The organism is Oceanihabitans sp. IOP_32, assembly GCF_009498295.1.
Lineage (GTDB): Bacteria > Bacteroidota > Bacteroidia > Flavobacteriales > Flavobacteriaceae > Wocania > Wocania indica.
In genome coordinates, this window is record NZ_CP040813.1 from 2,107,745 (window position 1) to 2,223,087 (window position 115,343).

Consider the following 115,343-nt stretch of genomic DNA (forward strand, 5'->3'; position numbering starts at 1 on the left):
GGCAATTTAATCACAATAGATACAAAAGGAAATACAGCGATTACAAATTTAAACCTTTCAGATAAGCACCATGTCTACACTACCAGTAAAACTTTAGTTACACTTAGTGATAATATTTTAACAATAAAGGGTAGGCCCGTCGAGCTAGAATTTGGAACATATTCAAGACCCATAATTTTTTATTTAAACGATAAAATATATGTATCGGTAACCGATGTTCAAGCTCAAAAAATATACCTTTTTGACAGTCAGGCGAAATCCATTCCAAATTTTCCGGTTTATGGAAGCGCTCAAATAGACTTGGGTAATATCGATAAAGATCGAAATCTTGAATTTGTTACAACTGGCGATGATAATACCATAATTTTGTATAAAATGAATTAAATTCGGAACTAGAAAGTCAATCCATCAATAATTTTAAGCAGGTGGTAAGCATGTCGAGTGCTGTGTTTTGGGGTTCAAGATTAGTGATTTTTGGTTTTAAATGGTTAGTATTGCAGTCTTGTACCAAATTAACAATCTCATGGCGCTTATCATTCGTTTGCTCACATTTTTCTATTTTATAAATAGGTGTTCATGATGTGCTTCGCAGTTCTTTTTCGCCCATATTATATTAAATAACGAGTTCGTGAATCTGCGACTTCTATCTCATGAGAACAAAAAATAACTCAAATTAATAAAACGATATTTTAAAAATTTAATTGGTCTTAAAACTCTAAATATGATTTCAAGAAAAAATGCTTCAATTTCGAAGTTTATTATCCATAAAGTTGGCAACAAATTTAACGATACAAAAAATGCATTTTCAGACAAAACAGTAGATTTCGATGAGCCCAGCTACGATTTAATGCTTCCTTTTTTATTAAGACCCTTTGGGAGCGTAGTGCAGAGTTATCGATTTAATCATCATGCCGATATTGCTTTAAATGAAATTAATAGTTACGCCACGCAAATTTTTAATGAAGACGATGCGTTTATTGAAGTTTCAAAACATATTGTAACGCATTTATACGAACAATCAACATCGGCTCAAATTAAAACAGGCGATGTATTAATTGTGATGTTTGAAGGCATTGAATACGGCGAGAAGACAACCAATGCCATCGGGATTTTTAAAATTGAAAATAAGGTGAATTTTTTTCAAACCTATTTAGAAAATAACAGTTACGATGTCTTGGTACAAAAGGGAATTAGTTCTAAAAAAATTGATAAGGGCTGTTTAATTTTAAACCAAAGTGACACCGAGGGTAAAATTATTCTGAGTGTTGATAATAATGGTTATGATGCGCAGTACTGGACCAATCAATTTTTAAATATTAAGTACGCCGATGATGCCAACAACCATACGCAACAATACTTAGGGCTTTGTAAAGAGTTCTCTTCCGAGATTCTTAAAACGAGCTATGGTGCTCAAGAGCAAAACACATTTTTAGCAAAAACGATCGATTTTTTCAAGGAAAATGAAGTTGTAAATATTGAAGTGTTTAAAGAAGAACTGTTTGAAGACGAAAAGCAAATACGAGAGTTTGAAGACTACAAAAAAGAATATGAAGACGAACAAAATATCCTTATTCGAAACCAGTTTGACGTTGCCGAAAAAGTCGTAACCAAAGAAAAACGCAAAATTAAAAGCGATATTAAATTAGATACCAACATACAGATAAAACTGGATATTGATGCTCCTGATGCCTCGGCAGAATATTTAGAACGTGGCTACGACGACGAGAAAAAAATGCATTATTATAAGGTGTTTTTTAATACCGAGGCTTAGTTTTTAAGGGGTCGAATTAGAAACTTGTAGCATTTTACCGTTATAATATTTGTTTCCGTTTAAAGCGAAATCGAAAATATACTCAGCCATTTCTAAAGCGCTAGTCGATGCTTTAAGACCAGGGAAGGCTTCCTCCAGCATTTCGGTTTGCACAGCACCTAAGGCTAGCACATTAAACGCAATGTCTTGTGCTTTGTATTCTTCGGCTAACAATTCGGTTAAAGTGATCACAGCTGCTTTACTAGAGCTATAAGCTGCCAGCCCTGGAAACTTCATGCTACCTTGAACTCCACCCATAGAGCTAATAGTAACTACATGGCTTTTAGTGGGCATAAATGGAAGGATAAGTCGCGTTAATTCTGCAACTCCAAAAACGTTGGTTCTGTAAACTTGCTCGAAGTCTAATATGGTGGTTTTGGCAAAAGGTTTATTGATAAGTACGCCTGCATTGTTAATGAGTATATCTACCTGCTTCCAATTTTCTTTTACAAACGTTTCGGCTTTAACAAAGGCTTCAGGATCCGATAAATCAAAAGCCATAGGAACAACATTCTCCAATTGTAAATCTTTAATTGGTTTATCGTTTCGTGAAAGTGCCAAGACGTTATGGCCAGCTTGCGCAAATAGTTTTACTAATTCAAAACCAATACCTCTACTGGTTCCCGTAATTATTATGTTACTCATGGTTTAATTTTATTTCTTGTGTTGGAGCATTTACCATACCTTCTAGGGCAGGAGTCATGGCATTAATAAAGTTGGTAAGGTGTTTAAAATCCATTTTGTCGGCCTCGTCGTCTACATGGTGGTAGTACTCAAAATTAGTGAAATCGAAGGTAGAGATGGCATGTGCTGGAGTATTAAAAAGCTTGTAAAACGGATAGTTATCCGATCTCATGAAAAGTCGAAACTCTTCTGCTTTTGGAAGGAATCCAATAATTTCTTTTTCGGCGTAAGTATTTAGTTTTTTGGCCATGTTCGATTTTTCGTAACCTGTAATATAAGCCATAATGTTTTCCTTTGCTCTGGGAACTCCCACCATTTCTAAATTAATCATGGTGTATAAATTAAGGTTTTCTGCTTTTAGCCGTTCAGCCAAATGACTGGAGCCTTTTAAACCGATTTCTTCAGCAGAAAACAGGGTAAAAAGTATACTTCGTTTATTTGTTTTACTCGTGTTAAAATGATTGGCCCATTCTAAAATGGCTACCGTGCCAGAGGCATCGTCGTTTGCACCATTAGCGATGCTGTCGCCATTTATTTTTTTTCCATAGCCAATATGATCGTAATGGGCCCCGAGAATAACAAATTCGTTTTTTAATTTGGGGTCGTTACCTTCAACATAACCTATAATATTATAGCCCATAATATCTTGTTCCTTGATATTAAAACTATCTCTGTAGGTTTCAAAATACGGTTTAATCGAGTTTTTTTTGAAGTATTCCTCTAGAAAAACAGCTGCTTTTTCAATGCCTTTGCTGCCTGTAGAACGACCTTCTAATTCATCTGAGGTTAAATATTCTAAATTTTCCTTGATGTTTTTTTCTAATATCGCATGAGTCGCAGTGTTGCTTTGATTATGCTCGCTGGTTTTTTCGTTTGCCCCACAGCTTAAAAGAACGACAACGCTTAAAATACTTAGTAGTTTTTTCATTTTAAAAGTTTAAAAAATTAAAGATAAAAAAAACCTGCTTCATTTAACTAGAAACAGGTTTTATAATATGGAATACTTTTTATTTCAATATTAAACTAATAAGGTTACAGGGTTTTCTATATATCCTTTTAAAGTTTGTAGGAACTGTGCGCCGGTTGCCCCATCAACCGTTCTGTGATCGCATGCCAAAGATAATTTCATCGTATTGCCCACAACTATTTGTCCGTTTTTAACCACTGGTTTTTCCACAATATTTCCAACAGAGAGAATTGCAGAGTTTGGTTGGTTAATAATGGAGGTGAAGGTGTCTATGCCAAACATGCCTAAATTAGAAACGGTAAACGTACTGCCTTCCATTTCTTGGGGTGTTAATTTTTTATTTCTCGCTTTGCCAGCAAGTTCTTTAACTTTGGCATTTATTTGTTGCAGGCTCTGTTCGTTTGCAAATCTTACAACAGGTACGACTAAGCCATCTGGTACAGCAACAGCAACGCCAATATGTACATGGTTGTTTAAGCGCATTTTATCTGGGAACCATTGCGAGTTTACCTGCGGATGTTGTTTTAGGGCTAAAGCACAAGCCTTAACAATAATATCGTTATAAGATATTTTTGTATCTGGAATGGAGTTAAATTGCTCACGGAAAGCTATAGCATTGTCCATGTCGAACTCCACACTTAAATAGTAATGTGGCGCTGAGTATTTAGAATTGGTTAAGGCCTTTGCAATAGCTTTACGCATTTGCGAATTCGAAATGTCTTCGAAATCTTCTTGACCAGTAGGTACAAATTTACCAACCGTTGCGGTAGATGTTGCTGCTGGAGTAAAGTTTTCAACATCACTTTTAACGATTCTTCCGTTTTCACCAGTACCTCTTACTTGAGATAGGTTTATGCCTTTTTCTTTAGCTATTTTTTTAGCTAGAGGTGAAGCAAATATTCTTCCGTTTGTTTGCGCAGTTGAGGTCGTAACTGATTTTTCTGTTTTTTCTGCTGTTCTCGGCGCGGTTTGAGTGTCTGGCTTTGCAGTTTCCAATTTTTGTGGTTTTGGAGTTTCTTCAGTTTTAGTGGCTTGAGTAGCTGCTGTGAAATTTTTAGCAATACCAGATACGTCTGTTCCTGCTGGGCCTATAATGGCTAATAATGCATCTACTTTAGCAGATTCGCCTTCTTGCAGTCCTATTTCTAGTAGGGTTCCCGATTGGAACGATTCAAATTCCATGGTTGCCTTATCGGTTTCGATTTCAGCTAAAATATCACCTTCTTCAACCGTGTCACCAACTTTTTTTAGCCAAGTGGCTACGGTACCTTCTTCCATGGTATCGCTTAAACGTGGCATGGTAACTAGTGTAACACCCTCTGGTAAATTTGAGGTCTCTGCTGAGTTTTGCGTATCTGTCTCAGCTTCAGGATTATCTGGAGTTGATTTGGATTCCTCATTTTTTTGCGTTTCCGCGGAAGCGTTACCAGTTGTCTTTATTAACTCTGATATATCTTCACCTTCGTCGCCAATAATAGCTAAAAGGGCATCTACCTTGGTTGTTTCGCCTTCTTGAACACCTATGTGCAGCAGTGTGCCTTCGTTAAAGGATTCGAATTCCATAGTGGCTTTATCTGTTTCAATTTCGGCTAAAATATCACCTTCTTCTACTTTATCGCCAACTTTTTTTAACCAAGCCGCAACTGTACCTTCTTCCATGGTGTCGCTTAAACGCGGCATATTTACTACTATTGCCATAGTTTATAATTTGTGTTTTATAAATGGATAATCTTCTTGTTCGTAAACCACATCGTAAAGTTGTTGTGTCTCAGGGTATGGTGATTCGTCGGCAAATTTTTCGCAGGCCGTTACGAGATCTTTGACGCGTTTATCGATTACTTTTAAGTCCTCCTCTGTGGCGTATTTCTTTTCGAGAATTACGGTTTTAACCTGTGTAATTGGATCTATTTTTTTGTACTCTGCAACTTCGTCTTTAGTTCGGTAATGCTGCGCATCACTCATAGAGTGCCCTCTATAGCGGTAAGTTTTGAGTTCTAGAAAAGTTGGGCCATCGCCTCGTCTGGCACGTTTAATCGCCTCGTCGAAAGCTTCTGCAACCTTAACAGGGTTCATGCCATCTACTGGGCCGCAAGGCATTTCGTAACCTTTACCTAGCTTCCAGATATCTGGATGGTTCGCGGTTCGTTCTACAGAGGTTCCCATGGCATAACCGTTGTTCTCACAAACAAAAACTACAGGAAGTTTCCAGAGCATTGCTAAATTAAAGGTTTCGTGTAACGAGCCTTGTCGTGCAGCACCATCGCCAAAACAACAAATGGTCACAGCATCTCTATCATGATATTTGTCGCCAAAGGCTATACCAGCGCCCAGAGGGATTTGTCCACCAACAATACCATGCCCACCGTAAAATCGATGTTCTTTAGAGAATATGTGCATCGAACCTCCCATCCCTTTCGAGGTTCCGGTTGCTTTTCCGTATAGTTCTGCCATAACACGTTTAGGGTCTGCGCCCATTCCTATGGGTTGAACGTGATTACGATAAGCGGTAATCATTTTATCTTTAGTTAAATCCATGGCGTGTAAGGCACCTGCCAGAACAGCTTCTTGGCCATTGTACAAATGAAGAAAACCTCTAACTTTCTGTTGAATATATACTTCGGCTAATTTGTCTTCAAATTTTCTCCAGAACAACATGTCTTCATACCATTTAAGGTAGACTTCTTTGGTTATTTTTTGCATTTAGTTTATAATTTATATCTACAAATAGGGTACAAGATGATAGGTCTTGAGCTTATATTATTGGAACTCAATTAACAATTGAGATAAGCGAATAACAAAAGTAACACATTAGTCACTAACGAAAAAACCGAAAATACTAAATTTTAAGTGAAATTATTACAGCGCAGATTTATCGAATACTAAGGGTAACAAATTGGCTAGAGAATCAGATTTAGCAATTTTACCGGTCTCTCCCATAAAATAAATTTCTATTGGGCTGTTTTGTTTAACTTCGTATTCTGCTATGGCCTGACGGCATGCGCCGCAAGGGGGAATAGGGCTTGAGGTTTTATTTGTTTTAGAACCAGCAATAATGGCCATGGTTAGCATTTTATTTTCAGGATATTTTGCCCCGGCGTAATAAATAGCTGTGCGTTCGGCGCATAAGCCAGAGGGATAAGAAGCGTTTTCTTGGTTGCTACCTGTAATTATTTCTTGGTTATCTAAACGTATGGCGACACCTACATAAAAGTTAGAGTAAGGGGCATAAGCTTTTTCTCGAGCTTTTTTGGCTTTACGCATTAAGTTTTCAACTTCTTTGGGTAGTTCACTTAAATCGTCGAAAACTTGAAGTGTAGTTTCAATTTTTATTTCTTTCATAAATTATGTTATTGCGAACCAATATAAGCAAAAACGATAGCTATTAGATCGTCACTTTGAATTAGAGTGTTGTTAATGTTTTTTTAGAAATTACTGTAAGTGCCAGTACCGATATTAAAAGTTAGCGAAAAGCGCAAGGTGTTTTCTAAGGGGCTTTGCACTTTTGAAGTGGAAAATAAGTAAGAAAAATCTATAGTCATAGCTTCGTACTTAAATCCAGCACCTAGAGCTAAAAATTTTCGAGCACCTTTATCTTCATTTTCGTTAAAATACCCCCCTCTAAAAGCGAAAGCGTCTTGATAAACATACTCGGCACCTAAGGCCCAAGTAAATTCTTTAAGCTCTTCACTAAACCCATCAGGAGCATCTGTAAAAGACTGAAACATACCAGATAAAAAGTTTACATCGGGGTCTTTGCCTTTAACAATTATAGTGGATTCGTTACCATCTTGGATTTGGTTGTTATTGAGATCTACAAAGCCATAAATAGGCGGTGTGGGCACTAATAATTTTCCAATTTCTGCTGTTACTGCCAATTTATTTTTGGGGTTAAATATAAAGTCGAACCCGCCTCCTAAGCGCAGCAATGTGGGTTGAAAATTGTCTTGTCCACCCTCGTCATAAGAAAATTTAGGTCCCATATTTTGTAAAGCAAAACCTGCTCTCCAGCGGCCATCAAAATTGTTGTAGGTTTTTATGTTGCTCTGATAAAAACCTGAAACATCTACACCAAAGGTGCTTGCTGCCGCGGTGTCATTGCTGCCTGTGTCAAGTTTTAGATCGGAGCGTAAATAGCGCATCGCTACAGATAGGGCAAACTTATCGCTTAAACGCAAGGCGTACGAGGCATCAATAGTTAATTCATTTGGTCTTTGAATTAGGGATTGTGAAAATTCATCTTGCACAAATTCTATATCACCTAAGGAAAAGTACTTAAAGCTTGCCGCAAATGCGCTACGTTCGTCCAAACGATTAAAATAAGTAACATTGCCTAAAAATACATCATTCACCAATTTGTTTAGATATGGAGTGTAACTCACGGCTACTCCCGATTTCGTGCTAGAGAAAGCATATTTTGCAGAATTCCATTGCTGGGAAAACGCATCTGCCGAGGTTGCAACGCCCATATCGCCCATCGAGGCAGCTCTCGCATCGGGTGCAATTAATACAAAAGGCACACCTGTGGTGATGACTCTTCGCTCTTGATTATCGAAAACGATGGCTTCTTGAGCATTTGTTTTTAGTAGGATAACAAATAATAATAATAGCAATATTTTATTCTTCATGAGCCATATTGTTTCAACAAATATAATTTTTATTTTAAGACTTTTTAGTAAACTTTAAAAGTTGTTAAGGTCTTCTGTGGAGATATTCAGCTTCAATAAGTTGTAATAATTAGTGGTAAGACACTTTTTTTTGACGACTTCATTGTTCGTTTCTATTTGGTTTTGTCGATAGCGCAATAGGTGCTTTCGTGTTCTTTTAAAACAGTTCATTGTTATACTAACGTTTATAAAAGTTGTCTATTGCAATACCGTATTGTTCGTATTCATTCTAAAATTCTTGAGTGACTTGAGTTTATGATTTGTATTCATTTCCTAAAAGTGGTCTGTGGCCTTTATAATGGTAAATTTTTAGATTCAATCATGTTTATCTCACAACAAAGTTGTCGATTGAAACTAATTTTTAGGTTTAGCGCTATATAAACATTGGCTTTAAAACTAAACTTATGGAGTAGTTTGTAAGACGGCTAAATTTTTATCCTGTTTCCATAAAAATAGTAATAAATTTGTAAAAAACACGTTTATAAACAACCGTATGGTCTTAATGAAACGGTTAAATTATCGTTGTAATGCTTAAAAAACAAGACGAAATACATGTTTTTTTGGTTAAAATGTAAAAAACTAGTTGTCATATTCGGTTAAATCATTATATTGCATCACCAAATTATTATCAGCTTACGTAAACGAATAACTATGAAAAAAATTTTAGCACTAAGGGTTATGGTAGTTTTAATGCTATTTTTAACCGTTATGGGTTGTAATAAATCTTCCAGCTCGAAGAACAGCTCTAGAGCCACAGGATGGCAGATTAACGACAGGCAAGGAGGTTTTCAATACAATACTAGTTTTAAAGAACAAGAAACTGGTCCAGGTTTGGTTTTTATCGAAGGTGGTACATTCACTAAAGGAAAAGTTCAGGATGATGTTATGCACGATTGGAATAATACGCCGTCGCAGCAGCATGTTCAATCTTTTTACATGGATGAGACCGAGGTTACCAATGTGATGTATCTGGAATATTTGGATTGGATTAAACGTGTTTATCCACCATCAAACGACAATTTTAGAGCGATTTATCACGGTGCCTTACCAGATACTTTAGTTTGGAGAAACCGTTTAGGTTATAATGAAATTTTAACCGAAAACTATTTGCGTCATCCAGGTTATGCTGAGTATCCTGTGGTTGGTGTAAGTTGGATTCAAGCTGTAGAGTTTGCTAATTGGAGATCCGATCGTGTTGGAGAAAAAGCCCTACAAGATGCAGGTTACCTAAAAAAAGGTTCGCATTTAAACGATGTGAGTGCCGATGCTACTTTTAGTACCCACACTTATATTAACGCGCCAACACTTACTTACGGTGGTAACGAAGAGGTTATAAATCCTGAGAAAGGAAGGGGTAGAAATGTGCAAACCGATGCCGATGGCAATCCTGTAAATGTTTATGCAAAAATAGAATCTGGAATAATACCAGTAAAATATAGACTTCCAACTGAAACGGAATGGGAATATGCAGCACTTGGATTGAGTGAGTTAAGAGATTTTAACTTGCAAAGAGGACGAAAAAAATACCCATGGGACGGGCAATACACACGTTCAGAAAAACGAAAAACTCGAGGTGACCAATTGGCCAATTTCAAGCAAGGTAAGGGAGATTATGGTGGAATTGCTGGATGGTCTGATGATGGTGCCGATATTACAAACGCTGTGAAATCTTATCCTCCAAACGATTTTGGATTATACGATATGGCAGGAAATGTTGCAGAATGGGTAGCCGATGTTTACAGACCGATTATAGACGACGAGTATAACGATTTTAATTACTTTCGTGGAAATATTTATACCAAAAACGCTATTAACGATGATGGCACGGTTAAAGTGGTGACACCAGATAATATTGTTTACGACACTTTGTCTACTGGAAAATTAGTTGCAAGAAATTTACCTGGGCAAATATTACAGGTGCCAGTAGATGAAAACGAAACCTACTTGAGAACGAATTTCGACAGAAGTGACGCTAGAAACTTTAGAGATGGCGATAAGCGCTCTTCGCGATATTTTGAAAGCTTTAATGACGACGAATTTGATACCGCTGAGCCAAGTTCTAATACCGGCAAAATGTATAACTCTCCAAAACATTCTGTTTCTAGAGATTCTCTGGGGAATATTGTAAGGGAGTATGATAGAAACAGTAATCGTACCTCTTTAATTAACGACAATGTTCGGGTGTATAAAGGAGGATCATGGAAAGATAGAGTTTATTGGTTAGACCCTGCGCAGCGACGTTATTTTCCAGAGGATATGGCAACCGATTACATAGGATTTAGATGTGCGATGTCTCGTGTAGGCACCAAAAGCAAAAACAAAAAAAAGGTAAGAGGATAAAAAAAGCATAGATTATTCCATGGAAGCCCTAGCGTATGTTAGGGCTTTTTTATTTTTATTCACTAGTGTGCCATTAAAAATATTATAATGCTGTCAATCCTTTTAAAATAAAGAACTTTGTACATTTTTTAAAATGTCACCTTGCTTATTTGAAATAATTATTAAGATTTAAAGGAGCTATTTTGTTAATTAAAGCACTTCTGTTTATCAGTTAGTTAGAATCAAGTCGTGGTTCTTATGTCTATTAGCGAAGCGGTCTTATGTCTTTTGTCGGACATTAATGATTTTTATTTTTTAAAACTAAATGGTTTTGCTTGTATTTCTATTAAATTTGTGACGCCAGTTTTTATGAGATTCTTAACGTTAAACTATTACAATTGAAAATTCAAGACCTACACCGTTTATTTTTGTCCTGCCATGCAGTATGTACAGATACCAGAACCATAAAAAAGGATGATATTTATTTTGCACTTAAAGGCGAAAATTTTAATGGCAATATTTACGCAGAAAACGCTTTGAGTAAAGGCGCTAAATATGTAGTTATTGATGAAGAAAAATACAAGAGTTCACCCAGTTGTATCGTTGTAAATAATGTTCTAGAAACGCTTCAAGAACTCGCCTCATATCACCGCAGCTATTTAAACCTTCCTATTGTAGCCTTGACAGGTAGCAATGGTAAAACAACAACTAAAGAGTTAATACATGCTGTGCTTTTAGAACGGTATAAAACTAAGGCCACTTTTGGTAACTTAAACAATCATATAGGGGTGCCTTTAACATTACTTTCTATGGACAGTAAGACAGAAATTGGTATTGTAGAGATGGGAGCCAACCACTTAAACGAAATTGCTTTTTTGTGTGCTCTTGCGCAACCAGACTATGGTTATATAACTAATTTTGGTAAAGCACATTTAGAAGGTTTTGGTGGCGTCGACGGCGTAATTAAGGGTAAAAGTGAAATGTATGATTATTTAATGGCTCATCATAAAACCATTTTTGTTAATGGCAATGATTCCATTCAAACGGAAAAAACATCAGGGTCAAATCGTATAATATTTGGAGATAAAGCTAATACAAACATTAAAGTTTCTTTTATTGATGCCAGTCCTTTTGTAAGCTGTGAATATAAAGATCTGGTTATTAACAGTAAGCTTGTAGGAGATTATAATTTTAATAATATTGCTGCAGCGATTGCTATCGGTGATTATTTTAAAGTTGAGCCAACCGCTATTAAAAAGGCAATCGAAAATTACAGACCTACAAATAATAGATCCCAAATTATTACCAGAGGTACGACCAAAATTATATTGGATGCTTATAATGCTAACCCTACTAGTATGACCGCTGCTTTGCTTAATTTTAATAAACAAACGGGGCGTAAAATGGCTATTCTAGGTGATATGTTCGAGCTCGGTAAAGCGGCTAAAGAAGAACATCAAAACATTCTGAATTTAGCACGTGATTTAAATGTTGATGCAGTGGTTTCTATAGGAGAAAACTTCTATCAATCTGAGGCTAAATCAAAAAAAATAAAACAATACCAGTCTTTCGAAGAATTTAAAAAAGGGTTCGATTTTTCACAGTTAGAAAACCTAAGTTTGTTAATTAAGGGGTCCCGAGGCATGGCTTTAGAGCGCGTTTTAGATCTATTCTAATTTTTAATGTAGTGCTATTATCTTTTTGTTAAATGTGCTAAGGGGCTTATACCAAATTAACCATGTCATGTCGCCTGTAATTCGTTTACTCACATTTTTTTATTTTATAAATAGGTGTTCATGATGTGCTTCTCAGTTCTTTTTCGCCCATATTTCGGTATCAAATAAAACCATAACTTTGGCTAGGCTTTGATTTTAGCTCACGCCCATATTATAGTAAAATAACGAGTTTGTGAATCTGCGATTTCTATTTCATCTGAACGAAAAATAATGTAAATTCACCATCGGACATTTTAAAATTAAATTGGTATCAAAAATGCTATTTTACAACAAGATTTAGTTTTTTATTCCAATGTATTTATTAGCACAAAAAAAAGAAGAAAACTGATTTTCTTCTTTTAATATTTTTGAATCTATTTTTAGAGCTAATTTCTGTTCCGGCTTAAAAGTTTATATTCTTCGTAGCATTCACTAATCGCATCAAGTACTTGTAAGTCGTTGGCTGTTTGAATAAATTCTTTGGAGTAGTTGCACTGTCTAACAATTTCATCTAAATCTACACGATCAACCTGTAATAAAACGGTGAGCATTTCCCTGTCAAAACGAGAGGCCAAGATATTTCTAATCTCATCATCTTCTTTCATTTTTCTCAGTTTACGCAATTCATTGGGTTTCTCTCCAAACATGCGGTAAAGAAAATCTGCTGGATTAAAAATAGAGCCTAATATTTTAGTTACGGCTGTTTGCCTTCCAGCTTCATATCCAGTGCTTGGTAAGCCAGATATGCTATATCTAAAATTACTGTTTATCTCAGGTACTTGCAACACGTCAACCTCTAAAAACCCTGTTAGTTTTAACTGATTAATCACGACTTCTTCCAGTGCTAATGCTAATTCTGTAAGCTCAATCTTAGAATTACCAAATTTCAACCAGTCGTTCGTAACACGGACCTTAATAGATTTAAAACCCAAATAGGAGAAATGTAGTGTGTCATTTACCTTAGCAGATATTTTAAACTCACCATTGCTATTAGTTGTTGTACCAATAACCTGATTAAGGTTTACAATATTTACACTTTCAAGGGGTGTATTATCGGCAGAATTAACAACGATACCTGTCGCTTTGGCTACGTCTTGAGCAAAACAAAGTGATGTGGTTAGTATAAAAATAAATAGCGTTAAATAGTTTTTCATCTGCATAAATTTCATAGCTTTTTCATGGTTAAATGTTCAACCATCAACAATCTAGTGTGTCATTAAAGAATTAATGGTGTTAATACCTGTTTTTATCCTAGAAATTACTAGATTGGTTTTAATGTAAATGTACTAAACTAATTAGTAATAATGCGCCTTAATTTTTCAATTTGACTTAAAATTAACAAAAAAAAGTTTTGATTTTCAAGAAAACTAAAAATCAAAACTTTTTTGGTTATTTTAATACTATTTATTTTGTCAATATTGCTGTTGTATTAGCGTCTTGAACGTCGTGGTACAGAGGGTCCAGAACCAGAGTCTGAGCGTCTTGGTTTAGCATAAGATGAGCTCCCACTGCGTCTGTCGCTTCGGCTTCCTGAGTTTGTTCGTTTGTCATCACGTCTTCCGCTACTGCGTCGATCATTACCTTTTCCGCCGCTGCGTTTAAAATCGCGTCGTCTTCCGCCTCCACGGTTTTCAGATACTTCTACATTTACAAAACGACCATCGTGTTTATAATCTGTAAAGAAAGCAAGTACCTTATCTTTTAATTCATTTTCAGTATTAAAAAAGGAGAAGCTATCTTTTACTTCAACTTTAAACACATCGTCTCTACCCAGTTCTAAAACTTCTTTTAAGAAATCTTTAAGCTTCATCCAATCGAAACCATCTTTAGCACCTACGTTTATAAAGTAACGTGTAGAATTAGATTTTCCACCAAAATCTCTACCACCATCTCTATCAAAAGAGCTTTCGGCTATGTTTAAGTTTTTAGATTTATTATAGTAATTATAAAAGCGCGTAAATTCTACTGAAAAGAATTTTTTAATTAACTCGTCTTTGTCTGTATCAGCAAATAATTCGTTAATACTGTCTAAGTGTTTATTAATTTCAGGATTTATTTCTGTATTATGAATTTTATTAGCGAGCGACATGAGTTGTATTTCACAAATATCTGCGCCATCTGGAATTTCTTTTTTCTCGAATTTCTTTTTTATTACGCGTTCAATACTTTTAATTTTACGCACTTCACTTTTAGAAACTATCGCCATGGAGACACCCGTTCTTCCGGCACGACCTGTTCTACCTGAGCGGTGAGTATAGACTTCGGGCTCGTCGGGCAATTGGTAATGTATTACGTGTGTAATATTATCGACATCAATACCACGCGCCGCAACATCGGTTGCCACTAGGGTTTGAATTTGTTTGTTTCTAAACGATTTCATTACCAAATCACGCTGATTCTGGCTTAAATCACCATGCAATGCGCCAGCATTATAACCGTCTTCAATAAGTTGTTCTGCCACCTTTTGGGTGTCACGTTTGGTACGACAAAATACCACAGAAAAAATATCTGGATTAGCATCCGATAAGCGCTTTAACGCTTGATATCTATCTCTAGCATTCACCAGATAGTATTCGTGAGTCACTTGGCTAGTACTTTCATTTTTATTTCCAACAGTAATTTCCTGAGGATTTTTCATGAATTTTTTAGAAATCGTAGCCACTTCTTTTGGCATTGTTGCAGAGAATAACCATGTGCTTTTGTCCTCTGGCGTGTGCGATAAAATATCGGTAATATCTTCTTTAAAGCCCATGTTTAACATCTCGTCGGCCTCGTCTAATACCGCATATTCAATTTTGCTGATATCAACCAAACGTCTGCTAATCATGTCTTTCATACGGCCAGGAGTCGCCACAATAATTTGGGCGCCACGTTTTACCTCGCGTGCTTGGTCTGTAATGCTAGAACCACCATAAATGGCCACGACGTTTAAACCTTTACAGTATTTACCGTAATTTTTCATTTCGTTGGTAATTTGTAAACAAAGTTCGCGTGTCGGACTTAAAATTAAACCTTGGGTGGTTCGACTATCCACATCTATTTTCTCTAGCATTGGAAATCCGAAAGCAGCTGTTTTACCGGTTCCTGTTTGGGCTAATGCTACTAAATCGGTTTCCGATTCTAATAAAATTGGGATGGCTTTTTCTTGTACTTCACTCGGTTTCGTAAAACCTAAATCTGTAATGGCTTGTAATAAATGGTCGTTAAGACCTAATTCTTGGAATGTGCTCATTCTATATGTAAGTATTCGATTAAGTTATGCGGTGTTACATAAAGAAGCGAATCGACATACTTAACCTTAAACCTCTAGTAACACATCCTCACTCTGAGGAATTTAAACCCATAATGCTGGGTTTCAAGCTGCAAATATAAATAAATTATCGGTTTCTCATTCCAGCAAAGGCAACTATCTCAAAAATTAAATAAATAAAATGTTTTATTTGGGCGTTTTAACACGCTTTACTCAATGGTTTTTATTTAAATTTTTTGAAATCGTGAATATAAATATTTCACTACTCGCTCCTCCTGCGTCGGGAGCTCAAACATGCCGTTCTAACGTTAACGTATTGATTTGCTTGTTTTTGAAGAGTGTTTTGTTCAGAAGGAGGCACGACTGAAGAATCTTTTTCAATAGTTCTAAATAAGTTAATAAAACAAGAGATTCTTCGACTCCGAATATATTCGGAATGCTCTGAATGACATGACGTTTTAAAATAAATAATAGATTCTTCGCTGCGCTCTGAATGTCAATACGACTGTCATTCAGAAGGAGGCACGACTGAAGAATCTTTTAAGTGGGCACACTAAGTAAATAGAACGTAAGATTCTTCGCTGCGCTCTGAATGAACTGTGCTTTGATTGACACGTTCCTTTGAACGACAGCACACAGTAATAGTCCGTCATGGCGAGGAAGCATGACGGCGCCATCTTTCAATTAAAAGGACCGATAAAATCATGAGATTCTTCGACTCCGAATATATTCGGAATGCTCTGAATGACATGACGTTTTAAATGAATAATAGGTTCTTCACTTCGCTTTGAATTACAATGCAACTGTCATTCAGAAGGAGGCACGACTGAAGAATCTTTTAAGTGGTCACACTAAGTAAATAGAACGTAAGATTCTTCGCTTCGCTCTGAATGAACTGTGCTTTGATTGACACGTTCCTTTGAACAACAGCACACAGTAATAGTCCGTCATTGCGAGGAAGTATGACGGCGCCATCTTTCAATTAAAAGGACAGATAAAATCATGAGATTCTTCGCTTTGCTCTGAATGTCAATACGACTGTCATTCAGAAGGAGGCACGACTGAAGAATCTTTTAATAGGTTTTGCGATTATGTTATAGATTCTTCGCTTCGCTCTGAATGACATTACGTTTTGAATGAATAATAGGTTCTTCGCTTCGCTTTGAATGAACTGTGCTTTGATTGACACGTTCCTTTGGACAACAGCACACAGTAATAGTCCGTCATTGCAAGGAAGCATGACGGCGCCATCTTTCAATTAAAAGGACAGATAAAATCATGAGATTCTTAGACTCCGAATATATTCGGAATGCTCTGAATGACATGACGTTTTAAAATGAATAATAGGTTCTTCGCTGCGCTCTTAATGTCAATACAACTGTCATTCAGAAGGAGGCACGACTGAAGAATCTTTTAAGTGGTCACACTAAGTAAATAGAACGTAAGATTCTTCGCTTCGCTCTGAATGAACTGTGCTTTGATTGACACGTTCCTTTGAACAACAGCACACAGTAATAGTCCGTCATGGCGAGGAAGTATGACGGCGCCATCTTTCAATTAAAAGGACAGATAAAATCATGAGATTCTTCGACTCCGAATATATTCGGAATGCTCTGAATGACATGACGTTTTAAAATGAATAATAGGTTCTTCGCTTCGCTCTGAATGAACTGTGCTTTGATTGACACGTTCCTTTGAACAACAGCACACAGTAATAGTCCGTCATTGCGAGGAAGTATGACGGCGCCATCTTTCAATTAAAAGGACCGATAAAATCATGAGATTCTTCGACTCCGAATATATTCGGAATGCTCTGAATGACATGACGTTTTAAAATGAATAATAGGTTCTTCACGTCGCTCTTAATGTCAATACAACTGTCATTCAGAAGGAGGCACGACTGAAGAATCTTTTTCAATAAGTTTTACACTTAATTTACAGGTTATTAGATTCTTCGCTGCGCTCTGAATAAACTGTGCTTTGATTGACACGTTCCTTTGAACAACGGCACACAGTAATAGTCCGTCATTGCGAGGAAGCATGACGAAGCTATCTTTTCGTTTTAAACTTGACATATCGAAATGAGTCACGATTGAGATACCCCAAAATCAATTGCTTTTCTTCTTTGTATTATGGTATTTCCCCTAGCGTCGAAATGAAAACAAACTAAATCATCCTCTTAAATTCTCAATCCGCTCCAACAGCGTAGGATGCGAATAATGCATAAAAACATAGGCTGGATGTGGTGTTAAATTACTTAAACTGTTTTTGGATAATTTTTTAAGCGATGTAATTAATGGCTCAGCTTTATAGGTGTTTTTGGCATAATTATCGGCTTGGTATTCAAATTTTCTAGAAAACACATTCATAATTAAACCCGTAATTTCAGAAATAGGCGAGTAGAGCATTCCAAAAGCAATTAAACCAATATGAAAACTGGGAATCTCAACGCCCAAGGCAAGCGATAATAATGGATTCGAAATAAATAAAGATAAAATATAAAGCGTTAATCCTGTTAATAAAATAGAAGCAAATAAATTGAATATGATATGTCTCTTTTTATAATGTCCGACCTCGTGTGCCAGTACAGCAACAATTTCCTCATCATCCAGATCGTTAATTAACGTATCGTAAAGTGTGACGCGTTTTTCACTTCCAAAACCAGAAAAATAAGCATTGGCTTTTGTACTTCTTTTAGAGCCGTCAATGACAAAAATCTTATCCAATTTAAAGCCAACGGTTTTCGCATAAGCCGAAATTTTTTCACGCAGCGTCCCCGCTTCTAAAGGGGTTTGTTTATTAAAAAGAGGCACGATTAATTTGGAGTAAAACATATTCATAAACACGGTAAATACAGTGACTAATGCCCAAGCGTAAAGCCAAAAATGATGTCCAGTAAACTCGTAAAACCAAATAATTAAGGCTAAAATACCACCACCAATTAGCGCCATCATGAGCCAGCCTTTTATTTTATCAAGAAAAAATGTTTTAATCGTGGTTTTATTAAAGCCAAATTTTTCTTCAATAACAAAAGTGCTGTAATAAGAAAAAGGTGTGGAGATAATATCGCTGCCAATCATAATAATTCCGAAGAAAATTAAAGCAATAATAATGGCGTTGTCGCTGTAACTTCTGGCGATATTGTCAACAAATTCAAAGCCATCAAAAATCAAAAAACCTAAGGTTAGAAGTATTGAAAAGGAGGAGGTCAGTAATCCAAATTTATAATTAGTCGCCTTGTAATTTTGCGATTTCTTATATTCATCAGTATCATAAACATCTTTTAGATTTTCTGGAAGTTCGTCATTAAAATGTTTGGCATTTAAGGCATCGAGAATCTTATCAACTATAAAATTGATAACTATTATGGCGATGATGATATAAAATAAAGTATTTGCTGTCATGTTATTTTTTTACGGTCTTTGCGAAGTGTTTTTTAGCGACGAAGCAGTCTATTTCGTTCTGGTTTTAATTCTAAACACAACTTCGATATACTTTTTTGGCTAGCGTCTAAATCACTTAAATCCGCGCTGTCTTTTGGCCTCAAAAATAAGAATTCCTGCTGCAACCGACACATTCATAGAATCAATTTCGCCTTGCATCGGGATAATTATGTTTTGGGTAGCGCTCTCAAGCCACTCTGGGCTCAACCCTGAAGCTTCGGTTCCCATAACTATAGCGGTAGATTTAGTAAAATCTTGTGTATGGTAGGTTACAGAGGCTTGTAAGGCTGCGCAATAGATATGGATATCTCTTGCTTTTAAAAATTCAATAATCTCTGAAGTCGTTCCAGTTGCAATTTGATTGGTAAATACGCAACCCACACTAGAGCGAATAATATTCGGATTGTATAAATCGGTTTTTGGGTTCGCAATAATTACAGCATCTGCATTTGCAGCATCGGCAGTTCGTAAAATAGCACCAATATTACCGGGTTTTTCTGGAGCTTCGGCTACTAAAATTAATGGGTTTACAGAGTTAAACTTTAAATTGGCAACCGAATGATTTTTATTCTTTGCGACTGCTAAAACCCCTTCGGTAGTGTCGCGATATGCTAGTTTTTGATAGACTTCTTTAGAAATTTCAATAACTTTAGTTTGTGGGCTTGCTAAGGTATTTAGTTGTTCTTTACTTAATAATTCTGGGTAAAACAGAAGGGTATCCAATTCGTAATGCCCTTTAATAGCAAGCGAGATTTCTCGCAGACCTTCAATTAAGAATAAGCCTGTTTTTTTCCGTTCGCGCGATTTTTCCTTGAGCAAAACGAGTTGTTTTATAAAAGTATTTTGGGGACTGGTAATTTCTTTAATCATAATAAAGGCAATAAAGGCAAAAGTAATTGTTTTGTACAGCATAAAAAAGGAAGCTCGTGGCTTCCTTTTTTATTATTAATTGTTATACTTGCCAGAATAGCGCTTCCAAAGTGTTGTTTGGTGCGTTTCAAGACTGATAGCTCTACCATCAATAAAGGCATGTGTTATATTATTGGTTCGCATATCTAAAGCATCACCTTCACTAATAAATAGTGTCGCACTTTTACCAGATTCTAAGCTGCCGTAATTGGTATCTATCCCCAATATTTTGGCGGGGTTTAGGGTAATAAGCTCTAAGGCCTGTGCTTTGGTTAAGCCGTGCGCCACTGTTGTACCTGCGTAAAATGGTAGGTTTCTGGAATTCATGCGTTCCATGCGTCCGCCAGCGGCAACTTGAAGTGCCACAGTAATCCCGTCATCCACCAAAAGCTTTGCAGCTTTGAAAGGTAAATCGTAATCATCATCCTCATTATTTGGTCTTGAGTGCACCCGTTCTAATAAGACCGCAATATTGTTTTGCTTTAACAAATCTGTCACTTTATAAGCTTCTCTACCACCCACTATAACCATGTTTTTAACTTTATTTTCTTTTGAAAAATTTACAGCATCTATAATTCCTTTTTCGTTATCCACATTAATATATAGGGTTTTAGAACCATCAAAAATGCCTTGTAAAGCCTCAAAAGGTAAATGCGTTATCGTTTTATTGCCTTGGTTATAGGCCTTACTTTCTGTAACATAGTTTACGATTTCGGCAACTTGATTAGAATAGTTTTTATTAGGTTTAAGCCCTGGGTCTTCACCAAGCCACCAACGACCTCTTGTAAAGCTGCTGGGCCAATTTAAATGTATACCATTATCGGTTTTTACAGCGGCATCTTCCCAGTTCCAAGCATCAAATTGTACTACCGATGAGGTGCCGGAAATTCTACCGCCACGAGGTGTAATTTGTCCTAAAAGGACACCGTTAGGACGCATAGACTCCACAACTTTTGATTCTGAATTGTATGCAATTAAACTTCTAATGTGCGGATTCCATGATCCTAATTCTGCATCATCGTCTGATGCTTTTACCGCATCAATTTCTACCAGACCTAGAGTCGAATTCGGTATAATAAACCCCGGATAAACGTGTTTCCCAGCGGCATCAATAACCTGCATTCCCGTTACATCCAAATTTTCGGCTGATACATCTGTTACGGTATGCAGCTTTCCGTTTTTAACAATAATAAGGCTTTTTTCGATAACCGTACCGTTACCAATATGAGCCGTTGCGCCCACTATTGCAAAGTCTTTAGTCTGTTTTGGTGCAGGTGTTTGTTGCGCGATTATTAGGGATTGACTTATTAAGGCCACAAGAAAGATTAGTATTTTTAAATTTTTCATTGGAATTGTTTTTTTAGCTGTTTACCTTATACTTCTCGGTAAAACAACTGTGTTTTATAATGACAAAAAGCTCAAACTATAAATTGAAAACGGTTAGTGTTCGTTATCCATCGTGTCACAGTGAAAATGTGCGTTTTCTTTCTTTTTAATAGGCTGTGTTTTTAAGCCTTTGTTTTTAACCTGCAACATCATATTGATAAGTTCGCTTTTTTCTTGTTTTATGTTTTTACGCTTTTCTTTATCCTGTTCTAAATCAAAATAAACGGCACCTTCAATAAGTGTTTTTTCGGCTTTAGCGTATATAGATAATGGATGGTCGGACCACAGGACGACATCGGCATCTTTACCAACTTTAATACTACCCACGCGGTCGTCGATATGTAATAATTTAGCAGGATTTATGGTTATAAATTTCCAAGCTTCTTCTTCGCTAACACCACCGTATTTTACCGTTTTTGCGGCTTCTTGGTTTAAACGGCGAGACATTTCGGGATCGTCACTATTAATAGCTACCGTTACACCTGCATTGTGCATTATGGCGGCGTTATGTGGTATGGCATCGTTTACCTCGTATTTGTAGGCCCACCAATCGCTAAATGTTGAGCCGCCAACGCCATGAGCTTTCATTTTATCGGCAAGCTTATAGCCTTCAAGAATGTGTGTGAAGGTATTCACGGTAAAGCCAAATTTATCGGCAACTTTCATAAGCATATTAATTTCGCTTTGCACGTAAGAGTGGCATGAAATAAAACGCTCTTTATTTAAAATCTCGGCAAGCACGTCTAGCTCAATATCTTTTCTGTAGGGTTTCCCACTTTTCTTTAAAGCATCGTAGGCTTGTGCTCTGGTAAAATAATCTACAAAAACTTGCTCGACACCCATGCGCGATTGCGGAAAACGTACATTGGTTTGAGCCCGTGTTTGTTTTACATTTTCACCTAATGCGAATTTGATGAATTTCGGACTATCCTTGTAAATTAAATTATCGGCCGATTCTCCCCATTTTAATTTTATGATAGCCGAACGCCCACCAATCGGGTTGGCAGAACCATGTAAAACTTGAATGGAAGTTACTCCACCAGCAAGATTTCTGTAAATACTAACGTCTGTTTCGTCAATAACGTCTTCAATAGTAACTTCGGCAGAAGAATTTTGTCCGCCTTCATTGACTGAAGCGGTAGCGATATGCGAATGCTCGTCAATAATTCCAGCCGTTAAATGTTTGCCTGTGGCATCAACAATTTTAGCGCTTCTATCGGATAGGTTTTGACCGATTTTCGCAATCTTTCCGTTTTTAATTAAAACATCGGTGTTTTTTAAAATGCCCGCGTTCTCGCTAGTCCAAACCGTGGCATTTTTAAATAAAATGGTTTCCGCTTTTGGCAAGGTTGAAAAACCATAAGAATTATTAGGATACGTCACGTCGAAGATTTTTCGGCTTGCAAGAGCATCTTCTTTTGGATCATCTTTAGAAGCTCCTTCGGCTTTTTTAGTAGGTTTCGCAAAAAATGGAAGTGTTTTGCCGTTTGGCATGATGGCTTTACCGTTTAGGTTTTTATTAGCATCTACAGTAGCAGCAATTCTTATGTATTCTTGCTTTGTAGAGTCTGCCGTTGTAAAAGCAATGCTTATCCAATCATCGTTGTATGCTATTTTCGAACCTCGTACTTTGTCGTTGGCAGTAATTCTAGCTTTTAGTTTTTTAAGTTTCCCGCTAATGTTCATTTTAAATGGTTCTCCAGATAAAGAAAATGTATAATCGCCTGTAACATCTTTGGCGTGCATATCTTCTAATATGGTTTTATTACCTTGAACCCAGTTCTCATACAACGTGGTGTTTTCATCAAAAATAGGGCCCGAAGTAATTAAAAAATTAGCTTGGCTTCCAGTTTTAAGGGATCCAATCGCATCAGACTTTCCTAATAATTGTGCAGGAATTGTCGTTAAGGCTTTCAAGGCGTCTTCTTCAGATAGACCGTGCTTTATAGCATTTAAAAGCTGTGCTTTAAACTCGGTAGGCGATTTTAAACCATGTGTGGTCAAGGCAAAAGTGATATTGTTTTCTGCCAGCACTTTTGGGTTTGCAGGTTTTTGGTTCCATGCTCTCATATCGCCTAAGGATAGGGTAGAGGCTAAGAACGAGTCTTCCACATCGAAAGCTTCTGGGAAGTTTACAGGAATAATGAATGCGGCATTAGTAGCTTTTATATCGTTAATACGCTCGTACTCGTCGCCACCACCAAGCATTATGTATTGCACACCATGAGCATCACCAACCTTATCGGCTCTTAAAACATTAGCTCTGCTACCGGCTTCAAATATTTGAACTAGATTTTTATTGCGGTTTAACGCTTCTAGCGATAAATCTTTGGTTTTACTTAGGCCTTTGGCATACCAATTGGCATCTAAATACATTTGTCGTAATAAGGCTAGACTGCCCATTAAAGAGCTTGGATACACCTGTCTAGAAGTTACACTTTTTCGACCAGAAAAATACTGTGCAGAGTTAGCGTCTAAAATTCTGGTCTCATTACCATCAGTTTCATTAAGGGCAACAAGCGTTCCCGTGCCTCTTACAATACCATCATGAATGTGGGTGTTTACGGTTCCGAAACCGGCTTTAAGTAAGTCTTTGGCTGCTTTCGCGTCGAAATTAAAACGCTCTATAGCCTTGTTTTCTGGCATCACGTGATCGTTCCAATAATAGCCCGTTCTGCTCGCATCGTATTGCGGTGTTCTGGAATTGTTAGGGCGACGTTTAGGTTTTTCAACACCAAAACTCGAATACATATCTATAAAAGACGGATAGATATATTTACCCGACACGTCTATAACCACAGCGTTTTTGGGAATGTTTACAGCAGTTCCTGTCGCTATTACTTTACCGTTTTGAATAAGTAAAGTGCCTTGATTTATAATTTGGGTCGGACTAATATATATTTTTGCATTCGTGAAAGCCGTATAATTTGTGTTTTTTGCTTTAACGCCATCGTTTTTAGGAAAGTAATCTTGTGCATAGAACGAAAAACTGCACAAAAGCATCATGAATAAAAACTGCTTTTTTATCATTATTTTGGTTATTTAGAAGGTTTAATCTCTAAATATATAAATTAACCCCACGTTTTTAACATATTTGTGTTTTTTTAACATTTTTTATAAGGCTTCTTTTTCAAGATAATTCACTAATAAAGCCACCACATAACTGTAGCTTTCCATGCCTTTTTCTTGTTTGTTGGCTTTTAAAAAATTGCTGTAAAAGATTTTGAAAAAAGGCTCGGCTGGATTTTTGTAGGCTTTCCAAAACAGGCGAACTTCCTCATAGTTTTTTAAAATACCTTTATTAACATCGGCAACCATGGTTTTGTATAAATCTGGATCGCGTCTATAAATTTCGTTCAAGCAAAATCGCAATCCGAAGGTATATCCTGAATATTTAAAATATAGGTCATCATTATTAATCGTTGCCATAAAACCAATAAAATTAGCTTCATTTTCGGCAGCATAACCTAATTGATGTGCCATTTCGTGCGCTGTAGTGGTTGGAAATCTAAACACTGGGATAAGGGCGTCCACCTGGGCTTCGTTGGTTAACGGATTTAAATACCCGCTAAAACCCATATACGTTAACGGATAACTAAATAAGGATTTTTTAATACTTGGTGGATGGTATTCCAAGTGCGGAAACACACGCTTTAAGTTGTTGTACCCATTTGGGCTGCGTTTAAAAATATCAGATTTAGAATAAGGGATGTCGACCTTTAGCGTATCGTTATGCGTAATTTTTAAATGGTAAGCGTTCGATTTTTCAATGAGTTTTTTAGTCACGAAAACCAATTGCTCGGTGGTGTAATCGTGATTTAAATTCAGGTTTTCATGCAAGGGCATTCTGTGGTAATTCAATCCCCAAAACAAATGAAACGCAAAATACATAAGCGATACCGCTGCAAACACATCTACAAACCATTGCTTGGTATCTTTAAGGAATCGCTTTCTGTTTTTAAACAGCCACCTAACGGCATAAATAAGTGCCAAAGCGTAGAGCAAATCGCCAAACGAAAACGGTAACCAACCCAAAACATATCTAAAAATTTTCGAAATAATCGGGTACAAACCCTTACTGTAGTACGTCTCTACAAACTCAGGGTAATGTGCCAAAACCTTAACCAATGCATATTGCGGGATAAGCGAAAGTGCAATAATCGTTTTCTTATTCTTTAGCATCTTTCAAAAGTAATAAAAATTTGTACCCTATCGCCGTTGTTTATTTGTTAAGGTTTCTTCCTGCTTTCCGTTATATCTTTTTGCGAAGCAGTCCCGAACTTGTTTCGGAATCTCATCAGGTTTTTTGTTTTTTGCGAGGCGTGCACGACGAGGCAATCTGCCAATATATTGTGCTGTCTATTATTGATTTCTACTTTATTTTAAATTGGATGCCACTGCAATCAAGAGTAGCTACCAAATGCGATCTCGGTTTACTATGATTTTTCAAAACTTAGGTTTTCAAAACCTTCGCGGTATTATACAAGACTATTTGTATCTTTGAAGGATTAAAATAAAAACCGAAAATGAGCTCAGAAATAAGACAATTAGAACCACAACAACTTTGGAATAAATTTGCAGACTTAAACGCCGTACCAAGAGCATCAAAAAAAGAAGAACGCGTTATTGCGTTTATAAAAGATTTTGGTAAAAATCTTGGTTTAGAAACCATAGAAGACGAAGTAGGCAATGTGATTATAAGAAAACCAGCCACTGCTGGAATGGAAAATCGTGTTACCGTAGTGATGCAATCGCATTTAGATATGGTGCACCAAAAAAATAACGACACCGATTTCGATTTCGATACCCAAGGCATCCAAATGTATGTTGATGGCGACTGGGTTAAAGCAAAAGGCACCACCTTAGGGGCAGATAACGGTTTAGGCGTGGCAACTATCATGGCTATTTTAGAAAGTACCGATATTCCGCACCCGCCAATTGAGGCTTTATTCACTATAGATGAAGAAACTGGAATGACAGGTGCAAAAGGCTTAAAAGGAGGCTTGCTAAAAGGCGAGATTTTATTAAACCTCGATACCGAAGAAGATGATGAAATAGGCGTGGGTTGTGCTGGCGGTATAGATGTGACAGCAACCAGAACTTACACAGAAGAAGAAACCCCAGAGTTTAAAATTGGTTTCGATATTACCGTAAAAGGGTTGCAGGGCGGACACTCAGGTATGCAAATTCACGAAGGTTTAGGGAATGCCAATAAATTAATGAACCGCTTGCTGTTTGATGGTTTTGAGAATTTTGGATTGCGCATTTCAGAAATTGACGGTGGTAGTTTACGCAATGCCATACCTCGAGAAAGTAAAGCGATTGTCGCTATCGATGCCATACATGAAGACGCCTTTTTGTTGGAAATGCAACAGCAGGCAAACACCTTAAAAACCGAATTTAAAACCATGGAACCCGATTTAGAAATTATAGTTTCTAAAACAGAGGTTCCAGAAAAAATTATGGATTTAGGCGTTCAAGAAGGCTTTACAAGAGCCATGTATGCAGCACCAAATGGTGTTTATAGAATGAGTCCAGATATTCCAAATTTAGTAGAAACCTCTAATAATATAGCGCGGGTTATTGTAAAAGATGGTCATATTAAAATTGGCTGTTTAACACGAAGCTCGGTAGAGAGTTCTAAAATGGATTTGGCCAATACACTGCGATCGGCATTTGAGCTTACGGGTTGCGAAGTGGAATTTACTAGTGATTATCCAGGTTGGCAACCCAATATGGATTCTGAAATACTGAAAGTATTGACAAAAGTGTATAAAGACCTAAACGGTGAGGAGGCAAACGTAGCGGCTTGTCATGCGGGATTAGAGTGTGGTATTCTTGGTACCCATTACCCAGAAATGGATATGATTAGTTTTGGACCAACCATTAAAGGCGCGCATTCTCCAGATGAGCGTGCACAGATTTCTTCTGCTCAAAAATATTGGAAGTTTGTGTTGGAGATTTTAAAACAAATTCCTGTAAATTAATTTCAATTATTAAACCAAATTAGGGTGGCAGTCTTTCCAGATTAAAATAAAAAACTGGAAGATTGCCACTTTTTTTAGCCAATCAAAATTCTTTTGAAAGTGTTGTGTTTTATCATGTCGACAATAGGAGACATCCCATACTTTTTGGTTTTTAAATAAGCTTGAATAATTTTGATGAGATTTCTCAATCGTGCCTCATTTCGAAATGACAGTTCGTGCTTATTGATGCTTTAAGGCTGTTAGAATGGTAATCTAAGAAGATCTGTTTTTTGGTTTCTTCCCTTTATCGTTGACCTTGTTTTTTAGAGGTTAAATTTTCAGTCATTACCGAGACCTAACAGGTTTTTAAAACCTGTTAGGTCTGTTAGGTCTGTATTTATAGGCCATTCGACTACTCGAAGTAGAAAAACGAATAGCAAGTCAATAGTGAGGGGGTTTTCGAAATGATAGTTCGGTCTTTTAAACTTTAACGATTTGTTAGGTCGACAATAGGATACATCCCATACTTTATGGTTTTTAAATAACCTTGAATAATTTTGATGAGATTTCTCAATCGTACCTCATTTCGAAATGACGGTTCGTGCTTATTGATGCTTTAAGGCTGTTAGAATGGTAATCTAAGAAGATCTGTTTTTTGGTTTCTTCCCTTTATCGTTGACCTTGTTTTTTAGAGGTTAAATTTTCAGTCATTACCGAGACCTAACAGGTTTTTAAAACCTGTTAGGTCTATATTTATAGGCCATTCGACTAGCCGAAACACAAAAACGAATAGCAAGTCAATAGTGAGAGCGTTTTTGAAAAGATAGTTCGGTCTTTTAAACTTTAACGATTTGTCATGTCGACAATAGGAGACATCCCATACTTTTTGGTTTTTAAATAAGCTTGAATAATTTTGATGAGATTTCTCAATCGTGCCTAATTTCGAAATGACAGTTCGTGCTTATTGATGTTTTAAAGCTGTTAGAATGGTAATCTAAGAAGACCTGTTTTTTGGTTTCTTCCCTTTATTGTTAACCTTGTTTTTTAGAGGTTAAATTTTCAGTCATTACCGAGACCTAACAGGTTTTTAAAACCTGTTAGGTCTGTATTTATAGGCCATTCGACTAGCCGAAGTAGAAAAACGAATGGCAAGTCAATAGTGAGGGCGTTTTCGAAATGATAGTTCTTGCTTATTTGTGCTTTAGAAGATTTGTTAATATTCAAGGCACTGGGTCGTAACCAGATTTTCCCCAAGGATGGCAACTAAAAATGCGTTTAATAGCCAGCCAGCCGCCTTTAAAAAGACCGTGTTTTAATAACGCTTCTTTAGAATATTGCGAACAGGTTGGCTGAAATCTACAGGTAGCAGGCGTTAATGGCGATATAAGTGTTTGGTACACTTTTATTAAAAACAAAAACGGTGCTGTAAGTAGTTTTTTCATGCTCTATTCCCGCGAACTCAGGAATGGTTTTAATTAAAGTACAATTATAAAGTGAATTGTTCTCTTTGTTGGTATTACAAAAGGTTTAGTAGCTGATAAATGCTTGTAATTTGAACAGCTGCAACTTATTATTTTATACCTTTCTTAGGCCTCACAGGTTTTTAAAACCTGAGAGGTTTTTATTATTTATAAGATAGCTGTTTGTACGCTCTCAAAACTAATTTACAGAGAAGGTTGTACCGTCTTTACCATCTTTAAGTTGAATACCAACAGCAGCCAATTCGTCTCTAATTTTATCAGATAAGGCAAAATCTTTATTCGCCCTAGCTTCTTGTCTTAATTTAATCAACACATCGACAGCACCAGACAGCTTATCGGTTCCAGATTCTGTTTTAGTTATATTTTCTAGTCCTAAAACATCAAAAACGAATGCATTAACAGTATCTTTTAAAACAGATAAGTCTTCAGCATTTAAAGTTTCAGAACCTTCTTTTACTTGATTAATATATTTAGCAGCTTCAAATAAATTAGCAATTAAAATCGGTGTGTTAAAATCGTCATTCATGGCATCGTAACACGACTGTTTCCAGGTGTTGATGTCAATAGATGAGGTTTCAGAAGCTTTTAATTCTTCTAATAAATTTACGGCATCCATCAATCTGTAGAATCCTTTTTCACTTGCTAATAATCCAGCATCGGTAAGGTCTAAAACACTTCGGTAAGACGATTGTGCTATAAAAAAACGAATCACACTTGGTGCATAAGCTTTGCTGAAAATGGTATTGTTACCAGAGAGTAACTCATCTGGGTTTATGGTATTTCCAGTAGATTTAGACATGCGCTGTCCGTTTAATTCTAGCATATTGGCATGCATCCAATAATTAACTGGAGCCTGACCTTTTGCAGCTTGATTTTGGGCAATTTCGCATTCGTGATGCGGAAATTTTAAATCCATACCACCACCGTGAATGTCGAATTGATCGCCTAAGTACTTCGTGCTCATTGCGGTACACTCTAGGTGCCAACCCGGGAAACCATCGCTCCAAGGGGACGGCCAACGCATAATATGCTGTGGTTCGGCTTTTTTCCAAAGGGCAAAATCTTGCGGATTTTTTTTATCACTTTGCCCGTCTAATTCACGCGTATTGTGAATTAAATCTTCCAGTTTTCGCTTGCTTAATATGCCGTAATCGTTAGTTTGGTTGTATTTGTGTACATCAAAATAAACCGAGCCATTTACCTCGTAAGCAAAACCGTTATCAATAATCGTACTAATTAATTCAATTTGCTCGATAATGTGTCCCGTTGCTGTAGGTTCGATACTTGGCGGTAAAAAATTAAAGGTGTTTAATATATTGTGGAAATCGACCGTATAACGCTGAACCACTTCCATAGGTTCAATTTGCTCTAAGCGTGCTTTTTTAGCGATTTTGTCTTCGCCCATATCAGCATCATTTTCTAAATGACCAGCATCGGTAATATTACGCACATAACGCACTTTATAACCCAAATGTTTGAAATAGCGAAACACCATATCAAAAGACATAAACGTTCTTACATTGCCTAAATGTACATTGCTGTATACTGTAGGCCCGCAAACATACATGCCAATATAGCCCTCGGTAATAGGTTTAAAAACTTCTTTTTTACCCGTAAGTGAGTTGTATATTTTTATTTGATGGTTTTTGTAAAGTTGCATTACTGTGTATTTTTTTGTTCGTTCTCTGTTTATGCGTTTATCCGACGTTTTAGAAAATGATTTCGTGAGGTTCTAATATTATTAGCTAGAGATTTAAAATCAAATCTAAATATTATTGTTGATTTCTTCTGAATATTGCGAAGGCATATATTTAAATCGAAAAATTTCATTCAAAACGTCATGAGTTGATATGGCTTTTGATGGTAAGATGAAATTCTATTGACAATACATTTAAAACTTCGTATCTAACTTTATATAATCTAAAAACTCTCTGCGGGTGGCTTCTTCTTTAAATTTACCTCCAAATTCTGAAGTTACCGTGCTGCTTTCAATATCTCTAATACCTCGAGAGTTTACACATAAATGTTTTGCATCAATTACACAAGCCACATCTTTAGTGTTTAAAACGGCTTGCAATTCTTTTACTACTTGAATGGTTAAGCGTTCTTGCACTTGCGGTCGTTTGGCAAAATAATCGACAATGCGATTCATTTTCGATAATCCCACAACGGTACCGTTTGATATGTATGCAATATGAGCTTTTCCTACAATAGGTAAAAAATGATGCTCGCAAGTCGAGTACACGGTGATATTTTTTTCTACGAGCATTTCGCCGTATTTATATTTGTTATCGAAGGTAGATGAGCTTGGTTTTTTCTTGGGATCTAAGCCTCCAAAAATTTCGTTAACAAACATTTTTGCAACACGATTTGGGGTGCCACTCAAACTATCGTCGGTTAAATCTAAACCGAGAGTTTCCATAATATGGCGTACATCTTCTTTTATGATACTTATTTTTTCTTTTTCAGAAAGTTTAAAAGCATCGGTTCTCATGGGGGTGTTTGATGAAGTTCCAATATGGTCGTATCCTAAAGCTTCAAGTGTTTCAATTTTATTTTCAATTTTCATCAGTTAAAAAAATCTTATTTATAGTTTGCAAAGATAAGGAAAACAGGCTTGTTATATTTTGTATTAATAAACAATTAAGTAAAGAGCATTAGTTTGTTTCTAATATTACTTTAAACCTAAACCGTTATGTTATTAGAAAAGCTTGAACATGATATGCTCAAGCTTTTAAAATATTATCCTTATAAGAAATATTAAATATTAAAGTTTAATGATAGGGTTACATTAGAGTTTTTCCTATCGATTTCAGCGCTATCGGTTAAGCCGACATTATAAAGTTGTGTTTGATCGGTTCTTTGGGACTCATCGAAAGTGATATCTAGGTTTACGTTCCCAAAATTATATCCAATACCAAGAGAATACCCGTTTAAATCACCTACGGTGTTGCCGTTTTTGTATGGGCTCTCTTCAAAGCGATAACCGGCTCTAAAACTAAATTGCTTGTGTTTATATTCGCCTCCTAGCCTATATGTCGCCGCGTCGGTTAATAAGTTGCTAATGTTGTTATTTACGTTAGTATAATCGTTTTTAGGTTTAAATTTCGTGTTGCCGTAATTTTTACGAGAATAATCGAAGCTTATTAAACCCTGTGTACCAAAAACATAAGCTAAACTTCCTGTGATTTTCCCTGGTGTTTGTAGTTTGTATTCGGGGTAGATGTTGATTATTTGGGGGTTTACGTTTTGAGTTATGTTGGTGCCAGCTTCATTTCTTATTGTGCTTACGTATTGTGTGGTTTCTTCTTCGAGGGTGTACCAAGTTGGAGAGTCGTATGTTAAACCAATCCTAAACTCTTGTGTAACCTTCAAGATACCACCAAGTTGGAAAGAGAAGCCGCTTCCTATTGTAGATAATGTATTATCAAAGTCGATAGCAGTTATTAAGCCGCCGTTGGTATTGTCTTCAATCAAAGAGGTTGTGCGTTGGTAATCAATAAAATGAGAATTTAAGTTTAAACCGATGTATAGGTTGTCCTCATATTGAGCGGCCATATTAAAGGAAACCTTCCCGTTATATCCTGTTGGAGTGGTGAGATAGTCATGAGAGAAATTCCCAGTCGCAACATTGGCATCGTAAAGGGTATTGTTGTCATCATTCTCATCTTGGGCCTCAAGAATATAGGCTTGGTAACCTAAAAATGCTTGTTGATGGGCAAAACCGAAAACGTTTCCAATATCTCTATACGCTTCACTTATGGTTTCATTTGCTAAAAGACTAATATCTCCTAATCTTACACCATCTGCGTAATCGTAAAAATAACTGGCTATGGAATTACTAAAATTGCCATCATCATTCGTGTTTAAGCCAACAGCATTCCAATCATCATTAAAATCATTCGTTTTTTCGTAAGCTAAGCCTAAAGTGAATTTCTTCCAGGGTGAATTACTATTCGTTGCAAAAACAAAGGCCGCACCAGCTTGATTGAAACTAAAATTAGAATCGTTTGTGCTTGTTAAGCCATTAAAGTATTGTGTATCATTATTAATTTCTGAATTCGCTAAGGTAAATGATAAATTACTAGTTGTAAAAACCGCGGAACCCGCTGGGTTTAAGCTAATGGCACTCATATCGCCACCAAGTGCACCAAAAGCACCACTTAAAGCTCTAAATCGAGCACTTCCTTGTATGTTGTCTTGCGAATAGCGCAGGGCATCTGTAATGTCTTGAGCGTAAATTGTAGACATGGATAGAAGGCCTATGAATAATAAATTTAACTTTTTCATCTGTTTAATTTTATGTTTTTTGAAGTCAGATACAAATGCCATCCTCACGAACACCAGATGACATCTTGTTGTTAGACTCCATAAGTATATAGTCTTTTTTTATTTTCTGATTTTTTTTAGCGGCCACCACGTCTTGAGGAGCTTGAGCTTCTTGTGCTTCCAGAGCTTCTGCTACTAGAAGACGACGATCTAGTTGTTGTGCCAGAGCTTCTACTTCTAGAGGATGAAGATCTTACTGCCGGGGAGCCCGAACTTCTTCTGGTGCTTCCCGAATTTATTGTGCCTGAAGACCTTGAATTATTACTGTTATTTCGAACAGCTGGTCTTGTTGATCTGGTTCCAGAGTTTCTGGCTGGAGCAGTTGTTGTGCCACGTCTAATAACACCTGTATTACCACGAGTAGTGGTTGTACCTCTTCTAATAGTCGAGCTACTTCGTGTTGTTGTGCCTCTTCTTGTATTGTACGATCTTGAATTTGTCGAACTGTTTAATCGGCTTGAACGGTTTATTGCACTACCGCGTCTACTAGCGCTGTACGATAAGCCACGATTGTAATAACTGTTTCTGTAATATCTATATGGGTATCTATATGGGTATCCATAATATCCATAACCGTATCTGTAAGGATTATGATATCCCCAAACGCCATAAAACCCAGCGTAAAATCCACCGCCGTAAATAGAATGGCGCCAGTACGGGCTGTAACTATCCCATCCATAAAAGCCCCAATGATTGTAATATGGTCGGTTCCACCAATTAATATAGCCAATACCAGAGTGGATATTAATAACAACGTCACTATTATTTTGTCCCCAACCGGCATAACCTTGATAGTTGTAATCCACGCCGTTATCTTCATCATAATCTTGTCCCGCATACGAGTCAATGTCTGTGAATATGGCATCATCTGTCATTTGTTCGAGCTCAAGAGATTTGGTTTTAAAGTAGTTTTGGTAAAAATCATTTCTTGAATCATCATCTGTAATAACCACGGCTTTTTGCGGTTGTACAGGGGTGTCGGATGTGCTATAAATACCATCATTACTAACGCCAACATATTGATAAGAACCACATGACGATAAGCCTATTAGCAGACTAAGGGTCGCTAAAAGAGGTATTTTTCTTTTTAAGTAGTTATTAATTTGCATATCTCCTGAATTTTATTGTTGAACAAAGCAAAAATAGTTAGTTTTGCCCAACTATTCTTTTTTATTAATATAAACACAATATTTGTGCCAAAAAAATAATATGAGCAAAAAATTAACGAGTAGGGCAGAGGATTACTCAAAATGGTATAACGAATTGGTTGTCAAGGCCGATTTAGCTGAAAATTCTGCGGTTAGGGGGTGCATGGTAATTAAGCCTTATGGTTATGCTATTTGGGAGAAAATGCAAGCAGAATTAGATAAAATGTTTAAAGAAACAGGTCATCAAAACGCTTATTTTCCTTTGTTTGTACCTAAAAGTATGTTTGAAGCTGAAGAAAAAAATGCTGAAGGTTTTGCAAAAGAATGTGCGATTGTTACGCATTACAGATTGCAAAATGATCCAAATAACCCTGGGAAGTTACGCGTAGACCCTGATGCTAAATTAGAGGAAGAACTTATCGTAAGACCTACGAGTGAAGCTATTATCTGGAATACCTATAAAGGGTGGATTCAGTCGTATAGAGACTTGCCGTTATTAATTAATCAATGGGCCAATGTGGTGCGCTGGGAAATGCGAACCCGTTTGTTTTTGCGTACTGCAGAGTTTTTATGGCAAGAAGGGCATACTGCGCACGAAACCAAACAAGAAGCTTTAGACGAAGCGGCATTAATGAATAATGTGTACGCTACTTTTGCAGAGAAATTTTTAGCGATTCCTGTTATTCAAGGATTAAAAACAGAAAGCGAACGTTTTGCGGGAGCAGAAGAAACCTTTTGTATAGAAGCTTTAATGCAAGATGGAAAAGCACTGCAGGCTGGAACGTCTCATTTTTTAGGTCAGAATTTTGCTAAAGCCTTCGATGTTAAGTTTGTTAATAGGGAAGGAAAACAAGATTATGTTTGGGCGACTTCTTGGGGAGTTTCTACACGATTAATGGGAGCTTTAATAATGACGCATAGTGATGATCAAGGGTTGGTTTTGCCACCAAGTTTAGCACCTAATCAAGTTGTAATTGTACCTATTTATAAGAGTGACGAACAATTAGAAGCGATTACAGCTGTTGTAAATGGTATAATGGCAGACCTAAGAGCAAAAGGAATTACCGTAAAATTTGATAACAGAACGACACACAGACCAGGCGCTAAATTCGCACAACACGAATTGCAAGGTGTGCCTTTACGTATTGCGATTGGGCCAAAAGATCTAGAAAATAACACGGTAGAATTGGCACGAAGAGATACCTTAACAAAAGCAACCGTAAATTTAAGTGGTTTAACCGAAACTATTGAAAATTTATTGAGTGAAATTCAGGATGCCTTATATAATAAAGCTTTAGATTTTAGGGATAGTCATATCACCGAAGTCGATACCTTCGATGAATTTAAAAGCGTTTTAGAAAACAAGACAGGTTTTATCTCGGCGCATTGGGATGGTACAGCCGAGACCGAAAATAAAATAAAAGAACTAACAAAAGCGACTATTAGGTGTATTCCTCTGGAAATTAAGGAGGAAGAAGGTGTTTGTGTGTTTACAGGCAACCCGTCTAAACGCAGAGTTTTATTTGCAAAAGCGTATTAATTAAAAATTTTTTTAAAAAAATTAATTAATTGTTGCAGAAGTATAAAATAGTTGTATATTTGCACCCGCAATGCAAAAACATTGTGATGTAATTAAAGAAAATTACTACACAAAAAAAACATTGTAAGTTATTTGAAAAGTTTGCAGGTTTAATTTTTAAGTTTTATATTTGCACACTTAAATAGCAAATGGCCCGTTCGTCTATCGGCTAGGACGCCAGGTTTTCATCCTGGTAAGAGGGGTTCGATTCCCCTACGGGCTACAATATTTTAATAATAAAGAGAGAAAATGGCAAATCATAAGTCAGCATTAAAAAGAATAAGAAGTAGCGAAACTAAGCGTTTGGTTAACAGATATCAGCATAAGACAACTCGTAGTTCTATTAAGAAATTACGTGAGATGACTGATAAGCAGGAGGCAGAAAAGTTTTACCCTACTGTGGTTTCAATGTTAGACAAGTTAGCTAAGAAAAACGTTATACACGCTAATAAGGCGGCCAACTTAAAGTCGGGCTTGGCAAAACATGTAGCATCACTTTAAATAGTATTTAAAGTTTATAAGATATAAGAGTCTTTCAGAAATGAAAGACTTTTTTTTTGGATTTTTTTATGTTCAAATGGTGTGAATAGATTTTTAAAAATATAAATTTGCAATTATTACGAGATAAATAACCACCTAATTCTAATCTTTTGGAAAATCAAAAAGCAATTATATTAATCGATAAAATTCTTAGTAACCTTGATGAAACTGGTATTAATACCGAGCAGTTAATAGACGACATTAAAGCACTAAGAGCTTTCGCTTTAGAAGCGCAAATACCCTTAGTGGTAAAAGTACTTAGGTTGACTTACGAGCATATAGAAGCTAATAACTCATTTCTTATACCTATGATTAACGATGAACCTATTGAAGAAGATCAGGGCGATATGGAAATCGAATCTACCGAGGCCTCTCCTGTAGAAAGTCTTAAATATTTAATTGCACTTACAAGAAATTTAAAGAACAAAGGAAATATATCGGACTTAAAAGAGTACAAAGCACTTTTGCTTGACTACTAAACAAAGGAAGTTAATTGGACTTATTTCTAAAGTTTTATTAACCGGTAGTACAAGGCTTATAAATAGTTTTCTAGTTTAAGAAAATGAAATTTCTGGTCTTGGTAGGTATCAAGAGGATGTGTTACAGAAGTGGTTTTTAAAAAAATGTGAGCGTTTTTAAATTTACTAAATCACTTCTGTGAATCCTAAAAAAAAAAAGCCTTAGCAGTTTTTGCTAAGGCTTTTTTTTATCAGGTTTAAGATATTATTTATTCATGGAGACTAAAAACTCTTCATTGTTTCGAGTTTGTTTAAAGCGTTCGCTAATAAATTCCATAGCTTCAACAGGATTCATGTCTGCCAGATATTTACGCATAATCCACATACGCTGTATGGTATTATCATCTAAAAGGATATCGTCTCGACGGGTGCTAGAAGAGGTGAGATCGATGGCAGGGAAAATTCTACGGTTCGATATTTTTCTATCTAACTGCAGTTCCATATTTCCAGTACCTTTAAATTCTTCAAAAATAACTTCATCCATTTTAGAGCCAGTCTCTGTAAGCGCTGTAGCAATAATAGTTAAAGATCCGCCATTTTCAATGTTTCTCGCAGCACCAAAAAAACGTTTTGGTTTGTGTAATGCGTTGGCGTCAACACCACCACTTAATATTTTTCCAGATGCTGGTTGTACCGAGTTATAAGCTCTAGCCAATCGTGTTATAGAATCAAGGAGGATAACAACATCATGACCACATTCTACCAAGCGTTTTGCTTTTTCTAGTACAATATTAGCAATTTTAACATGCTCGTGAGCTTCTTTGTCGAATGTCGAAGCGATTACTTCACCACTTACATTACGTTGCATATCGGTAACCTCTTCTGGACGCTCATCAATTAATAAAATCATTTGATAAACTTCAGGATGGTTTGCCGCAATGGCATTCGCAACATCCTTAAGTAGCATCGTTTTACCCGTTTTTGGTTGCGATACAATCATACCGCGTTGTCCTTTACCAATAGGAGCAAACAAATCCATGATTCGTGTTGAAATGGTGCTTTGGCGTTCGGCTATGTTGAATTTCTCTTGCGGAAATAAAGGCGTTAAATGCTCGAAAGACACGCGGTCTCTTACCACATTTGGGTCTTGGCCATTAATCTTGCTAACCTTTATTAGCGGGAAATACTTTTCACCTTCTTTTGGAGGTCGAATTTGACCCAAAACCGTATCACCTACTTTTAAACCAAATAAACGAATTTGAGATTGAGAAACATAAATATCGTCTGGAGAAGATAAGTAATTATAGTCAGAAGATCGTAAAAAACCGTAGCCGTCTTGCATAATGTCTAAAACACCTTCACTTTCAATAATGGCATCAAATTCATAATCTGGTTCGCGGTAGCGATTTCTACTATCCTTATTGCCTTTGTCAATATTGCCGTTTTTTTGACTTTTAGGCTGATTTTTATGTGTGTGAGAAGTGCCGCTTTCTCTTTTTTGATTGGTTTTTTGGCTGCCTTCCTTTTGTTTTGCGTCGCTAGCAGGTCTAGGGTTTGGCTTACGTGCAGGTTTTCTATCTGCTTTTTTATCAGGAGTATTCTCGACTGGTTTTACATCTGGAATGCCCTCATTTTTTATTGCTTTTTCTTCCGTTTTTTCTTCCGGAATTTCTGTTGTGATTTTAGCTGGTTTTTGTACACGTTTTCTAGGTTTTCTAACTTCGGCGCTTTTTTCTGTAACGGGCTCTGGGTTTTGTTCAGGCGTTATTACCGAAGTTACTACGGTAGGGTCGGCGGCTTGTTTATCTAGAATTTGATAAACCAAATCTAATTTTTTTAACGAACGGTATTTTGGGACCTTTAGTTTTTTGGCAATCTCCTGTAAATCAGTGAGTTTTTTCTCCTTTAATTGTGAAATTTCAAACATTTATGTTTAATTGAATAAGAATGTTTAGTATAATTACTAGTTAGTATAATTTTAGATATTATTCTGAAAATGATTTCTTTAACTTTGAGGAATAACAACCTGCAAGTGTGGTTGTTGTGAATCATTAGTGCAATTATACAACTTATTTTAATTTTTAGCACTAATTTTACAAAAGAAACTGTTATTTTTGCTATCAAGTTTTTTAATAATTATATGTTACAGCGTATACAAACTATATATCTTTTATTAGCGGCAGCGGTGTCTGGCGGACTCATATTTGTATTTGAATTATGGGAAACAGCTGCGGGATTAAAGGTGTTTGCTAGCGATAACGAGTATATATTTGCTGTGTTTTTAGCCTCAGCATTATTATCAATCTTATCTGTATTAAGGTACAAAAACAGAAAGTCTCAGTTTATTTTGGGACGACTAAACATAATATTAAACTTTTTTTTATTAGGCTTTTTTGTATATCAATCTCTAAGCGTATCTGGAGAAACGGCGGTTTCAGAGAAAGGTATTGGGATGTTTCTTCCTATTGTTTCTATCGTGTTTTTGGCATTAGCCAATAAGGCCATCAAGAAGGATGAAGATCTTGTAAAATCTGTAGATCGATTACGCTAAACCTAACATCGTAGTAGTATGAGTGCGTTAAAACCCAAAGTGAAAGCTTTGGGTTTTTTTATTAAGATATACGCTGTTTTGCGCCTATGATAAGTTTTTAAAGCTTTTTAAACTTGAATCTTGTAAACAAAAAAAAGCCTAGACAATAATAATCTAGACTTTTTGTTTTTAACGATAAAGATCGCTTATTTTATTTCAACAAGTTCTAGATCGAAAGTTAAATCGTGACCAGCTAATGGGTGGTTGGCGTCTACAATAATAGAGTCCTCTTTAACTTCAGCAACGCGAAATTGCACTTCTCTGCCTTGCTCATCTTTAGAGGCTAAACCCATGCCTACTTCTGGAGCCATATCTTGCGGAAGCTGTTCTTTTTTTACTTCGTACATTAAGTCTTCTTGAACATCGCCATAAGCCTCTGCACAAGGAATGTTAATTGTTTTTTTCTCGTTTAATTCCATGTCAATAATACCTTTTTCAAAACCAGGAATAAGCATACCTTGACCTAAGGTAACCTCTAGCGGCTCTCTTTCTAGTGAGCTGTCAAAAACTTGACCATTGCTTAATTTTCCTGTGTAATGAACTCTTACGGTATCATTTTCTTTTACTTGACTCATAAATAATAGGTTTACTTTTTTATAATTGTTGCAAAATTAAGCATTATAAACCAAAATCATCAATTTTTTTTATTTTGGGCGTACGGCTGCTTGTTGGCAGGCTACCACAATTCCGCGCTTGTGCCTCGCTGTGGGATTTCTGTTACAAATCCCTAACACGCTTCATAGTTAAAGGCCGGCTAACTGTTTTTGAAACCGGAGTGATTGTTGGGACTATATCGAATTGGAGGGACTTGGGTGTCTCACCGGAAATTCTATGACCTCTAAATTATCAATTTTTTTACCATCAATAGTAAAGCGCAACATGGTTCGTACTTTATGAAAGCCGTGTTTCCCAACAGCACCGGGATTCATGTGAATCAAATTTAGCTTTTTGTCTGGCATTACTTTTAAAATGTGCGAATGCCCACAGATAAAAAGTCTAGGCGGATTTCTTTGTATTTCATCACGAATTCTAACGTGATAAGCCTTGGGGTAACCACCAATATGAGTGATCCAAACATCAACATCTTCACATCTAAAACGCTGGTGTTCTGGAAATTCTAAACGCGCTTTCTCGTCGTCAATATTCCCGTAAACAGCACGTAAAGGTTTTAAGCTTTTAATGGCATCGGTTACTTTTAAATCGCCAATATCTCCAGCATGCCAAACCTCGTCGGCTTGTTTTACATATTTTAATATGTCGTTATCAACATAGCTATGCGTATCGGAAAGTAAAAGTATTTTTTTCATGAATTTAATCGGTTGTCTCGAATGGCGAAGGTATTCATATTTGTTTTTATTTTACAACGAATTTTAAACAGGTTTTATACCTTTAACAAAACGCCCAGTTAAACCCGTGTTTAAATTAAACCAACCAAATTTGGCAATAGCTTCGGTATTTTAAACGCCCCACGATTTCGTAAAGGTATCTAGAGTTATCTTGGTCTCATTTCATTTTAAATGAGAATCGAACTTCGTTAGCGTAACAAATCTGTTTATCTTTGTAAATCATTGGTAATTTTTTTTAATAAAGATATAATACAATTTGCGATATTTTTTAGAGCTTTCTTATAACGGTGCTGCATATCATGGTTGGCAAAAACAACCCAATGCCATCTCTGTTCAAGAAGTCTTAGAGGCGGCCTTATCTACTATATTGAATGAGCCCATCTCTATTGTAGGGGCAGGACGTACCGATCGCGGTGTGCATGCCTTGCAAATGTTTGTTCATTTTAATTTTAAACAGGAATTGGATGTCGATAATTTGCCTTTTAAGCTCAATTCGTTTTTGCCAAAAGATATCGCTGTGCATGATGTATTTAAGGTAAAAGACCATGTGCACGCGCGTTTTAATGCTTTAAACAGAACGTATTTATACCGCATAGCATTGCATAAAAATGTGTTTACTTTCAACAACACTTTTTTTGTGAAGCAAAATTTAGATGTTGAAAAAATGAATGAAGCTTCAAAAATCTTATTAGATTATAAAGATTTTCAATGCTTTTCGAAAAGTAATACCGATGTAAAAACGTATAATTGTACTATCATGATGGCGGCTTGGGTTCTTAAAAACAACGAGTTGCATTTTACAATTAAAGCCGATAGGTTTTTGCGTAATATGGTTCGGGCTATTGTTGGAACACTGGTTAATATTGGTTTAGGTAAATTAGAGGTTCGAGATTTACACCATATTATTAAATCTAAGAATAGGAGTGAAGCTGGTTTTTCTGTTCCGGCACAGGGCTTATATCTAACTAAAATTGAATATCCAGAGGATATAAAACTATAAATGAAAAAAAAGAGAGAAAATGTTTTTGACTTTAAGCTGTTTGCACGTCTTTTTAAGTATATAAAACCTTATAAAGTGGTGTTTTTTTGGCTGTTATTTATGGTGCTGCTATTAGCCGTTTTAAGTGCGGCCACACCCAAAATTACCGAATATGCCATAGATGATAGCATTGCTGGTGAGAACCCAGATAAGTTCCTGTTTTACATATTGATTATGTTAGGGGTTTTAATTCTTCAAACACTTTTCCAGTTACTATTTATTTATTATGCGGCCTGGCTTGGGCAAAATCTAGTTATGGATGTGCGTGTAAAATTATTTGACCATTTATTGCGTTTTAAAATGAAGTATTTTGACAATTCTTCGGTTGGCGTCTTAATTACGCGCTCGGTCTCTGATATGGAACGTATTGCCGATATATTTGGTCAGGGGTTATTTATGATTTTTAGAGACTTACTCACCATGATTGTCGTCTTTGGATTCATGCTTTATACCGATATTAAACTGAGTTTAATTGTATTTATCATGCTTCCCATCCTGTTGTACGCCACGCATGTGTTCCATAAGTACATGAAAATTGCCTTTAAAGAAATTAGAAATGAGGTGTCTAACTTAAACTCATTTGTGCAAGAACGTTTAACGGGTATGAAAATATTGCAGCTGTTTACCCGCGAAGCCACCGAATACGAAAAATTTAAAGTTATTAACGAGCGCCATAAAAAAGGCTGGTTAAAAACCGTATGGTACAACTCCATATTTTTTCCTATTGCAGACTTCTCTGGTTCGGTAACTATTGGTTTGGTCGCTTGGTATGGAGGATTTAACGTGATTCTAGAAAATAGCGGTGTAACTCAGGGCTCTTTAATTGCCTTTATTATGTACATTCCTATTCTGTTTAGACCCTTAAAGCAGATGGCCGACAAGTTTAACACTTTACAAATGGGTATGGTTGCAGCCAAGCGTGTGTTCGATGTGATAGATACAACCTCTCAGATTGATGATACAGGCACGCATGTTGCCAATTCTTTTAAGGGTGATATCGCTTTTAAGAATGTTTGGTTTAGTTATGTTGAAGACGAAATGGTTTTAAAAGGTGTTTCTTTTTATGTTAAGGCGGGACAAACGGTCGCTATTGTAGGGACAACTGGAGCGGGCAAATCGACTATTATAAATTTATTAAATCGTTTTTACGAAATTAATGAAGGTCTAATTACAATAGATAACAAAGATATTAAAGAAGTCACACTGCAGTCTTTACGATCGCAAATAGCTATAGTTTTGCAAGATGTGTTTTTATTTGCCGATACTATTTTAAATAATATTACCCTTAATAATCCTGAAATTACCGAAGCGCGGGTACAACAAGCGGCAAAAGATATTGGAATACACGAGTTTATTATGTCTTTACCAAATGGGTATCATTACAATGTTAAAGAGCGTGGTGCCATGTTATCCTCTGGGCAACGTCAGCTCATTGCTTTTTTACGCGCCTATGTTACTAATCCGAGTATATTGGTGCTAGATGAAGCGACCTCATCGGTCGATTCGTATTCTGAGCAACTCATACAAAACGCCACCGATAAAATTACTAAAGGGCGTACCTCAATTGTAATTGCCCACCGTTTAGCCACCATAAAGAAAGCCGATAAAATTATTGTTATGGATGCTGGTAAGATTGTAGAGCAAGGTACGCATACTGAGTTACTTCAAAAAGAAAAGGGGTATTATAGAAACCTATACGAAGTCCAATTTTTAAAGGAGGAAGTGGTTTAGTGACGCTCTGGCCGGATATAAATTAGAATTAAGATTTCAAAATTAGTTCTTTAATGCTTGACAGATTTACTGGCTTCACTTTAAATTATTTAAACCGCAAACTTATTATATCTGGTTGATAAATGCTGTGAACATGAAATAGCATTATCTAAAGTAGTATTAAGCTAAATCCTTTTTAATAATTGCGCTAAGATGGTCTATGTTATTGTAAGCAACAAATTCACCATCTTTAAAATAAGAGATTTGTCCAGTTTCTTCGCTTAGAGCAAGCGCCAAAGCATCCGTTTTTTCGGTGACACCAATAGCAGCACGATGCCTTAAGCCAAAGCGTTTGGGTATGTTTTTTTCATTATTAACTGGCAAGATAACTCGCGTTGCTTTTACAATATTATTACTTATTATAATAGCGCCATCGTGCAACGGACTGTTTTTAAAGAAAATGCTTTCAATTATTGGTTGGGTGACTTTAATATTCATCTCATCGCCTGTTACGGCTAAAAAATCCAGATTGTTATTGCGTTCAAACACTATTAGGGCGCCAGTTTTAGTAGAGGCCATTTTAAGGCAAGCCGATAAAATAACATCCACATTGGTTTGGCTTCCCGTTTCGTTTCGTACAAAGCTAAATTGCTCTAAAAATTTCCGACGCCTACTAAAATTTGTAGAGCCAACCATTAGTAAGAATTTTCTAATTTCTGGCTGAAACACGACTATTAAAGCAATAATTCCCACCTTCATAAAACCACCAAAAATACTACTTAGCAGTTCCATATTTAAGAAGTCTGTTAACCTCCAAACTAAATAAATAATAATAATACCTATAAATATATTTATGGCCACAGTACCTTTTACAAGTTTGTAAACATAGTAGAGTAGTGTGGCCACTAGAATGACATCGATAAAATCGACTATTGTAAAATTTAAAAGCTCGCTAAAAATATCCAAAGGCGTTGGTTTTTTGTAAATTTAGTAAAAAGGAAACTTAATATATAAACTCATTTTCTGAAACTTTTAATTTTTGCTTACTTTTAAAAAGTTGATGCTTATAATAGATATAGTCTTGAAAACTTAGCGCGCTATTAAAGCTTAAATATACGGTTGCATTTTCAATGGTAACCTCATTTAAATCTGTGATAAAATTTGCTTTATCGGTGGTTTTCAATAATAAATCCTGTTGCTGTATCGCTATGTTTTTATTGGTATCAAAATGAACTTCTATAATTGATTTTTGGGAGGCTAACTTAGCATTTTTAGTAAAAAAATCGGGTAACGATCTCTCATGATAAACCACATTTGTAAACTCAACAAAACCTAAGTTTTTTATGCTGGTATCGTGGCAGGTGAAATAATTTTTAGCCGCTTCATTTTTATGGCTAGAGGAGCGTTTTTTTTCTTGAATGAATTTAATATGAGGAATAGCCTGTTTTAAACTTAAGCGTTTATCCACGTTTACCAACCAATTTGTGGTAACAATTAAATTTTTTCGGTTGAGATCGACGCTGTCTTTTTGGGTCACATCATAAAATAAATAAGCGGGCGAAACATCAAAAATCTCGGTGATTTCAGATTGACTTATTTCGGGTAACTGAATGATTTTATCGCTTCCGCAGGAAAAAAATAAAAGACTTATAAGTAAAACGATATACTGTTTCATTTTTTATTGGCTTAACTGTTCTACTAATGTAATACTCTCAAGCGCCTCTTTAACGTCGTGTACGCGTAAAATAGAAGCCCCTTTTTGTAACGCAATGGTGTTTAAAACGCTGGTACCATTTAATGCTTCGTTCGCTGTGATTCCTAAAGTTTTATAAATCATCGATTTTCTAGAAATCCCAACAAGCAAGGGCTTGTCTAGCATTTTAAAAAGCTCTAGTTCATTTAATATTTCGAAATTTTGTTCCCTGTTTTTGGCAAAACCAAAGCCAGGATCTACAATCATATCGATAATGCCCAATTGTTTTGCAGCGGCCATACGCTCAGAAAAATAAAACAAAATATCTCTAATAATATTATCGTATTGGGTTTGCTGTTGCATAGTTTGTGGCGTGCCACGCATATGCATCATAATATACGGTACGTTTAATTGGGCAATGGTGGGTAGCATGTTGTCGTCTAATTTCCCTGCCGAAATATCATTAATCATGCAAGCACCGGCGTCTACACAAGATTTCGCCACGGTACTTCTAAACGTATCAATGGAGAGCAGTGTTTCTGGAAATTCATTTAAAATCAGATTAACAATAGGTATAATTCTTTTTAATTCGTCGATTTCGCTCACAAAATTGGCGTTTGGTCGCGAGCTATAGGCACCAATATCTATAAAAGTAGCACCCTCATCAAGCATTTTTTCAGTCTGATTTAAAATGTCTTTTTCGTTTTTGTACTGGCCACCATCGTAAAACGAATCGGGGGTAACATTTAATATACCCATTACTTTTGGCGATGATAAATCAATAAGTTTTCCTTTGCAATTTATAGTCATTGTTGTAAGACAGCGTTTAGGTTATAAAATTCAAAGTTATAACTAAAACTGCAGCTTTTTTAATTCATTTTAAAAGTTTGAAGCTTGAATTTTGAACTTTGAACAATTTAATCGAAATTTACACAAAATTGATTTTTATAGATGCAAGATACCTCAAAACAATACGACGCTGTAATAGATAGGTGTAAAAGTTTATTTGTAAAAAAAATGGCCGATTACGGAAGTGCATGGCGTATATTGCGTTTACCATCATTAACCGATCAAATTTTCATTAAAGCCCAACGCATTAGAAGTCTGCAGCAAAATGAGCTAAGAAAGGTAGACGAAGGCGAAGTAAGCGAATTTATGGCCATTGTAAATTATGGTATTATGGCGCTAATTCAATTAGAAAGGGGTGTGGTAGACCAACCAGATTTAACTACAGAAGAGGCTATAGAATTATACACACAACAAGCTGCCATTGCAAAACAACTTATGGAAGATAAAAACCACGATTACGGCGAAGCTTGGCGAGATATGCGCGTAAGCAGCCTCACCGATTTAATTTTGCAAAAAATTTTACGGGTTAAAACCATCGAGAATAATAAAGGTACTACCTTGGTGAGTGAAGGGGTAGATGCCAATTATCAAGATATGGTAAACTATGCGGTTTTCGCTTTAATTCATTTAAATGAAGACTAACACGTCATCTCAAAAGTATTGTTTAAGACATATTATTAACATTTAATTAAAAAGCACTTCTGTTTTAACAGCAAAAAATCATGAAACATCCATAATTAAAACTTGATGCTCAAGGAAAAGATAACATGGATGTCGCAGGTTGCCGATGTAAACACAATAATTAAAAACACATGAAAATACTAGTAGCAATAAGTAGAATATTTGTTGGCGTTTTATTTATCCTCTCAGGCTTAGTTAAACTAAACGACCCATTGGGCTTTTCGTATAAATTAGAAGAGTATTTTGGTGCCGATGTTTTAAACCTGGAGTTTTTAATACCCTATGCCTTGGGTATCTCCATAATCGTTCTGGTTTACGAGGTGATTTTAGGTGTTTTCTTGCTCATTGGATACAAGCCTAAATTTACAGTTTGGAGTTTGTTATTAATGATTGTGTTTTTCACTTTCTTAACCTTTTATTCGGCCTATTTTGATAAGGTAAAAGATTGCGGTTGTTTTGGTGATGCTTTAAAATTATCGCCTTGGGGAAGTTTTATAAAAGATATTGTTTTACTAGTTTTTATTCTTGTATTATTTGTAGGATTAAAACATATAAAACCGGTATTTAGCAAATTAACAACCACAATAATTGCGCTACTGGGTTTTATATTCAGTTTATGGTTTGGCTATCACGTGCTTATGCATTTACCAGTTATAGATTTTAGAGCATATAAAATAGGGAATAATATTGCAGAGGGTATGACGGTACCAGAAGACGCCCCAAAAGCCGTACAAGAATTTACCTGGGTATTTAATATTAATGGCGAGGAGAAAGAGATTATAACCGATGGTAGCTATCCAAACGTCGATGGAGACTATGTAAGTGTAGAAACGCGTGTAATACGAGAAGGCTACCAACCACCAGTAGTTGATTTTTCAATTGAATCGGACTCTGAAGATTTAACCGACTATTACTTAAGTCAAGAAAACCTCATTGTGGTAGTGTCTTATAATTTAGATAAAATTGAAAAAGAAGGCGCTTTAAAATTAAAAGCCATGAGCGAAGAGGCTCTAGATAAAGGTTATACCGTAATTGGTTTATCGGCCTCTGGTCAAGAGTCTAAAGCGCGTATTAATGAGGCTTATAACTTAGATATAAACTGGTATATTTGCGACGAGAAAGCTTTGCAAACCGTAGTTCGCGCCAATCCTGGAATTTTAGAATTGAATAAAGGGACTATAATGCAAAAATTACACTGGAATGATTTGGAAGACTTAAAGCTTACCAAACAAGCGCCTAAGCCCGAAGCAAAAAAAGCTGAGGAAAACATCGCTTATTTTATAAATCAAAAACCTTCAACAAAAGCAGAAGTAGAAGCCTTAGATTCCGCAACAATTGATAGTGTTAACGTTATTAAAACCGCAGAAGCTCTCAAGGCGTATAACATGGAAAATGCCACTCATTATACTGGGATTATTGAAGTAATATTAAAAAAAGAGTAACACATAATTATAAAAACGGCTTTAATTTTTTGGTAGCCGTAATTAACTATTCAAATAAATACAATGAAAAAAATAAACTATTTAGCACTGTTATTATTTACTGTTTTTAGCTGTAAAACCGAAGTTTCTAAACAATTTTCAGAAGAGGCTTTAAACGACAGCTTAATTACCTTAAACGGAGAAAGGATTAGCTTTAAAGATATTTTAAAAAGCCACGAGGGCAAAACAGTACTTATTGATGTTTGGGCCTCCTGGTGTAAAGATTGTATTGAAGGCATGCCAAAAGTAGAAGCCTTACAAGCCGAATTTACAGAAGTGGCTTATGTGTTTTTATCTCTAGATAAAAGTGAAGACTCTTGGAAAAAGGGTATTGAAAAATACGATGTAAAAGGCGCACATTATTTTATGGCCTCTGGTAAGAAAAGCCCATTAGGTAGTTTTATAAATATCGATTGGATTCCAAGATACATGGTTTTAGATAAGGCTGGGAATATTGTTTTATTTAAAGCTATTGAAGCCGATGATCCTAAGTTAATTGAAGCACTAAAAAAGTAATATTTTAAGTTTAGAGGACATAAAATATTTTAAAAAACATGTTATGAGAAAACAAATAGTTGCAGGAAACTGGAAAATGAATAACGATTTAGCCGAATCTAAAAAACTGGCTAAGCAAGTTGTTAAAAAGATAAAAAAAGGAAAAATTAAAGACACCAAGGTTATTATTGCACCTACATTTGTGAGTTTAGCAAGTGCTGTAAAAGCCACCAAAAAGTCGAAAGTAAAAGTGGCAGCACAAAATATGCATTTCGAGGAAAGTGGTGCGTTTACGGGTGAGGTATCAGCAAAAATGCTCAAGTCTGTTGGTGTAAAAACCGTGATTTTAGGACACTCAGAGCGCAGAGCATATTTTGGCGAAACCGATGCCATTCTAGCCAAAAAAGTAGATGCTGCTTTGGCACATAAAATGACTGTTATTTTCTGCTTTGGAGAAGTTCTAGCCGACAGGAAATCTGGTAAACAAGAAGCGGTAGTAGAACAACAAATTAAAAACGCTTTGTTTCATTTAGAAGGGACAGCGTTTAAAAATATCATTCTAGCTTACGAGCCTGTTTGGGCTATTGGCACTGGCGAAACGGCTAGTCCAGAACAAGCGCAAGAGATGCATGCCTTTATTAGAACCACTATCAAAGAAAAATATGGCGACGAGGTGGCAAACAGCATCTCCATACTTTATGGTGGCAGCTGTAAACCCTCAAATGCCAAAGAGATTTTTTCAAAACCAGACGTAGATGGTGGCTTAATTGGTGGAGCAGCGCTTAATGCCAACGACTTTTACGCTATTATAAATTCATTTTAAAATATTTGTTGTATATCCGTTTTTTATCATAAACGTAAAAAATCTGTGATTATCTGTGTAATCTGCGGGAAATAAATAGTAGCGCTTTATAGAATTGTCCCGCAGATAGCGCTGATTTACGCAAAAAAAAATATGTAAGTGCCACCATATTTCAAAACCAGACGTAGATGGTGGCTTAATTGGTGGAGCAGCGCTTAATGCCAACGACTTTTACGCGATTATAAATTCATTTTAAAATATTTGTTGTATATCCGTTTTTTATCATAATCGTAAAAAATCTGCTATTATCTGTGTAATCTGCGGGAAACAAATAGTAGCGCTTTATAGAATTGTCCCGCAGATAGCGCTGATTTACGCAGAAAAAAAAGATGTAAGTGCCACCATATTATAATAATTTATGGATTTATGATACTTTACGGATAATCAAAAAATATTTTTAGGCGTTATCTCAACAAAAGTTTGGGGTCGCGCTTATCAGCTAAAAATTAATAATAAAATCAATGTCCAATACCGTTTATATAGGTTATAATTTTAAAGTAGCCCCCTTACAACCAGCAACCGAAATTCTTATTGCAGAACTGGGTCAAGCAGGTTTTGAAAGTTTTGTAGAAACTGATGATGGTGTTACCGCTTACATTCAAAAAGAGGAGTGGCACAGTAGTATTCTTGACGATATTTATATTTTAAATTCAGGTGAGTTTAAAATTACTTACGATTTTAATGAGATAGAACAAGTTAATTGGAACGCGGAATGGGAAAAAAATTTCAAACCCATCATTGTCGATAATTTAGTTTCGGTACGTGCACCATTTCACGAAAAACCAGATACATCCTACGACATCGTTATAGAGCCAAAAATGAGTTTTGGTACGGGCCATCATGAAACTACCCACATGATGATTCAACACATCTTAAAAAACGATTTTAAAGACAAGTCGGTTTTAGATATGGGTTGTGGTACTGGAGTGCTAGCCATTTTGGCTGAAATGAAAGGCGCCAAACCTATTGAGGCTGTAGATTACGACAATTGGTGTTATTTAAATAGCTTAGAAAATACAGAACGCAACAATTGCAAGCATATTACCGTGATAGAAGGCGATGCCTCTGTTTTAAAAAACAAGAAGTACGATGTGATTATTGCCAATATTAATCGCAATATTCTATTGCAAGATATGGCCACCTACGCTTCTTGTTTGAATGAAAACGGGGAGCTGTATTTAAGCGGATTTTATAATGATGATATCCCTACTATTATGGCAACATGTGAAAAGTATTTGTTAAAATTTGAAGAAAAACTCGAAAGAAACCAGTGGGTATCGTTAAAATTTATAAATTAGTAACAATTTTAGACAACCATGCAGTATTTTTTGCTGAAAAAATTGCAAGATTATAGGGATTATGGATATTAAGGAAAAAACACTAGAAAAACTACTGTTAAAAGAAGAGGTAGTTACTCAAAATGAAATTGTATTGTTTAATGACGATGTAAACACCTTCGATCATGTTATAGATACACTTATAGCCGTTTGTGAGCACACACCAGAGCAAGCCGAACAATGTGCCATTCTGGTGCATTACAAGGGCAAATGTACCGTAAAAACAGGGGTGTACGACGATTTAAAACCGCGTTGCTCCATGCTGCTCGAGGCGGGTTTAAGTGCCGAAATTGTATAATAAAAAAGCTCCAAAATAAAATTGGAGCTTTTTTATTTTATTTACCCATTCTGCCTACCGCGCAACTTACAAAAGATTTTGCTTTTGTGGTTAAAGCGTTTTTATCTCCCGCAACAGGATAGCCCAGTTTAGTTAACAAGCTTGTAACCGTTTCTAGTTCTGCTTCCGTACTGTGATTAAACGACACCGAATTGCTAGCGTTGTCAACCTTAACATCAGATATTTCTGTTAATTCATTTAGTCTGGTTACAATCGTATTGGCGCAACCGCCACATTTTAAGTTTTGTATTTCTAAAGTTGTATTCATATTATTATAAATTATTAATGGTGGTGTTGTAGTCTTTCCGCGATAGCGAAACCCCAGCGCAAAATAAGAAACTTAAATTAATTTGATGGGTAACTTTGGTTACATTAAGCTGGTCTCTTTATAGACAATATAAACGGCCATAATTAATGTAAAAAAGCCGAAGCCTTTTTTTAGTTTCTTACCGCTTATAAATTTAGATAGATAAACGCCCAGTATGATACCAAGAATGGAAGTGATTGTAAATGACAGCAAAAATAGCCATTCAATTTGTAAAGTTTGTACGTCGCCTGTAAAACCAATTAAAGAGTTAATCGAGACTATAACTAATGAGGTGCCTACTGCTTTTTTCATGGGAATATTGGCCCACAGCACAAGGGCTGGCACGTATAAGAATCCGCCTCCAGCACCTATTAATCCCGTAATGGTGCCAATAATTAAACCTTGAATAAAGGTTTTGTAATAGGCTTGTTTTGTGCCAATCGCATCTGTCTTTTTTTGGTTTTTAATCATTAAAACCGAAGCGAACAGCATAATTATGGCAAAAAATACCATGATGGCCATGCCTTTTGTTAAGGTATAAGCGCCAAAATTTAAAATGGTGTCTGGAATCCCTGGAACTAAATACCTACGTGATAAGTACACGGCTAAAAAAGAGGGAAATGAAAAAGCTAAACCGGTTTTAAAATCGACTAAGCCTTCTTTAAATTTTTGATAGGTACCCACCATAGAGGTGGTGCCTACAACAAATAAGGAATAAGCAGTAGCTAAAACAGGATTATAGCCCAGTAAATACACCAATAAGGGCACGGTAAGTATAGAACCACCACCGCCAATAAGGCCCATAACGAGACCAACAATTAAAGCTCCTACATATCCTATTATTTGTATGGTTTCCATTTAATGTGGCAATTTATCTTTTAAAACACCATAAATAAAGGTGCCTACTAGAGCTGCCAATATTACAATAAGTATGCTGTATACGCCTGTACCTAATAAAACATACATGGGGCCAGGGCAGGCGCCCACAAGAGCCCAGCCTAAGCCAAAAAGCGTACCACCAGCTAGGTACCTGCTAAAGCCATTTTCTTTTTTAGGCACAAAAATTTTATCGCCTTTATGGTTTTTTATAAGACCTCTTTTCGCCAGTTGTGTAAACCCGAGGCCTACGGCAATGGCTGTGCCTATAATGCCGTACATGTGGAAGGATTGAAACCTAAACATTTCGTAGATGCGGTACCACGAAATGGCTTCAGATTTTATGAGAACGATACCAAAAAAGATACCGATGAATAAGAATTTTAGAAATTTCATAATTAAAAAATTAGGGGCAAAATGAAGTTCGCCATAATTAATCCGCCAATAAAGAAACCTATAACTGCAATAAGTGATGGTTTTTGTAAACTGCTTAATCCAGAGATGGCATGTCCAGAGGTACAGCCGCCGGCATAACGTGTGCCAAACCCTACAAGTAAGCCACCAATTATTAAAAGGCTTCCATTTTTTAGGTTGAGGTTTTCTAAACTAAATAGCTCATGAGGGACATATCTAGCTCCAGCATTTTCAAATCCCATGCCTTCCAGTTCTTTAATGGTTGTGGGATTTAAATTGGATATCGCCTCGTTAGATAAATACTGCGTTGCTATATAGCCGCCAATTATAGCCCCTAAAACCACGACTAAATTCCAAATTTGAGTTTTCCAATTAAATTTAAAAAAATCTGAAAATTTTCCAGCACCGCCAATGGAGCATAAAGTTCTTAGGTTAGACGACATACCAAACGATTTACCAAAGTAGAGTAGTAGTGCCATAACTACCGCCATTAACGGGCCAGATACATACCAAGGCCACGGATTTAATAGGTGTTCCATAGATTTTATTAATTTGAATGCAAAGATAAATGGCTTGAGACTTTATTATTATAAAACTTCAATCTTATTTCGGCTAAGCTTAATTTTATTTTCGTTTTCTAATTGCTTAAGTAGTCTGGAAATAACAACCCGCGAGGTATTAAAATCTTCTGCAATATCGAGATGTTTTACAATTATTGATTTCGAATTGTTAATTAGCGTTTTATTAATTAAGTACTTGTACAAGCGCTCGTCCATTCTGGTAAATGCGAGATCGTCTATGGTTTCCAGCATTTCGTTAAAACGTGTTTGGTAACTTTCTAAAATAAAACTTCGCCAGCTTTCGTTGTTATGAAACCACTGTTGCATGAGCTGTACAGGAATCATGACAAGCGTAGAGTCTTTCTCGGCAACGGCGCGTACCTTGCTTTTGGAGGTGCCCATACAACAGGTAAGCGACATGGCACAGGTTTCGCCAGATTCTAGAAAATAAATAAGCAGGTCTTTACCTTCGTTATCTTCTCGAAGCACTTTAACACTGCCACTTAAAAGAAGTGGGATGTATTCTAGGGGCTGCCCAATATCTATAATAATATCATCTTTTTTAAACGATTTAAAAACGCCAGAGGCGATAATTTGTTCAATGAGTTGCTCGTCTAAAAGCTGATTAAATTTTTGATGTAATAGTTCTTTAGCCATGCTCAAAAGTAATGAATTACAAATTTGTATAAAAATTTGGTTTTGTTTTAAAAATAATATTATATTTGCACTCACAAAATTGGCCTCGTGGCGCAACTGAATAGCGCACTTGATTACGGCTCAAGAGGTTACAGGTTTGAATCCTGTCGAGGTCACAAAAAAACCAGTATTTTAAATGCTGGTTTTTTTATTTTTAAAGCTTTTAACTGATTTATTTTAAGATGATTTTTCGTAACGTCGAACCATACGATGTTTCTAACAAAACGACATAAACACCTGCAGACATTCGAGAAATGTTAAAGGGTATATTGTATTCTAGTTCGCCCCGAGCTTTTTCATGAGCAATCATAACATTATTTGCGAAGCTAAAAACTTTGATACTAATATTTCCTTTTTCAGAAAGCTTTACTTTTGCTGTAAATTTACCATTATTAGGATTAGGATAAATTAAAAAATCTTCGATCAATATATTTCCATCTTCAGTATCTTTTTCTTCAACAGTAGGGTCTTTTGCAAGTACCATTATTTTTTTAGTTTGCATATCGATACAAGATCCTTTTTTGGTAATGATACCTATTTCGTATTCCCCTGGGGTATCAAATACGATTTCAGCTTCATCTTCATTTTCAATGATAATTTTGGCTTCATTAGGGATAATCCATTCTAAACTATCTGGAATAGGATAACTAATATCAACTAAAACAAGTGTTTCATCTACATAAATTTGAGACGATACGGCAAATTCTGCACTAATTTCTTGGTCGCTCACATCAACAAAAATCGAATCACTTTCAGAACAACCAGCTTGAGTACTTACGGTAAGGGTATAGGTTCCTTTTTCACCTATAACAATTGAAGGGTCATTACTTGAAAAACCGTTATCTGAAGTCCAATTGTAACGAGCATTGGGGTTTTCTACTGTGCCGTCAATCCTTAGGTTTTGATCTTTACAAAGCACTTGGTCGGCGCCTAAATCCACTACAATAGGCAGCGGATTTTCTAGGGTATAAGTTCTGGTTAACGGTTCTTCTAGGCCAGTAACGGTGACTTGGTACTCACCTGCCGCTAAATTATTAATTGTACTCGTTGTGGCACCAGTACTCCAACTGTAGGTAAAATTACCATTGCCTTTATTTACTAAAAGGCTAATACTGCCGTCTGTATTACCAGCGCAGGTCGGATTGCTTAGGGTTTCTTCAATAATATCAGGTTGTGTGATTTTATAAACCTGTGTAAGAGAACATGAGTTAGCATCGGTAATTGTTACTTGATACACATCCGGCATTAAATTAGAAATAGTCGCTTGACTACTGATGATGGTATTATCTGAAAGCCTTGTCCATTCAAAATTATAAGCAGGTGTACCACCAGTAACCTTTAAACTAATACTACCATTATTTGCACCGTAATCTGAAACATTCGTGAGTATAACCTCTTGGATATTTAAAGGATTAGCGGGGGCTTGAATAGTGACGTCTAGTTGTGCAGAACAATTATTATTATCAACAACTAGAAAAAAGTAATCGCCAGCAGGTAAATTAGAGATGTTTTTAGTGGTCTCTTTTCCATTCCAATAATATTTATATGGCGCTGTGCCCCCTGAAATAGCAACGTTAATATTTCCAGTAGATGCTCCACTACAAAGCACATCGGTTTTATTAATTAATTCGACCTTTAAAGTATCGGGCTGTTTAATCTCAATGCTTGTTGTAGTTTTATAAACGTTATTAGAATCGGTTACCACAGCATAATAGATACCAACGCTTAAATTACTTAAAAACGCACTAGTTTCACTAAGTTCTCTAGCTGATCCATTCAGCAATTGAAACCATTGGTAGGTGTAATTGGGTGCGCCTCCGGATACATTTACTACAATTTCAGCAAAATCATCACCCTCACAATCTAAAAACACCGTCTGTTCAAGACTTACTGTTAGTTCACTAGGCTCGGTAATATTAAACGTTTTAGAGGTTTGGCAATTATTAGCATCGGTAACCGTTAAGGTATAAAATCCTTGGCTTAGGGTATTAATATCTTTAACTGCTGCCGTATAGTTATTTGGTCCTGTCCAACTGTAAGTATATGGTGGATTACCACCGCTTACAGAGGTGTTTATCGCACCATCCGTTTTACCAAACTCTGAAATATGAAGTACCAAATCTTCCTGAATAACTATTTGCGGTGCGTTATCTACAACAGCATTAGGGATAATAAACTCACAATTATTAGCATCAAACACCGAAACGGAGTAACTTCCAGAAGTTAAATTTGCAAAAGTATTACTACCTTGCTTATCCAAGCTACTATTCAAACTATAGGTATAAGGTGCGGTGCCACCAGTAGGGTTTATTATAATTTGGCCGTTGTTGCCATCAGTGCAACTCACAGGGACAGTTGTTTGTGTTGCAAATAAAGCGTCTGTGGGTTCTGAAACAAAAACGCTACTGCTAACAGCTGGACTTCCAGAAGCATCTGTTAAGCTTAGTGTATAAGTACCTGTTGCAAGTCCTGTAGTTTCGGCTTGGTTAGGCGCGGTAAATGTTGGATCACCAACTTTAGTCCAGGTAAAAATAAAAGGCGGCGTTCCAGTTATTTCGGCTTTAATACTACCTGTTGCAGTTGCCTTGCAAAGCGCAGGTGTCGCGTTTAGGGAAACGATACCCAATGGGCCAGGTTCATTTATAAAAATGGGCCCAAAATTTTGAGTACATAAATTGGCATCTGTGACGGTAAGCGAATAATCTCCTGTACTAAGTCCTGTGGGGTTTTGTTGATTAGATGTATATCCGTTTGGGCCCAACCAACTAAAAGTATAGGGTGCTGTGCCACCTGATACCGTTATTTCTATAGCCCCGTCTGATCCCCCATTAGTGGTTACATCTTGTTTAGAATTGGGTACTTCAGAAATTGTTATGGCATCAGGTTCTTCAATAAAAATGTTATTAAGCGGTTGCGATGCGCAGCCATTTTCATTTCTAACGGTTATGGTGTAGCTGCCTGCGCTTAGATTGCTAATGGTATGGTTTATTAAAGGCATCCAAACTGTTGGGCTATGGCCTAAGGTGTATTCATAAGTTGTTCCTCCAGAGAGTGTGAGTACCATACTGCCGTCTGTACCTCCATTACAACTTGTTTTATTGGGATTAGCAGAATCGATTTTAACCAGAGCGGGTGAGGTCATGTTAATATTAATACGAGCCACGTTGGCATCAATTGCAAAATCGCTGTCTGAAACCCGCTTTGATGCGACGCGTAACACGTAGCTCCCTGTAGCGCTAATGTTGTTAAGGGTAACACTAGTATCGCTAGAATGCGTTATAGCTGTTGCTACACCATTAATAATCCACTGGTAACGGTATCTCGTACCAAAATCGCTAACAGGAATTGAAATGCTCCCAACGCCACCAATGCAGTCTATTTGATTAATTACAGGTGTACCTAAAGTTGGGATGGCATCTGTATTAACCACTAAATCAGGCGAGTTTTGTGAGCAGTTATTGTTATCGGTTACGATAATATTATAGGTGCCAGCAAAAAGGTTGTTATAGCTTAATGCGATACCTCCAGGGATGATGCTTTGTTGTTCGGTTTGTTGAATTACATCAAAGTTATTGGTAGCCGTGTTTAGTTTTCTCAAGGTATACGTGTAGGGCGGTTTTCCACCAGATATTTCTATGCTTAGGCTGCCGTTGTTGGTAGTTGTAGTAGAGGTATTTCCTGTGCTTGGGTTTGTAATAAGTAAGGGTTCTACAGCTGGTGAGACGGTATATTGTGCAAATGCACCTTCGCAAACTTCACCATTTACATTATAAACCCCTTTTACTTGAACAATTTGCTGGTTTGCGGTAGGTGGTATTTCTAATCTATGGTTTGCATGTTCTACTGGTTTCCAGATTGTGCCATTATCCGTACTATATTGGTAGGAATAAGAACCACTAGAATCTAAATTATTACCGCCAGAGGCTGTACCGTTTAATTGAAAAACAGCGGGATTGCCACATTTAGCATCTGTAAAAAAGTTGGGAGAGGTGGTGTTTAAAACCACTTGGGTTGGGCTTTGAATGGTGAAAAAGTCTGGAATTAATTCGCCACTTTTTACAACTACCAGATTTCCATTATATTTAACCTCTTGGTAAAGGATATAATATTCTCCCGCTTCTAATCCAGTATATTTACCACTAGACGTATTATCTGGATTAATATTTAGATAACCAAGACCGTATGGATTGTTAGCACTTTTTGGGCTAAACCTAGCTTCTGCGTAAGCTTGAGGCGGAAAAGGATTATCTGTAGTGCCTTGAAAGGCTACTTGAGGTGTTGCAGCATTTGTAGTATTTTTATATATAAAATAACGCATTTCATAACCATTGGCTTGATCTACATTTTTATCAAAAGTTAAGGTGACACTGCCATCATTAGAATTTATACAATTTGTATTTGTTGTAGCGGTTTTTCGGTGTTCGGGTGGGCAGCCGATTACATTATAATTAACTTGTCCTAAAAAGTTATTTTCATAACCCGTCCTAAAATCGATATTTCCCAAAGGTATTGTGCTCCCTATTTCATTTTGTAAATTTTCTAGTGTAAATTCTATGAGTCTTTTTTCTTGATATTTTTGTGGGAAATTTTTCCAAGAGCCATTGTTTAACCTATACTGCCAATTATAGCCATATTGCAGAACAATATTTTTAGTGTGGCATACTGAGTTAGATTTAGGCTGTTTTAGATGTAAGGTGTAAACATCTACAACTCCAATGCACCCGTTGAAATAGCCAGTTGTATTTATAGAGAAATCACTTTTATTGTAACTTATTGTTCTTTCTTTCGTACATGATTCAGGACTGTTTATTGATATTGACCAGCCTTCTAAATTAATATTTATGACGTCATTATCTGCCATATTAAAATCATAAAAGGAATAATCTGTAACCCAATTAGGAGTATGATTAGTTGTAAAAGCATTTGTACCTATAACTGTTGATGCATTCTTAATGTTATAGTTTAGATTACCTGCATGTCCTCCAAATGGTAAAGTGCTGGAAGATTCTCTCTTAATTTTAAATAGTAGTCCAAATTCAGATTCTTGTCCATAAAAATTTATGCTTAATAATATTGCTACAGAAAAAAGTAATATTTTTTTCATACCCTTAATATTTTAAATTAATTTCTTTAATGGCAGAGGTTCTACCGTTGGGTAAAACCAATTGCAAGCCATACCAATAATCGCTATTTATTTCTAAATTGGTGTCGTTATAGCCTGTTGTCTCGCCATTTAAGGTTTTGTATAGTTGTAATTGGTTTCCGGCCTTGCCTCGGTATAAGCGGTATTCGCTAACGGTTATATCTTTTATTTTCCAAGATAGGTTTATAAAACGTAACTCACGGTTTACCAGTCCTGAGAATTTTATAGCCTCCGCTTTTATTGCTTTGCCTTTCCAGGTTATGGTGAGCAGATCTGTTGGGGTGCTTTCTAAACCGGCCTCGTTTTTAGCGACCATGGTATAGGTGTAAATGCCTGCATTGGTTAAAGACTTGTCCATGTACAAACTGTCAATTATATTCTCTGAGACAGCAATTTCCTCCCATAAAGCCTCTGGAATCCGGTTGTTTTTACGATATAATACATGTGCTATAACGCCTTTACTACTACTAGGAATCCATTCGAGTTCTATCCCCTGAGGGGTGATTCTATAATTTTTGAAAATAGGAGGTGATGGTGCTATTACGTTGGGTTGATCGACCACTAAGAGTTCAGAAAATTTAGAACGGTTGTAGCGTTTGTCTTCCGCTTTTAATTTAAAGTATATTTTGTCGTTTAAGTTTTTAATAGGGATGGTATCTATAAAAGTTTCGCCTATAAAAGTGGCTTTAGTGACTTCGGTAAATTCAACGTCTGGATTATTTGCCGTGAATATGCGGTAGCCTTTTAAATCGTCTTCCATATTTTTATGCCATTTTAGTTTTAAAATACCCAGGGTATCTAGAGTCGCTTTTAGCCCTTTTGGCGCAGCAGGCGGCATAGAATCTATGGGCTGTACAAATGCGGTATAAGATTCGCTAGAGGTATTGTTTTTTCCTATAGCAACAATGGTAAAATAATTGGATCTTTTTAAGCCGCTTACGGTTGTTTTACGTGCTGTTGGCGGAATGTTATTCTTCACAGTTTCAAACGGGCCTCTATCTCTATGGGCTCTTCTCACCTCAAAACCTGTAATCAAGTCGTTTCCTTTTTCGTCAAAATCCCAATACAATACTGCTGTGCTGTCTGTAGGAATCTCTTTTCTTGAAATACGTGGCACAAAACCTAAGCTTTTTACAGCTTTACCTGAAGCAATATCTGAGTATGGCCCAGTTTCACCAAAAGCTGTTTTGCCCTTTACTCGATAGTAAAACACCTTATTGTTTGGAATAGAATCGATATAAGAGAGTGAGCTACTCTTATCCTGTTTTGGGTCTTGTGCATTAAAAATGGGCACACCACTTAGAGGTTTGAAATCTTGATTGTTGTCTGAGCGCTCAATACTGTAATTGGTATAAAGGTGTTGCAGTAAATGAAAATTCCAGCGTAAAGTCGCAGCGCCATCGCCAAATGATCCTACAAAACCTATGGGTTTAGGCAGTTCTTCAAACATATCAAGGCTTGTATAAACCGAGCCATTTTCAATTACAATAGGGTCTTCCTGTGGGATGGCCACACTAATCGAGTATAAGTAATTTTCGCCTGGTTTTACTGTATTGTCCTCAAAACCCCAACCTGCTAATTTTGCTGCTTCGTAATTTTGTTCGGCGGCTAAAAGACCAAAGGTAAAACGCTGCTCTAGTTCATCATTTACGGCATAAATAGTGCCTAAATCATTGCTTGGTGCTGTGGTTTCAAAACGTTCTCCATAAAGGGCTTGGGCGAGAACAGCAGCGTTGTTATCGGCTTGAGCCAAAGTTTCCCATGCTGCTAGCGGTTGCGGTTTTAGAGGCGTTGCGAGCAATTGTTTTTTTTCGATAGGAATTACGGCGGCGCCATTTCTGGAAATGGTGCTGCGCTCAATTAAAAAACCATAAGCATTGGCTTGTTTCCATGCCAAAGGCGTATCTACAGCCCAGCGCAAGAGTATTTTATCTTCTTGTGGGCGCGCAAGCACTTGTACGGCAGGTGTTTGAGGGGTTTCTTGTGCCACAATCCAATGCGATATGATAAAAAGTAATAAAGTAATTTTTTTCATCTATTTAGTTTCATTTTTTATTTGGAGAAGGTTTTGTTGTTCCTATTACCAAATTTTACTTCGTTTAGTCATTTATGTTATTAACAATTAACATTATACAAGTACTGTTTAAATTGCTATTCATTGTTTTACTAATTTACTAATAACCATCTAATCATTCCTATATTTTATTTGATAGCCTTTTTGATATATGTTACCTGGGGTTCTATAAATTAATTGTGCTTTAAAAATCCCTAGAGGTAATGGCGGAAAAGACCTCTGTATTATATATTTATAACGCTCATACATGGCTTGATTACCTCCAGTACTAGAATAGCGGTTGGCTATTTTATTTCTTAAATATAGCATATCTAATTTGTATTGATACGGCAGATTATAAACAAACGGAATTCTGTTTTGTACCCAAGCCGAACTGGCATTAGCATCTAAATGGTTTATGTATTCGTTGCCAATATAAAAGGATCGAATAGGAGGCAGTCCCAATAGGTTTTCATCACGATTTACGCGAATGTCGCCATCTAAGGGGTAGCTTTCATACAAGAGGCCGTAAATTTGCTCTTTATAATATCTATCATCTAAAATGGCTTGGGCGTAAATTAATGGTTCTGCCCCCGTATATTTATTCCCAATAATTTCCAGCTTACTTAAATATTCGTAATTGGCTATTTTAATGGATAGCGAGTGTACATCGGCATAAATAAAGTTGGTTAAATTATCGGTTACCTTTAAGCTACGCACCTTATTTTTAAAGCTTGCGTGCCTACTAGTTTTAAAGTTGTACTTTAAAATAGATTTTGGCGTATCTTGTGAAATTTTCACATCGGAAGCTTTCTTATTTGAAACTATGGCACTTCCAGTGGTTGTTACGGTTCCTTGAGCTTGATTATTACCATCTACATTATACCAATTGGTATCACCTGTTTCTTCATCAGTAAAGGCATCGGTTTCTACAGTAATAATTTTTGTTTGAATATCAGCACCAGGAGGGAAGGCCATTAAATTTAGTTCGTAATTGTTATTTAAGTTCATTTTTGGAATATCATAAAAAACAGTTCCTTTCCCGCGATCGTAAGATAAGTTCGTTCTAATACCTTGACCAGTTGTGGTATTCATAAATTCTGCCCGCATCTCATAACCGTTTTCAAAAAGATAGTTTTGAGGTGTTTTCATTTTTACATACCCTTTGTTATATTCTTCAGGATAAAAGCTTTGTTGTTCTAATACAGGATACATGTATACAATATTTTCTAAAGGAATATGGCCTGGTGCTTTGTCTGTAATAAATACCGACTCTAATTTTTCTACCGCTGGTTTTCCATTTTGGATGACCGTTTGGTACGAACCTTTAATTTTTTCATCAAAACTAACTTCTACTACCACTTTAACTTCTTTTTCTGAAGGCAGTGTTTCAGCAGGTTTGAAGGTAACGGCATCATTCGTGTCATTCCACTCCAGTTCACCTTCTAAAGTTTTACCTTCTGAAGTTACGGTAAAGCTTTTTAAGCGGAGTTTAAATGTTTTTTTGCCTTCATCTAGATCTACTGTAAAGTCTTTGTTAGCAGCATAGTTAAATATGGCTTGAGGTGCTGAAAAAACAGAGGCCTCGTCACTCTTATCGCGTGGGGTAATATCGGAAATCATGGGCACCCCAATAGCAGTATTCATATTTTCGAGTTCACATTTTTCGCCTATTTCCATTTTTAATCGCATTCTACCTTTTACTAAACCTCCTAGAATACTGTAATACATACCGGCGTATCCTTGAATGTAAACGGGATTAGGAAATTGCCCTCTTAACATAGCGGCAATTCCAGCTTCGGCAATTACAAATTTTCCTTTTATAAAAAGCAGATTTACTTTAACCCCAAACTCTCCGTAAACATAGGCATATACTTGGCCCATAGAGTACCAACCATTATTGCCAATGGGCCCCGGTCTGCCCACACATTTTGCATCGGGATAGTAGGCGTGCATGACATCGAAACCAGCCCCAACCTCTACAAAGGCATAAAACAGTTTCCAGTCGAAACCATAGCCATAGCCAAAATTTAAACCAAAGGCAAAACCTCTGCCTGCATCTAATTGATTTTCTTGCCTGTTCCCATTTAGCATGTCGTCTCCTAAAATCTTTACCACTGTTGGGTGCGGGTCTAGTTGCGACGGCAATACGGTACCCGTCATAAAATAACCGCCTACACGTATTTGAGCACCTGCATTAAAAACGAGTTCAATTCTTTTTTGTGGTGTCCCAAGGTATATGTACCAGTCTTCTGGACTGGTATGTATTTTGGCATAGCCAGCAAGATTATTAGCACCACCGCCTTTAACGCCTTGTAAATCCATATACAATTCGAACTCCCCATCAAAAGTGTTGTTTTCAAAATCTTTTTCAATACCCACATAAGCTCCTACGGCGCCTTTGGCAGCGACATCACGAACAGGAATAGCTTCTTTAGATAGACTTAAGAAACTTCCGTATTTCGAATACTTATCCGCAGTTTCTTTATTTTTTTCTATAAAATCATTAACCTTGGTGAACACTTTTCCTACTTCTTGATTTTGATTAACACCTTCAAAACCCTTGTCTTCAATCATAAACGCACCTTCGCCTATAAACCCAATGCGGTTTAAACCCCCATTGGTATTAAACTCCATTTCTAAATACGCCTTTCCAGAAAAGGTACCTGAGTTGTTGGTCTCTATTTTCACCCCTGCACGGACGCCAAGTCCCGTGTTTTCACTTGGGTGGTACTTGGCTGTTTTAAGGTCAAAGCCAGTTGTATTGCCACTTACTTTACGCATTCTGTTAGAGACCCCGCCAACAAACGATTTTATTGGTAATTTGGTGTCTCCAGTTTTTTCTGTTTTTTCACTCCAAATATCTACAAACCAGTATCTAAAGTCTTTTTTGCCAAACATGGCTCTGCCTGTAGCGCTGAAATCCAATTTCTCGAAGGTGGCCGATAATTCTCCTGAAAATCCATCGCCGTAGGTAGGGTCGTCTTCCATTATGGCAAGAGCACCTTCCATAGCTAAGCCGCTTTTAGAGTATTTTATATTTATGCTATCGACTTTTACGCGATTAAATTTCCATTCCTGAATTCTGGCTTCGTCTTTTAAATCACCAATAATATTTAAGCTGGTGGAGGCATGCGAGCCTTCTTTATCTAGGTTTATCACCAAATCGAAGGATAGACCCAGTTGGTTTGCAGGCGTTATCAATTCTAAATCGGATACTTTTGCAGGGAAGCCCATTAAGCCCATATCGCCCGTAAAGCCAAAAGATTTTGCACTAATAAGTTTCTTGCCCGGTTCGGTTTCCAGAGCCAGCTCTTCAAATTCGATATTAGGGAAAGAAAAGCCTTTACTATCGGCTTCTACCGCCTCTTTAGTGGGTGGCTCTTCATCTGCTTTTTGATTAATTTTACCAGCAATAGATAACTGACCCGTTAAATTGGCATAGGGATATACATGGCCTTCTTTTACATTGATGCCTATTTTAGAATTGGGTTTGAGTATAATTTCTCCTAAAAAAACTGGTGATTGGAAATCTTTTTTCCTTCCTACTTCTAAGCCCCAACCTGTGGACGCAATATAGCCTTCGTAGAGCATTGGTTCTTTTAAAATGGGAACAGTAATATCGCCACCCATTGAGCCCGCTGTAACCGTATTCATGGTTAAGGTTAGACTAATGTCATTAACCGTAAAGGCCCATTTGCCTGCAGATCCCTCACCAATATTTAACACGTTTTCTCCATAAAACGCTCCAGAAACGCCTTGGCTATCGATAATTAAATCTTGAGCACTAAATTTTGTTCGGCCGTCGGCTGTTGTGTTATCTTCAACACCTTTGGGTAGTGTTATACTTATTTCTTTGGCATAAAAACCTCGCCATAGTTTTATATTGCCTGTATTGTAAAGGGTGTTATAACTCTCGGGCAGTTGAAAATTGCTTGCCGAACGCGAATCGCTTAAATCTAAGACCACATTCTCGGCAGTGAACCCCCAACCTTTAAGGCCTACCACTTCAAATCTTGGAAAATTAGTTTCTATAAGCAAATCGTTCCATCCGTTTGCATGTATGCTAAATGATGTGCCCACGTAGCACTTATTATCAATTAATTGCTTTCCTTTTTTAGCCTCGAAGTATTGGTTGCTTATGGTATCGCCGCAGGTATATTCACCTTTTTCGTCTATGGGTAACAGCACCTTTCTAGAAATGCGTAAATCGCCCTCTAGACCAATTTTTTTAAGGCCTGTACAGTCAAACTCGATATACGATTTTTCGGTAAAAGTTCCCGTTTTTAAATCGATGCCACCTTTTAAGGTTAACAACCAATGATCCCCGTTTATAGGAATAGATGTATCGCCAAGCAAAACCAGTTTCATGCCATTTAACAAAGCACCATCGTGCGATAGTTTTATGCCCTCGGCACCAAAATAAAGTTCGCGTTCTGGCTCGCCGTTTTCGCCTTTTTGGGGAATAATTAATTTTGCCCAAGCTTTAAACTCGGCATATTGTGGTGTAAATTTCACTTCTACAATAGCCAGCTCTACACTATTTTGAGAGGTAGAATCTACTTTTTTACGCAGACCAACAGGCAGTTCTAGAAGTTCATTACCCGTAATAATATCTGTAAAATTACCTAGCTTTTTAACCTCGTTAAAGGCTTTTTTTGCTTGGGCCTCTAGGGTATCTACTCTAGGGTTTCTAGTAAAGTTATTAGCAATAAAAGCTTGGTTAAACTCTGGTTTGCTTGCGCTTAAAGGTATGTTAAAGTGGCTGTTTTCCAGCAGTTTTTTATCGAGATTGGCAAAAACCCTACCCTTAATGGCTTCTGTGGCTTGTAAAGCTTGAGCATTGCTATTGGCCAAAGTTGTGTTACTTACATCTTGCGTTTTGCTCGCCATAGCAAGGCTGCCCATAACTGATGTTTTAGAGCGCCATGTTTGTAACTGCTGTAAATACGCCAACTGGTTTGTAGCTGCCTTTTTAATTTTTATGGAATCGCGTGGGTTTTTACGTTCTTTGGCATACTCCAACGTATTGGCGTTTGCACTAAGTACCAGGCCACACAAGCTTAAGATGATACAGATGTATTTTTTTCTCATAATTTTTGGTTATGATTTGGTTTTGTTTTTTTTAAATAGATTAAAAATCTCTTTTAATCCGTCCCATTTATTTGTTGATGTAAGCGGTTCTCCAGTTTGCTTGTGTTCTTTTAATTGATAATAGGTTCCCCAAAACAACAAAATAGTCATTAAAACACTAACAATAATTACAATATACCCAAATGCTATAAGAGAGTACTTTCTAAAATAAGGGATTCTACCTTTAATTTTCTCTCCATTTAAAGCCAGATAATCGAGTTGAGGGTCTTTATTGTTATATTGTACATAAAGTATATCTAATGCATTAACAAAAGCTAAATCTTCTTTATTGTAATGCTTATGAATTTTACTGCGAAAATCTTCTTTGTTTTTAAGCAAACCGTTTTCATAGAGAAATTGTAACAACCGCTCATGGTTGTTTTCATAAAGCCTAAACTGCAATGCAATAGTATCTTGATTCGAAATAAAACCGACATTTACGAGTTGTACAACCCTTGTATTTGGTGGAAATGGCTTAATATACATGGCATCAACCTGAGTATAGGTAAAGGGTTTGTTTTTATTTGCTTTCCTTTTGAAACCATTAGAGGCCCGAGCATTATAGCCATAAGCGGAAGCGCAATTAAATAAAAAATAAAATTTACTATAAATTTACCTAATTTCATCACACGTGTTCTTGTTTTCTAAGTTCATAAATATGCAAGGTATCTTCATTATCTATAAGGCATAAATAAGGTTCAAAATACTTAATGGGTCTAGATGCAGGAAAACCTGTTGCATTTTCTTCGGTATAGAACCAATCATACTGTTGGGTTTCCATATTAAAAGCACCTATGCGGTTGCTGTAAAAATCGGTAGTGATTATATGGTTGTCTATGATTACAAAATTGTCGCGTTCAGATGAGAAAAAACCTGGTTCGTTAAAAGCTTCATACGGGGCAAATTCTACTCTACGATAAACACCTGTTTGTATATCTGTTTCAAAATAACTTGTAATAGAAATGCCTCTTAGCTTACCATTTTCATCTACTAACAAATTTTGATTATTAGTTTTCTTAACAGACCATAATAACTCACCCGTATCTACATCGTATCCAGCTAGCGTAGTATCTTTTATTGCCATAACTAATACCTTATTATAAACCGTTAAAAATTTATAGCCTGTGCTTTCAGGAAAGTCATCGGTTATAGTTTTATCCCATAGAACTTCTCCTGTTTCTATGTTGCGGGCTTTGAAATTTGATTTTTTTCTACTGAAACAGTAATCACCAATAACACAAAGTGAAATATTCTCTAAGCTCCACAATATTTGCTTTTTTGTTAAAGAATAAATGCTATTCTTTTGATACTCTATATCGCCTTGATATAAGACTATATAATTCTTTACTTTAAACTATCGACACACAAAAATTCATTTAAAAAAGGAACTATCTCATTTTTAATTTGAACAAATAATTACTTCGTGTGCTAATGAAATAATAGTTTGAGTGATGTTTGATTGTATCAATTACACTTATGTTTTCTTCGATTTTGAATTTTAATGTTAGATTATCAAATTGATGATAGTTTAAAATACCTTTCTTATCAGAGACCAGTAAAGAGGTGTCCAATTGAACAATCGAATAAACATTTTTAATTTCCTTAAGTTTTAGCAACTCCATACTAACGTACCCAGTTTATATAGTTAACTAATGTTCCTTTTTCTGCAAGCTGGACTAAATTTTCAGAGCTTTTTATAATTTCTGAATCCAAAGACTTAAATAATTCAGGATTTAAATCCCATAACTTTTCTGCAACATCTGGGTTTTTAAATATATTTTGAAAGGCCAGTTTCGCTTCGGCTGTATTTTCATTAAAATAATATCTAAACTCTTTTTTACTTTTTATGTATTGATAAAACTGACTTTTTTCATCTGCAGCAATGCTTGTTACTTTTTTCCAATTTTTAAGTTCTATAGCTCGTCTTCTGTTTTTTGTAGCATTTCTAAACAACAAATCTAGTTTATGGCCAGTTTCAATATCTGGTATTTTACCTTCAAAACGAACAAAAGAATAACCGCCTTCTGTAAGTTCGCTCCATTTATTATTTATGGTTTTAAGTGTAAAAGCACCACCTTTTGCTTTTTTAGAAGATTCGCCCATTTCTTTTAAAAATTTCTGTAGGTTTTGAGCATCATCACCAACCTTAGTTAAGGTGCCTTCTAAATCTTTAACGATATCTTTAATATAACCAACTTGTAGATCTATATCATTTGAATTTGGGCATGTTTTACAACCAGCTCTTGCAACGCCTAATTTATCAAAAATATTATCTAATTCTTTTGAATATGTTCTTACAAAGTTTTTATGCTTAGTTGTTAAACTAAATAATGCATCTAGTATGTCTTCGTCTAAACGCATTTGCGGTCTTTTAGAAATCGATAACCAACCATCAATAAAATTAGGTTGTTTAAACTTACGCTTTAAGTTGCTAGATAACCCATCAAAATCTTCTGCCAGTTTTAATAAATCGGCATCATCTAACAAGTTTAATCGATATAACGAATTGCTTTCATCTGCTAAACCATCAATAAAATTTCTAAATTTATTAAACTTGGCATTGGTAAGTTTATTTAGAAGATTAATTTTACCAGAACCTAAAACAGAGGCATTGGCTTCTCGCCACGCTTTTATTAATTCATCATTCTGAGAGTTATCAACCGCTGTTTTGGTTCTGTAAACTAGGTCGTCTAACTCATCAAGTGTTATTTGTTTTCCTGTTGGTCCACGTATGTCAAGCTCACTTATTACCTTTTTCTTAATATCAATATCTGCTTGAGATAATTTTGCTAAACCAGTTAATCCGCCATCTATTAAATCAAAAGCTCCTTTTGCTGTAAAAAATAGGTTTAGTGCTTCATATTCAGGAGGTAAATTATCGCCAGTTCCAAACTGGTAACCAGTTGTACCGATGGTGTAAGTGAATTCAAATAGCGGGAAAAATTGTTTGCCTAAAGTTCTGAGTAAAATTTTTCTACCTGAATTTGCACTCAACCTTGACGATACCGCGGCAACCCTTACTGCTGATATAGCAGCTGTTCCCTCACCCACAGTAGCTACTGTTAACGTAATATTAAATATATTCCAGGCAGCATTTTTTAAACGTTGTTCTGATATGTCTGCTTTTAGATGCTCTAAAAATAGTATAGGCACAGCATAACCTTTGCCTTCAATAGTGCCACGATCATCATGTATCATGTTTGTTGCCATAGGGCTAAAAGGTGACACATTCTTCAAGAAGTAAATCATAACCATATCGAATGGTGATGAGTTTTCTGGTATTAAGTTAGTTGGATTTAAACAATTTCCTCTATTATGATCTTGTTTTTCACAAGTGATAATGTTTACTTTATGTGTGTTTTTGTTATAGGTATATTTGTAGTTGTTACGGTCTCTTACATAACTAACAAGCACATAATCTCTATGCTCAACGTCCCAACTAATGTCTCCAACAATTCCATAAGTATCTGCTTCTAATTCGGCTCTTGAAGCTACAAGTCTATTAAGTTGTTTAAAAAACTCTGTATAGGCGTCGTTAGAAAAGAAATTTCCTAATCTTTCTTTTAAATGATAAACCATAGGTTCTCCATCTACTCCTTGGTTTATGTCTTCAAGTGCATTTAAAAATTCTGTGGCTTCTTTTTCTCCAATTGATTTAAGAAGTTTTGCAATGACATTTTCATAGTTAGTATTAAATAAACGCAGCAGATTTCCGTCTAGCATTCGGCGTAACGCTTCAATTTTAATGTCAATTTTAGTTTCTTGTAGTTTAGAAAATTCTATGACATTTAAAACTTCAAATAATATCTCTCTTTTGGACTTTGCAACAGCTTTATATTCTTCTTTAGTTGCTAGGTCTGTTAAAAAAGTATCTATAGAGTTATTATCAATAGTGCTAACTATTTTTTTAATTAAAGAAACATCACTTTTATCATAATCGAAGTAACTGGAAGTAATGAAAAAATTATGTTCAAAAATGAGTTTCAGTAGTTCTTGTTTACTTTCAAGATTTAAGGTTTTAAGAAACTCCTCGTCTAGATAATATAAAGCAGTATAATAATCTTCTTTACTAGCGTTTGAACCTAGTTGTTTGTTATACTTTTCAATATTTTGATTAATCTTTTTTAATGCTGTTAAATATATAGCAAAAGCATTATCTCTTTTCCAGAATGTTTCCCATGCTAAGCTTAATTTATAGATTTCTCCTCCTTTCCATAGCCCTTTAGTAGGTTCAAAAGCATCCTTATTAAGTTGTGAAACTAATACTTCGTAATCTATCGCATCAGAATCTTTAGAACATATTAAGTATGCAATACGCCTTAAAGCGTCTTCTTCAGATTCATTTTTATCTTTTATTAGATACTTATGACTATCATAGAACTCTTGGCCTTTTTCACATAGATTTTCAATACAATTTGTAGTAATATCAACTCTCGTTAAGCTTGTATTATATTCGTTGATTTGAATGTTATCTTTATTTTTTTCTACATAACCAAAACTCGTTAAATATATTTTTGCGCATTTATTAGGTACATGTTCGTATAAATACACACTAGAGTTATCTTTAATATCTGGAGTTGGTAATTGGTAAGGATTTTCGTGGCCTTTTGTTTCTGTAAAGTAACCCTTGAATGTTCCATCATCATCATATTGAGCATCATAAGCTATTCCGTTTTTTAGTCTAAAACCTGGAACTGTACCTTTAATTTTATTCGACTCTTTCTTAGCCCTAATTGTAATGGAGTTTTTAATTTTGAATGGCTCCCATGCCGGTGTAAACCATGTCCTTCCCGCTATCTCCCCATCCTCCTCATCTTGAAACACATAAAACTTAAGCGCAGGGTGGTGTATTTGCGCCCATTCCATGTGGCTTAGTTTTACAGCATCTGGATGCTTGCCATAGTCCATTAACCAATCTGTTTTACCATCTGGCGTATCATATAATTTAAATGGGTGTTGTAGGGCAAAAATACCGTGGCCCAATTCGTGGGCGGTTACACCCACTAGGCTGTTTTTGCCTTTTTCGCTAGTATTTAATCCATCACTAAATACAAAGCCAAATTGGCGTTGTAAAGGCATAAAACCGGCAATAGTCTTTGTGGTTTTAAAATCGTTATTAAATACCAGTACATAGTAGGTGCTAGAGCTGTAATTTATTTGAGATTTTATGTTGTTAATAACAGCCTTTTGCTCTGCGTTATAGTTGCTAAGCCATGGGCTATCGCCAATTTCTAGTTGGTTGTCTGCGCCTAAGGTTTCAGTATTTAGGGAAATGCTATTGCCTTCCTTATTTTGGCTTACTGTTTTTATATTTAAACTAACTGCCCCTTTCTTGAAAATATCTTTTATAGCGGTTTGGTCGGGTAGCGGTGCACCATCTACTGAAACTAAAACGACATCTACAGTTCTGTTGGTTAAATGCCAAAGAGTAAATGCTCCTGCGGTGAGTTGTTTAGTGGAGTCTTGTTTAGAATCTACCACCGCATAAATAGTCTCGTTCTCTAAGGTATAGCGTCCTTTAAGGCTAAGGTCTATAGTATTATCGGCTTCATTAATTTCTGGGGTTATGAGTTCGCCAGATTTGGTTTTAAATTTTAAATCGGATAAACTGTAAGCAGAATTAGCTTCAATATCCACATTTGCTTTTACAACAATAGACGAATCTTTTTGGACAGCAATATGCGGTAGGGTATAATCACTGCCGTCGGCATCAGGAACAGTTAGGTATTCTTTTTTAAGTTTCTCGAAGTCTTTGGCAATACTCGGCATTTGGTCGTAGCCATAAATGCCATTGTCTATAAAAGTAACCTGTATGCCTTCGGCCGTTAATGCTTCTAATTTACCATTTCTAGAAACCCCTGTAACATTGCCTGTATGTACGCTGCCACTTGGGTCTATTTGTCCGCCAGTAGTTATATTGCCCGCAGCATCAACATGGTACACATTACCTCCAGCATCAATAATAACTTTATCGTCTCCTAAAGGGCTTTTTTCTTGAGCACCATTCTCAGGATTGGTAATTATTAAAACACCATCTTCAATTTTAATATCATTCTCGGGATCTAGCTCCCAATTAATGCGAATTTCATCTAGGTCGTTGGTGCCTTCAAAAGGTTCGCCTAGAGCTTCTAAAACACCTTTTACCGTATCAATAGCCGCATCAACATCTAAAATATTTTTAAGGCTAGGGTCGTAATAGGTTATTACGGTGCCTTCGGCAAGTTGTTTGTCGGTATTTATTAAAACATTGGTAAAAAGGACGCTTACTTTTATACTGTTTAAATAAGGGATAGTAACATAGCCTGTTCCTGTAAACCTACCATTACTGCCTTCTACATTTAGGATGTTTACGGGAAAATCGCCTGCGGTAAAGACATCGCCTTTAGCGAGCGTTTGTAAAGGGTCGGTATTGCTTAATGTAAAGTCGGGTGTAATGCCGCACTCGTAAACACTTTCTTGGTTATCGGCAATATGGGTGGTAAATTGCTTTACCATACTCCAATTACTTTTGGTAACCGCACATTTTTTCTCTACTTGGTACTCGTAGGTGGTGCCTGCTTTTAAATCCCAAAGTGAGGTGGTGTTTCCTGATGTTTTGTTATAAAACCATTCTGGGTTGGTATTGGAGTTATTGCCAGAAGAACTTGCTGTTTTTGCTCTGTAGCGAATGGTATATTCTGGCACTTCGGTTGAAAAATCGTCCCAAAAAATATTGGCAATGCTACTGCCTTTTACCTCGTGATATATACTTGAAGGCAAGTCGCAAGGAGTGGCATAGCTAAACGCATAAATCTCGCTATAGCCTTGGTTTTTAAACAGGCCAATCTCTTCGGTGCCTTGTTTGGCTTTTGCCTGTACGCGCCATGCATAGTTTTTACCAGAAAATAATTGGGGGTCGCTAGGGCCAAAAACATAGGTGGTTGAAGATGTAGTGGTTTGAAAAATTGGAGGTGAACTTAAAAAGGCAGCCTGCGGATCTATTTTATTGTCCCAAATTTCAACCAGACTGAGTTCGTATTCTACATTAGTAACGTTAATGCTTCGCGGTGTCCATTGAAATACAATATGTTGTGGGTTGGTTTCTGCTATACTGGTTTTATTTCTTGGGGATACCAAAAAGGGCGGTTCATTTTTAAAAATAACCGTGGTAACACAGGTTTTGTTTGAAAGCCGGTTGCCTGTGGCCACATCAAAAACCTCAAAGCAAAATTGATAACTACCCTCTGGAATGATATTTCCATAAGCATTTGGTGAAATACCAGTAATGTTCTCAAATTTAAAATAGGGGGCCAATTCTGCATTGGTTAAAACTAAGGGCACACCACCTTTTAGAAATAAGGTAGTGGCACCTGTAACAAGATCGTTGCTTTGGAAATTGATCCCACGTCCTTGAAAATAGGTTTTAAGCCGTATTTCTCTAATTGGAATGCTAAAATCGTTAAGGATTAATTGCACCCGAAGCGGACTGTTAATGGTGCTCGCATCGGCATAATTAGAGAAATATACTGGCGGTGGTGGGGTAGCCTGCGGAATGATTTGGACAGGAAATGTGCTTTCTTGACCCCATAACGGTAGTGCGAAAATTAGTAACACTAAAAGGCTTAGCTTCTTAAAAGACCTTGCAATATGTAGTTTTATTTTCAAAATTGTTATGTTTTATCGCTGGGCGTTTTACAACACCATAATTCATCATTTTTAGTTCCCGAGCTCAAACTTTGATTATAGTTAAAGCTATTAGTTATTGCCTGTTTTATATTCCACCTTCGGGAATTTGGGGAATTTTATAGGCTTACTCTTTAGATATGTACCGCAGCTCATATTGGTTAGGGTTTACAATGCTTAATGATTTTTTGTAATAAAAATCGATAAGCTCATATTCTAAAAAGTCTTCTATTTTCTCTATGGTTTCTGATTTATCAAACATTTTAAAGGCCGATAACTCAAATTTGTTCTTAAATTCTTTTAAGTGCCCTACGGGATCTTCTACAACACTACTATCGTTAAAATCTGTGAATATAACTTCCATCCAACGGTGACCTACTAATTTTTCTAAGCGGTCTTGTTGCTCTTCTAACAGCTCTTGATATGCTGTTTTTAATTTTAAATCCTCAGCAGTATAATTAGCCTCTTCTTTATTAAATAGGGGGTGGTTATCGACCTCTGTTTTTCTTATAACAAACAGCTTTTCAAGTGCCTGATCCATTTCACGCATATCCCCCTTAATCTTTTTTATTACCGAAAAAAGTGCTTTGTTGTAAATGGCTTTAAAATCTTCATAACTATAGAGTTCTTTTAAAAAGACTAAAGCATTTTCTTTATAAGCAGCTTCTTTGGTTTGGGATTTCGTAACTTCAAGTAATAAATTTAAGTCCTCTTTTTTGTACTTAGGAATACCTTTAAAAGGATCACTTTTAAAAACTTGGGTTAATTGTGCATTGAGTTGAGGTATAGAGCCTCTGTATGAAACATTTCGATATCTAAAACTCCAGTTGTCTTCACGACTTTTAGCCGTATTATCAAGATTGTTTCTGTCTCTTTTGTTAAACTGCATTTTAAAATTATCGAAAGCGTAACTGTAACCGAAAGTGAGCGTTAAATCGCGATTAGAGTTTGTATTAGATTCACGAAACAGCAGTAAGAAATTAAGGCTGAAATTATGTTTTTCTAGCCATAGGTAGTTACTTCCTAACCTGAAATTGTAAACACTGTTTTGTTGAGTTCCATTGTTATAAGAGGTGTTGTAAGAGCTTGATATGTTGGTGCGTAACTGCTTGTCGAAAAAATGTTTGGCTACGGCTAAGGTTGGCCCTAAGGTTAAACTTTTGTCCATTCCTGTGGTATTGTAAGACGTATTGGCCGCTAACGAGATGCTTAAATCGCTTTGCGGGTAACCAAGCGTATAGGCGGCAGTACCATTGTAAAAGGTGTTTTCGCCACCTTCAATAGTTTCGCCTTCTTGTTGATTGTTCGAATTTTGATACACCAAGTTGAGATTTGTGCTGTGTTGTTTTTGCTCTGTTTTTTTTAGGATATAATTAACGGCTAAATTGGCATTTTGAGAAATTTGACGATAGTTTAACGTATCTATATTATCAAAATTGCCCACTTGATTGATATAATCGAACTGGTCCCGAATATTGGTAAACGATTGAAAATTGGAGTACGATGCGTTTAAATTTAGTTTTTCAGAAGCGGTTAAGTTAGCATTAACTGCGCTTACAATACGTTTTTGCTCTGTAGATTTTTCCTTGTTTAAATTGTCTCGTTGTAAACCTGCATTAACACTTAAATTTAATTTGCTATTAAATAGGGTTTGCGTGGCATTTGCAGTAATATTTTCTAAATCATTATTAAAAAAATAGGCGCCTAAGGTTTTATAATCTGGGTCGATACGTTCGTAGCCAACACCTAAGCTGCCATTTCCGGCAGGGTAATCGAAGGCGGCGTTGAGTGCATTGTAGTAGTTGGTGCTGGCGTTTTCTTTTAGCAAAAAAGCGAGCAGGCCTTTTTCTGATTGGTCTTCAGTTAGAAGTGTGTTTTCGGTAACACCCGAGATGGCGTATTCTATATGAAAGTTAGCCTTATCAAACACTCGAAAATCACTTTCAAAAGAAAGGACGGCATTATCTTTTGGGCTTAGATTTAATTCCACAGGGAAGGTGTTTTCAATAGAGTTTTCATCGTCTGAAGCTTTAAAAAGAATCACACCTAGTTTCATAAATTCAAAATCGTAAGCCGTTTTTACGCCATATCCCATTCGTTTATAAGCTGTGATTCCGCCTTGAGCCGTAGCATCGTATTCGGTAGCTCGCAGCAAACGGCCATACATAGCACTTATTTGAAATTTACCTTCGGGATTTAATTCAACACCAGCACCTGTAAATTGATGCCCACTAAGCGTGTACGGCGAAAACGTCATGCTTACATCTCCAATATGTGCGGTAACCCATTTATAGGATGGATGTAAACTCAACCGGTTAAAATTAAACGGACTTGGGAAATTAAAATCTTGATTTGAATAGGTGAAAGATAGAGGTATGTTATACAATCCTGCAATATTGAAATTTAAATTACCAGTAACAACGTAGGTTAAATCTTGACGATTGGCTGTGCCATCATAAAAAACGCTGTTTGCCGAAATACCACCATTGTACCGAAACCATTTCTCTTTATCGAGTTGGTCGAAATTTATATTTTGAGAAAAGCAGTATGTACAAGACATAAAGAATATAAGTAGGAATTTATACAATAGTATTGACGGTTTAAAACGTTAAATATACGTTAAAAAACATCACAGGACTTATATTTTCGATGAACTGCAATTTGATGTTTTAAATTTCTGAATTGAGACAGAAATTATAACGTTTTGTGTTATACCAATTTAGTTTTGAAATGTCGTATTATTAATTTGAATTATTTTTTATTCAGATGAGATATAATATTAAAGCATAGCTTGAGTTAAGGTTTTATTTTATACCGAAATATGGGCGAAAAAGAACTGCGAAGCACATCATGAACACCTATTTATAACATAGAAAAATGTGAGTAAACAAATTATATGCGGCATGACATGGCTAATTTGGTATTAATTGTTTGTTAGAGAAATATTTACCACAAAAAAAAAGCCCCTAAAGTCATTATAACCAAAGGAGCTTTTTATATAAATAATGTTATAATTTACTTGTTTTCAATCCATGTTCTGGCGTTTACAAATGCTTCTAGCCAAGGGGATACCTCGTCTTTTCTACCTTGTGGGTAGTGCGCCCAATTCCATTGAAACGTAGAGCGCTCAATATGTGGCATGGTTACTAAATGGCGTCCTGTTTTATCGCACATCATAGCGGTATTAAAGTCTGAGCCATTTGGGTTAGATGGGTAGCTTTCATAACCGTATTTGGCAACAATATGGTATTTATCTTCGCTGTATGGCAAATTAAATTTCCCTTCACCATGAGAAATCCAAACGCCCAACGTGCTCCCGGCTAAACTAGAAAGCATCACAGAATGATTCTCCTGAATTTTAACCGATGTAAACGCACTCTCGTGTTTTTTAGAATCGTTATAGGTTAGTTTTCCGTGTGTGTCGTGTTCTGGATTTACCAAATCTAATTCCATCCAAAGTTGTGCGCCATTACATATCCCAACCGATAAAGTGTCTTCGCGTGCAAAGAAGTTTTTTAAGGCGGTATTGGCTTTTTCGTTGTATTTAAAAGCACCTGCCCAACCTTTGGCAGAGCCTAGAACATCGGAGTTAGAAAAACCACCCACAGCACCAATAAACTGAATGTCTTCTAGAGTTTCACGACCAGAAATTAAATCGGTCATGTGTACATCTTTCACATCAAAACCAGCTAAATACATGGCGTTTGCCATTTCGCGCTCAGAGTTCGATCCTTTTTCACGAAGTATGGCTGCTTTTGGTCGTTTTACGTCGTTGCGAGACGCTGGCGTCTTGGCAATCTGTTCATTGGGAACAGATGGCTTCGTTGTACTCGCCATGACGTCTGCAAGTTTCCCAGTAAAATGCTTAGGGAAAACATATTCTAACGGTTGCTTTTTGTAATTGTTAAATCTAGCTTCAGCTAAATTATTGGCTGTTTGCTTTTGGTCGAGTAGGAAAGAGGTTTTATACCAAACATCGCGCAAACGGGAAACCGTCATAGTAAATACTTCGGCTTGGTTAATAATGCTTAACACATCAGATTCTGTAACTTTTCCTATGTTGAAGAAATCAATTTTTGCTTCAGATAAAAGGGTTTCTACGGAAGCATCTTTCGCCTGAAACACAATACCAGAATTTTCAGCAAATAAGATTTTAAACGAATCCTTTTCGTTTAATGCTGTTAGGTCTAATTCTGCACCCAGATTATTATCAGCAAAACACATTTCGAGTAAGGTGGTTATTAATCCGCCTGAAGCCACATCGTGCCCAGCAACAATGTGTTCGTCTTTAATTAATTCCTGTATGGTGTTAAATACATGTTTAACATAGGCTGCATCTTTAACATTAGGCGTTTCATTTCCTATTTTATTAAGAATTTGAGCAAAGGAGCTGCCACCTAATTTAAATTCGTCTTGCGATAGGTTGATGTAATAAATAGACCCGGCGTTTTTCTGAAAAACAGGTTCGATAACTTGAGTAATATCGTTACAATGTGCTGCCGCCGAGATAATAACGGTGCCTGGCGAAATCACTTCCTCGTTAGGATATTTTTGCTTCATCGATAAGGAATCTTTTCCTGTAGGCACATTGATACCTAAATCGATGGCGAATTCTGAAATCGCTTTAACCGCTTCGTATAAACGGGCATCTTCGCCTTCGTTTTTACAAGGCCACATCCAGTTTGCCGATAGGGATACCGATTGCAAACCGTCTTTTAGTGGTGCCCAAATTATGTTAGTTAGCGCCTCGGCAATCGAATTTCTACTCCCGGCAATCGGGTTTATTAAACCAGAAATAGGCGAGTGCCCAATAGAAGTTGCAATCCCTTCTTTTCCTTTATAGTCTAAGGCCATGACACCAACATTATTAAGCGGTATTTGCAAGGACCCAGCGCATTGTTGTTTGGCCACTTTTCCGCCCACACAACGGTCTACTTTATTGGTTAGCCAATCTTTACAAGCAACAGCTTCTAGTTGTAAAACTTGGTCTAGATAGTCGTAAAAATTATCAGAATTGTAAGTAACATCTTTGTAATGTCTTTTGATGGTTTGGTCGGTCATTACCGTTTTTGGCGAACTTCCAAACAAATCGTCCATGGCTAAATCCATAGGTTTGTTGCCTTTGGTTTTAGATTGGAAGGTAAATCTATGGTCGTTAGTGACATCGCCAACTGTGTACATTGGTGAGCGCTCACGATCTGCAATTTTCTTTAGGGTATCTATATGTTTTTCGGCGATCACTAATCCCATACGTTCTTGAGATTCGTTGCCAATAATTTCTTTATCAGACAAGGTGGGGTCTCCAACGGGTAGTTTATCTAAATCGATAAGGCCGCCAGTATCTTCAACCAGCTCCGACAAACAATTTAAATGTCCACCGGCACCATGATCGTGAATAGAAACAATAAAATTCTCATCACTCTCTACCATGCCACGAACAGCATTTGCGGCACGTTTTTGCATTTCTGGGTTAGAACGTTGTACGGCATTGAGTTCGATGCCAGATTCAAACTCACCAGTATCGGCTGATGATACTGCAGCACCGCCCATACCAATGCGGTAATTTTCGCCACCAAGAATGACTATTTTATCTCCTTTTTGAGGCGTGTCTTTTAAGGCCTGCTCGATTTTACCGTAACCAATACCACCGGCTTGCATGATCACTTTATCGTAACCTAATTTTCGTTTAGTGCCTTCTGAAGGGTTTTTAGTACCATCCGAATTTTCATCATGCTCAAACGTTAATACAGACCCACAAATGAGGGGTTGGCCGAATTTGTTTCCGAAGTCTGATGCGCCGTTTGATGCTTTTATTAAAATATCGATAGGGGTTTGGTATAACCATTGGCGTTCTGGGAATGCTTTTTCCCAAGGTCTGTTGGCTTCTAAGCGCGAATACGAGGTCATGTAAACCGCCGTTCCCGCTAGGGGTAAGGAGCCTTTTCCGCCAGCGAGTCGGTCTCTAATTTCTCCACCAGAACCTGTGGCAGCACCGTTAAAAGGCTCTACGGTTGTTGGGAAATTATGTGTTTCCGCTTTAAGCGAAATCACCGAATCAAAATCTTTTGTGGTGTAATACTCTGGAACATCGGCGCGTTTTGGTGCAAATTGTTCCACTTTAGGGCCTTTTACAAAAGCAACATTGTCTTTATATGCCGAAACAATAGTGTTTGGATGTTGTTTTGAGGTTTCTTTTATGAGTTTGAAAAGTGAGCTAGGTTTTTCTTCACCATCAATTATAAAGGTGCCGTTAAAAATTTTATGACGACAATGCTCACTATTTACCTGCGAGAATCCAAAAACTTCAGAATCGGTTAATGGTCTGCCTATTTTTTTGGCAACACCTTCTAGGTAGTCCACTTCTTCATCGCTTAAAGCTAAGCCTTCTTGTTGGTTGTAAGCCGCAATGTCTTTAATGTTTAAGATGGGCTCTGGTTTAATATCAACAGCAAATGATTTTTGATTTAAGCCATTGTATTTCTCAGAAATCATGGGGTCGAAAGCTTTAAAGTCTTTTGTTACGGCCTCGAATTCTTCAATTCTGATAATATCTGAGATTCCCATATTTTGGGTAATTTCAACGGCATTGGTGCTCCAAGGGGTAATCATTGCCGCACGTGGGCCAACAAAAAAAGCATCTAAAGATGCTTGATCTATTTTTGGTTGATTGCCAAATAACCATACTAATTTAGAGATGGTTTCGCTTGATAATTCTTTTGTTGTTTGAACAGCAAAAACTTTGCTATTTACGTTTCCAAAGAAGTGAATCATTAGGTATTGAATTAATGGTTTTTAGTAAAATGTAAATGTAACTTTTTTCGTTGTAATACGAATTTAAATTTAGGGTCAAAAAATTTTAGTTATTCACGAGGTTTTTAACAATAAAAATCACGTTTTTAAGGGTTTGTGTTTTAATTCTTATTAGTTTTTACGTTCTAAAAGTGCCATATAAAAACCATCAAAACCAGATTGATGTGCTAGTACGTTTTTGTCTTTTAATAAAACGAAATGCTCACCAGCATCAGATTTTAAAAACCTTTCAACTTGTTTTTGGTTTTCAGACGGTAAGATGGAGCAGGTGGCATAAACCAGTTGTCCGCCAACTTTTACCATTCTAGAATATTGTTGTAAGATATCTTGTTGGGTGCCTTTTATTTTTTCAATAAACTCGGGTTGTAATTTCCACTTGGCATCTGGATTTCTGCGTAAAACGCCTAGGCCAGAACACGGGGCATCAATTAAAACACGATCGGCCTTGTCGTATAATTTTTTGATGACTTTTGTGGAGTCTATAACACGATTTTCAATGTTATGTGCGCCGTTTCTTTTAGCGCGACGTTTTAATTCGTTAAGTTTATTTTCGTAAATGTCTAAAGCAATAATTTGCCCTTTGTTTTCCATTAAGGCTGCCAAATGCAATGTTTTTCCGCCAGCGCCAGCGCAGGCATCAATAACACGCATACCAGGTTCTACATTTAAAAACTCGGCTACTAATTGTGAAGAGGCATCTTGGACTTCAAAATGGCCTTTTTTAAAGGCTTCGGTAGAGAATACGTTGGCGCGTTCTTTTAACTTTAGAGCATTGGGATAATGGTTTAAAACATCGGTTTCGATATCTAAATCAAATAATTCCTCTTGCAGTTTTTCTTTGGTTGTTTTTAAGGTATTTACTCTTAAAATAACATTGGCTTGTTGGTTAAGTGCGGTTATTTCTTTAGACCAAAGGGCCTCGCCTAATTCTTCGCTACCCAAAGCGTCCATCCAATCTGGAATCGATTCTTTGTATTTTCTTATTTTGGATAATTCATCAAAACGTCCCTTAATTTTACGTAACGGTGTGCCTTCAAAATATTTCCAATCGGGGAGTTTTATGCCTTTAAGGGTGGCCCAAACCGCAAACATACGCCATAGGTTATCTCTATCAAACGGTTCTTTTACATCGGCAATTTCGGCATATAAGCGTTTCCATCTTACCATATCGTAAGTGGTTTCGGCAACAAAACCGCGGTCGCGGGCGCCCCATCGTTTGTCGCGTTTTAAAAGTTGTTGTATCACCTTATCGGCATACTTTCCTTCGTTAAAGATTAGGGTTAAGCCATCAATAACCGCAAAGCATAAATTTCTGTGTAATCGCATCGTTTGTAAATAAGTGTGCAAAGGTACGTTAAAAGTTTTTGGCTTTAAAAATAATGATTAGCGTTTTTAGTGTGATATATTGTTTAAGTGCCATTGAGCTGTTAAGATGAGGAAGCATGACGACGCCATCTTTCCAATGAAAACAGTAAGTGAAATCGTGAGATTCTTCGACTCCGAATATATTCGGAATGCTCTGAATGACGGGATTCGCTCTGAATGACAGGCTGGGCTTTGAATAATTCACGTCTGTCATTCAGAAGGAGGCACGACTGAAGAATCTTTATAATGGGTTATGCTAAGTTTATAGAGAAAGAGATTCTTCGCTGTGCTCTGAATGACAGGCTGCTCTGAATGACAGGCTGCTATGAACAACATAACACCGCAAAAATCCGTCATGGCGAGGAGTCATGACGACGCCATCTTTTGATTGAAAGGGCAAGTGAAATCATGAGATTCTTCGACTCCGAATATATTCGGAATGCTCTGAATGACAGGCTGCTCAGAATGATAGGATTCGCTTTGAATAATTCACGTCTGTCATTCAGAAGGAGGCACGACTGAAGAATCTTTATAATGGGTTATGCTAAGTTTATGGAGAAAGAGATTCTTCGCTGTGCTCTGAATGACAGGCTGCTCTGAATGACAGGATTCGTTATAAACAACTACACACAGTGGTAATCCGTCATGGCGAGGAAGCATGACGACGCCATCTTTCCAATGAAAACAGTAAGTGAAATCGTGAGATTCTTCGACTCCGAATATATTCGGAATGCTCTGAATGACGGGATTCGCTCTGAATGACAGGCTGGGCTTTGAATAATTCACGTCTGTCATTCAGAAGGAGGCACGACTGAAGAATCTTTATAATGGGTTATGCTAAGTTTATAGAGAAAGAGATTCTTCGCTGTGCTCTGAATGACAGGCTGCTCTGAATGACAGGCTGCTATGAACAACATAACACCGCAAAAATCCGGGATCAAGTCCAAAAGTTGTGTTTAAGCAAATATTGTTATTAATCTATAGAGGAAGAATTCTACGTTTTTCACACCTCTAAACTGCGCTCTAAACGCTTTGATTTTGGTATTAAATGATTCTGCTGATGCGTTTGTACTTCTATTTATGAAGTAGTTTAATATAGATCGATAGTTAATATGTATTGTATTTGCTATTGAATTAAAAGCTCTAAATCCAGTTTTCTCCACATCGTTATACCAATGCGCTAATTTTGTGTATGCTATTTCTACTGATTTTGCTGTATTGAAAATATTTCTTAGTCCCTGTACTAAGAGTTAAATGCAACCTTGATATCAGGATATTCATTGAAGAGTATTGCACTTCTTTGGTATTGATTTTTTGTCCATTTAGAAGGATTTTTATAAAGTAAATATCTGCTTCTAGCTAAGAGTTGTTTTCTTGTGTCACCATTTTTAAATATTTCAGGATTATACCTTTTATTGCTTGCTCTAGCTTGCTTGATTTTTTCGTTTTCTAGGTCTATGGCCTCCCATCTATGCTTAATTCTAATGTCTTGTAATGCTTCCAAAGCTAGCTTTTGCACGTGAAAACGATCTGTGACTTGTACGGCTTTTGGGAAGCATTTTTTACATATAGTTTTCATTGAGTTTGCCATATCTAGAGTTATTTCCTTGACCTTAGCTCTTTTCTTTGCTGAGATTTTGAGCAGTTGTTCTATAATGGGATCTACTTTGGTTCCAGCAAAAATGGCGACTATACTACCTTTCTTTCCTTTTGCTTTTTTGTTTGTAATTATGGTGTAGAGTTCACCTTTGGAGAGTGCTGTTTCATCAATAGATAGATAAGCACCTATATTCTCTGGAAAAATGAGCCATTGTTTGGCGTGCTTCTTTTGATCCCACTCTTTAAAATCGCTTAAATAGTCTTTATACTGTCGTTGTAATTTTTTCCCATTTACTCCATAGAAGTGTCCAATAGTATGACAGTCTGAGGCTCTAGTATTGACTAATTTCTTTTAAAAAAGCAGCGAACTCGGTGGTCATTCGTGTTCCCTGTGCTACTAAATTCCAATCTCTTTGTACGACTTGCTTAGTGGTTTTATCTAGCCATCTTCGCCGCTTTACATGCAGATAGACCGTGTTTCCTCTCAGCGGAAAATCTTGAATGGTTATTTGTTTATGAAACCCATGAGCAATTAACTCGCGTTTAGACTCTTCTTTAGGGGTGATATTACGTTCTTCGAAGTAAAGATGCATTACTTCACCATTTTTTGTGCTATTTACCAAATCAAAATGATTGATTAAAAATTCAGGTAAAATAAGTTTGAGTAGTTCTAGATAATTGTCCAAAATAATATTTTTAAAAACAAAAATCGCAATCTTATTTCAATTTACACACAACTTTTGAGAATGATCCAAAATCCGTCATGGCGAGGAAGCATGACGACGCCATCTTTTGATTGAAAGGGCAAGTGAAATCATGAGATTCTTCGACTCCGAATATATTCGGAATGCTCTGAATGACAGGCTGCTCTGAATTACAGGATTCGCTTTGAATAATTCACGTCTGTCATTCAGAAGGAGGCACGACTGAAGAATCTTTATAATGGGTTATGCTAAGTTTATAGAGAAAGAGATTCTTCGCTGTGCTCTGAATGACAGGCTGCTCTGAATGACAGGATTCGTTATAATCAACTACACACAGTAGTAATCCGTCATGGCGAGGAAGCATGACGACGCCATCTTTTGATTGAAAGGGCAAGTGAAATCGTGAGATTCTTCGACTCCGAATATATTCGGAATGCTCTGAATGACAGGCTGCTCTGAATGACAGGCTGCTTTGAATGACAGGGTAGGTTGATTGACGGCACACCATAACAATACGTCATGGCGAGGAAGTATGACGACGCCATCTTTCCAATGAAAACAGCAAGTAAAATCGTGAGATTCTTCGCTTTGCTCTGAATGACAGGCTTCTCTGAATGACAGCTCGCTCTGATTGACAGGATTCATTCTAAACAACTACACACAGTGGTAATCCGTCATGGCGAGGAAGCATGACGAAGCCATCTTTTGATTGAAAGTGCAAGTGAAATCATGAGATTCTTCGACTCCGAATATATTCGGAATGCTCTGAATGACAGGCTGCTCTGAATTACAGGATTCGCTTTGAATAATTCACGTCTGTCATTCAGAAGGAGGCACGACTGAAGAATCTTTATAATGGGTTATGCTAAGTTTATAGAGAAAGAGATTCTTCGACTCCGAATATATTCGGAATGCTCTGAATGATAGGCTTTGTTCTGATTGACAGGCTGCTTTGAATGACAGGGTAGGTTGATTGACGGCACACCATAACAATACGTCATGGCGAGGAAGCATGACGACGCCATCTCTTCAATGAAAACAGCAAGTAAAATCGTGAGATTCTTCGCTTTGCTCTGAATGACAGGCTTCTCTGAATGGCAGGCTGCTCTGATTGACAGGATTCATTCTAAACAACTACACACAGTGGTAATCCGTCATGGCGAGGAAGCATGACGACGCCATCTTTTGATTGAAAGAGCAAGTGTAATCGTGAGATTCTTCGACTCCGAATATATTCGGAATGCTCTGAATGACAGGCTGCTCTGAATTACAGGATTCGCTTTGAATAATTCACGTCTGTCATTCAGAAGGAGGCACGACTGAAGAATCTTTATAATGGGTTATGCTAAGTTTATAGAGAAAGAGATTCTTCCACTCCGAATATATTCGGAATGCTCTGAATGACAGAATTCGCTCTGAATGACAGGATTCGTTATAAACAACAACACACAGTAGTAATCCGTCATGGCGAGGAAGCATGACGAAGCCATCTTTTGATTGAAAGGGCAAGTAAAACTCATGAGATTCTTCGCTTTGCTCTGAATGACAGGCTTTGCTCTGAATGACAGTCTGCTCTGAATGACAGGCTGCTATGAACAACATAACACCGCAAAAATCCGTCATGGCGAGGAAGCATGACGACGCCATCTTTTGAATGAAAGAGCAAGTAAAACCGTGAGATTCTTCGCTGTGCTCTGAATGACAGGCTGCTCTGAATTACAGGATTCGCTCTGAATGACAGGATTCGTTATAAACAACTACACACAGTGGTAATCCGTCATGGCGAGGAAGCATGACGACGCCATCTCTTCAATGAAAACAGCAAGTAAAATCGTGAGATTCTTCGCTTTGCTCTGAATGACAGGCTTCGCTCTGAATGACAGGCTGCTCTGAATGACAGGCTGCTCTGAATGACAGGCTGCTCTGAATGACAGGCTGCTCTGAATGACGACAGACGGATTATATAAACTAAAAACGCTCCTTTCAATAATTCTGAAAGGAGCGTTTAATATTAAAAAAAACAAACACAAATAAAGATGTGTTTCTGTTTTAAATGGTTTACATCATGCCTGGCATACCGCCGCCGCCCATTGGTGGCATAGCTGGAGCCTCTTCTTTAATATCGATTAAAGCACACTCTGTAGTTAATATCATTCCTGCAACCGATGCCGCATTTTCTAAAGCAACACGGGTTACTTTTTTAGGATCGATAATACCAGCGGTAAGCATGTCTACATAAGTTTCAGATTTGGCGTCGAAACCAAAATCTTTTTTGCCTTCTAAAACTTTATTGATCACTACGCTACCTTCTCCACCAGCGTTTTCTACGATAGTACGTAATGGAGCTTCAATAGCACGCGCTACAATTTGGATACCTGTAACTTCATCTAGGTTTTCGGTAGTTATTTTCTCTAAAACTGAAATCGCTCTCACTAGCGCAACACCACCACCGGCAACAATACCTTCTTCTACGGCTGCTCTTGTAGCGTGTAAAGCATCGTCAACACGATCTTTCTTTTCTTTCATTTCAACCTCACTAGCTGCGCCAACATAAAGTACCGCAACACCGCCAGCCAATTTCGCTAAACGTTCTTGTAGCTTTTCTTTATCGTAATCGCTAGTTGTGGTTTCAATTTGTGCTTTAATTTGGTTTACACGGGCTTTAATATCATCGGCAGCGCCTTCACCATTAACAATAGTAGTGTTGTCTTTATCAACCGTTACGGTTTCGGCAGTACCTAACATGCTTAAATCGGCATTTTCTAGAGTGAAACCTCTTTCTTCTGAAATTACAGTACCACCAGTTAAAATGGCAATATCTTCAAGCATGGCTTTACGACGGTCTCCAAAACCAGGGGCTTTAACAGCTGCAATTTTTAGTCCGCCACGTAATTTATTAACTACTAAAGTAGCTAAGGCTTGGCCGTCAACATCTTCAGCAATAATTAATAATGGTCTGCCAGATTGTGCTACAGGCTCTAAAATTGGAAGAATTTCTTGTAAGTTAGAAATCTTTTTATCGAATAATAAAATGTATGGATTTTCTAAATCGGCAATCATTTTATCAGAGTCGGTTACAAAGTAAGGCGATAGGTAACCTCTGTCGAACTGCATACCTTCAACAACATCAACATAAGTGTCCATACCTTTAGCTTCTTCAACAGTAATCACGCCTTCTTTACCAACCTTATCAAAAGCTTGAGCGATTAACTCACCAATGGTATCATCGTTATTAGCTGAAATAGCGGCAACTTGTTTAATTTTTTCAGAAGAATTACCCACTTGCTTGGCTTGTTTTTCTAAATCTTCTGTAATGGCCGTAACGGCTTTGTCGATACCGCGTTTTAAATCCATTGGATTAGCACCAGCGGCAACGTTTTTTAAGCCCTCTTTTACGATAGCTTGCGCCAAAACGGTAGCAGTTGTTGTACCATCTCCAGCCAAATCGTTGGTTTTACTCGCCACTTCTTTAACCATTTGTGCGCCCATGTTTTCATGTGCATCTTCAAGCTCAATCTCTTTGGCTACAGTCACCCCATCTTTAGTGACTTGTGGTGCGCCAAAACTTCTGCTAATAATTACGTTACGTCCCTTTGGACCCAAGGTTACTTTTACTGCATTTGCCAATGCGTCAACACCGCGTTTTAATCCGTCGCGTGCATCTATATCAAATTTTATGTCTTTTGCCATAATAAGAAATTTTATTTTTCATTCCCACGAAGGTAGGAATCTGTTTCATGTTACGTTAATATTTATTTAGAAGTTTTCCGCTTTTGCGGAAATGAAAAAAGCTATGTTTTAAACAATAGCTAGGATGTCGCTTTCGCGCATAATTAAATAATCTTTCCCCTCAAGTTTAAGCTCGGTTCCTGCGTATTTACCATACAAAACAGTATCGCCAACTTTCACGGTAATAGGTTCGTCTTTAGTGCCTTTTCCTGCGGCAACAACTTGTCCTTTTTGTGGTTTTTCTTTAGCGTTATCTGGAATGATAATTCCTGAAGCTGTTTTTGTCTCAGCAGCAGCAGGTTCTATAACAACTCTGTCTGCTAATGGTTTAATGTTTAAGCTCATTTCTTATTTTATTTTAATTAATTAAATTATGTTTATTACCTCTGTTTTAAGCTAAAAATGTGCCAATACTTTTTAACTGACAAACTTGCAGAAATAAAAAAATGCCAACGTATATGTTGACATTTTGTGTTTATAGATTATGATTGTTTAGTTTATAAAGAATCATTTGCTGGTGTTGTGTCATTGTTTGTAGCTGCTGGTAGCGGTGCTGCTTGAGGTAAAGGCTGAGTAGTGGTTGCGTTTGGGTCTAGGGCTTTCGAATCTAGACTCTCACCACCTCTGTTAATAGCAACGTTAGATACTAATATTAAAACTAATAAAAGTGTTGCTAAGGTCCATGTGCTTTTGTCTAAAAAATCGGTGGTCTTTTTCACGCCACCTAATTGTTGTGTGCCTCCACCGCCAAACGAAGATGATAAACCACCACCTTTTGGGTTTTGTACCATAATTACTACTATTAGTAAAAATGCTACGACTACGATTAATGCTAAAAATATTGTAAACGTACTCATTGTTTTAGTTGTTTTGTTCTTGCAATTGTTCTATTGCTTTAATTTGGTTTGCAAAGAAACTACTTTTTTCTGGATATTTCAAAATTAAAATCTTGTAAGATTGAATTGCTTTTTTATAGTTTTTTTGTTCTACGTATACACGCGCCAACGTCTCGGTCATTAAAGCCTCTGGTTGTATCATCTGAGCTTTGGCGAGATTTCCTTTTGAGGTTGCTGTTTTTGATGGATTTATTTTCGGGTTTCGGGTGATAAATCTGTCGATTAACTCGAATTTTTTGGCTTTTTCGGTTTCGTTTGGATTTACTTCTTTACCCAGGTTATCTTCTTCTCTTTGTATGGGTTTAAAATGCGTAATTTTTAGCCACTCGTTAAACGAATGTGTTTCTTTTTTATCAAAACGTAACGGTTTTCCTAGATTAAGTAATTGACCCGCAGGTGTTTGTTCTGTATTTTGTGGCGCTGTCGTATCTGGAGTAGATGCTTTTTTTGGTTCAAATAAAGCGGGGTCTAAAACACCTTCAGTAGCATGTATTTGTTGTTTAAGCGTGTCATCAAAGGTGGTGCTTTTGCTTACCGAAATATCCTCTGCAGTCACCTTAATATCTTTTAAAGGTTTTATGTTGTTTTGAATAATTTGAGATATCTCGTTTTGAAGAAATGTATCTGAAGTAATATAATCGAATAAAATACTGCGGTCGCTAGTATATGCCGCGGTAACTTTAAGTTCTTGGTTGTATTTAAAGCTGCTTTGATCTTTTAAACCTTTTAGGTAAATGGCTCGTGCCGATTGAAAATAAGGGAACTGGTCGATAACAGATTTTACGGTCTCGGTTTGCTCGTGGGTTATAGCTTGAGGATCTTGGAGCAGGTATGTAAAATCTTTACTATTCATTAATTTCTTGTTTAATTCCCTTTTATTGGGAAAGCTAAATATTATTTTCTCAATGTTGCAGCAAACCGTTACGGGTTTACCATTTTGCTAGCGTAGCATTAACAATATCTTGGGTGAGTCGCTCAATAATTTCTTCATGTGCGGTGGCCTTTTGAGAGCCAACAAGTTGTGCGCTTCCTGGATAATCGTAAAAAAACGAAAAACTTTGCTCTAAATTATCATCTTCGTTATTTTTATTGTAAAAACGAATTTTAACACCAATAGTTAATTTGTTTTGTGCTGCGGTATTCGATGCGGTTGCAGTTGTTGGAGAAATTCTATAGGTAGAAATTTCGCCATCGTAAACTAAATCGGCATTAGCGTTTGTAAGCTTGTAATTGGTTTGGTCGAGAATTAAATCCTGTAAAGCGTTCTGAAACTCGACCTCTAAGCCAGGTTCTACTAAAGGGGCGTTATTTTCTATGCGATTTACCTGAAAGGTTTCAGCTTTAATAGAGCTTGGCTGCGTAAAGCCATAGAATTTGCAACCTGTTAGGGATGCACTTACTAAAAATAAAAAAAGGTATTTAAGATATGTCATTTTAAAATTGGTATGTAAAACCTTTGACGTCGTTTATTAGTTATTATGATTTTCTCGATGCTTGGTAAACGTTTAAACTACAATAGGTGTTGTTTATGTGTTAATACATATAAAAACTGTTGGTTACAGATTATATTGTTTAATTTTTCTATAAAGTGTTCGTTCACTTATGCCTAATTCTGCTGCTGCTAATTTGCGTTTCCCTTGGTGGCGTTCTAGAGATTTTTTAATTAATTCTAATTCTTTGTCTTGAAGAGATAAGGTTTCTTCTTCTTCAATTTCTTCAGCAAAATAGTATTTATCTGAGGAATCTTGATTTTCGGTATCGGTATTCGGGTGACTCGGTATCGAAATAAGATCGGTATTGGCATTGGTCGCTTCAAAATCTTCAAGAGCTTCTTGGTAATCGGCTTCTGCGGCTTCACTGTCGCCATAAATTTTTTGAATTAAACCGCCATGATCTTTCTCGACATCTTTAATGTTCCCTTTTTTCATGAGTTCCATAGTGAGTTTTTTCAAATCGTTTAAGTCGCCTTTCATATCGAAAAGCACTTTGTATAAAATCTCACGCTCGCTAGTAAAATCACTTTCAGCTTTTGAGGTTTTTATAACAGCCGGTAAATTTGTACCTGATGTTGGTAAATACCCCTTAAGGGTATCTGCAGAAATAGTTCTTTGGCGCTCTAAGACCGAAATCTGTTCGGCAACATTTCGCAACTGCCTAATGTTTCCGTTCCAACGGTGTTTTAATAAAACCTTTACAGCATCGTCTGTTAATTTTACTGTTGGCATTTTGTATTTTAAGGCAAAATCGCTTGCAAATTTTCTAAATAAAAGATGAATATCTTCCTGTCGCTCGCGCAAAGGCGGTAGGTGTATCTCTACCGTGCTTAGTCTGTAGTAGAGGTCTTCGCGAAATTTTCCTTTTTCGATCGCTTGGAGCATATTTACGTTGGTTGCTGCTACAATGCGAATGTTTGTTTTTTGCACTTTGCTGGAGCCGACTTTAATAAACTCGCCGTTTTCTAAAACTCGAAGTAAACGCACTTGTGTGGTTAGTGGTAATTCTCCAACTTCGTCTAGAAAAATAGTACCGCCATCGGCAACTTCGAAATAACCCGCACGGGTTTGCGTGGCTCCTGTAAAAGCACCTTTTTCGTGCCCGAAAAGTTCACTGTCAATAGTACCTTCTGGAATGGCACCGCAGTTTACAGCAATATATTTGTTGTGTTTTCTATGTGAAAGTTGGTGAATTATTTTTGGAATATTTTCTTTACCAACACCAGATTCTCCAGTAACCAATACCGAAATGTCGGTCGGCGCGACTTGAATGGCTTTTTCAATAGCGCGATTTAGGGCGATTGTATTACCGATAATACCAAAACGTTGTTTTATTGCTTGAACAGATTCCATATATTATCTCTCCTATTTTTTATAGGAATATTCTTGTTTTTTTGTTAATTATTATCACTTAAACTTACAGCTTCTCCAATTAGAGTGGCACTGGTGCAATCTGTAACTTTTACATTTACAAACTCGCCAATGTTATAATTTTCTTTTGGAAACACACAAACTATGTTTTGAGGCGTGCGGCCAGACCATTGTGATTCAGATTTTTTCGACTCTTTTTCAATTAAAACTTCTACCGTTTTGTTAAGCCATGTTTTCGTAGTAATTTCACTGTGTTTACGCTGTAAATCGACGACGTCTTGAAGGCGTCTTTTTTTTACGGCTTCAGGGATGTCGTCTTCCATATTGCGTCCTGCCATGGTGCCTGGGCGCTCTGAATAAGCATACATATAACCAAAATTATATTTTACGTAGGCCATTAAAGACAAGGTGTCTTGAAAATCGGTTTCTGTTTCGGTAGGAAATCCAATAATCATATCTTGACTTATAGCGCAGTCTGGAATAATTTCGCGAATTTGATCTATAAGTTGCATGTATTCTTCTCGCGTATGTAAGCGGTTCATGGCTTTTAAAATGCGGTTACTGCCACTTTGCACTGGTAGGTGTATGTGCTTACATATGTTTTGGTGCTTCGCCATGGTCTTAACAACATCAAGCGTTAAATCTTGTGGGTTTGATGTCGAAAAACGAATACGCATTTTAGGCTGGGCTTTCGCACAAATTTCCAATAAATTAGAAAAATTTACAGCTGTAGCTTTTTGCATGTCGCTGGCTTTATTAAAATCTTTTTTTAAACCACCGCCATACCACAGATAGCTGTCCACGTTTTGTCCAAGCAAGGTGATTTCTTTATATCCTTTGTGCCATAAGTCGTTAATTTCTTCTATAATACTCTGCGGATCTCTACTGCGTTCTCTCCCCCGTGTAAAAGGCACCACGCAGAAGGTACACATATTATCACAACCACGAGTAATCGATACAAACGCGGTGACTCCATTGCTGTTTAATCTAACCGGAGAAATGTCTCCGTAGGTTTCGTCTTTAGAGAGGATCACGTTTATCGCGTCTCTACCTTGATCAACTTCGGCAAGAAGATTGGGTAGGTCTTTGTAAGCATCTGGACCAACAACTAAATCAACAATTTTTTCTTCTTCAAGAAATTTTGTTTTCAGGCGTTCTGCCATGCAGCCCAAAACGCCCACTTTCATCTTTGGATTTAGGTCGCGTTTTACAGCGTTATATTTTTCTAAACGTTTGCGTATGGTTTGTTCTGCTTTATCCCGAATAGAGCAAGTGTTAACCAATACCAAATCAGCCTCTTCTAAGGTTTGAGTAGTGTTAAATCCCTCGTTGGTTAAGATGGAAGCTACAATCTCACTATCGCTAAAATTCATGGCACAGCCATAGCTTTCAATAAAAAGTTTACGTGTATTTTCTTTTTTATGGTCTAATACTAAAGATTGACCCTGTTTGCTTTCGTCTATTATTTTCTCCATGATCTTTTCTACTTCGATTAACTACAGGCTTAAGCAAAAAAAATGAAATTAGTTAAACACTGTAAGTAAGTCTGCAAATATAGTATTTATTTTATGATTTTGTGACACAATGTCATGTGGTTTTTGTTAAAAATTACTAGTGTCCGATTAAAAATATTATAATGCTGTCCATCCTTTTAAAATTAAGAACTTTGCGCGTTTTTTAAAATGTCACCTTGCTTATTTGAAATAATTTTTAAGATTTAAAGGAACTATTTTGTTAATTTAAAGTATTTCTGTTTATCAGTTAGTTAGAATCAAGTCTTGGTTCTTATGTCTATTAGCGAAGCGGTCTCATGTCTTTTGTCGGACATTAATGGTTAAAAATTACCATGTTCTTTTAAGCGCACTGTGCCCTTTATTCAATGCATTTAAGAGTCACTTTAAAAGGGTTTAACTGATTTAGTTGTTGCAGTCTGCAATAATTTATAAAGTTCGTTGTATTTGCTCATATCTTGGTTTGGTTTAAGTGGGCAGTTAAAATGGGTATTACAAGCTAGGGAATCTAATGGTTAATCGAAAACAATTTTAGACTTCATACTATGGTATTTTAATCTTTTTCTTTTTGAGAATTTTAAGTTAAATAAAATATCGCTAGTAATTTATATTAGAAAGTGTTTTATTTGAAAACTAAACAAACCTAATTTTCATTTATGAATACGACAACGACCTTATTAGAGAAAATAGAAAATGCCAGAGATTTAGATTTCGGAACTATCTTTGGCGAATCTATCGAATTGTTTAAAAAAACGTGGTTACAGGGTTTTATACTCGTTTTACTAACCATGGCAATTATGATACCATTATTTTTCATGTTATATCTTCCATTAATAGGCTTGATTATAGCGCAAAGTGAAGGTGCTGGTCCAGAGGTTTTTGATACTTTTTTTGGTAGTATGTCTATTCTCTACATCTTATTTTTAGTCGCGTGTTTTCTTGTTTTTGGAGCTATTTCTGTGGCGATGAATGCTGGGTTTTATAGAATGATGAGAAAGTTAGATAATAATGAGGCAACAACAACCACCGATTTATTCTATTTTGTTAAAAACAAGTATTTAGGTAAGGCCTTCATGCTAATGTTGGCTTCTATTTTAATAGCTGTGCCGTCAGCTTTTTTATGCTATGTACCTTTAATTTATATGATTGTACCCTTGTCTTTTTTTAATGTAATCTTTGCCTTTAATCCCGACTTATCGGTTGGAGATATGATTAAAGTGAGTTTTAAACTCGGGCATAAAAAGTGGTTATTGGCTTTCGGGTTAATAATTGTGAGTGTTTTACTGTCTCAAATGGTGGGGTATTTGTTATGTGGTGTAGGGTTGTTATTTACGTATACCTTTGTGTACCACCCCGTTTATTTAATTTACAAAAATGTCGTTGGTTTTAACGAAGCTAGTGCGATAGAACAAATTGGAGAAAGTGTAGAATAATATTTAAAATAATTAGAAAAAGCCTGTGTTTTTAAACAAAAACACAGGCTTTTGTTGTTAAGAAATACACAGATTATCTCTAAAAAGTTACAGATAAGTTTTTTTTGATATACATTTGTACCTTCAAAAAACGAAGTATGGCAAAGAATTTAGTGATTGTTGAGTCACCTGCTAAGGCAAAAACTATAGAAAAATTTCTAGGAAAAGATTTTAAAGTAGAATCTAGTTTTGGGCATATATCCGATTTACCTTCAAAGGAATTGGGTGTAAATGTAGAAGGTGATTTTAAACCAACGTACGAAGTCTCTAAAGATAAAAAAGCAGTAGTAAAAAAGCTAAAAGATTTAGCGAAAAAAGCCGAAATGGTATGGCTAGCTAGTGATGAGGATCGCGAGGGTGAGGCTATAGCATGGCATTTGGCCGAGGCATTAAAACTCGATAAAGATAAAACAAAACGTATTGTTTTTCATGAAATTACCAAGTCGGCTATCGATAAAGCTATCGAAAACCCGAGAGGTATTGATTACGATTTAGTCGATGCACAACAAGCGCGTCGAGTATTAGATAGAATAGTAGGTTACGAGTTGTCGCCTGTGCTTTGGCGAAAGGTAAAAGGTGGTTTATCGGCAGGACGAGTACAGTCGGTTTCTGTGCGATTAATTGTCGAGCGAGAAAGGGATATTCAAAATTTTAAGCCTGTTGCTTCGTATCGCATTGATGCCGAGTTTTCAAATGAAGAAGGTAAGACATTTAAAGCCAAATTGCCTAAAAACTTTTCATCGAAAACAGAAGCTCAAAACTTTTTGGAGCAAAATCTTTCGGCTCATTTTAAAGTAGCCGATCTTCAAAAAAAACCAGCTAAAAAATCGCCTGCACCCCCATTTACGACATCGACCTTACAACAAGAAGCGGCACGTAAATTATATTTTTCGGTAAGTAAGACCATGACCATGGCGCAACGGCTTTACGAGGCTGGTTTAATTACCTATATGAGAACCGATAGTGTTAATTTATCAGACGAAGCACGAAAAGGTGCCGAGGCCGAAATTAAAACGGCTTATGGTAGTAAGTATAGTAAACCACGAAATTTTAAAGGCAAAGCTAAAGGTGCACAAGAGGCGCACGAGGCCATTCGACCAACAAGTTTTGCTATCCATTCTGTAGATATCGATTACGACCAAGCGCGTTTGTACGATTTAATTTGGAAACGTTCTATCGCTTCGCAAATGAGTGACGCCCAATTAGAGCGTACCAATGTTAAAATAAGCGCTTCAACCCACAAAGAAACCTTCACTGCGAATGGAGAGGTTATCACTTTCGATGGCTTTTTAAAAGTGTATTTAGAAGGTACCGACGATGAAGATGTTGAGCAAGAAGGTATGCTGCCAGCGATGAAAGCCAGCGAAACCTTACTCAATAATTACATAACCGCAACGCAGCGTTATACACGTCCGCCTGCAAGATATACCGAAGCCTCTTTAGTTAAAAAATTAGAAGAATTAGGAATTGGGCGTCCCTCAACCTACGCACCAACCATTTCGACCATCCAGAATAGAAATTATGTAGAAAAAGGAACTGTTGAAGGAGAAGCACGAAACTATTCGCAATTAACACTTAAAGCAGGGGAGGTAAAGGAAAAAACCTTATCCGAAAAAGTAGGATCGGATAAAGGTAAACTCGTACCAACAGATATTGGTATGATTGTAACCGATTTTTTAGTCAATCATTTCGAAAACATTTTAGATTATAACTTTACTGCCAAAGTTGAGGCAGATTTCGATGATATAGCCGAAGGAAAAGAGGATTGGATAAAAATGATGAAATCCTTTTATAAAGATTTTCATCCGCAGGTAGAACATGTTAAAGAAAACGCCGAAAGAGAGTCTGGAGAACGCATTTTAGGCGAAGATCCCAAAACTGGAAAACGCGTAAGTGTGCGTTTGGGTAAGTTTGGTCCTATGGTTCAAATTGGTACTGTAGACGACGAAGAGAAACCACAATTTGCTAGTTTAGGACCAGATCAACAATTAAATACCATAACCTTTGAAGAGGCTATGGATTTGTTTAAACTCCCAAAAGATTTGGGGACTTACGAGGGTGAAGAGGTGCTGGTTAATAATGGACGCTTTGGGCCCTATGTAAAATTTGGAGAAACCTTCGTCTCGCTTCCAAAAGGGACAGATCCTTTAAATGTAGAATTAGAGGATGCTATTGTGTTAATAAAGGAAAAGCAAAAAGCTGATGCGCCCATATATATGTACAAAGAATTGCCAGTACAAAAAGGTAAAGGGCGTTTTGGTCCCTTCATTAAATGGAACAATATGTTCATTAATGTGAATAAAAAATACGATTGGGATAATTTGTCGGAAGAAGATATTGTGGAGTTGATTGAGACTAAAATTCAAAAAGAAATCGACAAAGTTATCCATAATTGGGAAGATGAAGGCATTCGGGTAGAAAAAGCACGCTGGGGAAGACACAACGTTATAAAAGGAAAAATAAAAGTGGAGTTGGCAAAGACAATTGATGTTTCCGATATGACCTTAGATGAAGCCAAGGCGCTTATTGAAGCCAAAACCCCAAAGAAAAAAGCAGCCAAAAAGAAGCCGGCTACAAAAAAAACAACGACTAAGAAAACCACCAAAAAGAAAACCGCAGTAAAAAAGAAATAAGGTTATGAATTTTAGTTTCTTATCGCCAGTTTCAGATGTCGTATTAGCTCATAATGCGTTGCTTTCACCTCAAGCATTAGGGCGTAAATTACGAATTCATTCGGCAAAAAATGGTATGCCGGACTTAGAGGGTGTTCATATTGCTCTTTTTGGTGTGCTAGAAAATAGAAACGACGCCCATTATATTGGTGAAGCATTTCAAATTAATGAAATTAGAAAATCTTTTTACGCCCTTTATCCAGGTAGCTGGCACGCTACAGTGGCAGATTTAGGTAATATTAATAAAGGAGAAACTGTTGAGGATACTTATTTTGCTGTAAAAGAAGCCGTTTCCATATTGGTTCAACAAAACATCATCCCTCTTATTATTGGGGGATCGCAAGATTTAACCTATGCCAATTATCGAGCCTACGATGCGCTAATTCCAATGGTTAATATTGTAAATGTGGATTGTAAATTTAATTTAGGTGACTCTCAAAAACCACTAAAAAGTGATAGTTTTATTGGTAAGATAGTATTAGAAGAGCCCTATAATCTTTTTAATTATGCTACTATTGGATATCAAACCTATTTTAACTCTCAAGAAGAAATAGATTTGATGGAAAAACTTTATTTTGAATCTTATCGTCTCGGTGAAGTTTCAAAAGACATTACTCTAGTCGAACCCGTTTTGCGCGATGCGAATATTGTAAGTGTCGATTTAAATGCGGTAAAGGCATCAGAAGTAAGTGTAAATCAAAAGTACTCTCCCAATGGTTTAGACGGTAAAGAAATTTGTGCTATTTCGCGTTATGCGGGGATAAGCAACAAAGTGTCTTCGTTTGGAATTTATGGTTACAAACCTTCTAAAGATGACGAGATAACGTCTATGTTAATCGCTCAGATAATTTGGTACTTTATTGAGGGCTATAATTTTAGAGTGAAAGATGATGTTTTTGTAGATGAAAAAAGTTATCAAAAGTTTATCGCTTTAGTGGACGACCAAGAATTGGTGTTTTACAAAAGTACTGCCTCGGGAAGGTGGTGGATTGAGATTCCCTTTTTATCAGACATCAATAATAAATTAAAAAGACATACGTTATTACCTTGCACGCATCAAGATTATTTGGAAGCCTGTAATAACCATATACCAGAACGCTGGTATAAGGCTTTCCAAAAGAATTGTTTTTAACTTAAATTTATCATTTCAGAAAAAATTCATCGATTAAATGCAGGTTTTACACGACGAAATGTAATTTTTTTGAAATAAAAGTTGTTTTTTACATTTTATATAAATATGTTTACAGTCTTAATGATCAAGCTTAATTAATTAACCTCGAGTTTCCTATGAATATGAAGAAGTTTATTTTATTAACCGCAGTTTTAGCATTGTTAACCAGTTGTGGCTCTAAAGACAGAGGTGAGTTGGTAGGTGTTAAGGGTAAAAAATGGCATCCAGAAAAGCCTTATGGTATGGAGCTTATACCTGGTGGTGCATTTATTATGGGTAAAGCTGACGACGATCTTGCTGGTGTTCACGATGCCCCTGCAAAAACCGTTACTGTAAGAGCACTGTATATGGATGCCACAGAGATTACAAATAGCGAATATAGACAGTTTGTTAACTGGGTAAGAGATTCTATTTTAAGACTTGAATTGGCTAAGATGGCAGACGATTATGGTTTAACACCACAGGATGGTGGTATTGGTGAGTATGCTTTTAAAGATGCCGATACAACGAACATGTCTGTTTATGAAAAATATATGTTCGAGAATTATACTGGTCTTGGCGACACGGGATACGAAGGTCGAAAAATAAACAGAGATATTGATCTAATTTTTGACACCGATAAATATCCAGATGAATTTTACGCTGAGGTTATGGATACTATGTATTTACCACTCGAGGAGAGTTATAATGGCCAGCGCACTTGGGATGTTAAGAAATTTAATTTTCAATACAGTTACATGGATATTCAGGAGGCTGCCAGAAATAGAGGTGTAAAACGTAAAGATGCCATTATCAAAGAAGAAGTTAATGTTTACCCAGACACCACAGTTTGGATAAGAGATTTTGCGTATTCTTATAACGAACCTATGCACAACGATTATTTTTGGCACGACGCTTACAGCGATTATCCAGTTGTGGGTGTAACATGGAAACAAGCAAAAGCATTTTGTGAGTGGAGAACGATTAATAAAAATACTTATCAAAAATCTAAAAAAGCTGCACATGTAAATCGGTTTAGATTGCCTAACGAGGCCGAATGGGAGTACGCGGCAAGAGGGGGGTTACAAGCCGCAACTTATCCCTGGGGTGGACCTTATACCAGAAGTTCTAGAGGTTGCTTTATGGCAAACTTTAAGCCAGTACGAGGCGATTACGCTGCCGACCAAGCCTTGTATACTGTAGAAGCTAAATCTTACGACCCTAACGATTATAATTTGTATAATATGGCTGGTAATGTCTCAGAATGGGTTAATGCTTCTTACGATCCAAACTCGTACGAGTACACTTCAACAATAAATCCAAGTGTTAACGATAAAAACAACAAACGTAAGGTTATAAGAGGAGGTTCATGGAAAGATGTAGCTTACTATTTACAAGTAAGTACTAGAGACTACGAATATGCCGATTCTGCAAGAAGCTATATTGGTTTCAGAACGGTTCAAGATTATATGGGTACAAAAGTTACTAACAACTAAGTCTATCAACTACTAAACGTATTTAAACTAAACAATTATCTAACCTACTTAAGTAATTTATGGTTACTTAAATTTTAAAACTAAAAAATCATGGCAAACACAAACACAAGAAAAAAGTATATTAATATGGCTTATGGCCTGGGAGCTTCAATCGTAATTATTGGGGCTTTATTTAAGATTACGCATTTCGAACTCGGACCAATTAATGGTAACCTCATGTTAACTATCGGGCTAGTAGCCGAAGCCATAATTTTTGCCATTTCGGCATTTGAGCCTGTCGATGACGAATTTAATTGGGCGCTAGTGTACCCAGAATTACAAGGCGGTAAACCAGGAGCTAAAAAAGAGCAGCCACAAAATGCACAGGGATTGTTATCACAAAAACTGGATGAATTATTAAAAGAAGCTAAAATTGATGGCGAATTAATGTCAAGCTTAGGCCAGAGTATTAAAAATTTCGAAGGTGCGGCAAAAAATATTTCTTCGACAGCAGAATCTGTAGAAGCTTCAAAAAAGTACGGACAAGAATTAACGCTTGCTGCGGCACAAATGGAATCTTTAAACAGCTTGTACAAAGTACAGTTAGAGAGTGCTAGTAAACAAGCTGCAATTAACCAAGAGTCTGTAGAGAATGCTGCGAAACTAAAAGAGCAAATGCAATCTTTAGCATCCAACCTATCATCGTTAAATGGTGTTTATGGTGGTATGTTATCTGCAATGAACAAAAACTAGTTAGTGGGTTAACCCAAAGTATTAATTAACCAAAAACCTAATTAGACATGGCAGGAGGAAATTTATCACCGAGACAGAGAATGATTAATCTGATGTATTTAATATTTATAGCAATGCTAGCTTTAAATATGTCGAAAGAAGTGCTTTCAGCCTTCGGATTAATGAATGAAAGGCTTGTAGAGTCAAATCAGGCAGCAGAAGCGCGTAACAATAATTTCGTAGAAAGTTTAGCGCTGAAGGCCGAAGAACAACCTGAAAAATACGCGCCTTTAAAAGCAGATGCCGATAAAATACACAAACTAGCCCAAGAATTCGACGCTTATTTAGCAGAATTAAAAAAGGGCATGAAAGCCACTGTAGAAGATCCTCAAGATTATGAGAAAATGGACAGAGGCAATTATTTGGATGAAAAATTCTTTAAAGGCGACAAGCTTAAGGAAGATGGTCAAGAATTTTTAAATCAAATTGAAAACTTTAGAGAAGGCGTAGTAGCGCTTTTACAGGATGAGAAGGGCATGGAAGAGGTAGTTAAAGATGTAAAAGATAAATTTACTACCAGCCAAGTTACAAATCGAGACGGTATCGAGGTCGATTGGTTAGACTATCATTACAAAGGCTTTCCATTAGTAGCTTCTTTAACAAAAATTACTCAACTTCAATCGGATATAAAAACGACCGAGTCTGAAATTTTGAGTAATATGTTGCAGGGTACACTTTCTAGTGAGGTGTCAATGACAAATTACACCACATTAATGGAAACCTCTAAGTCTGCGTATTTTAATGGCGAGAAGTTCGACGGTCAAATAGTACTAGGTCGTAAAGATGCATCGACGGTACCAACGCGAGTAGAATTAACTTTAGATGGCAGACCATTATCTGAGAAAGAATATACTATTGAAGAGGGAAAGGTCAAGTTAAATATTGGTGCTGGAGGAGTTGGAGAACATAAAATTGAAGGTAAATTAATTTTTGCTCAAGATGGTGAAGAAATTGAAGTTCCTGTAAATTCATCTTTTGCAACAGTATCTAAACCAAACTCAGCAACCATTTCTGCAGATAAAATGAATGTGGTTTACAGAGGCGTTAAAAACCCGATGACCATTTCTTTTGCTGGTATTCCAGACAATAAGGTATCTGCAAGTGCACAAGGTTTATCCAGAAGGTCGGGTAGTAGCTATGTTATGGATGCTACCAGAATTAAAGGTAGAGAAGTTAGAATTAACGTTAGCGGTACATTACCAGATGGAACCCCTGTAAGCGACAATGCTAAATTTAGAATTAAAGATTTACCAAAACCTACCGGTACGGTAAGGGGTGAAGACGGATCGTTAAAAATGCAGCGAAATAGTCTTGAGATTTCTACTATTGGTGCTAAATTTGATGATTTCGATTTCGAATTGCCTTTACGTGTTACAGGTTTTAAATTTAAAGTTCAAGGGCAACCAACAATAAATGTTAAGGGTAATAAGTTAGATAATAGAGCAAAAGCTGCGTTGCGTAGAGCGAAACGTGGTTCTGGAGTTCAAATATTCGACATCGAGGCTAAAGCTTCTGGTGTGAGTGTGATACTTAAAAAAGTTTCCCCTGTATTTGTTGAGCTCACCAACTAGAATGTATTGGATGGTATTCTAATAATTAAAAAGTAAAAGAAATGAATTTGAAAAGTTTTTTATTAACCGTAACTGCTGTCTTTACTGTATCTAGTGTTTTTGCACAAGCAAATATATTGAATGCAAAAAGTCCAGAAGAAATTGGAGTGCGAACAGAAGCTCAAAAAGCTGTCGACAACGATAAACCTTTAGATTATGGTTATGTTGACGATAGAGATGTGCTTTTTTCTAAAATTGTTTGGGAAAGAATAAACCTAGACGAGCGCTCTAACTTTCCGTTATACTATCCTATTGATACCAATAACATTGGTCAAAATAGACGATCGTTATACGATGTATTGATGAAGAGTATTCAAAACGGTGAAATAGAAAATATATACGGTGATTCTTATTTTACATCAAAGCGTACTTTAAAAGATATTGAAGGTGCTTTAACCATGGTCGATACAACCGAATTGGGTATTGAGCAATTAAATGCTGGTGAGGTCTTGTCGGCAGAATACATCAATAAGCGTACTTTAAACGCCGGAGATATTAAAGCCTATCATATTAAAGGTTTATGGTATTTTGATAAGCGTCAGGCCGAAATGAAATATCGTTTATTAGGTATTGCGCCAGTGGCTCCTGATGTGAATTTTATTGATGAGGAACAACCTGATTTAGTTGAGTTGTTTTGGGTGTTTTTCCCAGATGCCCGAAATGTTTTGCACGAGGCTAAAGCTTTTAATAATAGCAATAGTTCGGTTCCTTTTTCTTTCGATCATATTTTAAATTCAAGACGTTTTCACGCCACTATTTATGCCGAAGAAAATGTTCAGGGCGATAGAAAGATTGGCGATTATATACCTGATAATGCCTTGATGCAATTATTAGAAGCAGATCGGATAAAAGAAAAAATTAGAGACTTTGAGTTGGATATGTGGACCAATTAATAATCTTTAAAATATACAATCTAAAAGGCCGTCTGTAAAGATGGCCTTTTTTTTAAGCTAAAGTCTAATACCAAATTAGCCATGTCATGCCGCATATAATTCGTTTACTCACATTTTTCTATTTTATAAATAGGTGAATATGATGTGCTGCGCAGTTCTTTTTTACCTATATTTTGATTTTAGCTCACGCCCATATTAGAGTAAAATAACGAGTTCGTGAATCTGCGATTTCTATCTCATCTGAGAAAAAATTAATTGAAATTAACCATACGACTTTCAAAAGTAAATTGGTCTTATGGCGTGATGGAGGGCTAATCAAATTTGTTTAAAAACCAATAAAAAACGGCATTTATATGCGTCTTCATCAGGTAAATAAACCTAATGGCGACTAGAGTTTAAAATGTAGATTTTATTAGGGCAAAAAAGGGGTTTCTATTGGGGTTACATTTAATGGGTTTCCAATATTTTATCGAGATTTGAAAATTGTGTTAATAGAAATCCAAAATACAGGTATCTTTGCAGCATATGCAAGTAGATTATATAATTATAGGTGTAGGTTTAGCCGGTATTAGTTTTTGCGAACAATTAAAGGCTAATAATAAAACGTTTGTTGTTTTCGATAACAGTTCTCAACAGTCATCTATAGTGGCTGGTGGTTTGTATAATCCAGTGGTCTTAAAACGTTTTACATCGGTTTGGAATAGTGCTTTACAACTAAAAACGGCATTGCCCATGTATGCTAATTTAGAAAAAAGGCTACAAGTGAAACTGGACTATAAAATGTCTGTGTATCGAAAATTCGCATCACTTGAAGAACAAAACAACTGGTTTGCCGCCTGCGATAAGCCCAAATTAGCTGAATATTTGTCTCCTGAAATTATAAAAAACACCCATCCTAATATATCTGCTCAATTTGGTTTCGGAGAAGTTTTACAAACCGGTAGAATTGATGTGAAATGTTTGGTGGATGCCTATAAAAAGGAATTATTGAGCAAAGAGCTCTTTTTTGAGTCCGATTTTGATTATCAACATATTGAAACAGGAGATGAAGGTGTCCAGTACCGAGATATAAGCGCCAAACACATCGTTTTTGCTGAAGGTTTTGGCCTTGTTAAAAACCCGTATTTTAAACACTTACCTTTGATGCCTACTAAAGGGGAATTGTTAATTATTGAGGCACCCGATTTAAAAATTAATTATGTTTTAAAAGCTGGTGTTTTTTTAATTCCGTTGCATGATAATTTATATATCGTTGGTGCGACTTACCAGAGGGACGATACCACTCATGCGGTTACCAGCCAGGCTAAAGACACCCTTTTAACTAAACTGGAAACACTCATTAATTGTTCGTATAGTGTGGTTAATCAAGTGGCAGGAATACGGCCTACGGTAAAAGATAGACGCCCCTTAGTTGGGCAACATGCTAGATGTAAAAACATGTATGTTTTAAATGGTTTGGGTTCGCGTGGCGTTATGATTGGACCCTATGTGGCAAGGGCGCTTTATAATTTTATTGAACACCAAACACCTTTGGATACCGAGATAGATATTAAACGTTTTTTATAGATTTAGCTATTTTCAATACCCTACGTTTAATTTGGTAGAGCCGGCAATCTGCGTTAGGGATTGTAATGGAAATCCTTTTTTGAGGCACGAAAAAAAGATTGTATTGGAAAGCCCGACCCCTTTTTTGGGGTAACGCCCATAAATTATTTTTTGGCTAAGGTCTTGTCGTAACTTATAAATAGGTTAATCCAAATGGTTCTGGACAGTCTAAAAATAACGGGCACAAAAGCCAATAAAGTAATAATAATTGATATAAATACGGCGTGTATACTGGCCTTAAAGACAAAAAAGGAAATTACAAAAGCAGCCGTGGCAAAGGCGATACCAACCGCATAGCTTATATACATCGAACCATAGAAGAAGGAGGGTTCGATACGATATTTTAGCCCACAGTGCGAACACTTTTCGCGCATATTAAAAGCTTCAGATAGTACGTAGGGGTTTTTATTAGTAAACATACACTCTTGGTGGCATTTAGGACAAGCACCCGTGAACACACTATATAATTTACTTCCTTTTTTAAACATATATTTTAATGTACTTTTGCATTTTTAATTTACAGAGCAAAAATAAGTTTTAATACTTAAAGTTCTGTTGCATAAGTTACATTTCTATGATGAACATTCACAATCTATCGATTTCATTTCAAGGCGAATACTTGTTTGAAGATATTACATTTAAACTTGGAAACGGCGATAGAATAGGCCTTATTGGTAAAAATGGTGCCGGAAAATCGACTATGTTGAAGATTCTATCGAAAGAAATGGAGCCTGATTCTGGTCAAATTGCGGCAGATAAGGATATGAAAATTGGTTTTTTAAAGCAAGATATTGATTTTGTTTTAGGGCGTACCGTACTTGAAGAAGCCTACCAAGCCTTTACCGATATTAAGGAGTTGGAAGCCCAAATGGAGGCTGTTAACACCCAAATGGCCGAACGAACCGATTACGAGAGTGAGGGTTATCATCAATTAATGGTCGATATAAACGATTTGCAACACCAATACGAAATTCTTGGGGGCTATAATTATCAAGGGGATACCGAAAAGATTTTACAAGGTCTAGGTTTTAAACGTGAGGATTTTGATAAACTTACCGATACTTTCTCTGGCGGATGGCGTATGCGTATCGAACTCGCAAAGCTCCTTCTTCAGAATAATGATATATTATTGTTAGATGAGCCAACAAACCATTTAGATATCGAATCGATTATTTGGCTTGAAGGGTTTTTAAGAAATTACCCCGGTGCTGTGGTTATTGTATCTCACGATAAAATGTTTTTAGACAACGTTACCAATAGAACCATTGAAATTTCTTTAGGTAGAATATACGATTACCCCAAGCCATATACTAAATATTTGGTGTTACGAGAGGAGTTGCGAACGCAGCAATTGGCATCTCAAAAAAACCAGCAAAAGCAAATAGAACAAACCGAGAAGCTTATTGAGAAATTTCGTGCCAAAGCTTCAAAAGCTACGATGGCACAATCGCTTATTAAAAAGCTTGATAAAATAGATAGGATAGAGGTAGATGAAGATGATAATAGTGTGATGACGCTTAATTTCCCGGTTTCTGTAACTCCTGGAAAGGTGGTTATTGAAGCCGAAGGGATCTCAAAAAGTTATGGCGATAATCAGGTTTTAAAAGATATCGATTTACTAATCGAGCGGAATACCAAGACGGCCTTTGTGGGTCAAAACGGACAGGGAAAATCGACACTGGCAAAAATTATTGTTGGCGATATTAAATATAACGGGCATTTAAAGTTGGGGCATAATGTACAGATTGGCTATTTTGCCCAAAACCAGGCCGAATATCTAGATGGTAACAAAACGGTGCACGACATTATGATTGATGCCGCAAATGAAACCAATAGAAGTAAAGTACGTGATATTTTAGGGTCTTTTTTATTTAGAGGAGAAGAGGTAGATAAATATGTAAGAGTATTATCTGGAGGCGAACGCAACCGTTTAGCATTGGCTAAATTGATGCTGCAACCATTTAATGTATTGGTCATGGATGAGCCTACAAACCACTTAGATATTAAGTCTAAAAATGTTTTGAAAGAAGCGCTTAAACGTTTTGAAGGAACTTTAATTTTGGTCTCTCACGATCGGGATTTTTTACAAGGGTTAACCCATACCGTTTATGAGTTTAAGGACCATAAAATAAAAGAATACTTGGGCGATATTGATTATTATTTAGACCAACGTAAAGTGGAAAGTTTACGCGAAGTTGAAAAGCGCACGGTGGTAAAGGAAACTCCCAAAGTAAAAACACAACGCAGTTACGAGGATCAGAAAAAAATAAAATCTTTAAATAATAAGTTGAGTAACGTGGAGTCGAAAATAAATGACTTAGAGCGTGAGATAAAAGCCATAGATTTATCACTTGAAGCTAATTATGAAGAGGTGACTTCAAAATCTAATTTTTTTGAAGAATATAAAAAAAAGAAATCCGATTTACAAGATTATATGGAGAAATGGGAGGCGATTCAATTAGAAATTGAGCAGTTTAACGCTGTTAAAATTTAAATAGATTTTTAAATTTTGGTTATATTTACAATACGGTAAAGACTAAATATTGATAGCCATGGAAGAGCATTTTTTCACTTGTCCGTATTGCTGGGAAAATATCTCTATGCTTTTAGATTATTCGGTTACAAAGCAAGTTTATATTGAAGATTGTGAGGTGTGTTGTAACCCTATTCAAATTTCTGCAACTTTTTTAAATTCGGAGTTGCAAGATTTTCAGGCTAATAGCTTAGGATAATAATTTTTTTTAAATTTACTCTTGTTTAATTGAAAAAGGGTTGTATATTTGCAGTCCGAAATAGTGAGGTCGGCATTATGAACCGATAAGTTAAAAGCTAAAACAACTATTTCAGTATAACATCGCGGGATAGAGCAGTAGGTAGCTCGTCGGGCTCATAACCCGAAGGTCACAGGTTCGAGTCCTGTTCCCGCTACTAGGAAAAACAAGGGTTTCAAGAGATTGAAGCCCTTTTTTATTTTTAGCTAGTAAGTAGAGCATCGATTGTTTTTCTGCGGCATCAGACTTATTGATGTTATACCAAATTAATAATGCGACATTTTAAAATTAAATTGGTATTAAATTGTACTTTATCATTTTTTATTATGTATCTCACTTCTATAAATAGACGAAACTATAATTCTGCTTTAAAAAGATCATGTTCCCAGAGGGTTATGAAATGTTTTGTAATTTTATCTTTTACTTATGTTTAATATAACGCTTAATAATAGCCCAATAAAATATGTTTTAAGTTTTAATAAACTCTTAGAATATTACGATGGTTTAGCCAAAAGTGAAGATCCATTTTTAGTTCTTAAAGCCAAGCGTGTTCTTGATGCTCAGGCGCCTTATCCAGAATTGCGAGAGGGCTTTACAGATAAAAGCTTATTAAAAAAATATGAGAACATCATCTCGATAATTCTTGAAGATACCTTTTCTGAGGTTTTAAGTAGTAATGAAATAAAAACGGGCTCGTTACCTTATGATAGTTTAATTTTTAATCCTACAAAGCGTTTTAAAAAAATAATGACAGACGCAGGTCCTGGTTTTACCCCTAAAATTAGAAGCCAAGGCAAAGATGTGTCTTATATAAGATCGGCAGTTTTATTATTAAATTTATATTATGGTTTTAAGTTAGATTATTCACGTTCGTATTTTTTTGATATTCCAGATAAACACGGGGTTATTCGTAATTATCGGGTGCTTTATAATGCTGATTTTTTAGAACTATTACCTACAGAAAAAACAAAAGTATTAACGCAAGACGATGTTAACGAGTTGTTGGATAATTTTGACGATCTTGAACTTTGGAAAAGTAAAATTCCGCCAGGTAGTTTTATTGCAAAAGGCTTTGTTGTTTTAAATATGGTCGATGTTACCGACGAGCATTCCATATCCGCAATGAAATCTGCAATGATATCGAGCTCAAATGCAAAAACTAGTGATTCTTTATTAGATGATCTTCAAGAGACCTTTCGTTCTTTTTTCGGTCTGAAAGCCATACATACTAGCTTTGTATTTTACGATAAAAAACTAAACCAATTCAAATCATTATCCAATAACAACATTAGAAGTGTTATTTTGGGCGATGAGGAAAATGTCTCGTGCAGAGAAGCGTTGTGTCCAGAAACCTACAAGTTCATCATGGAGGAGAAGCGCTTTTTTAATATTTCTGATGTTAATGATAGTTATGAACTTGGAGGTTGTTTTTCGCTTTATAAAAACATGAAAGCTTCCGCTTATCAAAGTGTAATATTGGCGCCCATAACAAATAATGATGATTTATTGGGTGTTTTAGAAATTGGATCACCAAATAAAAGTGAGCTTAACGGTAGTATAGTTAATAAATTGGAGGTTATTAAGCCGTTTTTAGTCACCTCTGTTTTAAGAGCTAATGCTGAACAGGCTAATTTAATTGATGCTGTTATACAAAATGAGTGTACTGCAATTCACCCTTCTGTGTATTGGAAGTTTGAAGAAGAAGCAAAAAACTTTATAAAAAAGTCTAAGTTTGATGAAAAACCAACATTTAACGAGATAGTTTTTGAAAATGTAAACCCGTTATACGGTCAAATTGATATTAAGGGGTCTTCTACTCAACGAAACTTGGCCATTAGGCGTGATTTAACAATTCAGTTATCAGATATTGTTAGTATATTAAATTATGCATTAAAAAAAGCATACGCCGCAAAATATGAGTATTTAATTGTTAAGACTAAAAACTATATTAGAGAAATTAATAAATTGTTAAACTCCAGTAGCGATCAATTAATTTTTAATTTTATTACTAATGAAATTAATCCAGTATTTGAAAATCTGAAACTATTAGGAGGCACCATTAATACCAAAATTTTAGATTATCAAGCCAAAATCGATGTAAAAAAGTTAGCCTACTACGATCACAGAAATAATTTTGACCATAGTGTTGCAGCCATTAACAAGATGTTTGCTAGCGTAATTGATAAAGAACAGGAAAGGGCACAACAAATATTTCCTCATTATTTTGAGCGGTTTAAGACTGATGGTATCGATTATAACATATACATTGGGGAGGCATTAACTCAAAATCTTACCTTTAGCAGTACACATTTGAGAAATTTAAGGTTATGGCAGTTACAATTGATGGCCGAAATGGAAAACAGATATTATTATTTAAAATCTAAACTTCCAATCCCCTTAGAGGTTACCTCTTTAATTTTAGTTTATGGCTCTAAACTCTCTATACGTTTTAGGACTGATGAAAAAAGATTTGATGTCGATGGCGCGTATAATATAAGATATGAAGTCATTAAAAAACGCATTGATAAATCTTATATAAAAGGCAAAAACGAGCGCTTAACACAACCTGGAAAATTAGTTATTGTCTACAGTCAAGAACGTGATCGACAGGAATATATGGCGTATATAAACTTCTTGCAATCTAAGGGTGTTTTTGCGCCCCAGATAGAAAATGTTGAGTTAGAAAATCTTCAAGGTATTACCGGACTAAAGGCTTTTAGAGTCGAATTTTTATATGATCAGAAACGTAGTTTTGAGGAGAACTACTGGTATAAAGACTCCTTTGATCTTATCGAATAGCCTATTTTAGTTTTATACAAGTATTTAAGCCTTGCCGTAAAATTTAAAAGCCATAGCGTAAGCAAATACCGAGACAATTATACCGATAATAAAAATCGTATAAGTCCACCTTAATATCTTATATTTCCTGTTAAGTACAAGTCCTAAGAAATAAAGATCTTTGGTTAAACTACTATAAATATATTCTTTATCTTTTATGAGCTCATTAATGGCCCATTGGTAGTCGTCTAGTTTCATTTTGTGAAAGTTGCCAAAAAATAAAAGATTTACTTTTTTATTTTTAACATCTTCCTTTGTAAACTCCCCACTCGTTATATTAGGTCTTGTAGCTAAAACCGCTAAAATCATGGAAACTACACTAAAAAAAACGAAAATGGCAGTTGGGTAAATTAAATAAGTATTAGACGGATTGTCTAGTTTGGTAATGAGATTAGACAGAACGAGCGAAATAATTATGGCATTTACAGAAAGTAGAATATTAGCTTTCGTGTCGGCAATGTCACTAAGTGTTAAATGATTTTTAAGCGTAACCCGAAATAAAGTTTGTATGCCGCGGTCTGGGCTTTCGGTTTTGTATTTGGCTTTTAAAGACTCCTTAATCTCAATTTCTTTTTTAAGGTTTTTTTGTTTTATTAATTTTTTAAGATTCTTTTTTTTGACTTTATTCCAATTGGTTTTAGCATACTCGGTATAAAATCGATGCTCGGTTGTAAGCATGTCTATGTTGATTTGATCCCATTCTTTTTTTGAGTACGATGCTATGTTTAAAAGTGCAAGTTCTTGTCTTAGGTATTCTGAGGTTTCAGCAAAATTAGTTTTTCCAAAATGTGAGCAGTCTGCATCTCTAATAATCTTTTCAAGAATATTTTGAGGTGTATAGCCTCTTTTTGTAGCTAATATACAGTCTGTAACTTTTTTAATTTTCTCTTCAGGGTAACCTTCTTTTTTCAAAAAATTAGAAGCTATTTTGCTGCTCTCTTCTTCATGGTTTTCATGTCCTTTGGTGAAGCCAATATCATGTAACCAGGCGGTTAAGATCAATACTTCGCGTTGCTCTTCATCAAGTTCACTATGGTCTATTAATTCCATAGTGCTTTTAACGACGCGATTTACATGTTTTAAGTTGTGGTAAACATATTTTGAGTCTAATTTTTTTAAAAATAAATTTGTAGTAAAGTGTTTAGTTTTTTCAATTATATTCGACATATATGCTATATTGATCCATTTGAAACGAAATTACAATTTTTTTATATAACGCTCTTTTTATGAAGAAAATATTTTTACTCCTAATTTTTACGTTTTGTTACCTTGGTTGTGCGACTTATGAAACTAAGTACGCTCAAAAATTCACAGCTAAAACCTCTGAAAACAAAAAGAAAATTGCACATACATTATATTTAATTGGAGATGCGGGCTTGTCGCCTAAAAACGACTTAAACGCGCCCTTAACATTATTCAAGGCCAGACTTGATAAGGCTTCAGAAAATAGTACAGCAATTTTTTTAGGAGATAATATATATCCGTCTGGTTTTCCCGATAAAGAGCAGTCTATTACCGAGTATAATTTGGCCAAAAATCATTTAGATGCGCAACTAAAAACCCTAGAGAGTTTTAAAGGGTATTCCTTATTTATTCCTGGTAATCACGATTGGTATAGTGATGGCCTAGTTGGCTTAAAGCGTCAAGAAAAGTACATAGAAAGTAAATTGGAACAAAAAGACCCCTTTTTGCCAGAAAATGGTTGCCCGATTGATGTTTTAAAAGTGTCTGATGATCTTGCTGTTATTGTTATCGATACCGAGTGGTACATGACCAATTGGGATAAACACCCAACCATTAATGATGATTGTGAAATAAAGAGTAGAGCGATGTTTTGGGAAGAGGTAGAGAAGCGCATTAAGAAAAACCGAGACAAAACTACCGTTATCGCCTTGCATCACCCCATGTTTACTTATGGACCACATGGTGGGCAATATTCTTTAAAACAGCAATTATTTCCAGTAGGTAATAAAGTGCCCTTACCTGTTTTAGGTAGCGTGGTGAATGTGCTTAGAAAAACTACTGGAGCATCACCAGCCGACATTCAAAATAAACGCTACAATGAGTTTAAAAACCGAATGGTGACGTTAGCGCAATTTTCAGATAAAGTGATTTTTGTGTCTGGGCATGAACATACACTGCAATACATAAAAGAGTTTGGAATACCTCAAATTATAAGTGGCTCGGGTGCTAAACAAAGTGTTACGCGTGTGTTAAATGGTAGTGAATTTGCATCAAGTCAACTAGGTTATGCGATTCTTGATATTTTTGAAGATGGTTCGTCTAGAGTTCGGTATTATGGTGTAGACGAGAATTTAAAGGAAGCATTGTTATTCGAGACCGATGTTTTATCACCACATGATTTGAGTAATTTAGAAAAATATCCAAATAACTTTCCGCCAAAAGTAAGTGCCTCTATTTATTCGGAAGCCGAGACAGATAAAAGCGGTTTTTACAAAAAACTATGGGGTAACCGTTACCGAGAACTGTATAGTACTAAAGTTTTGGCTCCTACCGTAAATTTAGACACCTTATTTGGAGGGTTAGTGCCTGTGAGAAAAGGTGGTGGTAACCAGTCTAAATCTTTAAGATTAAGGCATGAGAGTGGCAAGGAGTACGTTATGCGGGCGTTGCGTAAAGTTCCCGAAATCTATTTGCAAGCTATGGTTTTTAAAAATGAATACCTCGTGGATGACTTGCAGGATACTTACATTAAAGAATTTATTCAAGATTTTTACACAGGTTCACACCCTTATGCGCCTTTTGTAACTGCTACTTTGTCTGATGCCGTAGGCATTTACCATTCTAATCCTAAACTCTATTATATTTCTAAGCAGTCCGCCTTACTTGATTACAATAATGAGTTTGGTGATCAATTGTACATGATTGAAGAGCATGCTGGTGATGGCCATGGTGACCTAGCCAGTTTTGGTTATTCTAATACCTTAGTGAGTACTGACGATTTGCTTAACAACCTAAGAGAAGATGAAAAGTACGATGTAGATGCCCGTCTATACGCTAGAGCGCGCTTATTTGATATGGTATTGGGTGACTGGGATAGGCACGTAGATCAATGGAGGTGGGCCGAATTTAAACATAACAATTCTAAAAAAATAACTTACAAACCTGTTCCAAGAGATAGAGATCAGGTGTTTTCTATAATGGGCGATGGTGCTTTTATGAATATCGCAACCAGACTAATACCTGCCTTAAGATTGATGGAGGGGTTTAATGAAAACATAAGAAGTGTTGAAGGTTTTAATTCCTCTCCTAGGACTTATGTACTTGATATGGCCGTGCTCTCTGAAACCACCAAAACACAATGGTTAAAAGAAGCAGCGTATATTCAAGAACACCTGACTGCAGAGGTGATTGATAAAGCTTTTCTCCAATTTCCAGAAGAGATTAAAGATGCCTCACTGATAACTCTAAAACAGAATTTGTTGTCAAGAATTAACAATTTAGAAGAAACCGCCATAGATTATTATAAAGTATTAAACAAAAATGCTGTGGTTGTTGGTACCGATAAAGACGATTGGTTTGACATAGAAAAACCAAATAAAGAAACCGTGATTGTAAGTGCTTATAGAAATATTGGAGGTGAGAAAAAGAAATTGTTCTTTAAAAAAGCATTTAAGCATCAGGATACCAAAGAAATCTGGATATATGGTTTAGACGATACCGATAAATTTGAAATTAAAGGCGAGTACAGGAGTAAGATAAAGATTCGAATCATTGGAGGTAATGATAAGGATACGTATTATGTTGATCATGGCAAAAATGTGAACATTTATGATCACAAATCGAGAAAAAATAATTTTGACGCCGTAACTGGTGCAAAAATTAAATTAACAGATAACTATAAAATTAATACTTACCAGCCCCTAAAAATTAGAAACTCTTTCAATCAAATTTTACCTAATATTGGGTTTAATCCAGATACAGGAGTAAAATTAGGTGTAAAAAACACCTACACTCATAATAGCCTAGTACAGAACCCTTACACGCAAAGGCATATGGTAAGTGCCAATTACTTTTTTGCCACTAGCGGACTTGAATTAGATTATAAAGGTGAATTCGCTTATGCCGTTGGAAAAGCTAATTTAGAGATAGCCGCTTTATTTACAAGTCCTAATTACGCCATTAACTTTTTTGGTGTAGGGAACCAAACTAAAAATGTTGATGATGATTTTGGGCTTAATTTCAACAGAGTCCGGTTAGCCACTATAAAACTTGCACCTTCCTTAGTATGGCGAGGTGATTTAGGGAGCAGCGTAAAAGCCGGAATCTCTTTTGAGGCCATAGAAGTAGAAAAAACAGAAAACCGATTCATAAATACTTTTTACAACGAAAACAACATCGACAATAGTAAAACCTTTGGAGGTGTTCATGCCCAATACACATTTGAAAATGCAGATAATCCTGCCTTTAATACCATGGGAATGTCTTCTTCTATAGCGGTAGGTTACAAAAAAGAGATTAATGGCGATGGTGGTTTTGGTTATATTATTCCTAGCCTCTCAATTAACCATAGACTTATACCTAGCGGTGATCTTGTTTTGGCAACAAAATTAAAAGCCCATTTTAATATTGGTAACGATTTTCAGTTTTATCAAGCAGCTAGTATTGGTGGAGAGAATGGATTGCGAGGGTATAGAAACGAGCGTTTTGTTGG

General features: G+C 36.4%; 78 protein-coding genes, 3 tRNA genes and 1 pseudogene (2 of these 82 running past the window's edge). 33 read left to right on the plus strand and 49 right to left on the minus strand.

From position 1 onward, the window contains the following. Positions 1-384, plus strand: partial view of a ribonuclease HII gene (locus FEZ18_RS08805; protein WP_153267964.1) — the end only. It extends 2,040 nt beyond the left edge of the window; the window shows 384 of its 2,424 coding nt (coding positions 2,041-2,424); its start codon lies beyond the left edge, outside the window; the stop codon is at positions 382-384. Positions 385-721: 337 nt separating this feature from the next. Beyond that, complete coding sequence (locus FEZ18_RS08810) at positions 722-1,771, plus strand: nucleoid-associated protein (protein ID WP_153267965.1); 1,050 nt, start codon at positions 722-724, stop codon at positions 1,769-1,771. A 3-nt stretch (positions 1,772-1,774) separates the two neighbouring features. Here FEZ18_RS08810 and FEZ18_RS08815 read toward each other — a convergent pair whose 3' ends face one another. From FEZ18_RS08815 to porV, 6 genes are all read right to left on the minus strand, one after another. After that, positions 1,775-2,455, minus strand: coding sequence for an SDR family NAD(P)-dependent oxidoreductase (locus tag FEZ18_RS08815; protein WP_153267966.1), 681 nt, complete (start codon positions 2,453-2,455; stop codon positions 1,775-1,777). Beyond that, positions 2,448-3,422, minus strand: coding sequence for a M28 family metallopeptidase (locus FEZ18_RS08820; protein ID WP_153267967.1), 975 nt, complete (start codon positions 3,420-3,422; stop codon positions 2,448-2,450). The genes FEZ18_RS08815 and FEZ18_RS08820 overlap by 8 nt, the downstream gene beginning before the upstream one ends. A 90-nt stretch (positions 3,423-3,512) precedes the next feature. Then, positions 3,513-5,159 carry a pyruvate dehydrogenase complex dihydrolipoamide acetyltransferase gene (locus FEZ18_RS08825; protein WP_153267968.1) on the minus strand — a complete coding sequence of 549 codons (1,647 nt, stop codon included), beginning with the start codon at positions 5,157-5,159 and terminating at the stop codon, positions 3,513-3,515. A 3-nt stretch (positions 5,160-5,162) separates the two neighbouring features. Continuing rightward, entirely contained in the window at positions 5,163-6,161 is a 999-nt protein-coding gene (gene pdhA / locus FEZ18_RS08830) for a pyruvate dehydrogenase (acetyl-transferring) E1 component subunit alpha (protein ID WP_153267969.1), read from the minus strand. 156 nt (positions 6,162-6,317) lie between these two features. Further along, positions 6,318-6,800 carry a cytidine deaminase gene (cdd, locus tag FEZ18_RS08835; protein WP_153267970.1) on the minus strand — a complete coding sequence of 161 codons (483 nt, stop codon included), beginning with the start codon at positions 6,798-6,800 and terminating at the stop codon, positions 6,318-6,320. A gap of 83 nt (positions 6,801-6,883) precedes the next feature. Further along, entirely contained in the window at positions 6,884-8,086 is a 1,203-nt protein-coding gene (porV, locus tag FEZ18_RS08840; RefSeq protein WP_153267971.1) for a type IX secretion system outer membrane channel protein PorV, read from the minus strand. 690 nt (positions 8,087-8,776) lie between these two features. On the opposite strand from porV, the gene gldJ reads away from it, so the two are divergent. Continuing rightward, positions 8,777-10,465, plus strand: a complete 1,689-nt coding sequence (gene gldJ / locus FEZ18_RS08845; protein WP_153267972.1) for a gliding motility lipoprotein GldJ — start codon at positions 8,777-8,779, stop codon at positions 10,463-10,465. 377 nt (positions 10,466-10,842) lie between these two features. Beyond that, positions 10,843-12,120 (plus strand): UDP-N-acetylmuramoyl-tripeptide--D-alanyl-D-alanine ligase, encoded by a 1,278-nt coding sequence (locus FEZ18_RS08850; protein ID WP_153267973.1) that lies wholly within the window; start codon positions 10,843-10,845, stop codon positions 12,118-12,120. A 425-nt stretch (positions 12,121-12,545) separates the two neighbouring features. Here the strand turns inward: FEZ18_RS08850 and FEZ18_RS08855 are convergent, their stop codons facing one another. The 7 genes from FEZ18_RS08855 to FEZ18_RS08885 all read right to left on the minus strand — a co-directional run bounded on the left by FEZ18_RS08855 (position 12,546) and on the right by FEZ18_RS08885 (position 25,329). Then, positions 12,546-13,313, minus strand: a complete 768-nt coding sequence (locus FEZ18_RS08855) for a carboxypeptidase-like regulatory domain-containing protein (protein WP_153267974.1) — start codon at positions 13,311-13,313, stop codon at positions 12,546-12,548. Between the two features lie 275 nt (positions 13,314-13,588). Further along, positions 13,589-15,391 (minus strand): DEAD/DEAH box helicase, encoded by a 1,803-nt coding sequence (locus FEZ18_RS08860; RefSeq protein ID WP_153267975.1) that lies wholly within the window; start codon positions 15,389-15,391, stop codon positions 13,589-13,591. A gap of 2,189 nt (positions 15,392-17,580) precedes the next feature. Then, positions 17,581-18,813, minus strand: a complete 1,233-nt coding sequence (locus tag FEZ18_RS08865) for a M48 family metallopeptidase (protein ID WP_153267976.1) — start codon at positions 18,811-18,813, stop codon at positions 17,581-17,583. A gap of 111 nt (positions 18,814-18,924) precedes the next feature. Beyond that, entirely contained in the window at positions 18,925-19,719 is a 795-nt protein-coding gene (locus tag FEZ18_RS08870) for a TrmH family RNA methyltransferase (RefSeq protein ID WP_153269089.1), read from the minus strand. A 78-nt stretch (positions 19,720-19,797) separates the two neighbouring features. Further along, the gene (locus tag FEZ18_RS08875) at positions 19,798-21,108 is read right to left on the minus strand and encodes an amidohydrolase family protein (RefSeq protein WP_153267977.1); all 1,311 of its coding nucleotides are present in this window, start codon (positions 21,106-21,108) and stop codon (positions 19,798-19,800) included. A 93-nt stretch (positions 21,109-21,201) separates the two neighbouring features. Further along, positions 21,202-24,177, minus strand: coding sequence for an amidohydrolase family protein (locus FEZ18_RS08880; protein WP_153267978.1), 2,976 nt, complete (start codon positions 24,175-24,177; stop codon positions 21,202-21,204). 84 nt (positions 24,178-24,261) lie between these two features. Continuing rightward, positions 24,262-25,329 (minus strand): DUF3810 domain-containing protein, encoded by a 1,068-nt coding sequence (locus FEZ18_RS08885; RefSeq protein WP_153267979.1) that lies wholly within the window; start codon positions 25,327-25,329, stop codon positions 24,262-24,264. A gap of 344 nt (positions 25,330-25,673) precedes the next feature. Here FEZ18_RS08885 and FEZ18_RS08890 point away from each other — a divergent pair, with 344 nt between their 5' ends. Beyond that, on the plus strand, positions 25,674-27,134 hold the full coding sequence (locus tag FEZ18_RS08890; RefSeq protein WP_153267980.1) for an aminoacyl-histidine dipeptidase: 1,461 nt from the start codon (positions 25,674-25,676) through the stop codon (positions 27,132-27,134). Between the two features lie 1,199 nt (positions 27,135-28,333). Here the strand turns inward: FEZ18_RS08890 and yidD are convergent. From yidD to FEZ18_RS08915, 5 genes are all read right to left on the minus strand, one after another. Next, positions 28,334-28,555, minus strand: coding sequence for a membrane protein insertion efficiency factor YidD (gene yidD, locus FEZ18_RS08895; protein ID WP_153267981.1), 222 nt, complete (start codon positions 28,553-28,555; stop codon positions 28,334-28,336). A gap of 217 nt (positions 28,556-28,772) precedes the next feature. Beyond that, positions 28,773-30,254, minus strand: a complete 1,482-nt coding sequence (gene cysS / locus FEZ18_RS08900; RefSeq protein WP_153267982.1) for a cysteine--tRNA ligase — start codon at positions 30,252-30,254, stop codon at positions 28,773-28,775. A gap of 231 nt (positions 30,255-30,485) precedes the next feature. Then, positions 30,486-31,163 carry a GTP cyclohydrolase I FolE gene (folE, locus tag FEZ18_RS08905; protein WP_153267983.1) on the minus strand — a complete coding sequence of 226 codons (678 nt, stop codon included), beginning with the start codon at positions 31,161-31,163 and terminating at the stop codon, positions 30,486-30,488. A 191-nt stretch (positions 31,164-31,354) separates the two neighbouring features. Next, on the minus strand, positions 31,355-32,884 hold the full coding sequence (locus FEZ18_RS08910; RefSeq protein ID WP_194269464.1) for an OmpP1/FadL family transporter: 1,530 nt from the start codon (positions 32,882-32,884) through the stop codon (positions 31,355-31,357). Between the two features lie 116 nt (positions 32,885-33,000). Further along, positions 33,001-34,032 carry a hypothetical protein gene (locus tag FEZ18_RS08915; RefSeq protein ID WP_153267984.1) on the minus strand — a complete coding sequence of 344 codons (1,032 nt, stop codon included), beginning with the start codon at positions 34,030-34,032 and terminating at the stop codon, positions 33,001-33,003. Between the two features lie 100 nt (positions 34,033-34,132). Here FEZ18_RS08915 and proS point away from each other — a divergent pair, with 100 nt between their 5' ends. The 4 genes from proS to FEZ18_RS08935 all read left to right on the plus strand — a co-directional run bounded on the left by proS (position 34,133) and on the right by FEZ18_RS08935 (position 36,669). Continuing rightward, entirely contained in the window at positions 34,133-35,611 is a 1,479-nt protein-coding gene (proS, locus tag FEZ18_RS08920) for a proline--tRNA ligase (RefSeq protein WP_153267985.1), read from the plus strand. 190 nt (positions 35,612-35,801) lie between these two features. Further along, positions 35,802-35,873 (plus strand) — tRNA-Glu (locus FEZ18_RS08925). 26 nt (positions 35,874-35,899) lie between these two features. Continuing rightward, positions 35,900-36,151, plus strand: coding sequence for a 30S ribosomal protein S20 (gene rpsT, locus FEZ18_RS08930; RefSeq protein ID WP_153267986.1), 252 nt, complete (start codon positions 35,900-35,902; stop codon positions 36,149-36,151). A 149-nt stretch (positions 36,152-36,300) separates the two neighbouring features. Continuing rightward, positions 36,301-36,669, plus strand: coding sequence for a hypothetical protein (locus tag FEZ18_RS08935; protein WP_153267987.1), 369 nt, complete (start codon positions 36,301-36,303; stop codon positions 36,667-36,669). 244 nt (positions 36,670-36,913) lie between these two features. On the opposite strand, the gene rho is transcribed toward FEZ18_RS08935, so the two are convergent. Next, positions 36,914-38,575 carry a transcription termination factor Rho gene (rho, locus tag FEZ18_RS08940; protein WP_153267988.1) on the minus strand — a complete coding sequence of 554 codons (1,662 nt, stop codon included), beginning with the start codon at positions 38,573-38,575 and terminating at the stop codon, positions 36,914-36,916. 213 nt (positions 38,576-38,788) lie between these two features. On the opposite strand from rho, the gene FEZ18_RS08945 reads away from it, so the two are divergent. Then, positions 38,789-39,199 (plus strand): DUF4293 domain-containing protein, encoded by a 411-nt coding sequence (locus tag FEZ18_RS08945; RefSeq protein ID WP_153267989.1) that lies wholly within the window; start codon positions 38,789-38,791, stop codon positions 39,197-39,199. 185 nt (positions 39,200-39,384) lie between these two features. Here the strand turns inward: FEZ18_RS08945 and FEZ18_RS08950 are convergent, their stop codons facing one another. Continuing rightward, on the minus strand, positions 39,385-39,813 hold the full coding sequence (locus FEZ18_RS08950; RefSeq protein ID WP_153267990.1) for a peptidylprolyl isomerase: 429 nt from the start codon (positions 39,811-39,813) through the stop codon (positions 39,385-39,387). A gap of 213 nt (positions 39,814-40,026) precedes the next feature. After that, the gene (locus tag FEZ18_RS08955; protein WP_153267991.1) at positions 40,027-40,545 is read right to left on the minus strand and encodes a metallophosphoesterase family protein; all 519 of its coding nucleotides are present in this window, start codon (positions 40,543-40,545) and stop codon (positions 40,027-40,029) included. 295 nt (positions 40,546-40,840) lie between these two features. On the opposite strand from FEZ18_RS08955, the gene truA reads away from it, so the two are divergent. Continuing rightward, positions 40,841-41,584, plus strand: a complete 744-nt coding sequence (gene truA / locus FEZ18_RS08960; protein ID WP_153267992.1) for a tRNA pseudouridine(38-40) synthase TruA — start codon at positions 40,841-40,843, stop codon at positions 41,582-41,584. Beyond that, entirely contained in the window at positions 41,585-43,354 is a 1,770-nt protein-coding gene (locus FEZ18_RS08965; protein ID WP_153267993.1) for an ABC transporter ATP-binding protein, read from the plus strand. It abuts the gene before it with no gap. Positions 43,355-43,513: 159 nt separating this feature from the next. On the opposite strand, the gene FEZ18_RS08970 is transcribed toward FEZ18_RS08965, so the two are convergent. From FEZ18_RS08970 to folP, 3 genes are read right to left on the minus strand one after another with little or no spacing between them, the layout of a single operon-like run. Beyond that, complete coding sequence (locus FEZ18_RS08970) at positions 43,514-44,299, minus strand: diadenylate cyclase (protein ID WP_153267994.1); 786 nt, start codon at positions 44,297-44,299, stop codon at positions 43,514-43,516. Positions 44,300-44,336: 37 nt separating this feature from the next. After that, positions 44,337-45,008: a hypothetical protein gene (locus tag FEZ18_RS08975; RefSeq protein WP_153267995.1), complete on the minus strand. Its 672-nt coding sequence runs from the start codon at positions 45,006-45,008 to the stop codon at positions 44,337-44,339. Positions 45,009-45,011: 3 nt separating this feature from the next. Beyond that, positions 45,012-45,836 (minus strand): dihydropteroate synthase, encoded by an 825-nt coding sequence (folP, locus tag FEZ18_RS08980; RefSeq protein WP_153267996.1) that lies wholly within the window; start codon positions 45,834-45,836, stop codon positions 45,012-45,014. A gap of 141 nt (positions 45,837-45,977) precedes the next feature. Here folP and FEZ18_RS08985 point away from each other — a divergent pair, with 141 nt between their 5' ends. From FEZ18_RS08985 to FEZ18_RS09015, 7 genes are all read left to right on the plus strand, one after another. Then, the gene (locus tag FEZ18_RS08985; protein WP_153267997.1) at positions 45,978-46,517 is read left to right on the plus strand and encodes a DUF1599 domain-containing protein; all 540 of its coding nucleotides are present in this window, start codon (positions 45,978-45,980) and stop codon (positions 46,515-46,517) included. Positions 46,518-46,687: 170 nt separating this feature from the next. Then, positions 46,688-47,998 (plus strand): BT_3928 family protein, encoded by a 1,311-nt coding sequence (locus FEZ18_RS08990; protein ID WP_153267998.1) that lies wholly within the window; start codon positions 46,688-46,690, stop codon positions 47,996-47,998. A 63-nt stretch (positions 47,999-48,061) separates the two neighbouring features. Then, positions 48,062-48,553, plus strand: coding sequence for a TlpA family protein disulfide reductase (locus FEZ18_RS08995; protein WP_153267999.1), 492 nt, complete (start codon positions 48,062-48,064; stop codon positions 48,551-48,553). Between the two features lie 43 nt (positions 48,554-48,596). Next, positions 48,597-49,355 carry a triose-phosphate isomerase gene (tpiA, locus tag FEZ18_RS09000; RefSeq protein ID WP_153268000.1) on the plus strand — a complete coding sequence of 253 codons (759 nt, stop codon included), beginning with the start codon at positions 48,597-48,599 and terminating at the stop codon, positions 49,353-49,355. A 148-nt stretch (positions 49,356-49,503) separates the two neighbouring features. Continuing rightward, positions 49,504-49,590, plus strand: coding sequence for a triose-phosphate isomerase (locus tag FEZ18_RS09005; protein ID WP_410505150.1), 87 nt, complete (start codon positions 49,504-49,506; stop codon positions 49,588-49,590). 265 nt (positions 49,591-49,855) lie between these two features. Next, positions 49,856-50,692, plus strand: a complete 837-nt coding sequence (gene prmA / locus FEZ18_RS09010; RefSeq protein WP_153268001.1) for a 50S ribosomal protein L11 methyltransferase — start codon at positions 49,856-49,858, stop codon at positions 50,690-50,692. A 61-nt stretch (positions 50,693-50,753) separates the two neighbouring features. Continuing rightward, on the plus strand, positions 50,754-51,029 hold the full coding sequence (locus FEZ18_RS09015; protein WP_153268002.1) for an ATP-dependent Clp protease adaptor ClpS: 276 nt from the start codon (positions 50,754-50,756) through the stop codon (positions 51,027-51,029). Positions 51,030-51,066: 37 nt separating this feature from the next. On the opposite strand, the gene FEZ18_RS09020 is transcribed toward FEZ18_RS09015, so the two are convergent. From FEZ18_RS09020 to FEZ18_RS09040, 5 genes are all read right to left on the minus strand, one after another. Further along, positions 51,067-51,336 carry a heavy-metal-associated domain-containing protein gene (locus FEZ18_RS09020; protein ID WP_153268003.1) on the minus strand — a complete coding sequence of 90 codons (270 nt, stop codon included), beginning with the start codon at positions 51,334-51,336 and terminating at the stop codon, positions 51,067-51,069. Positions 51,337-51,435: 99 nt separating this feature from the next. Next, positions 51,436-52,233, minus strand: coding sequence for a sulfite exporter TauE/SafE family protein (locus FEZ18_RS09025; RefSeq protein WP_153268004.1), 798 nt, complete (start codon positions 52,231-52,233; stop codon positions 51,436-51,438). Further along, positions 52,234-52,647: a DUF6691 family protein gene (locus tag FEZ18_RS09030; protein ID WP_153268005.1), complete on the minus strand. Its 414-nt coding sequence runs from the start codon at positions 52,645-52,647 to the stop codon at positions 52,234-52,236. A gap of 2 nt (positions 52,648-52,649) precedes the next feature. Continuing rightward, entirely contained in the window at positions 52,650-53,204 is a 555-nt protein-coding gene (locus FEZ18_RS09035; RefSeq protein WP_153268006.1) for a YeeE/YedE family protein, read from the minus strand. 48 nt (positions 53,205-53,252) lie between these two features. Next, entirely contained in the window at positions 53,253-53,882 is a 630-nt protein-coding gene (locus FEZ18_RS09040; protein ID WP_153268007.1) for a Crp/Fnr family transcriptional regulator, read from the minus strand. An 81-nt stretch (positions 53,883-53,963) separates the two neighbouring features. Between FEZ18_RS09040 and FEZ18_RS09045 the strand changes: the two genes are divergently transcribed. Then, positions 53,964-54,037 (plus strand) — tRNA-Arg (locus tag FEZ18_RS09045). Between the two features lie 56 nt (positions 54,038-54,093). Here the strand turns inward: FEZ18_RS09045 and FEZ18_RS09050 are convergent. The 18 genes and pseudogenes from FEZ18_RS09050 to miaB all read right to left on the minus strand — a co-directional run bounded on the left by FEZ18_RS09050 (position 54,094) and on the right by miaB (position 93,354). Next, a complete protein-coding gene (locus FEZ18_RS09050; protein WP_153268008.1) occupies positions 54,094-59,025 on the minus strand; it encodes a T9SS type A sorting domain-containing protein in 4,932 nt (1,643 codons plus the stop codon). Between the two features lie 4 nt (positions 59,026-59,029). Then, a complete protein-coding gene (locus tag FEZ18_RS14695; RefSeq protein WP_228122697.1) occupies positions 59,030-61,099 on the minus strand; it encodes a fibronectin type III domain-containing protein in 2,070 nt (689 codons plus the stop codon). A 150-nt stretch (positions 61,100-61,249) separates the two neighbouring features. Further along, positions 61,250-66,211, minus strand: a complete 4,962-nt coding sequence (locus FEZ18_RS09060; protein ID WP_153268009.1) for a hypothetical protein — start codon at positions 66,209-66,211, stop codon at positions 61,250-61,252. 9 nt (positions 66,212-66,220) lie between these two features. Beyond that, positions 66,221-66,736, minus strand: coding sequence for a hypothetical protein (locus FEZ18_RS09065; protein ID WP_153268010.1), 516 nt, complete (start codon positions 66,734-66,736; stop codon positions 66,221-66,223). A gap of 139 nt (positions 66,737-66,875) precedes the next feature. Further along, on the minus strand, positions 66,876-67,517 hold the full coding sequence (locus FEZ18_RS09070) for a PQQ-binding-like beta-propeller repeat protein (protein ID WP_153268011.1): 642 nt from the start codon (positions 67,515-67,517) through the stop codon (positions 66,876-66,878). 356 nt (positions 67,518-67,873) lie between these two features. Continuing rightward, positions 67,874-73,894 carry a hypothetical protein gene (locus tag FEZ18_RS09075; RefSeq protein WP_153268012.1) on the minus strand — a complete coding sequence of 2,007 codons (6,021 nt, stop codon included), beginning with the start codon at positions 73,892-73,894 and terminating at the stop codon, positions 67,874-67,876. A gap of 145 nt (positions 73,895-74,039) precedes the next feature. Continuing rightward, on the minus strand, positions 74,040-76,472 hold the full coding sequence (locus FEZ18_RS09080) for a hypothetical protein (protein ID WP_153268013.1): 2,433 nt from the start codon (positions 76,470-76,472) through the stop codon (positions 74,040-74,042). 455 nt (positions 76,473-76,927) lie between these two features. Then, a complete protein-coding gene (gene purL, locus FEZ18_RS09085; RefSeq protein ID WP_153268014.1) occupies positions 76,928-80,683 on the minus strand; it encodes a phosphoribosylformylglycinamidine synthase in 3,756 nt (1,251 codons plus the stop codon). Between the two features lie 150 nt (positions 80,684-80,833). Beyond that, entirely contained in the window at positions 80,834-82,048 is a 1,215-nt protein-coding gene (locus FEZ18_RS09090; RefSeq protein ID WP_153268015.1) for an RsmB/NOP family class I SAM-dependent RNA methyltransferase, read from the minus strand. A gap of 995 nt (positions 82,049-83,043) precedes the next feature. Beyond that, positions 83,044-83,999: pseudogene (locus FEZ18_RS09095) on the minus strand (ISL3 family transposase). A 19-nt stretch (positions 84,000-84,018) separates the two neighbouring features. After that, a complete protein-coding gene (locus FEZ18_RS09100) occupies positions 84,019-84,372 on the minus strand; it encodes a transposase (protein ID WP_153268016.1) in 354 nt (117 codons plus the stop codon). Between the two features lie 2,076 nt (positions 84,373-86,448). Next, a complete protein-coding gene (gene groL / locus FEZ18_RS09105) occupies positions 86,449-88,080 on the minus strand; it encodes a chaperonin GroEL (RefSeq protein ID WP_153268017.1) in 1,632 nt (543 codons plus the stop codon). 108 nt (positions 88,081-88,188) lie between these two features. Further along, positions 88,189-88,464, minus strand: coding sequence for a co-chaperone GroES (gene groES / locus FEZ18_RS09110; protein WP_153268018.1), 276 nt, complete (start codon positions 88,462-88,464; stop codon positions 88,189-88,191). 152 nt (positions 88,465-88,616) lie between these two features. Next, positions 88,617-88,976, minus strand: a complete 360-nt coding sequence (gene secG / locus FEZ18_RS09115; RefSeq protein WP_153268019.1) for a preprotein translocase subunit SecG — start codon at positions 88,974-88,976, stop codon at positions 88,617-88,619. Between the two features lie 4 nt (positions 88,977-88,980). Beyond that, on the minus strand, positions 88,981-89,868 hold the full coding sequence (locus FEZ18_RS09120; protein ID WP_153268020.1) for a hypothetical protein: 888 nt from the start codon (positions 89,866-89,868) through the stop codon (positions 88,981-88,983). A 76-nt stretch (positions 89,869-89,944) separates the two neighbouring features. Beyond that, positions 89,945-90,448: an LPS assembly lipoprotein LptE gene (gene lptE, locus FEZ18_RS09125; RefSeq protein WP_153268021.1), complete on the minus strand. Its 504-nt coding sequence runs from the start codon at positions 90,446-90,448 to the stop codon at positions 89,945-89,947. Positions 90,449-90,571: 123 nt separating this feature from the next. Further along, the gene (locus tag FEZ18_RS09130; RefSeq protein ID WP_153268022.1) at positions 90,572-91,861 is read right to left on the minus strand and encodes a sigma-54 interaction domain-containing protein; all 1,290 of its coding nucleotides are present in this window, start codon (positions 91,859-91,861) and stop codon (positions 90,572-90,574) included. 44 nt (positions 91,862-91,905) lie between these two features. Beyond that, a complete protein-coding gene (gene miaB, locus FEZ18_RS09135; protein WP_153268023.1) occupies positions 91,906-93,354 on the minus strand; it encodes a tRNA (N6-isopentenyl adenosine(37)-C2)-methylthiotransferase MiaB in 1,449 nt (482 codons plus the stop codon). Positions 93,355-94,046: 692 nt separating this feature from the next. Between miaB and FEZ18_RS09140 the strand changes: the two genes are divergently transcribed. The 8 genes from FEZ18_RS09140 (at position 94,047) to FEZ18_RS09175 (ending at position 105,020) form a co-directional block, all read left to right on the plus strand. Beyond that, positions 94,047-94,823 carry a hypothetical protein gene (locus FEZ18_RS09140; RefSeq protein WP_153268024.1) on the plus strand — a complete coding sequence of 259 codons (777 nt, stop codon included), beginning with the start codon at positions 94,047-94,049 and terminating at the stop codon, positions 94,821-94,823. Positions 94,824-94,960: 137 nt separating this feature from the next. Continuing rightward, positions 94,961-97,495 (plus strand): type I DNA topoisomerase, encoded by a 2,535-nt coding sequence (gene topA / locus FEZ18_RS09145; protein ID WP_153268025.1) that lies wholly within the window; start codon positions 94,961-94,963, stop codon positions 97,493-97,495. 4 nt (positions 97,496-97,499) lie between these two features. After that, positions 97,500-98,666, plus strand: coding sequence for a formimidoylglutamase (locus FEZ18_RS09150; RefSeq protein WP_153268026.1), 1,167 nt, complete (start codon positions 97,500-97,502; stop codon positions 98,664-98,666). A 161-nt stretch (positions 98,667-98,827) separates the two neighbouring features. Beyond that, complete coding sequence (gene gldK / locus FEZ18_RS09155; protein ID WP_194269465.1) at positions 98,828-100,180, plus strand: gliding motility lipoprotein GldK; 1,353 nt, start codon at positions 98,828-98,830, stop codon at positions 100,178-100,180. 90 nt (positions 100,181-100,270) lie between these two features. After that, positions 100,271-100,912 carry a gliding motility protein GldL gene (gene gldL / locus FEZ18_RS09160; RefSeq protein ID WP_194269466.1) on the plus strand — a complete coding sequence of 214 codons (642 nt, stop codon included), beginning with the start codon at positions 100,271-100,273 and terminating at the stop codon, positions 100,910-100,912. Positions 100,913-100,959: 47 nt separating this feature from the next. Further along, positions 100,960-102,522, plus strand: coding sequence for a gliding motility protein GldM (gldM, locus tag FEZ18_RS09165; protein WP_153268028.1), 1,563 nt, complete (start codon positions 100,960-100,962; stop codon positions 102,520-102,522). A gap of 41 nt (positions 102,523-102,563) precedes the next feature. After that, the gene (gene gldN, locus FEZ18_RS09170; RefSeq protein ID WP_153268029.1) at positions 102,564-103,454 is read left to right on the plus strand and encodes a gliding motility protein GldN; all 891 of its coding nucleotides are present in this window, start codon (positions 102,564-102,566) and stop codon (positions 103,452-103,454) included. Positions 103,455-103,979: 525 nt separating this feature from the next. Continuing rightward, positions 103,980-105,020 carry an NAD(P)/FAD-dependent oxidoreductase gene (locus FEZ18_RS09175; RefSeq protein WP_153269093.1) on the plus strand — a complete coding sequence of 347 codons (1,041 nt, stop codon included), beginning with the start codon at positions 103,980-103,982 and terminating at the stop codon, positions 105,018-105,020. A 143-nt stretch (positions 105,021-105,163) separates the two neighbouring features. Here FEZ18_RS09175 and FEZ18_RS09180 read toward each other — a convergent pair whose 3' ends face one another. Continuing rightward, positions 105,164-105,547 (minus strand): DUF983 domain-containing protein, encoded by a 384-nt coding sequence (locus FEZ18_RS09180; RefSeq protein ID WP_153268030.1) that lies wholly within the window; start codon positions 105,545-105,547, stop codon positions 105,164-105,166. A gap of 86 nt (positions 105,548-105,633) precedes the next feature. Between FEZ18_RS09180 and FEZ18_RS09185 the strand changes: the two genes are divergently transcribed. From FEZ18_RS09185 to FEZ18_RS09200, 4 genes are all read left to right on the plus strand, one after another. Next, a complete protein-coding gene (locus tag FEZ18_RS09185) occupies positions 105,634-107,553 on the plus strand; it encodes an ABC-F family ATP-binding cassette domain-containing protein (RefSeq protein WP_153268031.1) in 1,920 nt (639 codons plus the stop codon). Between the two features lie 58 nt (positions 107,554-107,611). After that, complete coding sequence (locus FEZ18_RS09190) at positions 107,612-107,791, plus strand: CPXCG motif-containing cysteine-rich protein (protein ID WP_153268032.1); 180 nt, start codon at positions 107,612-107,614, stop codon at positions 107,789-107,791. 123 nt (positions 107,792-107,914) lie between these two features. Then, positions 107,915-107,987, plus strand: a tRNA-Met gene (locus tag FEZ18_RS09195). Between the two features lie 269 nt (positions 107,988-108,256). Then, entirely contained in the window at positions 108,257-110,629 is a 2,373-nt protein-coding gene (locus tag FEZ18_RS09200; RefSeq protein WP_153268033.1) for a GAF domain-containing protein, read from the plus strand. 24 nt (positions 110,630-110,653) lie between these two features. Here FEZ18_RS09200 and FEZ18_RS09205 read toward each other — a convergent pair whose 3' ends face one another. Continuing rightward, the gene (locus tag FEZ18_RS09205) at positions 110,654-111,835 is read right to left on the minus strand and encodes a Pycsar system effector family protein (RefSeq protein WP_153268034.1); all 1,182 of its coding nucleotides are present in this window, start codon (positions 111,833-111,835) and stop codon (positions 110,654-110,656) included. 59 nt (positions 111,836-111,894) lie between these two features. Between FEZ18_RS09205 and FEZ18_RS09210 the strand changes: the two genes are divergently transcribed. After that, on the plus strand, positions 111,895-115,343 hold the 5' portion of the coding sequence (locus FEZ18_RS09210; RefSeq protein ID WP_153268035.1) for a metallophosphoesterase. 262 nt of this gene lie beyond the right edge of the window; 3,449 of the gene's 3,711 nt are visible here — the first part of the coding sequence; its start codon is at positions 111,895-111,897; its stop codon lies off the right edge, out of view.

What these genes read in the sequence shown, in the direction of transcription:
- FEZ18_RS08810 (WP_153267965.1), top strand. Translation starts at nt 722, where the DNA reads ATGATTTCAAGAAAAAATGCTTCAATTTCGAAGTTTATTATCCATAAA.
- FEZ18_RS08815 (WP_153267966.1), bottom strand. Translation starts at nt 2,455, where the DNA reads ATGAGTAACATAATAATTACGGGAACCAGTAGAGGTATTGGTTTTGAA.
- FEZ18_RS08820 (WP_153267967.1), bottom strand. Translation starts at nt 3,422, where the DNA reads ATGAAAAAACTACTAAGTATTTTAAGCGTTGTCGTTCTTTTAAGCTGT.
- FEZ18_RS08825 (WP_153267968.1), bottom strand. Translation starts at nt 5,159, where the DNA reads ATGGCAATAGTAGTAAATATGCCGCGTTTAAGCGACACCATGGAAGAA.
- pdhA (WP_153267969.1), bottom strand. Translation starts at nt 6,161, where the DNA reads ATGCAAAAAATAACCAAAGAAGTCTACCTTAAATGGTATGAAGACATG.
- cdd (WP_153267970.1), bottom strand. Translation starts at nt 6,800, where the DNA reads ATGAAAGAAATAAAAATTGAAACTACACTTCAAGTTTTCGACGATTTA.
- porV (WP_153267971.1), bottom strand. Translation starts at nt 8,086, where the DNA reads ATGAAGAATAAAATATTGCTATTATTATTATTTGTTATCCTACTAAAA.
- gldJ (WP_153267972.1), top strand. Translation starts at nt 8,777, where the DNA reads ATGAAAAAAATTTTAGCACTAAGGGTTATGGTAGTTTTAATGCTATTT.
- FEZ18_RS08855 (WP_153267974.1), bottom strand. Translation starts at nt 13,313, where the DNA reads ATGAAAAACTATTTAACGCTATTTATTTTTATACTAACCACATCACTT.
- FEZ18_RS08860 (WP_153267975.1), bottom strand. Translation starts at nt 15,391, where the DNA reads ATGAGCACATTCCAAGAATTAGGTCTTAACGACCATTTATTACAAGCC.
- FEZ18_RS08865 (WP_153267976.1), bottom strand. Translation starts at nt 18,813, where the DNA reads ATGACAGCAAATACTTTATTTTATATCATCATCGCCATAATAGTTATC.
- FEZ18_RS08875 (WP_153267977.1), bottom strand. Translation starts at nt 21,108, where the DNA reads ATGAAAAATTTAAAAATACTAATCTTTCTTGTGGCCTTAATAAGTCAA.
- FEZ18_RS08880 (WP_153267978.1), bottom strand. Translation starts at nt 24,177, where the DNA reads ATGATAAAAAAGCAGTTTTTATTCATGATGCTTTTGTGCAGTTTTTCG.
- FEZ18_RS08885 (WP_153267979.1), bottom strand. Translation starts at nt 25,329, where the DNA reads ATGCTAAAGAATAAGAAAACGATTATTGCACTTTCGCTTATCCCGCAA.
- FEZ18_RS08890 (WP_153267980.1), top strand. Translation starts at nt 25,674, where the DNA reads ATGAGCTCAGAAATAAGACAATTAGAACCACAACAACTTTGGAATAAA.
- yidD (WP_153267981.1), bottom strand. Translation starts at nt 28,555, where the DNA reads ATGAAAAAACTACTTACAGCACCGTTTTTGTTTTTAATAAAAGTGTAC.
- cysS (WP_153267982.1), bottom strand. Translation starts at nt 30,254, where the DNA reads ATGCAACTTTACAAAAACCATCAAATAAAAATATACAACTCACTTACG.
- folE (WP_153267983.1), bottom strand. Translation starts at nt 31,163, where the DNA reads ATGAAAATTGAAAATAAAATTGAAACACTTGAAGCTTTAGGATACGAC.
- FEZ18_RS08910 (WP_194269464.1), bottom strand. Translation starts at nt 32,884, where the DNA reads ATGAAAAAGTTAAATTTATTATTCATAGGCCTTCTATCCATGTCTACA.
- FEZ18_RS08915 (WP_153267984.1), bottom strand. Translation starts at nt 34,032, where the DNA reads ATGCAAATTAATAACTACTTAAAAAGAAAAATACCTCTTTTAGCGACC.
- proS (WP_153267985.1), top strand. Translation starts at nt 34,133, where the DNA reads ATGAGCAAAAAATTAACGAGTAGGGCAGAGGATTACTCAAAATGGTAT.
- rpsT (WP_153267986.1), top strand. Translation starts at nt 35,900, where the DNA reads ATGGCAAATCATAAGTCAGCATTAAAAAGAATAAGAAGTAGCGAAACT.
- rho (WP_153267988.1), bottom strand. Translation starts at nt 38,575, where the DNA reads ATGTTTGAAATTTCACAATTAAAGGAGAAAAAACTCACTGATTTACAG.
- FEZ18_RS08945 (WP_153267989.1), top strand. Translation starts at nt 38,789, where the DNA reads ATGTTACAGCGTATACAAACTATATATCTTTTATTAGCGGCAGCGGTG.
- FEZ18_RS08950 (WP_153267990.1), bottom strand. Translation starts at nt 39,813, where the DNA reads ATGAGTCAAGTAAAAGAAAATGATACCGTAAGAGTTCATTACACAGGA.
- FEZ18_RS08955 (WP_153267991.1), bottom strand. Translation starts at nt 40,545, where the DNA reads ATGAAAAAAATACTTTTACTTTCCGATACGCATAGCTATGTTGATAAC.
- FEZ18_RS08965 (WP_153267993.1), top strand. Translation starts at nt 41,585, where the DNA reads ATGAAAAAAAAGAGAGAAAATGTTTTTGACTTTAAGCTGTTTGCACGT.
- FEZ18_RS08975 (WP_153267995.1), bottom strand. Translation starts at nt 45,008, where the DNA reads ATGAAACAGTATATCGTTTTACTTATAAGTCTTTTATTTTTTTCCTGC.
- folP (WP_153267996.1), bottom strand. Translation starts at nt 45,836, where the DNA reads ATGACTATAAATTGCAAAGGAAAACTTATTGATTTATCATCGCCAAAA.
- FEZ18_RS08985 (WP_153267997.1), top strand. Translation starts at nt 45,978, where the DNA reads ATGCAAGATACCTCAAAACAATACGACGCTGTAATAGATAGGTGTAAA.
- FEZ18_RS08990 (WP_153267998.1), top strand. Translation starts at nt 46,688, where the DNA reads ATGAAAATACTAGTAGCAATAAGTAGAATATTTGTTGGCGTTTTATTT.
- FEZ18_RS08995 (WP_153267999.1), top strand. Translation starts at nt 48,062, where the DNA reads ATGAAAAAAATAAACTATTTAGCACTGTTATTATTTACTGTTTTTAGC.
- tpiA (WP_153268000.1), top strand. Translation starts at nt 48,597, where the DNA reads ATGAGAAAACAAATAGTTGCAGGAAACTGGAAAATGAATAACGATTTA.
- prmA (WP_153268001.1), top strand. Translation starts at nt 49,856, where the DNA reads ATGTCCAATACCGTTTATATAGGTTATAATTTTAAAGTAGCCCCCTTA.
- FEZ18_RS09015 (WP_153268002.1), top strand. Translation starts at nt 50,754, where the DNA reads ATGGATATTAAGGAAAAAACACTAGAAAAACTACTGTTAAAAGAAGAG.
- FEZ18_RS09020 (WP_153268003.1), bottom strand. Translation starts at nt 51,336, where the DNA reads ATGAATACAACTTTAGAAATACAAAACTTAAAATGTGGCGGTTGCGCC.
- FEZ18_RS09025 (WP_153268004.1), bottom strand. Translation starts at nt 52,233, where the DNA reads ATGGAAACCATACAAATAATAGGATATGTAGGAGCTTTAATTGTTGGT.
- FEZ18_RS09030 (WP_153268005.1), bottom strand. Translation starts at nt 52,647, where the DNA reads ATGAAATTTCTAAAATTCTTATTCATCGGTATCTTTTTTGGTATCGTT.
- FEZ18_RS09035 (WP_153268006.1), bottom strand. Translation starts at nt 53,204, where the DNA reads ATGGAACACCTATTAAATCCGTGGCCTTGGTATGTATCTGGCCCGTTA.
- FEZ18_RS09040 (WP_153268007.1), bottom strand. Translation starts at nt 53,882, where the DNA reads ATGGCTAAAGAACTATTACATCAAAAATTTAATCAGCTTTTAGACGAG.
- FEZ18_RS09050 (WP_153268008.1), bottom strand. Translation starts at nt 59,025, where the DNA reads ATGAAAAAAATATTACTTTTTTCTGTAGCAATATTATTAAGCATAAAT.
- FEZ18_RS14695 (WP_228122697.1), bottom strand. Translation starts at nt 61,099, where the DNA reads ATGAAAAAAATTACTTTATTACTTTTTATCATATCGCATTGGATTGTG.
- FEZ18_RS09060 (WP_153268009.1), bottom strand. Translation starts at nt 66,211, where the DNA reads ATGAGAAAAAAATACATCTGTATCATCTTAAGCTTGTGTGGCCTGGTA.
- FEZ18_RS09065 (WP_153268010.1), bottom strand. Translation starts at nt 66,736, where the DNA reads ATGTATATTAAGCCATTTCCACCAAATACAAGGGTTGTACAACTCGTA.
- FEZ18_RS09080 (WP_153268013.1), bottom strand. Translation starts at nt 76,472, where the DNA reads ATGTCTTGTACATACTGCTTTTCTCAAAATATAAATTTCGACCAACTC.
- purL (WP_153268014.1), bottom strand. Translation starts at nt 80,683, where the DNA reads ATGATTCACTTCTTTGGAAACGTAAATAGCAAAGTTTTTGCTGTTCAA.
- FEZ18_RS09090 (WP_153268015.1), bottom strand. Translation starts at nt 82,048, where the DNA reads ATGCGATTACACAGAAATTTATGCTTTGCGGTTATTGATGGCTTAACC.
- groL (WP_153268017.1), bottom strand. Translation starts at nt 88,080, where the DNA reads ATGGCAAAAGACATAAAATTTGATATAGATGCACGCGACGGATTAAAA.
- groES (WP_153268018.1), bottom strand. Translation starts at nt 88,464, where the DNA reads ATGAGCTTAAACATTAAACCATTAGCAGACAGAGTTGTTATAGAACCT.
- secG (WP_153268019.1), bottom strand. Translation starts at nt 88,976, where the DNA reads ATGAGTACGTTTACAATATTTTTAGCATTAATCGTAGTCGTAGCATTT.
- FEZ18_RS09120 (WP_153268020.1), bottom strand. Translation starts at nt 89,868, where the DNA reads ATGAATAGTAAAGATTTTACATACCTGCTCCAAGATCCTCAAGCTATA.
- lptE (WP_153268021.1), bottom strand. Translation starts at nt 90,448, where the DNA reads ATGACATATCTTAAATACCTTTTTTTATTTTTAGTAAGTGCATCCCTA.
- FEZ18_RS09130 (WP_153268022.1), bottom strand. Translation starts at nt 91,861, where the DNA reads ATGGAATCTGTTCAAGCAATAAAACAACGTTTTGGTATTATCGGTAAT.
- miaB (WP_153268023.1), bottom strand. Translation starts at nt 93,354, where the DNA reads ATGGAGAAAATAATAGACGAAAGCAAACAGGGTCAATCTTTAGTATTA.
- FEZ18_RS09140 (WP_153268024.1), top strand. Translation starts at nt 94,047, where the DNA reads ATGAATACGACAACGACCTTATTAGAGAAAATAGAAAATGCCAGAGAT.
- topA (WP_153268025.1), top strand. Translation starts at nt 94,961, where the DNA reads ATGGCAAAGAATTTAGTGATTGTTGAGTCACCTGCTAAGGCAAAAACT.
- FEZ18_RS09150 (WP_153268026.1), top strand. Translation starts at nt 97,500, where the DNA reads ATGAATTTTAGTTTCTTATCGCCAGTTTCAGATGTCGTATTAGCTCAT.
- gldK (WP_194269465.1), top strand. Translation starts at nt 98,828, where the DNA reads ATGAAGAAGTTTATTTTATTAACCGCAGTTTTAGCATTGTTAACCAGT.
- gldL (WP_194269466.1), top strand. Translation starts at nt 100,271, where the DNA reads ATGGCAAACACAAACACAAGAAAAAAGTATATTAATATGGCTTATGGC.
- gldM (WP_153268028.1), top strand. Translation starts at nt 100,960, where the DNA reads ATGGCAGGAGGAAATTTATCACCGAGACAGAGAATGATTAATCTGATG.
- gldN (WP_153268029.1), top strand. Translation starts at nt 102,564, where the DNA reads ATGAATTTGAAAAGTTTTTTATTAACCGTAACTGCTGTCTTTACTGTA.
- FEZ18_RS09175 (WP_153269093.1), top strand. Translation starts at nt 103,980, where the DNA reads ATGCAAGTAGATTATATAATTATAGGTGTAGGTTTAGCCGGTATTAGT.
- FEZ18_RS09180 (WP_153268030.1), bottom strand. Translation starts at nt 105,547, where the DNA reads ATGTTTAAAAAAGGAAGTAAATTATATAGTGTGTTCACGGGTGCTTGT.
- FEZ18_RS09185 (WP_153268031.1), top strand. Translation starts at nt 105,634, where the DNA reads ATGATGAACATTCACAATCTATCGATTTCATTTCAAGGCGAATACTTG.
- FEZ18_RS09190 (WP_153268032.1), top strand. Translation starts at nt 107,612, where the DNA reads ATGGAAGAGCATTTTTTCACTTGTCCGTATTGCTGGGAAAATATCTCT.
- FEZ18_RS09200 (WP_153268033.1), top strand. Translation starts at nt 108,257, where the DNA reads ATGTTTAATATAACGCTTAATAATAGCCCAATAAAATATGTTTTAAGT.
- FEZ18_RS09205 (WP_153268034.1), bottom strand. Translation starts at nt 111,835, where the DNA reads ATGTCGAATATAATTGAAAAAACTAAACACTTTACTACAAATTTATTT.